Source organism: Arthrobacter ipis (assembly GCF_014694315.1).
Taxonomy (GTDB): domain Bacteria; phylum Actinomycetota; class Actinomycetes; order Actinomycetales; family Micrococcaceae; genus Arthrobacter; species Arthrobacter ipis.
In genome coordinates this window covers 1,015,483-1,098,905 of record NZ_JAAOXD010000003.1, presented here as the reverse complement: position 1 = coordinate 1,098,905, position 83,423 = coordinate 1,015,483, and the positions used below count along the sequence as shown (strand labels likewise).

At 66.2% G+C, this 83,423-nt stretch carries 68 protein-coding genes, 1 tRNA gene, 1 pseudogene and 2 riboswitches (1 of these 72 running past the window's edge); of the genes and pseudogenes, 32 read left to right on the top strand and 38 right to left on the bottom strand.

Annotation, left to right across the window (positions count from 1 at the left end):
- On the bottom strand, positions 1–2,560 hold a 2,560-nt coding region (gcvP, locus tag G9E11_RS12020), incomplete at its 3' end, for an aminomethyl-transferring glycine dehydrogenase (protein ID WP_190605848.1).
- Between the two features lie 148 nt (positions 2,561–2,708).
- Positions 2,709–2,809: riboswitch (glycine riboswitch) on the bottom strand.
- A 205-nt stretch (positions 2,810–3,014) separates the two neighbouring features.
- Positions 3,015–3,112, top strand: a riboswitch (glycine riboswitch).
- Positions 3,113–3,256: 144 nt separating this feature from the next.
- Between gcvP and cycA the strand changes: the two genes are divergently transcribed.
- The 7 genes from cycA to G9E11_RS11985 all read left to right on the top strand — a co-directional run bounded on the left by cycA (position 3,257) and on the right by G9E11_RS11985 (position 11,488).
- A complete protein-coding gene (cycA, locus tag G9E11_RS12015; RefSeq protein WP_190605846.1) occupies positions 3,257–4,756 on the top strand; it encodes a D-serine/D-alanine/glycine transporter in 1,500 nt (499 codons plus the stop codon).
- Positions 4,756–5,715, top strand: coding sequence for a formyltetrahydrofolate deformylase (purU, locus tag G9E11_RS12010; RefSeq protein ID WP_194718146.1), 960 nt, complete (start codon positions 4,756–4,758; stop codon positions 5,713–5,715). Before cycA ends, purU begins: the two co-directional genes overlap by 1 nt.
- 31 nt (positions 5,716–5,746) lie before the next feature.
- A complete protein-coding gene (locus G9E11_RS12005) occupies positions 5,747–6,556 on the top strand; it encodes a methylenetetrahydrofolate reductase (RefSeq protein WP_190605844.1) in 810 nt (269 codons plus the stop codon).
- A 214-nt stretch (positions 6,557–6,770) separates the two neighbouring features.
- A complete protein-coding gene (locus G9E11_RS12000) occupies positions 6,771–8,219 on the top strand; it encodes a GntP family permease (RefSeq protein ID WP_190605843.1) in 1,449 nt (482 codons plus the stop codon).
- A gap of 55 nt (positions 8,220–8,274) precedes the next feature.
- A complete protein-coding gene (locus G9E11_RS11995; RefSeq protein ID WP_190605841.1) occupies positions 8,275–9,537 on the top strand; it encodes a CaiB/BaiF CoA transferase family protein in 1,263 nt (420 codons plus the stop codon).
- Positions 9,534–10,496 (top strand): beta/alpha barrel domain-containing protein, encoded by a 963-nt coding sequence (locus G9E11_RS11990; protein WP_190605839.1) that lies wholly within the window; start codon positions 9,534–9,536, stop codon positions 10,494–10,496. Before G9E11_RS11995 ends, G9E11_RS11990 begins: the two co-directional genes overlap by 4 nt.
- Positions 10,497–10,498: 2 nt before the next feature.
- Positions 10,499–11,488, top strand: a complete 990-nt coding sequence (locus G9E11_RS11985) for a 2-hydroxyacid dehydrogenase (protein ID WP_190605837.1) — start codon at positions 10,499–10,501, stop codon at positions 11,486–11,488.
- Positions 11,489–11,536: 48 nt separating this feature from the next.
- Here G9E11_RS11985 and G9E11_RS11980 read toward each other — a convergent pair whose 3' ends face one another.
- The 7 genes from G9E11_RS11980 to G9E11_RS11950 all read right to left on the bottom strand — a co-directional run bounded on the left by G9E11_RS11980 (position 11,537) and on the right by G9E11_RS11950 (position 19,054).
- Complete coding sequence (locus G9E11_RS11980) at positions 11,537–12,328, bottom strand: IclR family transcriptional regulator (RefSeq protein WP_190605835.1); 792 nt, start codon at positions 12,326–12,328, stop codon at positions 11,537–11,539.
- 237 nt (positions 12,329–12,565) lie between these two features.
- The gene (locus G9E11_RS11975) at positions 12,566–13,981 is read right to left on the bottom strand and encodes an NtaA/DmoA family FMN-dependent monooxygenase (protein WP_190605832.1); all 1,416 of its coding nucleotides are present in this window, start codon (positions 13,979–13,981) and stop codon (positions 12,566–12,568) included.
- A gap of 10 nt (positions 13,982–13,991) precedes the next feature.
- Positions 13,992–15,185 carry an LLM class flavin-dependent oxidoreductase gene (locus G9E11_RS11970; RefSeq protein ID WP_311764356.1) on the bottom strand — a complete coding sequence of 398 codons (1,194 nt, stop codon included), beginning with the start codon at positions 15,183–15,185 and terminating at the stop codon, positions 13,992–13,994.
- The gene (locus tag G9E11_RS11965) at positions 15,182–16,063 is read right to left on the bottom strand and encodes a DUF1684 domain-containing protein (protein ID WP_190605830.1); all 882 of its coding nucleotides are present in this window, start codon (positions 16,061–16,063) and stop codon (positions 15,182–15,184) included. The genes G9E11_RS11970 and G9E11_RS11965 overlap by 4 nt, the downstream gene beginning before the upstream one ends.
- Positions 16,060–17,112 carry an ABC transporter substrate-binding protein gene (locus tag G9E11_RS11960; protein ID WP_190605828.1) on the bottom strand — a complete coding sequence of 351 codons (1,053 nt, stop codon included), beginning with the start codon at positions 17,110–17,112 and terminating at the stop codon, positions 16,060–16,062. Before G9E11_RS11960 ends, G9E11_RS11965 begins: the two co-directional genes overlap by 4 nt.
- An 8-nt stretch (positions 17,113–17,120) precedes the next feature.
- Entirely contained in the window at positions 17,121–17,945 is an 825-nt protein-coding gene (locus G9E11_RS11955; protein WP_284691173.1) for an amino acid ABC transporter ATP-binding protein, read from the bottom strand.
- A gap of 5 nt (positions 17,946–17,950) precedes the next feature.
- Complete coding sequence (locus tag G9E11_RS11950) at positions 17,951–19,054, bottom strand: amino acid ABC transporter permease (RefSeq protein WP_190605826.1); 1,104 nt, start codon at positions 19,052–19,054, stop codon at positions 17,951–17,953.
- A gap of 251 nt (positions 19,055–19,305) precedes the next feature.
- On the opposite strand from G9E11_RS11950, the pseudogene G9E11_RS21520 reads away from it, so the two are divergent.
- A pseudogene (locus G9E11_RS21520) lies at positions 19,306–19,851 on the top strand (FAD/NAD(P)-binding protein); the annotation flags it as partial.
- Positions 19,852–21,258: 1,407 nt separating this feature from the next.
- Positions 21,259–21,783, top strand: a complete 525-nt coding sequence (locus G9E11_RS21515; RefSeq protein WP_311764361.1) for a GNAT family N-acetyltransferase — start codon at positions 21,259–21,261, stop codon at positions 21,781–21,783.
- Here the strand turns inward: G9E11_RS21515 and G9E11_RS11940 are convergent.
- The 4 genes from G9E11_RS11940 to G9E11_RS11925 all read right to left on the bottom strand — a co-directional run bounded on the left by G9E11_RS11940 (position 21,732) and on the right by G9E11_RS11925 (position 28,611).
- On the bottom strand, positions 21,732–23,021 hold the full coding sequence (locus G9E11_RS11940; protein ID WP_190605822.1) for an ammonium transporter: 1,290 nt from the start codon (positions 23,019–23,021) through the stop codon (positions 21,732–21,734). The two genes, G9E11_RS21515 and G9E11_RS11940, sit on opposite strands and share 52 nt — an antisense overlap.
- A gap of 231 nt (positions 23,022–23,252) precedes the next feature.
- Positions 23,253–24,425, bottom strand: coding sequence for a DUF6185 family protein (locus tag G9E11_RS11935; protein WP_190605820.1), 1,173 nt, complete (start codon positions 24,423–24,425; stop codon positions 23,253–23,255).
- Positions 24,422–26,668: a multicopper oxidase family protein gene (locus G9E11_RS11930; RefSeq protein WP_246468860.1), complete on the bottom strand. Its 2,247-nt coding sequence runs from the start codon at positions 26,666–26,668 to the stop codon at positions 24,422–24,424. The genes G9E11_RS11935 and G9E11_RS11930 overlap by 4 nt, the downstream gene beginning before the upstream one ends.
- 329 nt (positions 26,669–26,997) lie before the next feature.
- Positions 26,998–28,611 (bottom strand): FG-GAP-like repeat-containing protein, encoded by a 1,614-nt coding sequence (locus tag G9E11_RS11925; protein WP_190605818.1) that lies wholly within the window; start codon positions 28,609–28,611, stop codon positions 26,998–27,000.
- 82 nt (positions 28,612–28,693) lie between these two features.
- On the opposite strand from G9E11_RS11925, the gene G9E11_RS11920 reads away from it, so the two are divergent.
- The 7 genes from G9E11_RS11920 to G9E11_RS11890 all read left to right on the top strand — a co-directional run bounded on the left by G9E11_RS11920 (position 28,694) and on the right by G9E11_RS11890 (position 36,911).
- On the top strand, positions 28,694–29,704 hold the full coding sequence (locus G9E11_RS11920) for a LacI family DNA-binding transcriptional regulator (protein ID WP_111902251.1): 1,011 nt from the start codon (positions 28,694–28,696) through the stop codon (positions 29,702–29,704).
- Positions 29,705–29,809: 105 nt separating this feature from the next.
- Positions 29,810–31,564, top strand: a complete 1,755-nt coding sequence (araB, locus tag G9E11_RS11915; protein ID WP_190605816.1) for a ribulokinase — start codon at positions 29,810–29,812, stop codon at positions 31,562–31,564.
- The gene (locus G9E11_RS11910; protein WP_190605814.1) at positions 31,561–32,271 is read left to right on the top strand and encodes an L-ribulose-5-phosphate 4-epimerase; all 711 of its coding nucleotides are present in this window, start codon (positions 31,561–31,563) and stop codon (positions 32,269–32,271) included. The genes araB and G9E11_RS11910 overlap by 4 nt, the downstream gene beginning before the upstream one ends.
- Positions 32,272–32,341: 70 nt before the next feature.
- Positions 32,342–33,862 carry an L-arabinose isomerase gene (gene araA / locus G9E11_RS11905; RefSeq protein ID WP_190605812.1) on the top strand — a complete coding sequence of 507 codons (1,521 nt, stop codon included), beginning with the start codon at positions 32,342–32,344 and terminating at the stop codon, positions 33,860–33,862.
- The gene (locus tag G9E11_RS11900; RefSeq protein ID WP_190605810.1) at positions 33,823–34,833 is read left to right on the top strand and encodes an aldose 1-epimerase family protein; all 1,011 of its coding nucleotides are present in this window, start codon (positions 33,823–33,825) and stop codon (positions 34,831–34,833) included. Before araA ends, G9E11_RS11900 begins: the two co-directional genes overlap by 40 nt.
- Positions 34,830–35,846, top strand: a complete 1,017-nt coding sequence (locus G9E11_RS11895; protein WP_414635191.1) for a LacI family DNA-binding transcriptional regulator — start codon at positions 34,830–34,832, stop codon at positions 35,844–35,846. The genes G9E11_RS11900 and G9E11_RS11895 overlap by 4 nt, the downstream gene beginning before the upstream one ends.
- 78 nt (positions 35,847–35,924) lie before the next feature.
- A complete protein-coding gene (locus G9E11_RS11890) occupies positions 35,925–36,911 on the top strand; it encodes an NAD-dependent epimerase/dehydratase family protein (RefSeq protein ID WP_190606039.1) in 987 nt (328 codons plus the stop codon).
- An 86-nt stretch (positions 36,912–36,997) separates the two neighbouring features.
- Here G9E11_RS11890 and G9E11_RS11885 read toward each other — a convergent pair whose 3' ends face one another.
- The 4 genes from G9E11_RS11885 to chvE form a co-directional block, all read right to left on the bottom strand.
- Positions 36,998–37,132, bottom strand: coding sequence for a hypothetical protein (locus tag G9E11_RS11885; protein ID WP_311764355.1), 135 nt, complete (start codon positions 37,130–37,132; stop codon positions 36,998–37,000).
- Between the two features lie 41 nt (positions 37,133–37,173).
- Positions 37,174–38,487, bottom strand: a complete 1,314-nt coding sequence (gene mmsB / locus G9E11_RS11880; RefSeq protein ID WP_190605808.1) for a multiple monosaccharide ABC transporter permease — start codon at positions 38,485–38,487, stop codon at positions 37,174–37,176.
- 5 nt (positions 38,488–38,492) lie between these two features.
- Positions 38,493–40,022 (bottom strand): multiple monosaccharide ABC transporter ATP-binding protein, encoded by a 1,530-nt coding sequence (gene mmsA / locus G9E11_RS11875; protein WP_190605807.1) that lies wholly within the window; start codon positions 40,020–40,022, stop codon positions 38,493–38,495.
- Between the two features lie 114 nt (positions 40,023–40,136).
- Positions 40,137–41,261, bottom strand: coding sequence for a multiple monosaccharide ABC transporter substrate-binding protein (gene chvE, locus G9E11_RS11870; RefSeq protein WP_190605805.1), 1,125 nt, complete (start codon positions 41,259–41,261; stop codon positions 40,137–40,139).
- Between the two features lie 340 nt (positions 41,262–41,601).
- Between chvE and G9E11_RS11865 the strand changes: the two genes are divergently transcribed.
- Positions 41,602–42,198, top strand: coding sequence for a TetR/AcrR family transcriptional regulator (locus G9E11_RS11865; protein ID WP_190605803.1), 597 nt, complete (start codon positions 41,602–41,604; stop codon positions 42,196–42,198).
- Positions 42,199–42,215: 17 nt separating this feature from the next.
- A complete protein-coding gene (locus G9E11_RS11860) occupies positions 42,216–43,118 on the top strand; it encodes a DMT family transporter (protein WP_190605801.1) in 903 nt (300 codons plus the stop codon).
- Positions 43,119–43,225: 107 nt separating this feature from the next.
- Here the strand turns inward: G9E11_RS11860 and G9E11_RS21345 are convergent, their stop codons facing one another.
- Positions 43,226–43,906, bottom strand: a complete 681-nt coding sequence (locus G9E11_RS21345) for a S1C family serine protease (RefSeq protein ID WP_311764354.1) — start codon at positions 43,904–43,906, stop codon at positions 43,226–43,228.
- On the bottom strand, positions 43,806–44,252 hold the full coding sequence (locus G9E11_RS21110; protein WP_250647371.1) for a trypsin-like peptidase domain-containing protein: 447 nt from the start codon (positions 44,250–44,252) through the stop codon (positions 43,806–43,808). Before G9E11_RS21110 ends, G9E11_RS21345 begins: the two co-directional genes overlap by 101 nt.
- A 246-nt stretch (positions 44,253–44,498) precedes the next feature.
- On the opposite strand from G9E11_RS21110, the gene G9E11_RS11850 reads away from it, so the two are divergent.
- Positions 44,499–44,639, top strand: coding sequence for a hypothetical protein (locus tag G9E11_RS11850; protein WP_190605799.1), 141 nt, complete (start codon positions 44,499–44,501; stop codon positions 44,637–44,639).
- Positions 44,640–44,736: 97 nt separating this feature from the next.
- Here G9E11_RS11850 and G9E11_RS11845 read toward each other — a convergent pair whose 3' ends face one another.
- Positions 44,737–44,952, bottom strand: coding sequence for a hypothetical protein (locus G9E11_RS11845; RefSeq protein WP_190605797.1), 216 nt, complete (start codon positions 44,950–44,952; stop codon positions 44,737–44,739).
- A 397-nt stretch (positions 44,953–45,349) separates the two neighbouring features.
- Entirely contained in the window at positions 45,350–45,772 is a 423-nt protein-coding gene (locus G9E11_RS11840) for an Hsp20/alpha crystallin family protein (protein WP_246468859.1), read from the bottom strand.
- Positions 45,773–46,058: 286 nt separating this feature from the next.
- On the opposite strand from G9E11_RS11840, the gene G9E11_RS11835 reads away from it, so the two are divergent.
- A tRNA-Lys gene (locus G9E11_RS11835) sits at positions 46,059–46,131 on the top strand.
- Between the two features lie 66 nt (positions 46,132–46,197).
- Positions 46,198–46,446: a hypothetical protein gene (locus G9E11_RS11830; protein ID WP_190605793.1), complete on the top strand. Its 249-nt coding sequence runs from the start codon at positions 46,198–46,200 to the stop codon at positions 46,444–46,446.
- Between the two features lie 675 nt (positions 46,447–47,121).
- On the opposite strand, the gene G9E11_RS21510 is transcribed toward G9E11_RS11830, so the two are convergent.
- Positions 47,122–47,292, bottom strand: coding sequence for a hypothetical protein (locus G9E11_RS21510; RefSeq protein ID WP_311764353.1), 171 nt, complete (start codon positions 47,290–47,292; stop codon positions 47,122–47,124).
- A gap of 45 nt (positions 47,293–47,337) precedes the next feature.
- Between G9E11_RS21510 and G9E11_RS21505 the strand changes: the two genes are divergently transcribed.
- On the top strand, positions 47,338–47,508 hold the full coding sequence (locus tag G9E11_RS21505) for a hypothetical protein (RefSeq protein WP_311764352.1): 171 nt from the start codon (positions 47,338–47,340) through the stop codon (positions 47,506–47,508).
- A 50-nt stretch (positions 47,509–47,558) separates the two neighbouring features.
- Here the strand turns inward: G9E11_RS21505 and G9E11_RS11820 are convergent, their stop codons facing one another.
- On the bottom strand, positions 47,559–47,858 hold the full coding sequence (locus G9E11_RS11820; RefSeq protein WP_190605791.1) for a hypothetical protein: 300 nt from the start codon (positions 47,856–47,858) through the stop codon (positions 47,559–47,561).
- A 504-nt stretch (positions 47,859–48,362) separates the two neighbouring features.
- Here G9E11_RS11820 and G9E11_RS11815 point away from each other — a divergent pair.
- Both G9E11_RS11815 and G9E11_RS11810 read left to right on the top strand, forming a co-directional pair.
- Complete coding sequence (locus G9E11_RS11815) at positions 48,363–50,423, top strand: Ig-like domain-containing protein (RefSeq protein ID WP_190605789.1); 2,061 nt, start codon at positions 48,363–48,365, stop codon at positions 50,421–50,423.
- Between the two features lie 579 nt (positions 50,424–51,002).
- Complete coding sequence (locus G9E11_RS11810) at positions 51,003–51,179, top strand: CsbD family protein (RefSeq protein WP_190605786.1); 177 nt, start codon at positions 51,003–51,005, stop codon at positions 51,177–51,179.
- A gap of 149 nt (positions 51,180–51,328) precedes the next feature.
- On the opposite strand, the gene G9E11_RS11805 is transcribed toward G9E11_RS11810, so the two are convergent.
- From G9E11_RS11805 to G9E11_RS11760, 10 genes are all read right to left on the bottom strand, one after another.
- Entirely contained in the window at positions 51,329–51,625 is a 297-nt protein-coding gene (locus G9E11_RS11805; protein WP_190605784.1) for a hypothetical protein, read from the bottom strand.
- A gap of 258 nt (positions 51,626–51,883) precedes the next feature.
- Positions 51,884–52,534 carry a TetR/AcrR family transcriptional regulator gene (locus tag G9E11_RS11800; RefSeq protein WP_190605782.1) on the bottom strand — a complete coding sequence of 217 codons (651 nt, stop codon included), beginning with the start codon at positions 52,532–52,534 and terminating at the stop codon, positions 51,884–51,886.
- Between the two features lie 179 nt (positions 52,535–52,713).
- The gene (locus tag G9E11_RS11795; protein WP_190605780.1) at positions 52,714–53,010 is read right to left on the bottom strand and encodes a hypothetical protein; all 297 of its coding nucleotides are present in this window, start codon (positions 53,008–53,010) and stop codon (positions 52,714–52,716) included.
- Positions 53,011–53,370: 360 nt separating this feature from the next.
- Complete coding sequence (locus G9E11_RS11790; protein ID WP_190605778.1) at positions 53,371–55,659, bottom strand: phytase; 2,289 nt, start codon at positions 55,657–55,659, stop codon at positions 53,371–53,373.
- A 169-nt stretch (positions 55,660–55,828) separates the two neighbouring features.
- Complete coding sequence (locus G9E11_RS11785) at positions 55,829–56,908, bottom strand: LLM class flavin-dependent oxidoreductase (RefSeq protein WP_190605776.1); 1,080 nt, start codon at positions 56,906–56,908, stop codon at positions 55,829–55,831.
- Positions 56,909–57,123: 215 nt separating this feature from the next.
- Positions 57,124–58,581, bottom strand: coding sequence for a family 43 glycosylhydrolase (locus G9E11_RS11780; RefSeq protein WP_190605774.1), 1,458 nt, complete (start codon positions 58,579–58,581; stop codon positions 57,124–57,126).
- A 74-nt stretch (positions 58,582–58,655) separates the two neighbouring features.
- Positions 58,656–59,672 carry a galactofuranose ABC transporter, permease protein YjfF gene (gene yjfF, locus G9E11_RS11775; RefSeq protein ID WP_190605772.1) on the bottom strand — a complete coding sequence of 339 codons (1,017 nt, stop codon included), beginning with the start codon at positions 59,670–59,672 and terminating at the stop codon, positions 58,656–58,658.
- Complete coding sequence (locus G9E11_RS11770; protein ID WP_190605770.1) at positions 59,672–60,715, bottom strand: ABC transporter permease; 1,044 nt, start codon at positions 60,713–60,715, stop codon at positions 59,672–59,674. Before G9E11_RS11770 ends, yjfF begins: the two co-directional genes overlap by 1 nt.
- Positions 60,712–62,238 (bottom strand): sugar ABC transporter ATP-binding protein, encoded by a 1,527-nt coding sequence (locus G9E11_RS11765; protein WP_190605768.1) that lies wholly within the window; start codon positions 62,236–62,238, stop codon positions 60,712–60,714. Before G9E11_RS11765 ends, G9E11_RS11770 begins: the two co-directional genes overlap by 4 nt.
- A gap of 129 nt (positions 62,239–62,367) precedes the next feature.
- Positions 62,368–63,348 (bottom strand): ABC transporter substrate-binding protein, encoded by a 981-nt coding sequence (locus tag G9E11_RS11760; protein WP_190605766.1) that lies wholly within the window; start codon positions 63,346–63,348, stop codon positions 62,368–62,370.
- Positions 63,349–63,662: 314 nt separating this feature from the next.
- Between G9E11_RS11760 and G9E11_RS11755 the strand changes: the two genes are divergently transcribed.
- Positions 63,663–66,200, top strand: a complete 2,538-nt coding sequence (locus tag G9E11_RS11755; protein ID WP_190605764.1) for an alpha-L-arabinofuranosidase C-terminal domain-containing protein — start codon at positions 63,663–63,665, stop codon at positions 66,198–66,200.
- A 160-nt stretch (positions 66,201–66,360) separates the two neighbouring features.
- Complete coding sequence (locus G9E11_RS11750; protein ID WP_190605762.1) at positions 66,361–68,598, top strand: immunoglobulin-like domain-containing protein; 2,238 nt, start codon at positions 66,361–66,363, stop codon at positions 68,596–68,598.
- An 85-nt stretch (positions 68,599–68,683) separates the two neighbouring features.
- Here G9E11_RS11750 and G9E11_RS11745 read toward each other — a convergent pair whose 3' ends face one another.
- Positions 68,684–68,899 carry an AsnC family protein gene (locus G9E11_RS11745; protein WP_190605760.1) on the bottom strand — a complete coding sequence of 72 codons (216 nt, stop codon included), beginning with the start codon at positions 68,897–68,899 and terminating at the stop codon, positions 68,684–68,686.
- Positions 68,900–69,019: 120 nt separating this feature from the next.
- Here G9E11_RS11745 and G9E11_RS11740 point away from each other — a divergent pair, with 120 nt between their 5' ends.
- A complete protein-coding gene (locus tag G9E11_RS11740) occupies positions 69,020–69,553 on the top strand; it encodes a GNAT family N-acetyltransferase (RefSeq protein ID WP_190605758.1) in 534 nt (177 codons plus the stop codon).
- Here G9E11_RS11740 and G9E11_RS11735 read toward each other — a convergent pair.
- From G9E11_RS11735 to G9E11_RS11725, 3 genes are all read right to left on the bottom strand, one after another.
- Positions 69,519–70,820, bottom strand: coding sequence for an MFS transporter (locus G9E11_RS11735; RefSeq protein ID WP_190605756.1), 1,302 nt, complete (start codon positions 70,818–70,820; stop codon positions 69,519–69,521). The genes G9E11_RS11740 and G9E11_RS11735 overlap by 35 nt on opposite strands.
- Entirely contained in the window at positions 70,817–71,278 is a 462-nt protein-coding gene (locus tag G9E11_RS11730; RefSeq protein ID WP_190605754.1) for a MarR family winged helix-turn-helix transcriptional regulator, read from the bottom strand. The genes G9E11_RS11735 and G9E11_RS11730 overlap by 4 nt, the downstream gene beginning before the upstream one ends.
- Positions 71,279–71,391: 113 nt before the next feature.
- Positions 71,392–72,474 carry a LacI family DNA-binding transcriptional regulator gene (locus tag G9E11_RS11725; protein ID WP_311764351.1) on the bottom strand — a complete coding sequence of 361 codons (1,083 nt, stop codon included), beginning with the start codon at positions 72,472–72,474 and terminating at the stop codon, positions 71,392–71,394.
- A 117-nt stretch (positions 72,475–72,591) separates the two neighbouring features.
- Here G9E11_RS11725 and G9E11_RS11720 point away from each other — a divergent pair, with 117 nt between their 5' ends.
- From G9E11_RS11720 to G9E11_RS11700, 5 genes are all read left to right on the top strand, one after another.
- A complete protein-coding gene (locus G9E11_RS11720) occupies positions 72,592–73,542 on the top strand; it encodes a carbohydrate ABC transporter permease (RefSeq protein ID WP_246468857.1) in 951 nt (316 codons plus the stop codon).
- Positions 73,543–73,544: 2 nt separating this feature from the next.
- Positions 73,545–74,489, top strand: a complete 945-nt coding sequence (locus G9E11_RS11715) for a carbohydrate ABC transporter permease (protein ID WP_190605752.1) — start codon at positions 73,545–73,547, stop codon at positions 74,487–74,489.
- A gap of 43 nt (positions 74,490–74,532) precedes the next feature.
- Positions 74,533–75,876 (top strand): ABC transporter substrate-binding protein, encoded by a 1,344-nt coding sequence (locus G9E11_RS11710; protein ID WP_190605750.1) that lies wholly within the window; start codon positions 74,533–74,535, stop codon positions 75,874–75,876.
- Between the two features lie 153 nt (positions 75,877–76,029).
- Complete coding sequence (locus G9E11_RS11705; protein ID WP_190605748.1) at positions 76,030–78,069, top strand: beta-galactosidase; 2,040 nt, start codon at positions 76,030–76,032, stop codon at positions 78,067–78,069.
- A gap of 50 nt (positions 78,070–78,119) precedes the next feature.
- A complete protein-coding gene (locus G9E11_RS11700) occupies positions 78,120–81,314 on the top strand; it encodes an Ig-like domain-containing protein (protein WP_190605746.1) in 3,195 nt (1,064 codons plus the stop codon).
- A 142-nt stretch (positions 81,315–81,456) separates the two neighbouring features.
- Here G9E11_RS11700 and G9E11_RS11695 read toward each other — a convergent pair whose 3' ends face one another.
- Both G9E11_RS11695 and G9E11_RS11690 read right to left on the bottom strand, forming a co-directional pair.
- Positions 81,457–82,671, bottom strand: a complete 1,215-nt coding sequence (locus G9E11_RS11695) for an ROK family protein (RefSeq protein ID WP_190605744.1) — start codon at positions 82,669–82,671, stop codon at positions 81,457–81,459.
- Between the two features lie 10 nt (positions 82,672–82,681).
- A protein-coding gene (locus tag G9E11_RS11690; RefSeq protein ID WP_190605741.1) for an FAD-binding protein crosses the window boundary here: on the bottom strand, positions 82,682–83,423 show its 3' portion. The gene runs 545 nt beyond the window's last position; the window shows 742 of its 1,287 coding nt (coding positions 546–1,287); the start codon falls outside the window, past its right edge; its stop codon occupies positions 82,682–82,684.

Below are 83,423 nucleotides of genomic sequence, written 5' to 3'. Positions count from 1 at the left end.
ACTCGGTGGGCTCCACCATCAGGGTTCCGGCGACCGGGAATGACAGGGTGGGGGCGTGGAAGCCGTAGTCGATCAGGCGCTTGGCCACGTCCTCAGCGGTCACACCGGTCCGGGCCGTGAGTTCGCGCAGGTCAAGGATGCACTCGTGCGCCACCAGCCCGCCTTCGCCGGTGTAGAGGACCGGAAAGAACTCATTCAGCCGGGAAGCGACATAGTTCGCCGCCAGCAGCGCGGACTTGGTGGCTTCGGTCAGGCCGTCCCCGCCCATGAGCTTCACGTACGCCCAGGAGATGGGCAGCACGCCCGCCGAACCGAACCGGGAGGCAGAAATGGCGACGCCGTGCCCCTCTTCGCCACCCTCGATCGAAGCGTTGTTCGCATCACCTGGCATGAACGGGGCCAGGTGCGCCTTCGCCGCCACGGGGCCGACGCCGGGGCCGCCGCCGCCGTGCGGGATGCAGAAGGTCTTGTGCAGGTTCAGGTGCGACACGTCGCCGCCGAACTTGCCCGGCTGCGCCAGGCCAACGAGGGCGTTGAGGTTGGCGCCGTCCACGTAGACCTGGCCGCCGGCCGCGTGGATGGCGTCGCAGACCTCGCGGACGTCGGCGTCGTACACCCCGTGCGTGGACGGGTAGGTGATCATGATCGCCGAGAGAACGTCCTTGTGCGCCTCAATTTTCGCGTACAGATCGGTGTGGTCGATCGTGCCGTCGGCCGCCGTGGCCACGACGACCACCTTCATGCCGGCCAGCACGGCCGAGGCCGCGTTGGTGCCGTGCGCCGAGGCCGGGATCAGGCAGACGTTGCGCTGGTCATCGCCGCGGGACAGGTGGTAGCCGCGGATGGCCAGCAGCCCGGCGAGCTCGCCCTGCGAGCCGGCGTTCGGCTGGATGGACACCTGGTCGTAGCCGGTGATCTCGGCCAGGTCGGCTTCCAGACCATCGATCAGTTCGCGCCAGCCTTCGGTCTGGGAGTCCGGGGCGAACGGGTGGATCGAGGCGAACTCCGGCCAGGAGATGGCTTCCATCTCGGCCGTGGCGTTCAGCTTCATGGTGCATGAACCCAGCGGAATCATGGTGCGGTCCAGCGCCAGGTCGCGGTCGGAGAGCTTGCGGATGTAGCGCAACAGCTGGGTTTCGGAGCGGTGCGTGTTGAACACCGGGTGCTGCAGGTAGTGGGAAGTGCGCAGCACGGCTTCGGGGAGCTCAAAGCCACTCGCGTCCCCTACGGGACCGGCGCCGAAGGCGACGGCTACAGCGGAAAGTGTTGCCGCCGTCGTCGTCTCATCAATGGAAACCCCAACGGTGTCCGCGTCGATGAGGCGCAGGTTAATCCCGCGGGCCTCTGCTGCCGTGAGGACCTTGTGGGCCTTGCCGGGCACGCGCACGGTGAGGGTGTCGAAGAAGGAATCGCTGACCAGTTCGCGGCCCGCCGTCTTGAGGGCGGTGGCGAGGACGCGGGCGTTGTTGTGGACCGTCTCGGCGATTGCCTTCAGGCCGTCCGGGCCGTGGTAGACGGCGTAGAAGGACGACACGATGGCCAGCAGCGCCTGGGCGGTGCAGATGTTGGACGTCGCCTTTTCCCGGCGGATGTGCTGCTCGCGGGTCTGCAGAGCCAGGCGGTAGGCGGGAGCGCCGGCGTTGTCCTTGGAGACGCCGACGATGCGGCCCGGGAGCGTGCGCTCCATGCCGGTGCGCACTGCCATGTAGGCCGCGTGCGGGCCGCCGAAGAACAGCGGCACCCCGAGGCGCTGGGCGGTTCCGACGGCGATGTCGGCGCCCTGCTCGCCCGGAGGCGTGATCAGGGTCAGGGCCAGCAGGTCAGCGGCCACGGTCACCAGCGCGCCGCGTTCCTTGGCGCCGGCGATCACGCCGATCTGGTCCCAGACCCGGCCCGAGACGCCGGGCTGCTGCAGCACGACGCCGTTGATGTCGCCGTCGGGCAGTCCCTGGGAAAGGTCCGCCACCTCCACCTCGAACCCGAGGGCTTCGGCGCGGCCAAGCACGACGGCGATGGTCTGGGGGAGGCAGTCGGCGTCCAGGACCGTTTTGCCGTCCTTTGCCTGCTTGTCCTTGTTGGCCCGGCGCATCAGCAGTACAGCCTCGGCCACCGCCGTCGCTTCATCCAGCAGGGAGGCGTTGGCGACCGGCAGGGCCGTCAGGTCCTGGACCATGGTCTGGAAGTTCAGCAGCGCCTCCAGCCGGCCCTGCGAGATCTCCGGCTGGTACGGGGTGTACGCGGTGTACCAGGCCGGGGCTTCGAGGACGTTGCGCCGGATGACGGGCGGGGTAACGGTGTCGTAGTAGCCCTGGCCGATCATCTGCACGGCGGTCTTGTTCTTGGCGGCCAGGCGGCGAAGCTCGGCCAGGACCTCAACTTCGCTCAGCGCAGCGGTGAGCAGCAGGGGGTTCTCCTGGCGGATCGACGCCGGAACGGCGGTATCCACGAGGCCATCGACAGTGTCATAGCCGACGTTCTTGAGCATGGTGTCGATGTCGGCCTGGCGCCGGGCGCCGATATGCCGGTCGGCAAAGGTTGATGGAAGAGATTGAATCGTCATGAGGAACTCCAGGTTTGGCCGGCCACGTGTGGCACGGCATGGTTTGGGTTCCTCCCCGCTCTGTATTGGACCTGAGAGATTCCGCGGAGTTGGTTCTCCGCTTGCACCGTCGGTGAGCCCGGTTACCCGAACTGCTTTCCAGAGTTGCCTAGCCGTGGCGGTACGGGGGCCTGAGAGATTCCTGGGGAGGATTTGCTCCTACGGCGCCTGCCCGGTGAATGACTGGGAGGACTCTCCCGCCACGGTTCGAAAGGCTATGAAGATGTGGGGTGATTCGGCTCACAAGTTACAGGAGATTTGCGTCCGCGCCAAATCGGAGGTCCCCGTTTGACATTTCTTCGTGACGGAGACCACACTGATCCGGTGGCCAGCGGGGCTGCGCTGACCGGCACATGCCGGCAAGACGGCCGCCGTCGGTACGGACGATTTTTTTCTACATAATTGAAAATGCTTACGATCTGCGGCGGGAGAGCCCTGCCGGTACGTTCAGCAGGCGCCGTAGGAGCAAACCCTCCCCAGGAAACTCTCAGGCCCACGTACCGCCGCGGCGAGGCAACTCTGGAAAGCAGGCAGGCACGTCCTGTCTCACCGACGGTGCAAGCGGAAGACCATGTCCGCGGAATCTCTCAGGTCCAAGACAGAGCGGGGAGGAACCGAATCAGTGTGGCTACTGGCCACCGAACGATGGAGTTCCTTATGACCATTCATCCCCCTGCCTCCCCACCCAGTTCCCCAGCCGGTGAGGCTCCCCGCCTGGAGCGGCAGCTGAGCAACCGGCACATCCAGCTGATCGCCATCGGCGGCGCCATTGGCACGGGCCTGTTCATGGGCTCCGGCAAGACCATTTCCGCGGCCGGGCCGTCCGTGATCTTCGTGTACATGATCATCGGCTTCATGCTCTTCTTCGTCATGCGGGCCATGGGCGAGCTGCTGCTGAGCAACCTCAATTACAAGTCCTTCAGCGATTTCGCCGCCGACCTGCTGGGGCCGTGGGCGGGGTTCTTCACCGGATGGACCTACTGGTTCTGCTGGGTGATTACCGGGATCGCGGATGTCATCGCCATCGCAGGGTACTCCCGCGAGCTCTGGCCCGGAGTGCCGCTGTGGATCCCGGGCCTGGCCACCGTGGCCATCCTGCTGGTGCTGAACCTCGCCACAGTCAAGGCGTTCGGTGAAACCGAATTCTGGTTCGCCCTCATCAAGATCATCGCCATCGCCGCCCTGATCATTGTGGGCATGTTCATGATCTTCAGTGGCTTCCAGAGCGACGCCGGGCAGGCAAGCTTCACCAACCTGTGGAGCCACGGCGGCTTCTTCCCCAATGAATTCATGGGCTTTGTGGCCGGTTTCCAGATCGCTGTGTTCGCCTTTGTGGGCATCGAACTGGTGGGCACCACGGCCGCTGAGGCCAAGAACCCGGAGAAGAACCTTCCCAAGGCCATCAACTCCATTCCGATCCGCGTGCTGCTCTTCTACGTGGGCGCCCTCATCATCCTGATGTCCGTCACGCCCTGGACCCAGTTCGCCGCCGGCCACAGCCCGTTCATTGCAATGTTCTCGCTGGCCGGACTCGGGGCCGCCGCCACGGTGGTCAACCTCGTGGTGCTGACCTCGGCGATGTCCTCGGCCAACTCGGGCATCTACTCCACCTCGCGCATGGTCTACGGACTGGCCCAGGAAGGCGACGCGCCGGCGGCCTTCGGCACGCTGTCCCGCCGCAAGGTACCCAACAACGCCCTGTTCCTGTCCTGTGTGCTGCTGCTCTCCGGCGTGGTGCTCATGTACGCCGGCCAGGACGTCGGCAAGGCGTTCGACATGGTCACCACCGTTTCGGCCGTCTGCTTCGTCTTCGTCTGGTCGATCATCCTCGCCAGCTACATCGCCTTCCGGCGCCGCCGCCCGCACCTGCACACGGCCTCCAAGTTCAAGATGCCGGGCGGCATTCCCATGGTGTGGGTGGTCTTTGCGTTCTTCGCCTTCGTGCTGTGGACGCTGACCACCCAGCCCGACACCCTGACGGCCCTGCTGGTCACCCCCGTCTGGTTCGTCCTGCTTGGTGTGGCCTGGCTGGTTCTGCGCCGCCGGCCCGCGCACCTGGCCCGCTACGCAGCCTTCCAGGATGAACTCCAGGCTGAGGAGACCGCCGCCCGCGAGCATGCGAGCCGGCGGCTCGAGGAGAAGGAAAGCGTCAAGTGATGATCGGGACAGAGGAAAGGCCGACGGCGGACGGCCGGGCGACGGCGGAGGACCAGGCCCGCGGGGTCCAGACTCCCGCTGCCGGCGGGGAGTTTGTGCTCACCTTACATTGCCCGGATTCCCTTGGAATCGTCCAGTCGGTCGCGGATTTCCTGCTCAAGCAGGAGTGCTACATCGTTGACCTCAAGCAGTTCGGCGACCGGAACGCGGGGCACTTCTTCATGAGGGTCCACTTCGCCTCGACCGGTGACACGACCGGTGACTCGGCAGGCAACACCGCCGCCGTCGAGCAGCTCCGGGACAGCTTCGCGCCGCTGGCAGGTCAATGGAGCATGGACTGGCGCCTGGAGCGCCACGACCGCAAGCAGCGGATCCTGGTGATGGTGTCCAAGTACGATCACTGCCTCAACGACCTGCTGGTCCGCGGCCGCAACGGCGAACTGCCGGTCGAGATAGCGGCAGTGGTGTCCAACCACCCGGATCTGGAGAGGCTCGCGGCCTGGCACGGGGTCCCGTTCCACCACATCCCCGTGACGCCGGAGACCAAGGCCGAAGCGGAGGCCAAGCTGCTGGGACTGGTGGATGCGTATGGGGTTGAACTGGTGGTCCTGGCGCGCTACATGCAGATTCTCAGCGACTCGGCCACCGCCCGGCTCGCCGGCAGGGCCATCAACATCCATCATTCCTTCCTGCCCAGCTTCAAGGGCGCGAAGCCCTACCACCAGGCGCATGAGCGCGGAGTAAAGACGGTCGGCGCCACGGCCCATTACGTCAACTCAGAGCTTGATGAGGGACCGATCATTGCGCAGCAGGTGATTGAGGTCGACCACACCTACACTCCCGCGGATCTGGTGTCCGTGGGCAAGGATGCGGAGTGCAAGGCCCTGACCAACGCTGTTCGCTGGCACGCCGAAGGAAGAATCATCCTGTCCGGGAACCGCACGGTCATCCTCCGCTGACAAGCCCATCCAACCAGACCTGGAGTTGCTCATGACGAACCAGTTGCCTGTGCGCCTGGAGATCATTCCCACCGACGGCATTGTTGCCAAAGTCCAGACGCACGTTTCCGCCGGATCAACGGTGACCGTGACCTGCCTGCCGCACCACGGGGTCGAGACCACCGTGCGGGCCGCGGTCCAGCTTGGCCAGCTGGGCTACAAGGTGATTCCCCACCTGGCCGCGCGAAGCATCGAGGGCCGCGCTCAGCTGGCCGGCATGCTGCGTGACTGTGAGGCTGCAGGGATCATGGAGGTTTTCGCGATCGGAGGGGACGCTCCGGAGGCGGCCGGCCCCTACGGCAACAGCAGCCGGCTCATGGAAGACATTGCCGACCTGACCGGCGGGACCATGGCCATCGGCGTCGCCGGATACCCGGAAGGCCATCCGAAGCACAACGAGCTGCAGATGCTCGATGCACTGCTGGAGAAGCAGCATCTGGCCTCCAGCGTGGTGACGCAGATGTGCTTTTCGGCCCCCAGGATCGGCTGGTACGCGGAACTGCTGCGCCGCGAAGGCATCGATCTTCCGATCTGGGCAGGGGTGGCCGGGGCCGTTCCGCGGGCCAAGCTGATCGCGCTCGCCACCAAAATCGGGGTAGGTCCTTCGTTGAAGTTCCTGAACCGCAAGGGGCCGCTCGCGCGCAGGCTCCTGAACGCCGGCAGCTATTCATCCCGGTCCCTGGTTTCCGAACTGGCCGCCATGGATCCTGCACTGGCTGGCATCCACCTCTACACGTTCAACAACGTCGAAACCCAGCCGGCGATGACCTGGAGCGACGAAGCAGACGCGAAGGCTTCCTGAGCCAGATCCCCGTAACCAGCGCGAACGTACAGTTGTGGCCCCATTTCCTCCGGGAATTGGGGCCACAGCTGTACGTTCGCGCTTTTTTTGCTTGCAATATCTTGCAATGTGAGCTGAAACCCATAATATGGGAACAGCGAATGTGTCGCTCCTCACGACCCACCCCTGCTCCCAAGCCTTCAGTGCGGAAGGCCCCACGATCGGATTCCCCCTAATGTCAGACATCGCTGTCCTGATCAACACAGCCGTCGCGGTGCTCGCCGCCGTGCTGCTCATTGTGCGTTTCAGAGTCAACCCCGTCATCGCCCTGGTGGTTAGCTCCGTGTACCTCGGCCTGGCCGTCGGCCTCGGCGTCGAGAAAACCGTCAGCACCATCACCGCCGGCTTCGGCGACATCATGGTGGACGTCGGCCTGCTCATCGCCTTCGGCGTCCTCATGGGCTCCATCCTCAACCAGAGCGGGGCCATCCGGCGCCTCGTGGAGCACCTGCTGAACACGTTCGGCCCCAAGCGCCTGCCCTACACCATGGGCCTGGCCATCGGAACGCTGCTGCAGTCCATCTTCCTTGACGTCCTGCTTGTTATCTCGGCCCCGCTGGCCCGCAAACTGGCGCCCAAAATCGGCAAACTCGGCACGGCACGCATGGCCACCGCCATGGCCATCGCGCTTGAGTGCGGCATCGTCTTCACGGTTCCCGGCGTCGCATCCCTCGCCCTGGCAGGCCTCCTCAACGTGCCGCTCGGCAAAATGCTGCTGTTCGGCCTGCTGCTGGTCATCCCCACCATCATCATCTCCATCGCCATCATGACCTTCCTCTTCCGCCGCGGCTTCTGGAACGAGGCCAAGGATGAAGACCACACCTTCGTCGCCGAAGAGGACCGGGAGGGTGAAGAGGAAGAGTACGACGGCGGTGCTGGCCGCCCCGTTGCCGCCGGCAACGCCGTCCGCGGGCCCGGCTCCAACGGAACCGCGGCGCAGACCCGCGGTAGCGTCGCCGTGGCCGAACGCGAGCCGAAGCAGCTCCCGCTGGTCGTCATGTTCGCACCCCTGCTGACCTCGCTGCTCCTCATCGGAGCGGGGGCCATCCTGCAGATCCTCAAGATCGACCTGCCGTGGCTGCAGCTCCTGGGCGAACCCGTCATCGCACTGCTGACCGGCCTGATCGGCACCTCCCTGGTCACCCGCTCCGCCATCGGCCAGAAGAAGGTTGAGGAAGCCATCACTGTCGGTTTCAAGGAGAGCGGCCAGATCCTGATCCTCACCGGAGTGGGCGGATCGTTGGCGGCGACCGTCAAGGCTGCCGGCCTCGGCGACATCCTCGGCGGCTTCTTCTCCGCAAGCACCGTCGCCCCGCTGCTCGTGGTCTGGGCCATCGCGGCCGTCCTGCACATCGCCGTCGGCTCCGTCACGCTCTCCGCCATCACCGCCGCGGGCCTGCTGGCCCCCATCGCGCCGGTCATCGGCCTTGACCCTGTGCTCCTGGCACTGTCCGCCGGCGCCGGATCACTGTTCATGGTCCACGTCACCAGCAACACCTTCTGGCTCCTGCAGTCGCTCCTGGGCCAGAGTGTCAGGGGCGCCCTGAAATCGGTGACCGTTGGGGTTTCGGTGGCGTCCGTCGTCGCCATCCTGCTGATCCTGCCCATGAGCCTGCTGTTCTAATCGACTCTGAGAACCCCTGCGTTTCCGGCGTACGCCCACGAAAGAAGAAGACACCATGACACCACCACGCATTGCGCCCCTGGAAGGCATCCGCGTCCTGGAACTCGGAAACTACATTGCCGCCCCCACGGCCGGGAGGCTCCTCGCCGACTTCGGCGCCGAGGTCATCAAAGTCGAACGGCCGGGAACGGGCGACGAGCTACGCAACTGGCGGCTGCACAAGGGCGACACCTCCATGCTCTACCGGACCATCAACCGCAACAAGAAGTCCGTGGTGCTGGACCTGCGGACCGAGGCCGGCAAGCAGGCCGTCCTGAAGCTTGCCGCCAAGTCGGACATCCTGCTGGAAAACTTCCGCCCGGGCACGCTGGAGAAATGGGGCCTCGGCCCGGAGGTGCTCAATGAAGCAAACCCGGACCTCATCATCACGCGCATCTCCGCCTTCGGGCAGACAGGCCCACTGTCCGAACGTCCGGGGTTTGCCGCCGTCGCCGAAGCGTACGGCGGGTTCCGCAACCTCGTCGGCGACCCCGACCGTCCGCCCGTACGGGTCGGCGTCTCCATCGGGGACTCCATTGCCGGGCTCTATGCTGCCTTTGGCTCCATGATGAGCCTCTACCAGCGCGAAGCACGGCGGGGAAATGCGGGCGGGAATGCGGCCAACGCCGTGCCCCTGACGGAGCGGGTGATTGACGTGGCGCTGCACGAGGCCATGTTCTCCATGATGGAATCCCTGATTCCCGACTACCAGGCGTACGGCGTGGACCGGCAGCGGGTGGGCGGCAGGATGGAAGGGATCGCGCCTTCGAATGCCTATATTTGCAGGGACGGGGCGAGCATCGTGGTCGCCGGGAACGGGGACTCCATCTACCAGCGGTACATGCAGACCATCGGACGCCCCGACCTGGCCGAAGACCCCGCACTGCAGAGCAACGCCGGACGGTGGGACCGCCGCGAGGAACTGGACCAGGCCATCGGTGCCTGGACCGCGGAACTGGATGCCGCCGACGCCCTGGCCGCCCTCGACGCAGCCGGCGTCCCGGCGGGCCCCATCTACACGGCGGCGGACATCAGCACCGACAGCCAGTACGCTGCCCGTAACATGGTCCAGAAATTCGACGTCTCCACCGGCAAGGAGATCCTGCCCGGGGTCGGCTTCCCCGGTATTGTTCCGGTGATCGGCGGCGAATCGCTTCCCATCAGGAACCTCGGCCCGGACCTGGGCGAAAACACGACAGAAATCCTCGCCGGGCTCCTCGGCATGGACCCGGCAGAGATCAATGCGGCATCGGGCCGCGAGGAGGCACTCCAGGCATGAACCAGCACCACAACTCGGCCCGTGCCGCCAGCCTAGGCAACACCATCCTGCGGGACGTCACCCTGCGGGACGGGCTGCAGCTCACGGGGAAGGTCCTGTCCACCGAACGGAAGCTGGAGACGGTCCGGGAACTGCTCCGCCTCGGCGTGCCGGCCATCGAACTTGGATCCATGGCCCGCCCGGACCTTGTCCCCACCATGGCCAACACGCTGGAGGTGGTCCAGAACCTCACGCCCGAGGAGCTGGAAAAGTGCTGGATCTGGGTCGCCACCCCCGGCCACGTGGCCAAGGCCGCGGCCGCCGGCGCGCGGAACTTCCAGTACTGCCTCTCGGCGTCGGCCTCGCACAACAAGGCGAACATCGGGCGCACCACGGAGGAGAGCCTGGCCGCCCTGCCCCAGGCTGTGGACTACGCGCAGGCGGTCAACGGCCAGATCCAGCTGTGCATCGCGACGTCCTTCACCTGCCCGTTCGAGGGGACCGTGCCCGAGGAGCGGATCCTGGCGATCGCCAACGACCCCCGTGCCGAGGGAACCACGGACATCGTCCTCTGCGACACCCTGGGCCAGGCCATCCCCGCCCAGGTTTCCGGCCTCATCCAGCGCGTCCGCGCGGAGTCCCCGGCGCGCCGGATCGTCTACCACGGCCACGACACCTGGGGCCTGGGCGTGGCCAACACCCTCGCCGCGATCCAGGCAGGTGCCGCCATGGTGGATGGTGCGCTCGGCGGACTCGGCGGCTGCCCCTTCGCACCGGGCGCCAGCGGAAACACCTCCACCGAGGACATCCTGTTCGCCACCCGGCCCGGCTGGGTGACCCCGGAAACCTTCGCGGACCTGGTTGTCCTGTCCGAGAAGCTGCTCGCCGAACTGGGCGAACCCAACCGCTCCAAGGCGGCACAGGGCGCCAGGTCCAAGGCCCCGGCGTTCGAATGGGTCATCACGACGGGAGGCCAGTAGGAATGGGCAGCAGTTTCCTGGTCACCACCGCTATTCCGGATCCGGGGCTACAGCTGCTGTCCGACGCCGGCACGGTCACCGTGCTTCCGACGCCTCCCGACTATGACACGCTGGCGGCGCTGTGCGCCTCAGGCGAGTACGACGTCGTCCTCACCCAGTTGCGCGACGTCGTCGACGAGCCGCTCCTGGCCGGCGCGCGGGTGAAGGGCGTGTCCAACTTCGCGGTCGGCTACAACAACATCGACGTGGACGCCGCCACGCGGCACGGCATCCTGGTGGGCAACACCGCCGGAGTGCTCACGGACGCGACGGCGGACATCGCCATGCTGCTCATCCTCGGCACCGCCCGCCGCGTGGTGGAAGCGGACCGCCTGGTCCGCGACGGCAACTTCCACGGCTGGGAACCGGAGCTGCCGCTCGGCCGGGACGTCTCCGGAGCGGTGCTGGGCCTTGCCGGGTTCGGCAGAATCGCCCGCGCCACCGCCCGCCGCGCCCTCGGCTTCGGGATGGAGGTCCTCTTCGCTCCGCGGCCCCCGGGCCACCGCCAGGTCAGCGACGAGGAACTGGGCGAGTTCGCGGGCAAGGTGCGGCAGGCTTCCTGGGATGAGCTGGTGGAGCGCAGCGACTTCCTGTCCCTGCACGTTCCCCTTAACGAGCAGACCCGGCACCTGGTAAACGCGAAGGTGCTGGAGCGGATGAAGCCCGATGCCATCCTGATCAACACCGCCCGCGGTCCGGTGGTGGACGAGGCCGCCCTGGTCGAGGCGCTCCGGGACCGCGTCATCGCCGGCGCCGGGCTGGACGTGTTTGAGGACGAGCCTCGGCTCGCGCCCGGCCTCGCCGAGCTGCCCAACACGGTGCTGCTGCCGCACGTGGGCAGCGCCACCGTCCCCGTGCGCAGCGAGATGGCCCGCCTCAGCGCGCTCAACGCCGTCGCGATCGCCGAGGGCCGAACCCCGCCGCACGCCGTCAACACACTCACGGGCGCATGACCAGCCGACTCTAGCCGCAGCGCTGGCCGAGGGTTTCCCGGCGGGGCGTTACGCCTCGCCGGGGAACCGGCCGCCGATCAGTCTGGTCATGTGCTCGGCGGCCGCAAGCAGCGGCTCCACCCACGCCTCACAGGTCTCCAGCGGCATCCGCAGGGTGGGCCCGCTGATGGTCACCGCACCCACCAGCCCCGCCGCAGAGTCGAAAACCGGGGCCGAAAGCCCGGAGGCCCCGTCTTCCCGCTCACCCACTGTGATGGCGAAGCCGTCCGTCCGCGTCTGCTTCACGACGCTCTGCAGATCCTCGGAGCTGGTGATCGTGGACTCGGTGATGGGCTCCAGAGTGTCCCGCAGAACGGCGTCCATCAGCTCCGGATCCCACGCCAGCAAAACCCTGCCCGCCGAGCCGGCGTAGAGCGGAAGCACCTTGCCCAGATGCATCTCCCGGCGCAGCGCGTGTCGGGTGTCCGCCATGGCGACGCATACACGGTAGTGCTGCTCCGCTTTGAAGAAGCAGGCCGTCTCGCCGGTGGTGTCGCGCAGAGTCTTGAGCAAGGGGCTGAGAACGTCGATGACTTCCATTCCCCGCGTGGCCGGGGCGGCCCAATACGCCAGTCGCATGCCGATGCGATAGGCGTCCTCCTCCCGGTCGAGGAAACCTTGGGAGGTGAGGTTGGTGACCAGACGCTGGACGGTGGACGTGGGCATCCCGGTGTACTCCCGGATATCACTCAGCGACAGCACCGGCCGTGAGAGTGAGAAGGCGTCCAGGATCGACGTGATTTTCCCCAGGACAAGCAGGGGGTTGCTGCTGGACTTCGCTGAAGCATCGGCTGCCGACATAAGACTCACGCTAGACGGTGGCTTCACCCCGGTCCAATCCCTCGGCCCAACTCCACCCGTTGCTCCGTAGGTGCCTTTTCGGAGCGTGAAAAGGGCACCTACTGAGCAATCGACGTGGTTAATCAGAGGAACAGCTCGCCGACGGTCAGCTGGAGCCGGATCGTGTCGGCAGCCGCCCAGGCGGCAGCATCGGCATCGCGCGCGCGGTCTTCCGTGCCGTCGTCGCCAGCCACGTGCTTAGACCTCAAGCCCGACGGCGGTGTTCCCGACGGCGGCTTCTTGCCGGACCGGCGTGGCCAGGCCGAGGTTCTCGCGCAGCGTGGTGCCGGCGTACTCCGTCGGGTAGACGCCGCGTTCCTGCAGCTCCGGGACGAGGTGGTTGACGATGTCGTCCAGCCCGGTGGGGATCAGCCACGGCGAGATGTTGAAGCCGTCCACTGCGCCCGTGCGGGCATACTCGGACAGCCGGTCCGCCACCTCCGTGTAGGAACCCGTGAAGCTGGAGTCCCCGCGGCTGGTCCGGGCCGAGACGAACTGCCGGATGCTGAGGCCCTTGTCCTTGGCTTCGGCCCGCCACTGGTCCGCCAACTGCTTGGCCTTGGCGCCGTGGAAACCGCTGCCGCGGGTCTCGGAGGTCTCCTCCACCACCGGGTCGATGTCCGGCAGCGGCCCGTCAGGATCGAAGCCCTGGAGCTCGCAGCCCCAGAACTGTTCAAGGTAGGCGATGGCCTGCTCGGGTCCGATCTGCAGGTTCCGCACCCAGTTCTTCTTCTCGAGGGCTTCATGCGGGGTGGCCGCGAGGATGAACTCGCTTGCGGGCATGATCTTGACGTCGTTCGTGCCGCGGCCTGCCTTGACCGTGCGTTCGACGATGTCGCGCCGGAAGTCGAGGGCGTCGTCGAGCTTCGGGTGGGCAGAGAAGATGACGTCGGCCTGCCGGGCAGCGAAGTCGCGGCCCTCCGGCGAGTCGCCGGCCTGGAACAGCACCGGCCGGTACTGGGCGCTGCGCGGCAGCCGGGGCACGTAGTCCACGGTGTAGTGCTTGCCTTCGTGGTGGACGGGCCGGGCAGAACCGGGTGTGGCCCAGGCAGTCGCACCAGGGCTCGAAGCAATGGCGCCGTCCTCCCAGGAGTCCCAGATCCGCTTGGCCGTGTTCACGAATGCTTCGGCGTGGACGTACCGGTCGGCGTGGTCCAGGTAGCCGCCGCGGCGGAAGTTCGCCCCGGTCCAGGCGTTGTCCGTGGTGACCACGTTCCAGGCCGCGCGGCCGCCGGAGAGGAGGTCCAGGCTGGACAGCCGGTGCGCCAGGTCGGCGGGGTCGTTGTACGTGGTGTTCTGGGTGGCCACCAGGCCGATGCGGCTGGTCACGGACGCCAACGCGGCCAGCATGGTCTGCGCGTCCGGCCGGCCGGCGACGTCCAGCGCGTGCGGGCGGCCGAGGTGCTCGCGGAGCCGCAGCCCTTCGCCAAGGAAGAACGCCGCGAACAGACCCCGCTCCGCGGTCTGGGCGATGCGGCGGAAGGACTCGAAGTCCGTCTGTGATCCGGATTCCGGCGACTTCCAGACGGTACCCGAGTTCACGCCCTGGAAGAAGATGCCGAGCTGCAGCTGGCCGGAGGGCACGAAGCCGTTGCCGATATGTGTGTCTGTCATGGGTTTCTCCCTAGTTCTCGGCCGCGGAACTTGCGGTCAAGGGTGCGGTTGCAGTGGCAGCGGCGTACCGGCTGGCCGGCCGCTGCAGCCCCAGCAGGTCCCGGAAGGTGGAACCCGGCTGCTGCGGGGCGAGCACACCCCGGCGCCGGAGGGCAGGAAGCACCAGCTGGGCCAGCTCCTCCAAGTCCACGTCCAGAACCGCCGGGTGGAGGCGCACGCCGTCGGCAGTCTCCAGAATGGAGGCCAGCCGCCCGGTGAGCTCGGCCGCGGTGCCGACGAAACGGGCGCGGCTGCTCTGCCAGGGCGTGTGCGCGTCGAGTTCGGCGAGGCGCCCGGCGGCGCTTTGTCCGCGGGCGTCGAGGACGACGTCGAGCTCGGCGATGATGGCCGCCGCGGGAGCGGCTGCGCGGGCTTCGGCGATCTCGCCGGCCAGCAGCTCGGGCGTGGGCGCGGAGACGAGCACGGCGTCCGCCGTCACGGCGTCCGCCGTCCCGGCGGACAGCTGGTCTGTACTCAGCAGGCCGGCCGGCGCGAGGACCGGCAGCTGTCCCTGCAGAGGCCGGGGAATGATGGACGGCCCCTTGACGGAGTAGCCGGCGCCGCCGGACTCAACGCCGCTTTCAAAATCGACGTAGTGCAGCTTGTCGACGTCGAGGTACCGCCCGGTGGCGACGTCGCGGATCACGGCGTCGTCCTCCCAGGAGTCCCAGAGCCGGCGGCTGACCTCGATCGAATCGGCGGCCTCCCGGGCCAGACCGTCAGCAGAAACAAACGAACGTCCGACGGCGGCGGCATCCGCTGCGTTGTCTGACGCCGCCACCAGCCAGCCGGCGCGGCCGCCCGACACGTAGTCCAGGCTGGCGAGCTGGGTGGAGATGTGGAACGGCTCCGTGTAGACGGTGTCAACCTCGGGGACCAGCACGATGGAACCGGTGACAGGCCCGGCAAAGGCTGCACGCTGGAGGGCGTTCAGCCGGCCCGGGATATCGCGGCCGCCGGGCTCGGAAGACGCAGGCGTCAGCGATCCGTCCGCGAACGTGGCCACATGGAACCCGGCCGATTCCGCGGCCAGCACCGTGGCACGGACGCGCGTTCCGTCGAGCAGTTCGGCGGGAGCGTGCCGCGCCTTGCGCCAGGCGGCGGGGTGCGCTCCGTCGCCGTCCAGTTCGAGGGCGAGGAAACCTTTGGCTGCTGCAGTGCTCACTGTCCGGCCTGCCTTTCGTGGGGGTTCTGTTCGCCAGCTTCGACGGCCACCGTCAGTCGGTTTTCGGCCGGCGGCAGCGGGCAGGTGGCGAGGTCGGTGTAGGCGCACGGCAGGTTCACCGCGCGGTTGAAGTCCAGGGTTACGCGGCCGTCGGCGTCGGGTGCGCCCACCGTTAGCGTCCGGTTCGCCCCATAGGTGGTCTTGCCGGACGTCGCATCCGTGAACAGCACGGACAGCGTGCCCGGCGCGTGGCCGTTGAAGGCCGTGAGCGTGAGGTCCTGGCCGTCCAGCGTGAACCGGATCTCGCCGGGCGCTTCGTACACGTGCACGATGCCCTCGACGGCGGCCCCGACAGTGGTCGGCCGGGGCGACTCGAAGGCCACGTACACGCCCTCGACGGTGAAGCGCGGGTCCGGCGCGTAGGCCGGCGTGCCGCGGTACCCGTTGAGCAGCGCGTTCTCCGGGTGCCGGGGGCGAACGATGTATTCCCCGCCGCGTTTGGCGAGTTCGACGACGGCGGGACCCGCCGTGAGGTTGATCCCCTCCCGCTCGGCGATCGGGTCGAAGACAACGGCGGTAGTTCCTCCCTTAGCCGAGCTGCCGTTCAGCTCCCGGCCGTCCCGCAGCAGGCTTTCGCCGGCCTCGAGAACCACGGTGACGGCGTCGTCCTGCACGCTCCAGATGCCCGGAACGCCCTCGAGCCGGGAGGGTTCCGCACCCAGCCAGTGCAAATGGGTGACGGCGAGGAAGCCGTGCGGATCGGTACGGCGGCGCTCATGCGCGGCATGCCACTGCTCCCATTCCGCGGCGAAGGCGGCGGTGCTCGACCAGCGGGATTCCGTTTCAGCGGTGGTCGGTGGTGACGGCTGGGACGTCACTTAGATGCCCCCGTCTGTGTTGTCCCCGTCTGGGTGGAAGCAAAGTTGGCCTCGGTCACCGTCTTGGATTCCGGCAGGGCTTCTTCGGACAGTCCCCAGCGGTCCAGCACCTTGGCGTAGGAGCCGTCCTTGATGGCTGAATTCAGTGCCTCCGTGATCACCGGCGCCAGGCCGTTGCCCTTGAGCGTGGTGGCGGACACCAGAGACTCCGACGGCCAGCCGGCGTTGACCTTGCCGACGACCTTCAGGTCATCCCGGGTGTTCTCCCGGTACACCGTGGAGGGGTACGGCGCGATGTTGAGATCGGTCCGGCCGGAGGACAGCGCAAGGATGGTGTCGGCGTCGGACGAGTAGTACTGGAGCGCAGCCGGCGCCTTGCCCTTGGCCTCGAGCTCCTTGTTCCAGGCCAGCAGGATCTTCTCCTGGTTCGTACCGGAGCCGACGGAGACCTTGAGGCCGGAGATGTCGTCGGCCCCCTGGACGTTGTAGGACGAGGACTTTTTCGCCTCGAAGCCCATGTACGCGGCGCGGTAGCTGGCGAAGTCGAACAGCTTCACCCGGTCCTTGTTGATGCCCACATTGGAGAACACGGCCTCGAAGTCGCCCGACTGGGTTTTCAGGGGCCAGTTCTCCCAGGACGTGACCTGGATGTCCAGCTCCAGGCCCAACTTGTCCGCCACGAGTTGGGCGATGTCCAGCTCGGAGCCGATGGGCGTCTTGTCGTCCGTGGCGTGGAAGGACAGCGGGATGGAACCGGCGGTGGTGGCCACGGTGAGCTTGCCGTCCTTGCCGATCAGCGCAGGCACCTCCGCAGCCAACGCGGCGTCCTTTTCGGCCCGGATCCGCTGCTGGTCGGGGGAGGTGTTGTAGACGACGCCGTTGCGGGCCGCCGTCGTCGCCGCACCTGATGCGGAACTGCCGGTTGAACCGCCGGAGGCGGCGGCGCCGGGATCGGTGCAGGCGGACAGGGCCGCGGTGCTAAGCAGCGTGCCGAGAAGCATGACGGCGGGCAACGCGCCGTTGCGGGGCTGGCTGGAGAAGAGTGGCATGGGGGTCCTTAGATGTTGAAGGCGGGTTCGATCACCTTGGAGAAGAAACTCCGGGTGCGTTCTTCCTGCGGGTTCGTGAAAATGTCCTGCGGTTTGCCCTGTTCGACGATCTGGCCCTGGTCCATGAACACCACGGTGTCCGCCACGTCGCGGGCAAAACCCATCTCATGGGTGACGATGATCAGCGTGGTGCCGGACTTGGCCAGCTCGCGGATCACGTCCAGCACCTCGTTGACCAGTTCGGGGTCGAGGGCGGAGGTGGGCTCGTCGAAGAGCAGGATCTTGGGGTCGAGGGCCAGCGCGCGGGCAATGGCGACGCGTTGCTGCTGGCCGCCGGAGAGCTGGCGGGGGTAGGCACCGGCGCGCTCCCGCAGGCCAACCCGGCCCAGGAGTTCCAGGCCGCGCTCGCGGGCCTCCGCCTGGGACAGGCGAGCTTTTTCAGGACGGGGCGCGACGACGGGTGCCTCGGTCACGTTCTCCAGCGCCGTCAGGTGCGGGAACAGGTTGAAGTTCTGGAACACCATGCCGATTTCGGTGCGCTGCTTCAGGATGTCCCGTTCCGGCAGCTCGTGCAGCTTGTTGCCCTTGACCCGGTAGCCCACCAGCTGGCCGTCGATGGCGATGAACCCGGCATCCACCTTTTCCAGGTGGTTGATGGTCCGCAGCAATGTGGACTTTCCGGATCCGGACGGGCCGACGATCACGGCCACGCCGCCGGGCTCCACCGTCAGGGAGATGCCCTTCAGGACCTCGGTGGTGCCAAATGACTTCCGGACCTTGGTGATTTCCACCAGTCCGCGGGTGGAGGCGGGGGCTTCAAGAGTTGTGCTCATCGGGATCATTTCCTTCCGGCGGTGTTGGCGGGGCCGGTGGTGCTGGCCGGGGCATGGGTGGCGAAGAACTTCCGGGCCTTCTGCAGCGGTGTGAGGGGCAGGGTGCGCACGGCTCCCTTGGAGTAGTGGCGTTCGATGTAGTACTGGAACACGCTGAGCACGGAGGTGATCACCACGTACCAGAGCGTGGCCACGAGCAGCAGCGGCAGGACCTGCTGGGTGCGGTTGTAAATCACCTGGACCGTGTAGAAGAGCTCCGAGTAGGCCAGGACGTAGACGATGGAGGTGCCCTTGACCAGGCCGATGATCTCGTTGAAGGCCGTGGGCAGGATGGCGCGCATGGCCTGGGGGAGCACGATCCGGGTGGACCTGCGCCAGGCGGGAATACCCAGGGCGGCGGCTGCCTCGAGCTGGCCCTGGTCCACGGACAGGATGCCGCCGCGGATGATCTCGGCCGAGTAGGCGGCCTGGTTCAGCGTCAGGCCGAGCACGGCGGCAGCGAACTGGCTGATCAGGGTGGTGGTCTGCGCCTCGAAGAAGCGGATGTCCGTGAACGGAATGCCCAGGCTGATCTTCTCGTAGAGGTAGCCCAGGTTGTACCAGAGGAGCATCTGGACCAGCAGCGGCGTGGAGCGGAAGATCCACGAAAACGTCCAGGACACGGAGACCAGCAGCGGTGAAGCGGAAAGCCGCATGAGGGCAAGGATGAAGCCCAGGATGAAGCCGAGCACTCCGGAGATGGCCGTGAGCTTGAGGGTTTCCACCAGGCCGTTCACCACGGACTTGGCGGTGAACCACTGGGCCACCACGCCCCACTCCCAGCGCGGGTTCGTGGCCAGGGACCACGCCACGGCCGCTACTCCGAGCGCCACCAGCACGGTGCCCACCCAGCGCCACGGGCGGCGGGCAGGAACCAGGCGGTAGTCGGCATAGTCGACGGCGGCACGAAGGTCCGCGGGGCCGGCCGGCACTGCCGCGGCTTGGGTCTCCCCGGTTTGGGCCGCCGCGGCCTGGCTCTCCGGGGCCTGCGCCTCAGTGGGAGATGGTGTCTCGGTGGGGGCCGGTTTCTCCGCGGGGGACTGGGCCGTCCTGGTTGCTGCTGAACTCATGCGCCATCTCGCTTCTTCCGGCTGGGGTAGTTGGCTGCAAATCTAGGTGCGCCCGGAAGGTCCGGCAAAGCGGTCCGTTGCAATCGTTCACGTGGCTTAGCGGGGCGTCATGAGTCGAATTCTTGCGTGGATTTACGCGGTGTTACGCGGGGTGAACGGCCGTGACAGGGCCCTCGACCGGTGGTTTGTCCAGACCCTAGATTGAGGGCCCAACCCGTTTTCAAGGGGCCCTTTCTCACCAGGAGTTTCCGATGCCAGCGCAGCACCCATCCGTGGTTTTCATTGGCGGTGGCCCGCGCACGGCCGGCATCCTCGAGCGGCTCGCGGCCAACCGGCGAGGGCTCGCGGACGGGCCGCTGCAGATCCACGTCGTGGAGCCGCATGAACCCGGTTCCGGCAGGATCTGGCGTTATGACCAGGAGCCTGGCCTCATGATGAATTCCACGGCGGCGGACGTCACCATGTTCACCGATTCCTCGGTGGTCTGCGACGGGCCCGCCATCGACGGGCCGGGCCTCGCCGCCTGGGCCGCTGGGATCCTGGACGGTTCCATCACCGACGCACCGGCTTTTTCGCCGCACCTGCAGGAACAGCTGCGCTCCCTGAAGGGCGGTTCCTTTGCCACCCGCCAGATGCAAAGCAAGTACCTCGAGTGGTTCTTCCGCCGCGCCGTCCGCGCCCTCGGCAGCGACGTCCGGGTCACCGTCCACGGCGACACCGCTGTCAGCATCGAACCGCTGGGCGAACCCCGTGACGGCGAACCCGGCGAACAGCAGCCCGACGACGGCGGGTACAGCGTGCGGCTGGCCAGCGGCGGCACGCTGCACGCCGACGTCGTGATTACCGCGCTGGGGCACACGGACGCGGAACCGGATGCCCGCTCGGCCGGCTGGTCCGCGTTCGCGGCCAGGCACGGCGGGTTCCATGCGGCACCCAGCTACACCACCGACGTCGACTATTCCCCGATCGCCCCCGGCCAGGACGTCATTGTCTCTGGCATGGGCCTCGCCTTCGTGGACCTGCTGGTGCTGCTCACCGAAGGCCGCGGCGGCCGTTTCGAGGAGACGGCCGACGGCGGGCTGCGCTACCTTCCGTCCGGAGCCGAACCCAGGCTGTGGGCCGGGTCCCGGCGGGGCGTGCCGTTCCACTCCAAGATCTCCGTTGCCCTGCGCGGCGAACCGGCGGCGGCGCCCCGGTTCTTCACCGCCGACGCCGTGGGCGCGCTCCTGTCGGAGCACGCCGAACTGGATTTCCGTACGCACCTCTGGCCCCTGATCGCGAAGGATGCCGGCTACGGCTACTACCGGGAGCTGTTCACGGGCAGTCCGGAGCGCGTTGCGATGGGCTGGGACGAATTTGCCGAGCGCTTTGCCGCGCTCGACTGGTATGGCAGCGCGCGCCACGAACTCGTCGACACAGCCGTGCCGGACGCGGACCTGCACCTGGACCTCGAACAGTTGGACAAGCCGTTCGGCCGCCGGCTCTTTGCCGCCCACGGTGACGTGCAGGCGGCGGTGGTCGGCTACATCGAACATGACCTCGAGCTGCGCACGGGACCCGACCACCCGGAAACGCTCGCGCTGTTCATGGCCCTGCTGAAGGTGTACATGGAGCTGGGCAGGATCGTCCCGCCGGAACGGCTGAACGCGCGCTCCCAGGAGGACGTCCACGGCTGGTGGCACGGGTTCTTTAGCTTTGTGGATTCCGGTCCGCCGCCCCGCCGCCTGCGCGAAATGCTGGCCGTCCACCGTGCCGGACTGCTGCAGTTCCTGGGCCCGGGCCTTGCTGTTGCCGCCGACGACGCCACGGGCGAGTTCGTGGCGACGACGGCGCAGTCACCGGTGACCGTCCGGGCGAAGGCCTTCATCGAGGCGCGGCTCCCCGGCCCCGCCGTGGCCCGTTCCGCCAACCCGCTGCTCCGCTCGCTGCACGGCACGGGCCTGGGCGCTGAGCAGCACCTGCTCACGTCCGACGGCGGCCACTCCACCGGCCGGCTCCTGGTCACTTCGGGCCACCAGATTGTGGGCCGGACCGGCGAAACCCGCAGCGGTCTGTTCGGAATCGGCCCCGGGACCTCCGGCTGGGGTGCGGGCGCGTTCGCCCGGCCCGGCACCAACGCGGCGCCGTTCCGGGAGAACGACGCCCTGGCGCGAAGGATCCTCACGGCAGTGTCACACTCTCCGCTCACCGTCCTCGAACTGCCCATGCACGATCCCCGGGTCCGGCCCCTCCTGGACGAGCTTGCAGCGGAGTACGACTCCCGCTACGGCGACCTGTTCGGCCGGGGCGCGGCCGCGGAGGAACTGAACAGGTACCCGGCCGAGGAGTTCGAGGCGCCGCACGGCGCGCTGCTGATCATTCAGGAGAACGGCGAGTCCGTGGCCGGCGGCGCCTTCCGCCGGTACGACGCCGAAACCGCTGAATTTAAGCGGATCTGGACCCACTCGGCGCACCGGCGGCGGGGACTGGCCCGGCGGGTACTCGAGGAACTGGAGCGGTTGGCGGCCGGGCGCGGGTACCGCGGCGTCTACCTCACCACGGGCCCGCGCCAGCCGGAGGCCAAGTACCTGTACCTGAACACCGGGTACGCCGCGCAATTTGACCTCGCCGCCGACCCCGAGACCATCGGGCCGCTGGCGTTCACAAAGGATCTGGCTGTCCCTGCCGAGGAGCAGGCTCAGGACCGGGGTGCGGCGCCCAGGTTCACGGGGTCTTCGTCTGTCAGGTAGGCGAATTCCGCGTGGGCCGCGAGGTCGATGCCTCGAATTTCGTCCTCTTCGTGAATGCGCAGCCCCATGGCCATGTCGACCACCTTGGCAATCACCCAGGTCATGCCGAAGGAGTAGGCCAGCACAGCAACGGTCGCGACTGACTGAATGCCCAGCTGCTGCAGACCGCCGCCGTACAGCAGGCCGCTGACGCCATTGGGCGCGCTGCTGGTGGCGAAGATGCCGATGAGGAGCGTGCCGATGATGCCGCCCACGAGGTGCACGCCCACCACGTCCAGTGAGTCGTCGAAGCCGAGGCGGAACTTCCATTCGATCGCCAGCGAGCAGACAGCACCGGCGATCGCGCCGATGGCCACGGCGCCCAGCGGACTGACCGCGCCGCAGGCAGGGGTGATGGCCACAAGCGCGGCGATCAGGCCTGAGGCGGCACCCATGCTGGTGGTGGCCCCGTGCCTGATCCGTTCAACGAGTGCCCAGGCGAGCAGCCCCGCCGCGGCGGCCACCGCGGTGTTGAGGAACACCACGGACGCAGCGTGCCCGGCGGCCAGCGCAGAGCCGGCGTTGAAGCCGAACCAGCCAATCCAGAGCAGGCCCGCGCCCACCAGCACCAGCGGCCGGCTGTGCGGCTTGGAGTGTTCCATCTTGGGCCAGCCGGAGCTGCGGCCCAGGACCAGGGCGAGGGCGAGGGCTGCGGCGCCGGCGTTCATGTGCACTGCTGTTCCGCCGGCGTAGTCGATGGCCTTGATGCCGTTGGCGATCCAACCACCCGTCACCGAACCGTCCGCGGAGTTAAACGCAAAGACCCAGTGCGCGATGGGGAAGTAGACCAGCGTGGCCCAGACGCCGGCAAACACCATCCAGGCGCCGAACTTCATCCGCCCGGCGGCGGCACCGGCCACCAGGGCGGTGGTGACGCAGGCGAAGAACAGCTGGAAGGACGTGAACAGCGCTGCCGGCAGGGCGGCATCGGGATTATCCTTCAGCATCGGCTCGAGGCCTGCGTACTGCGTGACGTCTCCGATCAGGCCCAAGCCGTTCACGGAATTGCCAAAGGCCATCGAGTAGCCGAACAGCGCCCACAGCACGGCCACCAGGCTCGCCCCGCCAAAGCACATCATCATCATGTTCAGGATCCGGCGAGATCCCACCATGCCCCCGTAGAAGAGGGCCAGGGCGGGAATCATCATGCACACCAATGCGGAACTTGCGAGGATCCAGGCAACATCTCCAGCGTTCATTTCGAACTCCACTCAGGAAATCGGTGGGTGGCATTTTGCTGAGACCGGACGAATGCCGTTTGTCCCCACAACATAGGACTCCGGAATCCGCGGTAGGTTTCGGGCATGTAAATTGCTTGTTACCACTGTTGGCGCTTACCGCTTTTGCTCGTTAAATGGACGGCGGCGGGCCCCCGTCAGGGCCCGCCGCCGTCGCATCTGTGTTGTGTCACATTGTGCAGAAAAGCGCTCCTAATGCGTGACGCTGTGGGTGGTGTCCCCCGAAGTATCCACGTCGCCCAGCCAGCCGGGCACGGCGCCTGCCACGCCCAGGGATCCAATGGCGATTGCCCCCACCACGGCCAGTGCGCGGAGGTGGGCGGACGCCCTCGTCTGCCTCTCCGGCTCGCCGGTTTCCCTGCGCCTCGCGCGGAGCAGGGCGACGGCGATCGCCAGGGTGCCCAGTTCGAGGAGGCAGGCGGCGACATCGGCGAGGCCAACAGGCTCGGGCACATTGGAGTTGGGGCCGAAGGGGAGCCCTGACGTGCGGGACCACGCCCACAAAACCAGCGGCACCGCGGAGGCAACCGCGACGGCAACGAGGACGTTCAGGCCGGGCCGGCCCAGCAGCAGTACGCCGCCGGCCACCTCCGCCAGCGCCAGGGCAAGGAAGAAGACGCTGGCGACCACCCAGTGGTCGAAGTGGTCAGGTATGACCGCAAGATGGATGGCGGCGCAGCCGAACAGAGCCACCGCCGCCACCGTCTGCCGAAGGTCCGTGGCGGACATGCGGGCTCGACCGGCCGCGGCACGGCGGGGGGTGCGCTTCGGGGTGGACTGCTGCGTCCGGCTGACGTCCAGCCGTCCGCCCCGGATTGCCACCGTCCACCCGGTCACCGCGACGTTGGTGACCACGAGCAGGCCGACGCCGTAGCCAAAGGCAGCCAGCTGCAGTCCCAGCGACGACTGGTCCAGCTGGTCCACCGACTGGACCGAGGTCGAGTGGTGCAGATGGCTCATGAGATCGTGCTGCAGGGCATAGTCCCAGGCTTCACTGGCGGCCAGTATGGCGGTCCCTGCCACCGTCCCGGCCCCGGCAACCAGGAGTGCCGTGGTCAGGAAGGCCTTCTTGCCGGACAACACGGGCCCGAACCAGCGCAGTGCCAGGGTCACCGCCGCAACCACGGCCAGGACAAATGCCGGCAGCAGCACGGTGGACTCCCGAAGCCAGCTGGCAAATGGCTCCTGGGTGCGTTCGATGGCGCCCACGGCGCCACGGAGCGAGACCATCCAGAATCCGTCGGCGTAGGCCATCATCGCGGCCAGCGGGATGACCGTTCGCCAGGGGACCGCGGGGCGGCCCGGCGCCGAGGCGCCGGTCCCGCTGCTGCTCCAGTTCGCGGTGCCCGCGGGTACCGTTGTCATGGCGTGATCTCCCAGCCGAACATCATGGCGTGGTCCTCATGGGCCAGGTTGTGGCAGTGGGCCACGTACGGTCCAACGAAGTCACGGAACCCGCGGTAGATAATTGTCGACTCGCCGGGATCCAAGGCCACCAGATCCTCACGTGAGACATCATCGGGATGGCCCTTGTCGCCGCCGCGCGTGACGTCCCGGCCGTTCCTCATGACCACCCGGTGTTCCTCCATGTGCAGGTGGAACGGATGGACCCAGCCACCGCCGCCGTTGCGGATCTCCCACAGGTTGTAGCTGCCCTTCTTCTGCTGGGCCAGTGGTGACCGGCCCGCGCGGTTCTTCAGGCTGGTGGCAACGGTGTTCGGAGTGAACGGCTTGCCGTTGATGAGCCACTCAGTTTCGCCGCCGCCAGAGCCGCGCTCCACCTCGAAGATCAGCCGGTTGTCCAGCATGGTCTGCCAGTTGCTCGGCAGCGGCGGGAGCTCACGCATCATCCCGGTCGGGATGACGCTGTCGTCCGGAGCATCGTCGCCGATCACGAACTTGAGCACCGGGACCTTGTAATTCGGGTCCGGCGAGAACCGGGATGAGTTGCTCCACATCCGGCCGTTGGGCATCTTCATCACGTCGGTGAGGTAGATGACATCGCCCTTGGTGGTGGGCGTGCCGTCTGCGTAACGGGTGAAGTCGATGACCATTTCGCGTCGCTTGGCCGGCCACAGCTCAAAGGAATCGCGCTGGATCGGGAACGGCAGCAGGCCGCCGTCGGACGCGATCTGCGTGAACTGCATGCACTGCTGGCCATCCGGGATGCGGTACTGCCCCTCGAGTTCGTCGCCCTTGTAGCCGAGCGAGACAGCGGTCTTCGGCCCCTTCGTGGAGCTCATCAGCTTGAACTCGTAGATCCGGGCGATGGAGGCGTCCAGGAACCGGAAGCGGTACTTGCGGCGCTTGACCTCCATGACGGGGTAGGCGGTGCCGTTCACGGTGAAGATGTCGCCCACGAACCCGTGGTTGGGGAAGTGCTTGTAGAAGGTTTTGCCCCACCACTCGGGGTGCTTGGCCGGGTTCTTGGCGTCCGGGAACTCCTTCTGCACGTCGTGGATGTCCTTGTGCATGGTGACGCCGTCGTCCAGCCGGCAGTCGTAGAAGGCCAGCGGGACGTCGTAGTCGACGTCGAAGGATCCGTCGGGGTTGTTCTTGCGGACGCCCGGAAGCCGCAGGCCCCGGCGCTCGTCGCCCATGTCCATGCCGTTCTTGGGGTCATAGATCGGGTAGAGGCCCACCATGCCCTTGTAGACATTGGATCCGGTGTGGTCCATGCGGTGGTCGTGGAACCAGAAGAAACTTTGCTTCTCGCGGTCATCGTTGCCCGCCGGCCAGTTCAGGTAGAGGTTGTCGCAGAACGTCTTGGGCAGGTAGCCCTCGTACTTCGGCCCCGAAACCATCGAGTAGTGCGGGTTGCCGTCGCTCTCGGGTGCCGTGTGCCCGTTGTGGAGGTGGGTCAGGAAGGACCAGTCGGGGGATCCGAAGTCCTGGCGGTCCAGGTTCAGCGGGTTCTCGTCCAGGTGGTTCTCGAACCGCACCAGCGCCGGCTTGCCGTACTCGGCGTTGATCATCGGGCCGGGGAAGGTCCCGTTGAAGCCGTAGATGGTGCTCAGCGGCAGAGTCCGCTTGGTCCCTGCCGGGTAGGTCTTGCGCTTGTCATCGAAGGAGATCGTGGGCCGGCCGTTCGCGTCGATGGGCAGCACCTGCGAGGTGGTGAACGCGTGCTGCCGCAGCAGGATGTCGATCTTGTACACCAGGGGATCCGGGGAACCGATCGTGTTCGGCCAGATCTGGTGCCGCTCATTCTTGAAGGAACTCTGCTGGCCCTGGCCGGGGCCGGGCGGATCGCTCCACTCGGTATAGCCCTTGGTGAAGCCGTCGCCCACGGCCGGAGTGGGGGCCAGGGCCTTGGGAATGGGCAGCTGGTCCTTGAACGGCGTCAGGATCAACGGGCTGGTGGGGAATGCCTCGATGTAGAACAGCAGATCGCCGAGGGCGGTGGACGATGCGGCGAACGCGCCGTCAGGGGAAAGGAGTCCTTTCTGTGCGAGCAGCGGTCCTGCCCAGCCCTGGGCGGCGACCACGGCTGCGCCGGCACCTCCGGCCGCACCCAGCCGCAGGAGATTGCGGCGGGACACTTCGTTTGTAGTGGTCGCGGTTTCTTCGGACATGTCGTTTGTAGTGATTGCGGTTTCTTCGGACATGGGAATACGCCTCCTTAACGGGGCAAAAAAGAATGGCCTGCCGGCCCCGGTATGTTTAGCTCTCAGGGCTTTCCGGCGTTTCATCACCGGAAATCCTGGCCTTGCGGAAGCCGGCTGCGCTTGTCGTTGCCCCGCGCAACTACTGTGCGGGCCGGGGCTTGGGAAAACATTGGACGTATGCGGTGCATACCCCCTCAATGAGACGGGTATAAGGGGGTGGCCGTTCCAAGGCTACGGCCGAGTAATAAAAGGAACGCGCCGGAAAAGCGGGGGTGCTGGTTAATCGATCAATCAAGAAGTCCGCTTAAACGATCAATCAGAAGTCCGCGCTAGAACAGCGGGGCGAGCCCGTTCCACCCCGCGCTGATGCGCACCCGGGAGGCAAACAGGCCTGTGCCGAGCCCGGGGTAGAGCCACAGGACGCCGGCGGCGTCGCGCGCCAGCAGGTCCGGGTTGCGGTCGCCGTTGAAGTCGCCGGGACATACGACGGCGGTCATGACGTTCCAGCCGGCACCCACCCGGATGCGGGGGAGCCAGCCGCCCGTGCCGTTGCTGCGGTAGAGCCACAGGACGCCGGTGGCGCGCTCGCGGGCAAGGACGTCGACACTGCCGTCGCCGTTCATGTCGCCCGGACCAGCCAGGGCGTTGAAGGCGTTCCAGCCGGAGCCCACGCGGATCCGCGGCAGGAACCCGCCCGTGCCGTTGCCGCGGTACAGCCACAGGAAGCCGGTGGCAGACTCTCGGGCAAGGACGTCCACGCGCTGGTCACCGTTGAAATCACCGGGACCGATGATGGCGCTCATGGCATTCCAGCCGGAGCCGATCCTGCTCCGGGGAAGGAACCCGCCGGTGCCGTTGCCGCGGTACAGCCAGAGGGTGCCGGTGGTGTCCTCCCGGGCGAGGACGTCCAGGGGGCCGTCGCCGTTGAAGTCGCCAGGCGTCTCAAGGGCGCTATAGCCCCGCCAGCCGTTACCGATTAACACGCCGGAGAGCGGACTGCCGCGGCCGTTCCCCCGGTACAGCCGCAGTTCGGCCGTCGCCGTGACCCGGGCGAGGATGTCCGTGTTCCAGTCGCCGTTGAAGTCGGCCGTCGAGCGGGACAGGGTGGAGGCCGGAATGGGCAGCGGGGTGAAGGTGTAGGGGTCGCAGGTCAGGTCGTAATCCCTTACGTCGTCGTACCACTGCGAGAGGTACACGCGGCCGCCGGAGAAGCTGGGTGTGCGGCAGAGATTCAGGGCTTCACCGGGGAAATCCAGCCGCCCGGCGGTGGCCCACACCGGAACGCCGGAGAGCCGCCAAGATCCGGTGATGCTGGCCCAGCCCGAAGCGAACGAGTACAGGCCATAGGAATAGCCGGAATCCCGCAGCCCGCGCATGAGGCCCTCGATGATGTACCGGTTTTCGCGCTGCTGCGCCGCGCTCGCGGTGGGCCAAGGCTGGGCCGGGCGGGGTTCGACGTCGATCCACACAACGCGCGGCGCGAACCGGACCCGCGCAAGGCTTGCAACCGCGAACCGCGCTTCCGCGTAGCCGACGTTGGAAAGCTGCCCCGCCCGGGTGGCCGCCGACCACGGTCCCTGCGCCCGGTAGGTGGTGAGCTGGGCGGCTGTGGGGAAGGCGGCCATGGTGTAGGCCTGGGCCGGCTTCCGGTTGCTGGACGCCCAGGCAACCTGGCTGGCCAGGCACGGATTCTCCGTGAAGGGCAGTCCCTTCGTCAGGCCGATCACCACGAACTGGGACGCCGCCGGCGGGAGGGGCAGGCCAAAGCCGCCCACCGCCGTCGGGCACTGGGGCCAGGAGATGTCATGGCCGTTGAGTGAAACGGCGCGTGCCGGAGCGGCGCCGGGCAGGTATCCAAGGAGGAGGGCGAGCAGGAGCAGGAGGCCCGTCAGCATGTGCCGTGCGGAAGATCCGGCCCCAGAATGATGAACTTTTCCGTCCATCGCCAGCGCTCCTTTGCTTCCACCAGTTTACGTCCCGCCGCGTCTATTCGTGCTTCCGGCTTAGGTCGCGCACAATTACCCCATGGCAAAAACCAGTGCCCGGATGCCCCGGCTTGAGGATGTGGCGGAGCGCGCGGGAGTCTCGCACCAGACCGTGTCCCGGGTGATCAACAATCACCCCAACGTCAGCAAGGCCACCCGTGAGCGCGTCGAGGCAGCCATTGCGGAGCTGGGGTACCGGCGCAACACCGCGGCGCGGAGCCTGGTGACCCGGAAGTCGCAGACCATCGGCGTGCTCGGCAGTGAGCTGTCGCAGTACGGTCCGGCCAACACCTTGCTGGGCGTTGAGCATGCCGCGCGCGATGCCGGCTACTTCGTCAGCATCGCGGCCCTGCGAGCGGTGAGCCGCGAGGCGATCTTCGATGCCATCCGGCATTTCCTGGACCAGTCGGTGGACGGCATTGTGGTGATCGTGCCGCATTCCGAGACGCTCCTTGCCCTCGAGGAACTGAAACCCGGGGTGCCGGTGGTGGCCGTGGGATCGCTGGGCAGCGAGTCGGTGAGCGGCGCCATGGTGGACCAGAAGCGGGGGGCCGAGCTCGCCGTCGGGCATTTGATTGAGCAGGGCCACCGCCGGATCGGCCACATCGCCGGCCCCCAGGACTGGATCGACGCCGTAGCGCGCGCCGAGGGCTGGAGCGCGGCCCTGCGCGCGGCCGGCCTGGATGACAACCTTGTGGTCGAGGGCGACTGGAGCGCCGGAAGCGGCTATGAGATCGGGCGGAAGCTGGCTGCGGAGCGGACCGCAACGGCGCTGTTCGTTGGCAATGACCAGATGTCCCTGGGCTTGCTCCGCGCCTTCAGCGAGGCGGGCGTCCGCGTGCCCGAGGACGTCTCCGTGGTGGGCTTCGACGACCAGCCGGAGTCGGGCTATTTCACGCCGCCCCTCACCACCGTGCGGCAGGACTTCGAGGAACTCGGCCGGCGCTGCATGGACCTGATGCTGAGCGCCATCGAGAAGGGGGACACAGTGAGCACCACAGTGGTGGAGCCCGAACTCGTGGTCCGCGGGAGTACCTCCGCCCCCGCCTGAGGGCGTTGATCCCCAATCGGTGATCCAAGGCACTTGACGGACCAAGTTGTTAGCGCTCACAATAGTTTCAGCCCGGAACGCAACGGGCCTTTATCTGGAGGATTCATGGACGTCACAGCAGACGGCAGCGAAAACTATGTCATCGGGGTGGACTATGGCACCCTGTCCGGCCGGGCCGTGGTTGTGCGGGTCCGGGACGGCAAGGAGCTCGGCAGCGGAGTGTTCGACTACCCGCACGCGGTAGTCACTGATGTGCTTCCGGCGGACGTGGCTGGCGCTGCCGATGGAGCAACCGCCCGGCTGCCCGGGGAATGGGCCCTGCAGGTGCCCAACGACTACCGGGACGTGCTGCGGCACGCTGTCCCCGCCGCAATCGCGGACGCCGGGATCGACCCGGCCGCCGTCGTCGGAATTGCCACGGACTTCACCGCCTGCACCATGGTTCCCGTCAAAGCCGACGGTACCCCGCTCAACGAACTGCCGGGATACGCCAACCGGCCGCATGCATACGTCAAGCTCTGGCGGCACCACGCGGCCCAGGGCCAGGCCGACCGGATCAACGCGCTGGCCGCCGATCCCGGCGAGTCCTGGCTGCCGCGGTACGGCGGGCTGATCTCGTCCGAGTGGGAGTTTGCCAAAGGGCTGCAGCAGCTGGAGGAGGATCCCGAGGCCTACGCCGAAATGGACCACTGGGTGGAGGCCGCGGACTGGATCGTCTGGCAGCTCTGCGGCAACTACGTCCGCAACGCCTGCACCGCCGGCTACAAGGGCATCTACCAGGACGGGCACTACCCGTCCGATGACTTCCTCGCCGCGCTGAATCCGCAGTTCAAGGACTTCGTCAGCAGCAAACTGGACCACACCATCGGCCGCCTGGGCGACGCTGCGGGTTACCTGACCGCGGAGGCCGCCGCCTGGACCGGGCTGCCGGAGGGCATCGCCGTCGCCGTGGGCAACGTGGACGCGCACGTCACCGCCCCGGCTGCGAAGGCCGTGGAGCCGGGCCAGCTCGTGGCCATCATGGGCACCTCCACCTGCCACGTCATGAACGGCGCCGAGCTTCACGAGGTGCCCGGCATGTGCGGCGTGGTGGACGGTGGCATCGTCGACGGGCTCTGGGGCTATGAGGCCGGACAGTCCGGCGTGGGCGACATCTTCGGCTGGTTCACCAAGTACGGCGTTCCGCCCGAATACCACCAGGCTGCGGCCGAGGCCGGGCAGGGCATCCACGAATACCTGACGGACCTGGCCTCCGGGCAGGCGATCGGCCAGCACGGCCTCATCGCCCTCGACTGGCACTCAGGTAACCGCTCCGTGCTGGTGGACCACGAGCTTTCCGGCGTGGTTGTCGGCCAGACCCTCGCCACCCGGCCCGAGGACATCTACCGGGCGCTGCTCGAGGCCACCGCCTTCGGCACCCGCACCATCGTGGACGCCTTCCGGGATTCCGGCGTTCCGGTGAAGGAATTCATAGTGGCCGGCGGCCTGCTGAAGAACAAGCTCCTCATGCAGATCTACTCCGACGTGACCGGCCTCCAGCTCTCCACCATCGGCTCCACGCAGGGCCCGGCCCTGGGCTCGGCCATCCACGCGGCCGTTGCGGCCGGGAAGTACGCCGATGTCAGGGCAGCGTCCGAGGCGATGGGCGCCGCACCGGGCGCCGTCTACACGCCCATCCCGGAGAACGTCGCGGCGTACGACGAACTGTTCCGCGAGTACCGGACCCTGCACGACTACTTCGGCAGGGGAACCAACGAGGTCATGCACCGGCTCAAGGCCATACAGCGCAACGCAGCCCAGTCTCTTAACTCCCAGTCCATGCACGCTGACTCCCTGACCGCTGAGGAGGTTTCGGCGTGAGCGCACTGCTGGAAACCATTGCCCGTATCCGCCGCGAGGTCTGCGAACTGCATGCCGAGCTCACCCGGTACGACCTGGTGGTCTGGACTGCCGGTAACGTGTCCGGCCGGATCCCCGGCTACGACCTCATGGTCATCAAGCCCTCCGGCGTCTCCTACGACGACCTGACCCCGGAACTTATGGTGGTCACCGACCTCTACGGCACCCCCGTCAGCAGCCTGAGCGCGGACGCCGACGGCGTTCCGGCCCAATGGGAGAATCCGGACCTCACGGCGTCGTCGGACACTGCCGCGCACGCGTACGTCTACCGGAATATGCCCGACGTCGGCGGCGTGGTCCACACCCACTCCACCTACGCCACAGCCTGGGCCGCGCGGGGCGAGGAGATCCCGTGCGTGCTGACCATGATGGGCGATGAGTTCGGCGGCCCCATCCCGGTGGGCCCGTTCGCGCTGATCGGCGACGATTCGATCGGCCGCGGCATCGTGGAAACGCTGCGCGGGTCCAACTCCCCGGCGGTGCTCATGCAGAACCACGGCCCCTTCACCATCGGCAAGGACGCCCGCTCCGCAGTCAAGGCCGCCGTCATGTGCGAGGAAGTGGCCCGCACGGTCCACGTATCCCGGCAGCTCGGCGAACCGCTGGCCATCGACCCGGCCCAGATCGAGTCGCTGTACGACCGGTACCAGAACGTTTACGGCCGCTAGTTCCGGTCCCCACATAGCGGCCCCGCACACCGCGGCCACGGACACCCAAAGACTTTCAAAGGAGACACCAATGCCCAGCGCCAACAACACATCCCTCGAGCACTACGAGGTCTGGTTCCTCACCGGCAGCCAGCACCTCTACGGCGAGGACGTCCTGAAGCAGGTGGCGGCCCAGTCGCAGGAGATCGCCGCCGCCCTGAACGAATCCTCGGAGGTCCCGGTCAAGCTCGTCTGGAAGCCCGTGCTGACGGACTCGGACGCGATCCGCCGGACCGCGCTGGAAGCCAACTCGGACGATTCCGTGATCGGCGTGACGGCGTGGATGCACACGTTCTCCCCGGCCAAGATGTGGATCCAGGGCCTCGACCTGCTCCGCAAGCCCCTGCTGCACCTGCACACCCAGGCCAACGTGGAACTGCCGTGGGCGGACATCGACTTCGATTTCATGAACCTGAACCAGGCCGCGCACGGCGACCGCGAGTTCGGCTACATCCAGTCCCGGCTGGGCGTACCGCGCAAGACCGTCGTGGGCCACGTGTCCAACCCGGAGGTGGCCCGCCAGGTAGGCGTCTGGCAGCGGGCCTCCGCCGGCTGGGCCGCCGTCCGGAACCTGAAGCTGACCCGCTTCGGGGACAACATGCGCAACGTTGCCGTCACCGAAGGCGACAAGACCGAGGCGGAGCTGCGCTTCGGCGTCTCGGTCAACACCTGGTCCGTCAACGAACTCGCCGACGCCGTGCATGGCGCCGCGGAGTCCGACGTTGACACCCTGGTGGCCGAGTACGAGCGCCTTTACGACGTGGCGCCGGAGCTCCGCTCCGATGGAGCCCGCCATGAATCCCTCCGCTACAGCGCCCGCATCGAGCTCGGGCTCCGCAGCTTCCTCGAAGCCAACGGCTCCGCCGCCTTCACCACGTCCTTTGAGGACCTCGGCGAACTGCGGCAGCTGCCGGGCATGGCCGTCCAGCGGCTCATGGCCGACGGCTACGGCTTCGGCGCCGAGGGCGACTGGAAGACCGCCATCCTGATCCGCGCGGCCAAGGTCATGGGCGCCGGACTGCCCGGCGGCGCCTCACTTATGGAGGACTACACCTACCACCTGGTGCCCGGCCAGGAGAAGATCCTCGGCGCACACATGCTCGAGGTGTGCCCCTCGCTGACCACCGCCAAGCCGCGCGTCGAGATCCACCCGCTGGGCATCGGCGGCAAGGAAGACCCGGTCCGCATGGTCTTCGACACCGACGCCGGCCCCGGCGTCGTCGTCGCCCTGTCCGACATGCGCGACCGGTTCCGCCTCGTGGCGAACGCCGTCGACGTCGTCGACCTCGACGAGCCGCTGCCCAACCTGCCGGTGGCACGGGCCCTGTGGGAACCGAAGCCTGACTTCGCCACCTCCGCCGCGGCGTGGCTGACGGCCGGGGCCGCGCACCACACCGTCCTGTCCACCCAGGTGGGCGTGGACGTGTTTGAGGACTTTGCTGAGATCGCGCAGACCGAACTGCTCACCATCGACGAAGGCACCACCCTCAAGCAGTTCAAGAAGGAACTCGCATGGAACGCCGCCTACTACCGGCTGGCCGGCAGGCTGTGACCCAAAATAGGGCTGTGACCGAATACAAAATCCAGGCGGGCGAGTACACCGCCACCATTACGGCACAGGCCGGTGCGCTGCGGGAGCTGCGCCACCGGGGCCGGGACCTAGTCGTTCCGTTCCCGGAGGGCGGACCCATTCCCGACTACCGCGGCATCGTTGCGGCGCCCTGGCCCAACCGTATCGCCGATGGCCGGTACACCTTCGACGGTACCGAGTACGAGGTGCCGGTCAACGAGACTGACCGCGGCTGCGCCCTGCACGGGCTGGCGTTTCCCCTGGACTGGGACCTGGAGTCACATGACGGGTCGTCGGTGACGCTGTCCTGCACGCCACAGCCGACGGCGGGATACCCGCACGAGGTGCGTGTCGTCGTCGAGTACCGGCTTGCGGAGGACGGCCTGCACAGCCGGGTCACGGCGTCGAACCTCGGCGGTACCGCGGCGCCCTACGGTGTCTGCCCGCACCCGTACCTGGTGGCTGGGCCGGCGCCGCTCGATGAGTGGACCCTCGAAATCCCCGCTAGGCAGTTCCTCGAGGTCACCCCGGACCGGCTGCTGCCGAAGGAAACGCGCTCCGTGGAGGGGCACGAGTTCGACTTCCGCACGCCGCGCGCCATCGGCGCCACGGAGATCGACCATGCGTTTACTGACATAGCGTTCGACGGCGGTACGGCCGACGGCGGTACGGCCGACGGCGGCGCGTCCGACGGCGGCGCGTTCGACGGCGGCGGGCTGGCCCGCGTGCTGGTCCGGGACCCGGGCGGGACCGGCGTCGGAATGGCCTGGGACCGCACCTGCCAGTGGTTCCAGATCCACACCGCGGACAAGCAACCCCCGGCCCCCAACCGGCTGGGCCTTGCCGTGGAACCCATGACCTGCCCTCCTGATGCCTTCAACAGCGGCGTGGACCTGATCCGGCTGGAGCCGGGCGCCACGCACGAGGCATCCTGGAGCATCTTCGCCACGTGAGCGCCCGGGCAACGCCACGTCCTCCCGTCATGGAGGACGTGGCGCGCCTCGCGGGCGTGTCCCACCAGACCGTCTCGCGGGTCCTCAACACCCATCCGAACGTCAGTGCCCAGACCCGCAGGCGCGTGGAACGCGCCATCGCCGAGCTGGGATACCGCCGCAACACCGCAGCGCGCAGCCTGGTCACCCGGCGTTCCCAGGCCATCGGCGTCCTGGGTGCCGGCACGGCCCACTACGGCCCGGCCAACACGCTGCTGGGCGTCCAGCAGGCAGCGCGGAATGAGGGCTATGCCGTCAGTATGGCCAGCCTCAGCGAGGTGACCACCGCCGGCATCCACGATGCCCTCGAACACTTCCTGCTGCAGTCCGTGGACGGGATCGTGGTGATCGTTCCGCACGAGACGATGCTGAAATCGCTGCACACCATTGCACTGTCCGTCCCGCTGGTTGCCGTGGGGTTCGGCGCGGATGAGCACCTGACGGTCGCGGCCGTGAACCAGCGCGTCGGCGCGGGCCTTGCCGTGCAGCACCTGGTGAACCTCGGCCACACCGCGATCGCCCACGTTTCGGGGCCGCAGGACTGGATTGACGCCGCGGCCCGGACCGAAGGCTGGCGGCGCACGCTGGACCAGGCCGGCTTGCCGGAGGGCGTGCTGATCCAGGGGGACTGGAGCGCCGAAAGCGGCTACCGCGCCGGCCTGGAACTGGCAGCGGCAGGCAACGTCACCGCCCTGTTCGCGGCCAATGACCAGATGGCCCTGGGGGCACTGCGCGCGTTCAGCGAGGCTGGCCTGCGCTTGCCGGAGGACATCAGCGTGGTGGGTTTCGACGACCAGCCGGAGGCCGCCTATTTCGTCCCGCCGCTGACCACAGTGAACCAGGGCTTCAAGGAACTCGGCGCGCGCTGCATCCGGATGCTGCTGTCCGACATGGCCCACGGCCCCTCGGCAGCGGCTTCCGTCCTCAACCCGAAGCTCGTGGTGCGGGGCTCCACGGCGCCGCCGGCACACTAACGCTGCAGCGGCTGCGCGGGTGGCCCCGGCAGGGCCTCCCTTTGGCCCGGTCCGGCCCCTAGTGTGGATGCCATGGGTTTGAAAATCATCGTCGTCGGCGGAAGCGGCCACATCGGCACCTTCCTCGTCCCGAGGCTGGTCCGCGGCGGCCACGAGGTCATCAACATCAGCCGCGGGACCTCCAAGACCTACGCAGACGCACCGGAATGGCAGCAGGTCCGCCAGGTCGTTGCCGATCGGCAACAGGAAGACCGGGACGGCACTTTCGGTGACCGGGTTGCGGGACTGCAGCCCGACGTCGTGGTTGACCTGGTGTGCTTCACGCTCGAGTCCGCGACCTCGCTGGTCGGCCGCCTCCGCGGCGAGATCGGGCATTTGCTGCACTGCGGCTCCATCTGGCGTTACGGCAAGAGCCTCAAGCTCCCGATCGCCGAGGGTTCCGATTCGGCCGCCGCACCGTTCGACGAGTACGGCATCCAGAAGGACCGGATCGCGCGGATGCTGAAGGAAGAGACGGCCGACGGCGGACTGGTCACCACGTCCCTGCACCCCGGCCACATCGTCGGTCCCGGCTGGCACCCCACGGGTCCGCTCGGGAACCTCGACCCGGCCGTCTGGTACACGCTTTCAGCCGGTGAGCGGCTGCAGGTTCCGGGAAGCGGTGCCGAACTGATGCACCACGTGCACGCCGCCGACGTCGCCCAGGCGTTCGAGAAGGCCATCGGGCACCGGGACGCGGCCGCCGGCGAGGATTTCAACATCGTCGCGCCCACCGCGCTCAGTGTCCGCGGTTATGCCGAGATCGCCGCCGCCTGGTTCGGGCAGCCGGCAAGGCTGGAAACAGTCACCTGGGACGAGTTCCGCCGGTCCACCACTGCAGAGTATGCCGAGTCGAGCTGGGGCCACCTGCACCGCAGCCATTGCTTCACCATCGAAAAGGCCAAGTCTGTCCTCGGCTACGCGCCGCGGTACGAGCCCGAACAGGCCGTGCTCGAATCCGTGAACTGGCTCATCGAACATGACCAGCTCCGCGTCGCCCGTCCGCTGGGCGCCCTGGCTGGCTGAACCGCCGTCGGCCGTCACTGCTTCTAAACGCCGAGTCCCTCCCGCGGTAAAAACCGGGGGAGGGACTCGGCTGGTTTGCTAACGCGTCAGTGGATGACTTCGCGCGTCATGCCGAACGGGACCTGCTCGGAAAGCGCGGCCGTGTAGTTTCCGGGCCGGTGGCGCGTGACCAGGATGCCGTGGGTGCCCGTGAGCATCGCCAGGTCCTGGAGCTCCTTCACGGCTGCTTCGAGGTGCTCGTCCAGGGCGTGCCGGCTGGTCGTCAGGCGTTCTCTGATTCGCGGCTGCCGGCTGCCACCGGCGTGGCCGGTTCGGCCGGTGCCGCGGTTGCTGCCGGTGCCTTGGTTTCGGTGGCGGGCGGGGTGGTCCTGAGCTTGAAGCGCTTGGCGATGGAGGATCCGCCGCCGGCGCGGTTCTTGTTGAAGATGTCGAAGCCGACGGCGAGCAGGAGCACCAGGCCCTTGATGAGCTGCTGGTAGTCGGTGCCGAGGCCGAGGATGGACATGCCGTTGTTGAGCACGCCCATGATGAGGCCGCCGATCATGGCCCCGGCCACGGTCCCGATGCCGCCCTGGACCGCCGCGCCGCCGATGAAGGCGGCCGCGATGGAGTCCAGTTCGAAGCCGGTGCCGCCGGCGGGCTGCGCGGAGTTCAGGCGGGCCGTGAAGATCAGGCCGGCCAGGGCGGCGAGGACGCCCATGTTCACGAAGAGCCGGAAGGTCACAGCCTTGGTCTTGATGCCGGAGAGCTCGGCGGCGTGCAGGTTGCCGCCGATGGCGTAGGTGTGCCGGCCGAAGATGCTGTTGTTCATCAGTGCCGAGTAGGCGATGACCAGGGCCGCGAGGACGAGCAGCACGATGGGGGTGCCGCGGTAGCTGGCCAGGAGGAACGTGATGATGAGCATCAGCACGGCGATGAACGCGGTCTTGGTGGCGAACCAGGCCATGGGTTCGTTTTCGAGGTTGAACTTGCGGCGGACGCGGCGTTCCTTGATGGACTGGAACAGCAGGGCCGCGGTGCCGCCGACGCCGAGGATCACAGTGAGCCATTCGAGCACCGACGTGCCGCCGGAGATGTCCGGGAGGAAGCCGCCGCCGAGGGCGCGGAGTTCGTCCGGGAAGGGGGTGATCTGCTGGTTCTTCAGGGTGATCAGGGTCAGGCCGCGGAAGATGAGCATCCCGGCGAGGGTGACGATGAACGCGGGGATGCCCACGTAGGCGATCCAGTATCCCTGCCAGGCACCGACGAGGGCGCCGACCAGGAGGCAGGCCGGGATCGCAGCCCACCAGGCCCAGCCCCAGTGGACGATCATGACGCCCGCGACGGCGCCGATGAACCCGGCGATGGAACCGACGGAGAGGTCGATGTGCCCGGCGATGATGACCATGACCATGCCGATGGCCAGGATGAGGATGTAGCTGTTCTGGACGACGAGGTTGCTGACGTTCTGCGGCTGGAGCAGGATCCCGTCGGTGAGGACCTGGAACAGCAGGACGATCAGGATCAGGGCGACGAAGATGCCGACCTGGCGGAGGCGGCTTGCCAGGAAGCCGAGGGATTCTCGTAGGGCGGACATGTCCGTTATTCCTTCTCTTTTGTCATGTAGTGCATAAGGGTTTCCTGGGAGGCCTCGGCGATGGGGACTTCACCCGTGACGTGGCCGGCGGACAGGGTGTAGATCCGGTCGCAGATGCCCAGGAGCTCGGGGAGCTCGGAGGAGATCACAATGACGGCTTTGCCCTGGGCGGCGAGCTCGGCGATGATCGTGTAGATCTCGAACTTGGCGCCGACGTCGATGCCCCGGGTGGGCTCGTCCAGGATCAGCACGTCAGGGTCGGAGAACATCCATTTGCTCAGGACCACTTTTTGCTGGTTGCCGCCGGAGAGCTTGCCGGTGATGGCCGCCACGGACGGGGCTTTGATGTTCATGCTCTTCCGGTAGCTGTTGGCCACCGTGGTTTCCTGGTTGCCGTCCACCCAGCCGCGTTTGGAGAGCTTCGGCAGGGCCGCCATGGAGATGTTGCGCTTGATGTCCTCGATGAGGTTCAGGCCGTAGTGCTTGCGGTCCTCGGTGGCGTAGGCGATGCCGTGGCGGATGGCCTCCGGGACTGTGGAGGTGTTGATTTCCTCGCCGTGCTTGAACACCTTTCCGGAGACGGCGCGGCCGTACGTCCGGCCAAAGACGCTCATGGCCAGTTCGGTGCGGCCGGCGCCCATGAGGCCGGCGAGTCCCACCACTTCGCCCTTGCGGACGTTGAGGCTGGCGTTGTGGACCACGGTGCGCGTGTGGTCCTGGGGGTGCTGGACCGTCCAGTCTTCGATGCGCAGGACTTCCTCGCCGATCTGCGGTTCACGTTCGGGGTAGAGGCTGTCCAGGTCGCGGCCCACCATGCCGCGGATGATGCGTTCCTGGGTGATCTGGCCCTGGTCCACGCGGAGGGTCTCGATGGACTTGCCGTCCCGGATGATGGTGACGGCGTCCGCGACCTTGCGGATTTCGTTGAGTTTGTGGCTGATGATGATGCTGGTGACGCCCTGGCCCTTCAGGTGCAGGATCAGGTCCAGCAGATGGTCGGAGTCCTCGTCGTTCAGGGCTGCGGTGGGCTCGTCCAGGATCAGCAGCTTCACTTCCTTGGACAGTGCCTTGGCGATTTCGACGAGCTGCTGCTTGCCCACGCTGATGTGCTGGATGGGGGTGACCGGGTTTTCGCTAAGCCCAACCCGGGCCAACAGCTTTGCCGCTTCCAGGTTGGTCCTGCGCCAGTCCACCCAGCCGCGGGAGGCCAGCTCGTTGCCCAGGAAGATGTTCTCCGCGATGGACAGGTACGGGCTCAGTGCCAGCTCCTGGTGGATGATCACGATGCCGCGCTTCTCGCTGTCGCTGATGGACGCGAAGTCGCACGGTTCGTTCTCGAAGAGGATGTCCCCTTCGAAGGTGTTGTGGGCGTAGACGCCGGAGAGCACCTTCATCAGGGTGGACTTGCCTGCCCCGTTTTCGCCGCAGATCGCGTGGACCTCGCCGCGGTTCACATCCAGGGTGACATCCTGGAGGGCCTTGACGCCGGGGAAGGTCTTGGTGATCCCGCGCATCTGAAGAATGGGTACGTTCATTGGTTATTTCCCGCTGATCTGTTCGATGAGCTGATCTGTTTCGGTGGGTCGATCTTTTGGGGTGCGGGGGCGCCTGCGGCTGCAGGCGCCCCCGCCGTGTTTGGTGCCGTGCTGCTACTTGATGTCGGCGTCCGTGTAGTAACCGGAGTCGATCAGTTCCTGCTTGTAGTTGTCCTTCGTAACGATCACGGACTTCAGCAGGAAGGCCGGGACAACCTTGACCTTGTTGTTGTAGGTCTTGGTGTCGTTCGTCTCCGGCTGCTGGCCCTTGAGGACAGCGTCCACCATCTTCACGGCCTGCTCGCCGAGCTTGCGGGTGTCCTTGAAGATCGTGGAGTACTGCTCGCCGGCGACGATGGACTTCACCGAGCCCTTTTCCGCGTCCTGGCCGGTCACTACCGGGAGTGCGCCCTTGGAGTAGCCACCGGTGCTGGTCAGCGCCGAGATGATGCCGATGGAAAGGCCATCGTAAGGCGACAGCACGCCGTCGAGCTTCTTGCCCGAGCCGTAAGCGGCGGTGAGGATGTCTTCCATCCTCTTCTGGGCGGTTGCCGCCTGCCAGCGCAGGATGGCTGCCTGCTCAAACTTGGTCTGGCCGCTGGGGACCTTCAGGGTGCCGGCATCCAGGTACGGCTTCAGCGTGTCCATGGCGCCGGACCAGAAGAAGTTGGCGTTGTTGTCGTCCGGGCTGCCGGCGAAGAGCTCCACGTTGAACGGGCCCTTGCCCTCGACCTTCTTGCCGGAGGCATCCACCAGGCCCAGTCCGGTCAGCAGGGACGTTGCCTGCTGGACGCCCACCTCGTAGTTGTCGAAGGTGGTGTAGAAGTCAACGTTCGGGGTGCCGTTGATGAGCCGGTCGTAGGCGATGACCTTGACGTTCTGTTCCTTGGCCTTCGCCAGGACGTCCGTCAGCGTGGTGCCGTCGATGGCCGCGACGATCAGGGACTTCGCGCCCTTGGTCAGCATGTTCTCGATCTGGGAAACCTGGGTGGGGATGTCGTCATTGGCGTACTGAAGGTCCGTCTTGTACCCGAGCTTGGTCAGGGAGTCCGAGACATTCTTGCCGTCAGCGATCCAGCGTTCCGACGTCTGGGTCGGCATGGAAATTCCCACCAGGGCTCCGGCAGCGTCGGCGCTGCTGGTACCGGTGGTGGCGCCGGGGCGGCTGCCGCAGCCGGTGGCCCCCGCCGTAACGGCCAGAACGACGGCGACGGCGCCCAGCAGTTTCTTGATTCTCACGTTATTCTCCTTCCGCGGCTGGTTGGGCCGCGAATCGGTGCTTGAGCGGAAAGCGTATGTACTTTCCGCCGGCGCCGGCCACTTGTGTCCGGCGTACCGAGGCCGTTCCGCAGGACCGGCGCCGGAGGGCTGTCATGCCGGAGCGGGAACCCCGGCTGCCCCAACATTTCTGTTAGCGCTAACAATCTTGGACCATATTATCCGCGGTAGGGCTGTGAAGCAAGACACAAATTGGTGACGACGGCGGCCTCCGGCCCGGCGCGCTCTTCCTCGCCCCTTGTGGGTGAAAAGAGAATAGGTAGACTGGTCTACCTACAAAACTGATTGTTGGTGGTATACCGTGGCTTCGTTTGAAGGCCAACCCGCAACGAAGCGGCCAGCCCGCGCATCCCTCCTTGAGGCCGCGGCGCGCCTCTTCTATGCGGACGGCGTTGCGGCCACCGGCATCGACTCCATCACTGCGGCGGCCGGTGTGGCCAAGAAAAGCCTCTACAACAACTTCGCTTCCAAGGCGGACCTGGTGGCGGCCTACCTCGCCGACCGCCATGAGGAATGGCTCGGCCTGTACCGGGCCCGCGTTGCCGTGGCGGCCACTTCGCGGGAACGTGTCCTGGCAGTGTTCGATGCCTACATGGACCACGCGAACTTATCCTACGAACACGGCTTCAGGGGCTGCGGCCTGCTGAATGCCGCCGCGGAACTGCCTGCGGGCGCTCCCGGAAGACTGGCCGTGCGGCAGCACAAGGAAGAGGTCGAGGGCCTCCTGCTTGAGCATGTCGGGGAGCTGCTGCCAGGACGCAATGAGGCAGCGGCCAGGGTGGCCCGGCATCTGGCCTTCCTGCTCGAGGGTTCCATGGCCAGGGCAGGTCTTGAAGGCGAAGACGGTTGCCTGCAGGAGGCCCGGACGATCGCTGCTCAGATGTTGGAGGAGCTGTGAAGGCGGTGCTTGGCCGTATGAACGGGCCCCTCCTGGGCGCCATCTTTGTTGTGGGCGCGTCGGCGCTTTGGGGGACGACGGGAACGGCTGCCACGTTCGCGCCGTCCGTGAGTCCACTTGCCATCGGTGCCGTGGCAATGGGTGTGGGCGGGCTGCTCCAGGCGCTGTGCGCGGTGCAGCCGATAGCGAGCCACTGGATCAGCCTCCGCGGCCGGTGGCTGCTCGTCGCAATGGGGGCGGCCGCCGTCGCGGTTTACCCTCTTGCCTTTTACAGTTCCATGCGCCTTGCGGGCGTGGCGCTCGGAACGGTGGTCTCGATCGGCTCGGCTCCTCTGGCGTCGGCGGTCATCGAGCGGTTGGCGGAAAAGAAGGTGCTGACCCGCCGCTGGATGCTCGGGGCGCTGATCGGGGTGGCGGGCGCCGGACTCCTGAGTTTTGCCGGTAATTGTGCGGAACGCCCTGGCGCCTTTGCGGAATCCTGGGCCGTGCCGGCGGGGGTCGTTTTGGGGCTGGTTGCGGGCGTGACCTATGCGCTGTACTCGTGGGCAGCTCACCGCCTGATCTGCGGGGGAGTGTCGTCCCGTGCAGCCATGGGTGCAGTGTTCGGGCTGGGCGGACTGCTGCTGATGCCCGTGCTCGCCATGACCGGCCGGCCGCTCCTTGAGTCGTGGACCAATTTTACTGTCGGTGCGTATATGGCGCTTGTCCCGATGTTCGCAGGCTATGTCTTGTTCGGTTGGGGGTTGGCCCGAGTCCGTGCCAGCACGGCAACGGCTCTTTCCCTCATGGAGACCGTCGTCGCCGCCGTGCTGGCAGTTGTGGTCGTGGGGGAGCGGTTGCCGGCGCTGGGATGGCTCGGCGTAGTTCTGGTGCTGGGGAGTTTGTTCGTCCTGACGCCCCGCGAGCCCGCCCGAGCATAGTTGGGGCAGAGGACTACTGCCTTCGCGGGGCACAAAAGGGCGCCGCGGCAAAGCGCCAATAAGAAAACCCATAAAGGTGGATCATTTGCTCGGCCCGGGGCCTGCGCTTAGCCTTCGGCGGTCGGCCGCTCTGACAGTGTCACTTTGGTGTCTCCGACGTCGGCGCCCCTGCGGTACTGGACGCTCACGGCCTGCCCAGGGGCCTTGCTTCGGAGCGCTGCCAACAGGTCCTCGGGTGCGTTGAGTTTTTGACCTTCGAGGGACAGCAGCACGTCCCCAGGTCTGAGCCCTGAACGGTCAGCGGGACCGTTCCTTACCACTGAAAGGACCAGGACGCCCTCGGTGTCGGGCAGATGAAGCTGCTCGGCAATTTGCGAAGTGATATCGGTGGGGGACAGGCCGATGAAGGAATGGTCGGCCTTTCCGTCTTTCAGTAACTGTTCTGCCACTTGAACAGCTGTCGCTGCCGGAATGGCGAAGCCCAGGGCCACAGCGCCGGACTGGGGTGGAATGTAGGCTTCGCTGATGCCGACGATCTCACCGCGGGAGTTCACAACCGCGCCCCCGGAATTGCCTGGGCTGATGGCAGCGTCGGTCTGAATCAGGTCCACGAGTGATTGGCTACTCGCCGCTGAACCCGGAATCTGGCGGTGCAGCCCGGAAATGATCCCGGACGTGGCAGTGTTTTCAAAGCCCAGCGGGGACCCAATGACGATCGCCAGTTCCCCGATGCGGGGCAGGTCTTTCTGGAACTTGGCGGCCGGGAGGTCTTTGCGTTGCGCTTCCACGAGCGCCAGGTCTGAAATTGCGTCTGTGGCCCGCACTTTTGCCCGGCACCCGTCGCCCGTCAGCGAAAGCTACCTCCACATTGGTGTTGCCCCGCACGACGTGCTCATTGGTCAGGATCAGCCCGTCCGCGGCGTACACCACGCCGCTTCCGAGTCCGTCCTGCGTGAAGACGGTGACCACTGATGGTTGGACGTTCTGGATGACTGCGGGTATATCGGCTGCGGACCCGGGCGGCCGGGTGCCCTGGGTGGTCTGCGTTGGGGTGTTCTGGCTGCCCTGTACGGTGGGGGAGTCGGCGCCGGGAGATGTGGCCGGGGTTTGCTGGTTCCCCGTGCACCCGGTCATTGCAAAGATGAGGACGGCCGTCAACGCCGTGGCCCGGAGGTGGCCGCGGCATGGTCGTGAAGCTGGCCTGAATCCCATGTGCTTTCCTAACGCAGCAGGTCCTCATAAGTATCTCCGGTAGGGGGAGCGCAGACCAGAAGCCCCGGCCGCGGTGCCCCGCTTATGTTCGCAGGGGCTTGGAATGCGCAATCCATCCTCCGGGTTATATCTACGGAGGCTAAAACAAAAGGAGGATGCGTCACCCAGGTGATCAGGAATGAAAAAGCGGCTCTGAAGTTCTGTGACTACTACTCGTTCATGTCGTACTCAGACTTCACCACCTGGCTGGAAGCCGCGGATGAGACTGCCCCAGAGATGTCCTTCGCCGAGACGGTCGGTGCGCCCTAATCCTCCGCTCCCAGCGCAGGGCCGACTCGTCGGGATGGTGGGTCCCCCACGAAAGGTACCGACTATCTCGGTATCGCTCGCACCCGAGCGAGAAGGATTATCGTGCCTTGCCCCGCGGACGTGTGAACCACGGCCTGGTCCGCAGCTGCAGCGCGGGCGGGGGCGGGGGCAGTTCCTTGATTTGCTCGTCGGTGAGGGAGCAGCGGATCTGAGTGGTTGTCATCCGCTCGATGTTGTCCCGTGCCACAAAGCGCAGGCCGGCAGCCGTGGAGACCGTGATTCCGTGAAGGATATGCCCATGGTCGTCCAACACCCGCTCGAGCGTTCCAAACCTTGACCCGGCCCCGGACACGACCGGCGTCCCCTTTACCAATGCTGTGTACGCAACGGGCCGGCCCTCGTCGTTCACTGCACCACCCCCTACAAGACACCAACGCACAGGACCTATGCATGGACACGTCGTCCGGCCCCGCGTTCTCAGGCAAAATCCACCGCTCCGGAGGCACGGTACGCCAAGGCACCAGCCGCCGCGGATGAACGGCCCTCGGCTGGATGTGGGACGGTCCCCGGCCGTCTATGGCCGGGGACCGCCGGGAGGGACGGCCGTGCGCAGCTGCTGCATGTGCGCTACAAGGCGCGGTGGCGTTCTGTGAATGCCTGACGCCCGAAGAGGCAGCGTTTGCGTGTAACGGGCATCCCGTCCCGGTCTATTAGGCTGCGCTGATTTGTTGCTGGCCTCCCTTGGTTTCGATTTCAATCTTGCGCGGGGCGGCCTGGGCCGCGACCGGGATCCGCAACGTCAGCACGCCAGCGTCGTAGCTCGCCTTGACCTTATCTGCCTCCATGGCGTCACCGAGGATGATCTGGCGGCTGAAGACGCCGCGGGGCCGCTCGGCGGCCGCGAGTTCGGTGTCCTCACCGTAGGGGGCCTTCCGTTCGGCGCGCACGGTCAGCACGTTCTTCTCCACGCCCAGATCGATCGCGTCGCTGTCCATGCCAGGCAGGTCAAGCGCAATAACGTAGTCATCGCCTTCCCGCCACGCATCCATTGGCATCGCCGCCGGGTGGGCCACCGTGCCCAAAACCTGCTCGGCGAGGCGGTCCAGGTGACGGAACGGATCGAGCATCAACATCACATACCTCCTTGATCGCCGTTTGACCGGATCTATATCCGCTGACATAGATTTAATAGCACCGCGAGTTGCTCCGTGCAAGAGTTTTTAGCAATCCGATGGGTGGATTTTTTCGAGCCATCCCCCGGCCGCGAGGGGTTCCCTCTGGTCGCGTTTGGCGCGCGGAATAACGGGAAAGGGCTATTGCGTCCGGCCGCGTCGGGTGCTAATAAATCTGTCGTGGCTGATATAGATCCGAGTATGGGAGCAAAAACTGAACAACGGCAAGGTGCTGGTCAGGCAACATGCACCCGTAGCTCAGCTGGAAGAGCAGAGGACTTTTAATCCTCGGGTCGTGGGTTCGAGCCCCACCGGGTGCACGCCCGGCCGGAACGCTCAGCGGGAGTGATCCCGGCGTAGATCGGACGCAAGGAGGTGCTTAGGACATGAACCCCGAACTCCAGAGAATCAGGGCGCTGGCGGCAGTCATTGCAACGGCCGAAACCGCCTTGGACACCGCATACGTGACGCTGCGGGAGTGCGCCGCGGCACTGCTGCGCAACGGGGAAGCAACCCTGGCCGAGGTCAGCGAGGCGGCCGGCTTGAATCAGGGCGAACTGTTGGAACTGCTCAGCCGCAACATCCCCGGACGGGAGCCAACCTGGAAACAGTATGGAACTACCGGACTGTCGTAGAGTCCTGCAGCTGGCGGGCCGAAGGATTGACGCACAAAGCAATCCGCCCGCACTTCCATTTTTGAGATACTTCCGATTATCTGACTCGCACGGGCCCATGGAACCCGGCCGAACTCATTTGTAAAGGCGACGGGAGCAAGGACCGACGACGGAGCTGGGGACCGCTGGCGTGGGGGACACCAGACGGCTGTCCGCCGCCGGCCGGTTACAACTTTACGCCGATACATGGTAGGAGGCGGTCTTACCGACGATTGGCGCTGGGGGGGCGCCACGGCGGACGGGAGGTTATGGTTCAACCGGCGGCGTCGCTGGCTTCCGCCGGGCGAACCATTCATTTGCCCTACTTTCAGCCTGCCCCGACACCATGGTCCCTTCCCGGCAAACCTTGGACCGTTGTGGGGGCCCATCCTCATACCGCCGGCCGACCGAAAGCACCCGCCTCACCCGGCCGTCATTTCTGAGTGAGTGGTATGGGTTCGTTGGGTTTCCTCAGGGTTCCGGTGACCCGATCCTGGTAGCTGGCCAACGAAGCGCCCTGCGGGCCAGGCCGCCGGGTCCGGCAAATGCTCCCCCGCTACAGCCGGCGCGGCGGAAACCTTTGCTCCGAAACCGGCAGAGGCTCACGCTGTCCGCGTAAAGCGTCGATACACCGGGCTTGGCGCGACCTTGAACATGTCAGCAATCCCGACGGGAGTGTTGCTCTCCACCGTAGGGGGCTACGACGAGGGCTTCCTGGCTCTTGCTGAGTTTGGGCTGTTTGCCACGGCACCGGCTTTTGGCTTTCGCGAGCTGCATGCCTTCACGGGTCCGGACCCGGATGAGGTCGGCTTCGAATTCTGCGACCATCGCAAGGACGTTGAACTGCAACCGGCTGACCGGACCCGAGGGATCATGAATGGATCCACTGATATTGAGCTGGCCGCAGAGGTCTTCGGCCTGGACAGCGCCACGCTCACTGTCCCGGCAGGGGAACAACATCGGTACGCCGTTTACGGCCGTCAGTGGCCGCACGAGGGACCCATGATGGGCAGGGGCATGGCATGGGTAATGGATAGCAGCTGAGGGAGCAGGTGGCAAGGATCCCGTGCGTCAGTCCGTCAGCGTTTTCCCGGCTATCGGTACACCTTGTACGGTGGCAGGTCATCCGGGTCCTGGACGTCGTGGAGGTGGGCGAGCAGAGCCATTTCCGGATGCCCCGGATTCGCGGCCAAGTGCCCGGTCAGGGACATGTACACGTCAGGATCGAGGTCCGGGTCGGCGAGGATTTTGCCTATCAGGCGTTGCAGTTGAAACTGCAGAAGCCCGTCCGATGAGACACCGACCGGCGTTGCTGGCCGATCCAGCCGTGGTGCGGTGGTCGGCGGAGTCTTCCGCTGCTGTCCAGCGGAAGTGGAAAGCTGGAGAATCGTCATAAGTACTGCCCTTTCGCCTGAGCCGCGAAGACCGTGCGGCCAGCCCCGCGATCGAGGTGGCCGGTCCTGTCCGGTGGAGGAAAATGTCTTTCCTCCACCGGTCTAGAGTCTGCCCATGGTTGGTGGGGTTTGCCCGGGGAACCTTGGAGCGCTCTGGTTTGTCGCCGCGAGGCGGGACTTATCTGGGGGAGTGGTATCGGATTAGCAGGCCTAGGGGTCCCCCTACTAACGACAGCTCGGCAGCCGGTCGGCACGGCGAGCTGATCCGAGCCAACGGCGACCCCGCCCGATCCGGCGTCGAATCGTCGTCGGCCCTCATCGGGGGTCTCTTCACCACCTTCGTCCCGGTGAGGGCCCCTCTCAGTGGGGGCTGGGGGCCCTTTTGTGGGTAGGGTCGCCCGGCCTGCATCCAAGGTCTTTATTTGAAGATTGCCGTGGTTGGGACCGACTTCCTGACCTGGCCTGGAAGGTTCTGGGGGCCATCTTAAGACCGAAGGAGTCAGAATGTTCACCAAACTCAGCAACCGCGCATCAGCAAAAGGAGGCCTTGCCTCTGCTGCCGCCGTTGCACTGCTAGCAGCGGCCTTGTCGCCGCTTGCTGCGGTCCCGGCCAGTGCCTCGACTGCCGGGGTGGGACCCGTGGATCAGTCCAACGGTTTTCCCACCTGGTTTTCCGACGGCACGGTCAAGCTGCAGCTCTGCTACATGGCAGGCGCCGGGTGCCTCTCCGAACCGCCCGACCCCGCCGCTCCGGCGTCGTATCCGGACAACTTCCCGGAGGAGGCGTTCTGGTTCAACGCGTCCGCCACCGGCGGCAACCTCCGACTCTATGAAGCCGGACTGGAAGGCGCCCACACCAATGGGGTGGTGGAGCCCGGGCAGCAGATGGGATTCGCCAGGCTGCGGTTCCTCGTGGACAACCTCGTCCCCAACGCTTCGTACACCATCACGCACCCGTACGGGGTAAACGTCATCACGGCCGCGGCGGATCCCAAGAACGCCTCCCTGGGCAGGATCAAAACCACCATCGACTCCGGCGTCTGCGCGCCCAGCCCGACCGTGCCTTGCGACTGGGCAGGCGTCGGTGCAGCGTTCCTGGGTGACTACAAGGCTGGCAGCACCGCGACCTTCCTCCGCCAGGTGGGCGCCGCCCCTGGCACATTGGGCGACATCAACACGGCAGGGACGGTCACCGGCGCACCCTCCGGCACGAACGCCGTCGTCATCACCGGCCCCAATGCCGGCGGTCCCGGGATCAACACCCTCACCGTCAACACCTTTACCGTCCAGGGACTGATAGCGGAAGGGGCCGACGGCGCCCCCTCCACACCGGATCTGGCGGCAGCCAGTGACAGCGGACGGTCCGCCACGGACAACATCACCAACGTCACGGCACCCGCCGTCACGGGCGCTCTGCCGGCAGGAAGCACCGCACCGGTTCAGCTGATCGTGGACGGGGCGGCAACCCCCGTCGCCACCACCCTCGCCGGCGGGAACTACTCCGCACGGCTCGCCCCCCTGGGCCAGGGCGTCCACAAAATACAGTCCCGCACCGCGAACCCCGCCTACGTCCCGGACCCGCTGACCGGTGTTGTCCCGGCAGGCGTTCCGCAGTTCCTGACCTCACCGACGCTCACGTTCACCGTGGACAGTGTTGCGCCGGTGGCCTCGGTCATCGCCCCGTTCCCGTCAACCCCGACCCTGGACACCACCCCGACACTGAACTTCAGCAGCGAAGCCGGCGCCAGGTTCGAATGCCAGCTGCTGCCCACCAACACTGACTGGGACCCGACCTGCGCTTCACCCAAAACGTGGGACGCCCAGGGCAACGGGACCTACGTGTTCAACGTGAGGGCAACGGACGCCGCTGGCAACATCAGCGCCGTAGCCAGCCGGACAGTACAGATCGGCCCTGCTGACACGGTGGCTCCCACCGTCACGGGCCGGGCACCCGCCACCGGCACCACCGGAGCCGGTACCGGCACGGACATCACCGCCACCTTCAGTGAGTTCGTCCAGGGAGTCTCCGGCAGCACGTTCACCTTGAAGAACGCTGCCGGGACCACCATCCCGGCGACGGTGACCTACGACCAGGCGACCCGTCGTGCAACGCTCAATCCCACGTCCCTGCTTACCCCGAGCACCTCCTACACGGCCACCCTGACCGGCGGGACGTCCGCCATCCGGGACCTGACCAACCGGCCGCTCGCAACGACCAGCTGGCTGTTCAGCACAAGCTCGGCTCCCACGGTCACCTCCCGGGCTCCCGGCATCAACTCCACCGGCGTGCTGCGGACGGCCAACGTCACGGCAACGTTCAGCAAGCCCGTCAACGGCGTCAGCACGTCCACCTTCACGCTGAAGAATGCCGCCACCGGCGCTGCCGTTGCAGCCACGGCCACCCGCAACGGGACCACCAACCAGTGGATCCTCAACCCTGCAGCCACCCTTGCAGCCAGCACCAGATACACCGCCACCATCACGGGCGGCCCCACCGCAGTACGGGATGTAGCCGGCACTCCCATGGCCAGCACGGCCTGGAGCTTCACCACCGGCACCCGCTGAGCTTGAAAGGTGCGATGAAATAGCAGCCGAATAGAAGTTGCAGCATCAGGAGGCGCCGCCCGCACCCGCTGCGGGCGGTGCCTCCGACTTTTTCCGATGTGAAGGATTCCGCCCCTTGTCCATCAGTCAGAAACTGTGGGTCGTGCTTCATCGGCTCCCGTAGGCGGAGCGCATGACCTCGCCAAGAAAATAGATCCCGTGGAAGATGAGGGAGATCCAGAAGCACCTCTGCTGTCAGGGCGTTCTACATGCACTGGCCGCTGTTACGGTAGCGACGTCAGCAGATCTTGGGAGTCGACGGCGGTCTGGGTAACCAATCCGATCCCGGAGGGGGAGCCAGGTCCACGGCCGCCGACCCGGCACCAGTATCCGCGTCATTCATTGGAGGAGTGCTGTGCTTCCTTGGGAACGGACCGCAGAGGCAGTGCGGCTCCCGGGTTCAGCCTGCCACGAGCGCAGGCAGCGGTGGGCCCATCTTCCTGCCACGAATACGCCCCAAAGTTTGAAACATAATGCTAAGCATGCTTAGGTTGTTCGTATGGCCGCATCGAACGGCCGCCAACCAGAGGAGGAAACACCATGGGACTAGGCGACAAGATCGAGAACGCCGCTGAGAAGGCCGGCGGCAAGGGTAAGGAAGCAGCGGGCGCCGCATCCGGCGATGAAAGCCTGCGCGCCGAAGGCCAGGCCGATCAGGCCAAGGGCGATTTGAAGCAGGCCGGCGAGAAGGTCAAAGACGCCTTCAAGAAGGACTGACCCGAACACCAGCGAAAGGGTGCACCGTGTCGGTGCACCCTTTCGTGTGTCGGCATGACGGCGTGCCCTACCGGATGCCTGACTTTAACCGCGTCGCAGCTTCCGCCCCAGGAGCCGCAATATTCCCGACACAGCGCCGGTAGTGTGGATCACGAACAAGAGCGGACAGATTCGGAAACCCGAGCGATCTTCACCTCGAAGTCCAAGCCGGTGCCGTCCCCGGCGAGCCGGCGCAGCAGGTACGCCCGAAGCGCGGCGTTGCTGGTCGTGTGCGGGGCAGGGAGGGCTTCGCCGCTGAACAGGGCGTACGAGTCGCTGATATGGAACACGGACAGGATGCAATCCTGCAGGTCATCTGTCCGCAGGCTCAAAACGGAGTTGCGGAAGCTGCCCTGCGCATCGTTTCTGGGTATAGCCGTCACGGAAAACGTCACTGCCGTTGCCATAAATCCGACCTCCGCAAGTTCCCTGCCCGAGATCGTTGCCCCGGGACACCATCGAAAGATTAGCCCCCGCATCTGCCGAACATAAGCCCTACCCGCTAGTAACGTTGGCGGGATGCCGCCCGGACCGGCACCACCCATGACAGAAGGCACGTCCCATTGTCAGCGTATTTTTAAGCATCCTGGAAGCGGTTGTGAAACACGCTTCACGGCTCAGTGCCAACAGCAGTGCTCTCCGGCGGAGGCCGTTCGCAGCGGGCCTTAAGATTGAGGCGGCGAGGTTGGAAGCGAAACTGCGGTCGGGTGGCGGTGGCGCTCGATGAGGGACCTGGCCATCGACCGGGCCAGTTCGGCCGCCTGCGGGTCGCCTTCCATGGCGGTGACGACGGTGCCCTTCAGCAAGAGGTGCCACGCCCGGGCGAAATCAACAGAGCGCTCCAGCCCGGCTTCCTCGGCCAAGGTCTGCGCGTGTCCCCGGATCCTTGCCATGTAGCCCACGCAGGCCCTGCCCAAGGGATGGTCCGGCCCCATTTCCATCAGGATCTTGATAAACACGTTGGACTCGTATCCGCCGTCCCCGAGCCAGTCCGCGAACACGTCAAAGATGATAAGCAGCTCTTCCTCCGGGTTCGCACTGCGGCTCTGAGCTTCAGCCACGACCTCCGCGAACCAGATCTGGTCCCGGCGAGCCAGGACTGCCAGGACGAGATCGTCCTTTGATGGGAAGTGACGGTAGAACGTCGACTTGGCAACCCCTGATGACTCGATCAATTCGTTGACGCCGACATCACGGAGACCCCGCCGGGAGAACAAATCGTAGGCGGTACTGAGGATACGATCCTCGGTACCGGCCGTGGCCACCGAGGGCGGGCCCGGAAGCGAAGTACCGTGCGGATCTTCGCCTGCTCCCATGAGCGGCAGTCTACACTTCGGCGAGACCGGAGGTCAGCCGGAAGCGTGACCTCCGGTCCTGCCAGCCGCGGCACTGTGGCAGGTGCCCAAATGGCGGTTGATCGACGATTCAGTGATCGGCCAAGGGGCAACAGTCAGTGTTAGTGCCTTCCGATTCAACCGGCAGCAGGGGCCTGTCCCTAGGGCATGATTTTGTATACGTCGATGACAGTTTCCTCAGGCATGGATGCAAAACCACCCTCGATACCCTGCTGGAACCGAGGAAGAAGCGTATTGTCCCGGAACTGTTCCCAGCTCGCCTTCGAATCGTGGACAGCCAGAATTGTCCACCCGCCCGTCGAAGGACCCGCGGCATGAAAGATCTGCCCCGCCGGCAAGCGCCCTTCCCCTGGATGGACAGCGGCAATAGAGGCCTCGTACTGCTCCTTAGTGCCCTGTGCAAAGAAATGCACAATTCCGTATGCGGTGGCGTCCATAGCTGCTCCTCTGGATGATGTTAAGCGCGGGTGCAACCATGCTGGACCCTTCCTGACTCCGCGGCAATGGGTAGCACGAACGCGAGAAGTACATCCGGGAACCGGGCGTACTGCCCGCCACAGGATGACGCCTCCGGCAATGACCATGACGGGGCTGAACACCTCGATCCAACTGATCAGCGCTGCGCCCAAGAGCCTCCTGGAGCGGGTTGGCGAGCCAAAAGCCCAGAGCCTGTACACGCTTCCGAACAGCCTTGAAATCCCACCCGATCCACGAACGAATGTTTCCCATACGGCGGGAGCCCAGGGCGGAGGTGCCGCACGTTCCTTCCTTGGCCCTGAGAGCCGGGGCGAAGGGGGTTACGGCGTCTTCGGTCGAAGCGCAACCAGCCAACCTACCCACTCGCGGGCGCTGCTGAACCGCCACGTCTTTGCCCCGCTTGGTCCCGGGCTCGCCTGAATGCCGTCGGCAACCTCGAAGCGGCGTGCACCAGTCTCGACTGCCTGGGCCATCCCGGCCGGCGGAGTGAGGGTGACCGAGCTGGAATTGACGCTCATGCATCCAACGAGCATCGCGTTCGCGGTGGTGCTCGTTACCGCTGGGACGGTTCCCGAGGATGCTGCCGCGCCCGACGCGGACGTGGCGGCGGTGTCCAGCCCTGAAGCGCCGGAGTACCTCGCGATACCACCCCCGCTCGCCGTCGAAGTTGTCGCCCAGGCGTAGCTCGCCGGCTCGGACCCAGTGGCCACCTTGTAGTAGCCGTAGACTTTCGGGTTTGCGATGGCGGTCACCGCTGCTAGCCGCGTCCACCCGGCCGGGACACCTGTTGTGGCGACGCTGCCGCCGTTCAGGGAGAGGCAGCTGACGAGCAGATCGCCTTGGGCGACGTTGGCCGGCTTGGGGACCGTGAGCGTGGTGCTCGCTGCGGTGTTCGTAGCTTGACTCACTGACTCGCGGACGATTTTGCCGCCGCCCGGGTCGCTGGGGCCCACGCTCCAGGTCTGCGTCGATGCTGTCGCATCGGTGTTGCCGGCCGCGTCCGTGGCCCAGACACCAAATGTGTGCGATCCGATCGACAACCCGGTGTAGGTCTGGGGCGAGCTGCACGCGGTGCGCGGCGCACCATCCAGGCTGCACTCGAACGTCGAATTGGCTTCATTTGAGGTGAAGGCGAACGAGGCGCTGGTCGACGTCGATGTCGTAGGGGGCCCCGACGTGATTGTCGTGTCCGGAGGCGTGGTGTCGGCCCCCGGAGGCGTCGTGTCCACGGTCCATGTATAGCTGGCGGGGGTCGGGTCAACCCCGTTCTGGTCAGAGGCACGGACCCTGAACGTGTGTGAGCCGGCGGACAGTCCGGTGTACGACGTCGGACTGGCGCAGCTGACGAATGCTGCCGAGTCGAGCGAGCAGGCGAACGTCGCGCTGGCGGATGTCGAGGTAAAGCTGAACTGCGCCGATGTGGAGCCCGTCGGGTTGGCCGGCTGGCTCGTAATCGTGGTGTCAGGCGGAGCGGGCGTTACGGGCCCAGCCCCGATTTTCCGCGGGTCATAGGCCGCGTCGACCAGTAAAGCCGGCACATAGGCGGCAGCGATGGACTGCCAGGGCACCAGCTTGAAGTTCTGGTGCTGCGCGTTGTCATTTGCGGTGTCCTGAGTGACGAAGAAGCCCTGGGGGAAGGGCCCGCCGACGCCGAAGTTGGTGACGTCGATCCCCTCCATGCCGGTGACCGCATCGATCCCGTTCGCGGCCGGGATGGAGAAGGCTCCCAGCGGCCGGTTGTCATCGCGGGCGTAGGCGTGGAATCGATTGCCGCCCTGGCTTGCGGCCAGGAGGTAACCGGCACCACCGCTGCCGTAGTAGATGCTGATGCCCTTAATGTCCTGGACAATGTCGCCGCCGACCTCGGTCGTACTGACGACTTTCGTCCCGACTGTCGAGTCCCCGGGCTCGGCGACGTAGCGCCAGATTCCGCCGATGTCCTCCTGCGCAATGTAGATCCGCTTCATCTCATCATCGGCCACCAGGCCCTCAGTGTGGGCCGGACCGCTCACCGTCCAGCTGCGTACAAGCCGGCCGGTCACTGATCCGGTGGAACCGTCAAGTTCCCACTGCTCGACCTTGCCGATATCCGTGACATAAGCGAAGTACTTGCCGGTATCCGGGGAGTGGTAGAAGGAGAACCCCCGTGGCGTGGCGATGTTGGCCGTGGGTGCGAAGCTGCCGACCTTCGTCAGCGAGCGGTCCGACTCGTTGACCTTGTAAAAGTCAAGGCTCCGTACGCGGTTCGAGACACCGACCAGACCGACGCGGCTGCTGCCGAGGGGGAAGTTGTAGCGGACATCGACATTGTTCATCCGCCCGTCGGGGTAGTAGAACAGCTCCCGTCCAGACAGGTCGTAAACGACAAGACCGTGCCCGTCCGTGCCCTTGTCCGTACCGATGATGGTGCTTCTCGACGGGTCGGTGGGATGGATCCATATGGCAGGATCGTCCGCGGCATCCCCTGATCCGTGGATGGGGGCAGTTTCGACCGTTGCGCTCACCGGCACTACAGCTGCACTCGCCACCGGAGCGGTGAGCCCCACCAGCAGACCAGCGAGCAGCCCAGCAGCCGTTAGCACGGCAGCAAACTTCGATCTGAGTGTCACCTCTGGCCTCCCAAAGCTTGATGCCGCAACTCGGCGGCGACGACGGCGGGGTGGTAACCGTGCAGCTGGGTCAGCAGCCCAGCGTGCCGGCGAGGATGGTGCGTGAGAGTCGCATGGAACTGTTCGTCCGGAAGGGTTAACGCTTATTCCCCGGACCTTGAGAAAATCTTTAAACCGCCGGTGCCGGCCCGCCCATGGTGGGGGTGGGCCGGGTCTGCGGACTCCATCCAAGGGCGGGTCCCAGTTTGCCGGCGATGTCGGTAAGGATCTGGACGTAGTCCTCGTGGTCGAAGCTGAAGGGCAGTGCGAAGGCCACCTCGTCGACTTCCTGGAATCCTGCATGTGCGTGCAGCTGCTCGGCGATTTCACCGCTGGTGCCGATCAGATCCGGGGCGAACAGCATGCCCTTTGGCCCCTGCGGCGCCCGTGTGCGGGGAGTGCGTTCATCAACGTACCGCTGGTACTTTTCCCGCTGACCAGGCGACGCTGAATCGGTCGGGATCACCACCAGGCCCTGCGAGACCCGGGCCGGTGCATTCGCTTGGGCTGACGTTGCGGCGGCGTCACGGTAGGCACGAATCTGCGATTGCTGAATGCGGGCAAAGTCCGGTTCCTGATTCGCTTCAGGAAAGACCACACTGCTGGAGAGCAGATTGAAACGGTTTGCCCCGGCCCAGACTGCCGACTTCCTGCTGGCCGCCCCATACCAAAGGCGATCCCGCAGCCCGGGGGAGTGCGGCTCGACGCGGTTGGAGAACTCCTCGACCACACCCTGCTTGCCGGAAAAGTCCCGCACCGGTTCCCCTGAGACCAGACGTACAAGCCGATCCACGCGGGCGTAGCCGAAGTCCTCCAGCTCGGCGGAATCCGGGTACAGCTCGTGCTTCACTGTGTCGTAGTGCATCGGTTCCCCCACGCTCAGCCCTGGATTGATTCGTCCCCCGGCGAGCAGATCCACGGTGGCCAGGTCCTCGGCCAGGCGCAACGGGTTTTCCCAGCCGAGCGGGGTCACTGCGGTTCCAAGCTCGATCCGGGAGGTGCGCTGGCTGGCGGCGGCCATGATTGCGATGGGGGAGGAGATTCCGAACTGAAGATGGCGGTGGCGCAGCCAGGCGCTGTCGAATCCCAGCCGCTCCCCAAGCTGGATGATCTGCAAAGTGGATTCATGGCCAGGGGAGGGATCCGCCGGATCGAACAGGCCAATGGTAAGGAATCCAAGCTTGTGTAAGGGACGTGAGGTGTCGGGCATGGGCTTCCTTCAGGATCGGGGTACGGCTGATGCTCAGAATATGCGCCCGAACCTGGCGGTTCTGACTGCGGACACAAAAATGCAGGGCCGGCGGATAGACCGCCGGCCCTGCATTCATTGCAACCTGCATTAGGCAATCACCACATCACCAGCGAGTCACACTAACCAACGCGCCCCGAAGCCGGAGCGTGCCGGAGTCTTGGGAAGCGCGGTCCTTAGGAGCGCAGGAAGAAAGTGGCCGCGGCCCGCTCGTTCTTGCCTACCTTCGCCAAAACGAGGGCACCGTCCCGGAGCACAAGATAGGAGCCCGGGACGTCGACCGACTCGAATGAGGCCCCACTAGCGTCCGAGAGACCGCCCCGCTGAAGGAAGGCCGACGACGAGCCCTCCGTCGTCGCGACGGCCACCGACGATCCCTGCACCCGGAGATAACGGCCCTTGGTCAGCACCGGTTCGATGACCACCGAGTTCTTCTTGGCGTATCCCGGGGCGAGCCGGAACTGGGACGCTCCCAGCGCAGGGGAGGAAGCGGCGGTGACGGTGAGGCCGTCGTGCGCCAGGAAAGTACCCGAAGCAGAGGCGGGTTCCAGGTGGATCGGCAGTTCGCCGTCGCCCACGGGTACACCGAAGTTCGGCGTGCCGTCCGCGTTCCAGTAGAGCCGCTGAACCCGGGCGTGCCGGTTGGGGTCGTACAGCGGGTCGCCCACGATGTTGCGGTAGGAACGTGCGTGGTACACCAGCACGTCGTTGCCGGCCTCATCGACGGTGAAGGAGTTGTGGCCGGGTCCGTACTGCTTCGAGCCCTCGTTGGTGGTGAACACCGGAGCGGGGGTTTTCGTCCAGGATGCCGCGCTGAGCAGGTCGGCACCGGCGTCGGCTGTCAGGAGACCCATGCAGTAGTTGGCGTCCGTGGCGCTCGCGGAGAAGGTGACGAAGATGCGGCCGTTCCGCTTGATCACCGCGGCGCCCTCGTTGACCTTGTAGCCCCGGGTCTCCCAGTCCAGCGTCGGCACGGAAATGCGGACCGGCGTGCTGGAGAGCGTCGACGGCGAAGACATGGAAGCGATATACAGGCTGGAGTTCACGCCCGTGTCGCTCTGCGCCCACAGCAGGTACCGCGTGCCGGCGTGCTCGAACGTGGTGGCATCCAGCGAGAACGTGTCGGCGTGGGTGTACACGCGGACCGGCGCTCCCCAGACGGCATTGGTCGGGTCCGCCGCGTCCGTGGAAATAACGTAGATCCGCACCCGGAACACGTCGTTGCTGTCACCGGCGGCGAAGTAAATGTGCCACTTACCGTCGAAGTGGTGCAGTTCCGGTGCCCAGATGTGGCCGCCCATCGTTCCGGACGCGGGCCGGGTCCACACCACGTCCTCCGCGGCGCTGCCCAGCCCGGCGATGGTGGGGGAGGAGCGCACGACGATGCGGTTGTACTCGGGCACGGAACCGGTGAAGTAGTACTTGCCGTCCGTGTGCCTCATGAGCCACGGGTCCGCCCGCTGCGGCACCACCGGGTTGATCAGCGGAGCCGAGCCGGCAGGAGCAGCGGCAGCGGAAGGCGCAGCCACCAGGGCCCCGCCTCCCGCGCCCGCCACAGCGAAGGCGGCGGCTGCGGCGGTTCCGGAGCCGAGGAAGAGCCGGCGGGAGAACTGGCGGTTGGCGGAATCATTCATGCTGAAAAAGTCCTTTCGACGTGCGGGAGGGACGTGCGGGATCGAAGTACGGGAGGGGCGGAAGGGTAAGGCAGTCAGCCGGCTTTCCGGGCGAAGAGCCGCTGCAGCAGGATGAAGACGAGGAGCAGGCCGCCGATGACGATCTTGGTCCACCAGGAGCTGAGGGTGCCGTCATAGGCGATGAAGGTCTGGACAATCCCCAGCACCAGCACGCCGACGACCGATCCGAGGACATAGCCGGTGCCGCCGGTCAGCAGCGTGCCGCCGATGACCACGGCCGCGATGGCGTCGAGCTCCATGCCCTGGGCCGCGAGGCTGTAGCCGGAGAGGCTGTAGAAGGAGAACAGGATGCCGGCGATCGCGGAGCAGAGGCCGCTCAGGGCGTAGACCAGGATCTTGGTGGCCTTCACCGGCAGGCCCATCAGCATGGCGGAGTGCTCGTTGCCGCCGATCGCGTAGACCGTCCGGCCGAATCGCGTGTGGTGCAGGACGAAGAAGGCCACGGCCACGATGCCCAGCGCCAGCAGCACGCCCGGCGAGACGAACAGGTCCCCGGGCAGCGGGATCTGCGCCTGCGCCATGCCGGTGAAGAACGCCTCGGTGACCGGGATGGAGTCCAGGCTGATGACGTAGCAGAGGCCGCGGGCCAGGAACATGCCGGCCAGGGTGACGATGAAGGGCTGGATGTCGAAGTACTGGATGATCAGCCCCATCAGGAGCCCCAGCCCGCCGCCGATCAGCAGCACCAGGACGATGACCGCACCCGGGTTCCAGCCCTGCTGCAGGAGCGTGGCGCTCACCATCATGGACAGGGCGACGACGGCACCCACCGAAAGGTCGATCCCGCCCGTGAGGATCACAAAGGTCATGCCGACGGCGAGCACGATGAGGAACGTGTTGTCGATGAAGAGGTTCAGGAACACCTGGCCGGAGAGGAAGCTCGGGTACATCCCCGCTCCCACGGCGAACATGGCGATGAACAGGCCCACCGTCGCCAGCGTCGGCGCATAGCGGGCACCCCCTCGCAGGCGGTTGCGCGCCGGCGACGGCTTCTTGACGGTCAGGGGCGTAAGCGTGGACAGCGGGGACATTAGATGGCGACCTTTTCCTTTGCGGCTTCCTTGGCGGCGGGCTTGGGTGCCGCCTTGAAACGGCTGAGCAGGTTCCGCGCCTTCGGTGCCTGCAGGAGGCACACGGTAATGACCACGAGCGCCTTGAACACCAGGGTTACCTCCGGCGGGATGCCCAGCGTGTAGACGGTGGTGGTCAGGGTCTGGATGATGAAGGCCCCGACGACGGTTCCCACCAGGGTGTACCGCCCGCCTGCCAGCGAGGTTCCGCCGATGACCACGGCCAGGATGGCGTCCATCTCGATGTACAGGCCGGCGTTGTTGGCGTCGGCTGCCGTGACGTTGGAGCTGATCATCAGGCCCGCGATCGCGGCGCAGATGGCGCTGAAGACGTAGACGATCCAGATGATGTTCCGGGCACGGAGCCCGGCCAGGCGGCTGGCCACGGGGTTGATGCCGACGGCCTCGATCAGGGTTCCCAGCGCGGTGCGCCGCGTGAGGACGGCCGCCAGGGCAAAAACGGCCGCGGTGATTAGAATCGAGATCGGAAGGGTAAACAGGTACCCGGCGCCGATCGACTTGTAGGAGTCGTTCGACACGGAAACGATCTGGCCGCCGGTGATGAGCTGGGCCACGCCGCGGCCCGCCGTCATGAGCACCAGGGTGGCGATGATCGGCTGGACGCCGATGGTGGACACCAGGAAGCCGTTCCAGACACCCAAGGCCAGGCCGGCGACGACGGCGATGAGGACCGCCGTCGCGGCCGTCACCGGGGATCCGGGGTCGGGTGAGCCGGCGATGTAGGCGCACGAGGCCGCGCCGGCGATCGCCACCACTGCACCCACCGATAGGTCGATGCCGCGGGTGGCGATGACCAGTGTCATGCCGAGGGCGATGAGAATGGTGGGTGCACCGTTGCGCATGATGTCGATCAGGCTGCCGTAGAGGTGCCCGTCCTGCATCCGAAGGCTCATGAAGTCAGGCCTGAAGACCTGGTTCAGCAGCAGCAGCGCTGCGAGGGCAATCACCGGCCACGCAAGGCGGTGTTTCAGAAGGGATTTCACTGGGCACCTCCGGCGATGACCGTCATGACGTCTTCGACGGAGACGCCGTCGTTGTTGATTTCGGCGACCATTGCCCTGTCCTTGATGACAGCAACGCGGTCGCTCACGCGCAGCACTTCCTCGAGTTCGGAGGAGATGAAGAGGATGGACATGCCGTCGGCCGCGAGTTTGTTGACGAGCTTCTGGATCTGGGTTTTGGCTCCGATGTCGATGCCGCGGGTGGGCTCGTCGAGGATGAGGAGCTCGGGGTGGGTCACCAGCCACCGGGCCAGTAGGACCTTCTGCTGGTTTCCGCCGCTGAGGTTGCGGATGAGGGCGTCGGGGTTGGCCGGCCGGATGTCGAGGGCTTCGATGTATTCGGCCACCAGCTCGTCCTGGACGCGGCGGGGGATGCGGCGCGCCCAGCCCTTGCTGGCCTGCATGGCCAGCACCAAGTTGTCCCGCACGGTGAGGTCTCCGATGAGGCCTTCCTCCTTGCGGTCCTCCGAGCAGAACCCGATGCGCTTGTCGATCGCCGCCCGCGGGGAACGGATTTTCTGGCCCGCTCCCTTGACCTTGATGGTGCCTTCGTCGGCCCTGTCGGCGCCGAAGAAGAGCCGGGCGATTTCGGTCCGGCCGGCACCGAGCAGGCCGGCCAGGCCCACCACCTCGCCCGGGTAGATGGACAGGTCCACGTTGGAGACGGATCCCTTCCGGCCGAGGCCCTTGGCCTCGACGAACGGCGTGACGCCGGCGCCGTTGCTGGCACGGGTCCGGGCGGAAGCCTGGTCCAGTTCGGTGAGGGCTTCCATGTCCTTGCCGATCATCTTGGAGATGAGGCTCATCCGGGTCAGGTCGCGGGTCATGTACTCGCCCACGAGCTTGCCGTTGCGGAGGACGGTCATGCGGTCCGAGATCTCGTAGACCTGCTCCAGGAAATGGGAGACAAACAGGATGGCGACGCCGCGGTCACGCAGGTCCCGGATGACGCGGAACAGCTGGTTGACCTCGTCGGCATCAAGGCTCGACGTCGGCTCGTCCAGGATGAGGACCTTGGCGTTGATCTCCACCGAGCGGGCGATGGCGATCAGCTGCTGGATGGCGATGGAATGGGTGGACAGCAGCGATCCGGGATCGATGTGGTCCAGCTGCAGCTCGGCCAGGACCTCCCGGGTCCGGGACCGCACGCCTTTCCAGTCGATGGAACCCCGACGGCGGGGCTCACGGCCCAGCAGGACGTTTTCCTCAACCGTGAGGTTGGGGCAGAGGTTGACCTCCTGGTAAACGGTGCTGATGCCGGCCGCCTGGGATTCCCCGGGCGTCGAGAACCGCTTCGGTTCGCCGAGTACCGTGATGGTGCCGGAGTCAATGGTGTAGACGCCGGTCAGGGCCTTGATCAGCGTGGACTTGCCGGCGCCGTTCTCACCCATCAGGGCGTGGACCTCACCTTGGAAGAGGCGGAAGTCGACGCCGTCGAGCGCCTTAACTCCTGGGAATCCAATAGCTATGTCGGTCATCTCGACGACCGGAACGATTTCGTTCATCCTGATGTCTTTTCTGTGCTGGGTCTGCCATGCAACTGGCTGCCGGGCTGTGTCTTGCCCTGCTGCGGGCTGGTGTGCCGTGCGGCGGCGGTGATCCGCCGCCGCACGGACGAACAGGTGCGCCGCGGCTTAGTAGGGGCGGCTGGCAAGAACCTGCTTGGCCTGCTCCTGCGTGAAGGTGGTCTCCTCGGTGACCACGCGCTCGGGCACGCTCTCGCCGGCGATGACCTTCTTGGCCAGATCCATGAGCTGGTCGCCGAGCATGGGGCTGCACTCGACGATGTAGTTGATCTTGCCGGTGCTCAGGGCGGTCATGCCGTCCTTCACAGCGTCGATCGTGATGATCTTGATGTCCTTGCCCGGAACCTTGCCGGCGGCCTCGATCGCCTCGATGGCGCCCAGGCCCTCGTCGTCGTTGTGGGCGAACACGACGTCGATGTCGGCGTTGTTCTTCAGGAAGGCCTCCATGACCTGCTTGCCGCCGCTGCGGGTGAAGTCGCCGCTCTGCGAGGCGACGATCTTCAGGTCCGGGTCAGCCTTGATGGCCTCCGCGAACCCTTCCTTGCGGTCGTTCGCCGGTGCCGATCCGGTGGTGCCCTGGATCTCGACGATGTTGACAGGTTCGCTCGCCTTGGACTGCTCAACAAGCCACTCGCCGGCCTTCTTGCCTTCCTCGACAAAGTCAGAGCCGAGGAAGGTCTTGTACAGCGTCTTGTCTGACGAGTCGACGGCGCGGTCGGTCAGGATGACCGGAATCTTCGCATTCTTGGCTTCTTTCAGCACCGTGTCCCAGCCCGATTCCACCACGGGGGAGAAGGCGATGACGTCCACCTTCTGCTGGATGTAGGAGCGGATTGCCTTGATCTGGTTCTCCTGCTTCTGCTGCGCGTCGGAGAACTTCAGGTCCACTCCGGCCTTCTTCGCCGAATCCTGGACAGACTTGGTGTTGGCGGTGCGCCAGCCGCTTTCGGCGCCGACCTGGGCGAAGCCCATGGTGATCTTGTCATCGCCGGAGTTGCCGGCAGCACTGCCGGCGCCGGCGGTTCCGCCGCACGCAGTGAGGGTAAGCATTGATGCGGCGGCCACCGCAAGCAGGGATTTCTTAAACACAACATCCTCCCGGAAGCGTTAGTTACATGCAGGCGGGGGACTTCAAACACCGCCATTGCTGCAAGTGAGCTGATGCGCTCTGTGGATCATTGTGAACGCTAACAATTACGGCCGTCAAGTAGCCGGTGTCACAATTTTGGGATACCCATGGAAAGCCTGCTGATTTTTGACCACGCCCTTTACAAGAGCTGAAAGATATCGAATACTCGACTCCGGCCGGCGATTTGTTAGCGTTCACAAGAAGGCTGCTTCACCCCGCAGCCTGGTCAAACCAGTGCCGGCGAACCGTTCAATGGAGAAAGGCCTTCCCTTCAATGCCATCAAAACCACCAAGTTCCGCCAGGCGCGCCTGCACCATGGTGCTGGCCGGATCACTCTCGGCTGCGCTGCTGTCCCTCGCGCCGGCCTTGGGCGCCAACGCTGAGCCGGGCGAGAACCGGTCCATCAGCATCAACGCCGCCGGGTCCGGGCCTTCGATTGATTCGACCATGTATGGGGCCTTCTACGAGGACATCAACCAGGGCGCCGACGGCGGCATCTACGCGGAACTTGTCCAGAACCGGTCCTTCGAATTCAACTCCGGGGATAACCACACCTACACCCCGATGACCGCCTGGGAAACCCTGAAGCGGGGCAGCGACGGAACAGTCGCCGTCGTCAATGACAGCAACCGGCTGAACGAAAACAACCGGAACTACCTGCAGATCGACGCCACCGCCGCCGGCGCGGGAAGCGGCGCCGGGGTGGGCGTGCGCAACAGCGGCTGGAACGCCGGGCAGAAGCTCGAGGCGCACAAGAAGTACAACTATTCGGTGTGGGCGCGCACGTCCAACCCCGCCGGATCCACGCTCGCGGTGACGCTGGAGACCCCGGAGGGCGCCCGTCTGGACATCGCCACCGTCAAGGTCAAGGGCGACAGCTGGGCCAAGTACGAGGTGACCCTCTCGCCCAAGTCCTCCACGGGCGCCGGCCGGCTCACCACACTCGTCCAGGGAACCGGCACCGTCCGCCTCGACATGGTGTCCCTGTTCCCCAAGGACACCTGGAACGGCAGGGAAAACGGGCTCCGCAAGGACCTCGCCGAGAAGATCAACGACCTGAACCCCGGATTCCTGCGCTTCCCCGGCGGCTGCATCGTCAACACCGGCAGCTATGACACCTACTCGGCCCCCACCTACACACGGGCCCGCACCTACCAGTGGAAAGACACCATCGGGCCGGTGGAGCAGCGCCCGGCCAACCGGAACTTCTGGGGCTACAACCAGACCTACGGCCTCGGGTACATGGAGTACTTCCAGTGGGCCGAGGACATGGGCGCCGTTCCCGTGCCCGTCGTTCCGGTTGGCGTGACCGGCTGCGGCGACACCAACCAGGCCCCGGACCAGGCAACCCTTGACCGCTACATCCAGGACACCCTGGACCTGATCGAGTTCGCCAACGGCGACGCCAGCACCGAGTGGGGCGCCAAGCGCATCGCCTACGGCCACCCGGCGCCGTACAACCTGGACCGCATCAGCCTGGGCAACGAGGAGTACAAGCCGGCGTTCAAGCAGTACTTCACCCAGTTCTACAAAGCCGTCCGGAAGGCCCACCCCGAGATCAAGATCATCGGCAACACGGGCCCGTTCAGCCAGGGTCCCGAGTTCGAGGACCTCGCCAACTTCAACGCCACCACGGGCGTGGACCTCGTTGACGAGCACTACTACAACACGCCGTCGTGGTTCCTGAACAACAACCACCGCTACGACTCCTACGACCGCAACAGCTACAAGGTCTTCCTCGGCGAGTACGCGTCGCAGGGCAACAAACCGGAGAACGCCCTGGCCGAAGCCTCCTACATGACCGGCTTGGAGCGGAACGCTGACGTGGTCAAGATGGCGTCCTATGCGCCACTGATCGCGAACGAGGCCAACACGCAGTGGAGCCCGGACATGATGTTCTTCAACGGAACGTCCGTGCGGACCACGCCCAACTACGAGGTCCAGAAGCTGTTCATGAACAACGTGGGCACGCAGGTGGTTCCGAGCACGCAGGAGAACCCGGCCTCCACCGTGGTGCCCATTTCCGGCAAGGTCGGCCTGTCCACGTGGGCCACCTCGGCCCGGTACGACGACGTCAAGGTCACCGGGGCGGACGGCGCCACCCTGTTTAGCGATGACTTCTCCGGAACGGCGGCTGCCTGGACCGGCAACGGCACCGGATCCTGGTCCATCCAGGACGGCGGCTACGTCCAGTCCAGCACCACTGCCCAGAACACGATGGTCACCGCCGGAAGCGCCGACTGGAGCAACTACACACTCAGCACCAAGGCAACCAAGCTCGCCGGCTCGGAAGGCTTCCTCGTCTCCTTCGGCGTCAAGGACACCGGAAACTACTTCTGGTGGAATCTGGGCGGCTGGAACAACACGAAGTCCGTCGTCGAAAAGGCCGTCAACGGCGGCAAGACGAACGTCATCGAAAAGAACACCACCATCGAGACCGGGCATGAATACGACATCCGCATCGAGGTCTCCGGGCGCACCGCCAAGCTGTACTTGGACAACGTCCTGTGGGGCACGGTGGACGATACCCAGGCCGACCCCGTCTACTCCGTGGTCACCAAGGACGCCAAGTCCGGCGACACCATCGTGAAGGTGGTCAACACGAAGGCCGAAAAGACGCCGGTGGACATCAAGGTGGCAGGCGCAGCCAACATCAGCTCCGCGGCCGCGGTGACCACCCTGACCCAGACGGCCGACGGGCAGAACCTGGCTCCGGCGTCGAGCACCTTCAGCGGGGCCGGCGCGGCATTCACCTACGAGTTCGAGCCAAACTCGGTGACCTTCATCCGGCTCGCCGCAGCCCGCAAGTAGGCAGCACACCAAAGCCACGGCTTTGACCGGGAAGGCCCGGCTGGATTGCACAGCCGGGCCTTCTCCTTAAGCCCGGCAGTCCGACGTCGTCCGTTCCGACAGCTTCCACACTCACCATTCCAAACAGCGGCCGCCGGGCCGCCCGAACGAAAGTGTCTCAATGCTCCCTACACACTCAAGGGCCCGCACGGGCCCGGCATTGATTGCCGCCGTGGCGCTGGCGCTCGGCGGGCTGGCCGCCGCAGCACCGGCCCATGCCGCCGTCGACGACGGGCTGGTCCTCAAGTACAACCTCACCGAAGCCGCCGGGACCGTGGCGGAAGACAGCTCCGGCAACGGCCGGAACGGCGTGATCAGCGGCGACGCAACCTCGCTGGGCAGCGAAGGGCTGCAGCTCGGCGGCACCAACGGCCACGTCCGCCTCCCGAACGACGTCATGCGCGGGCTCGGCTCCATCACCATCTCCACGGACGTCAAGATCGCCGCCGACCAGGGCGCCCCCTACTTCATCTGGGGGATGGGAAACACCACCAACGGCACCGGCAACGGCTACCTCTTCACCACCGGCAACGCGTACCGGACCTCCATCGCCAGCGGCAACTGGTCGACGGAACAGACCCTCAGCGCCAACCGCGACCTGGCGCGCGGGGCCTGGAAGACCATCACCTACACGCTCAGCGGCGGCACCGCCGTACTCTACGAGGACGGCACGGAGGTCGCCCGGAAGACCGGTGTCACCATCACCCCCGGGAGCATCGGGGGAGGGGCGACGACGGCGAACTACCTCGGGCGGTCGGTCTACAGCGGCGACAAGTACCTCAAAGGGCAGGTCCGCGACTTCCGGATCTACAACCGTGCACTCTCGGCCGACGAGGTACGGGAGCTCGGCTACGTTTCCCCGGAGCAGCGTGTTGCCCTCGACCTGAAGGATCTGTCGCTGGGGGACACCTCCGCGGTGACCGCCAACTTGAAGCTGCCTCTGACCGGGCCGAACGGCTCGGCCTACGCCTGGTCCTCCTCGGATCCGGCCACCGTGTCCGCCCAGGGAGCCGTGACCCGGCCGGCCCACGGAACAGGAGATGCGACGGTGACGCTGACCGCCACTGCCAGCTCAGGCAGGGCATCGGCGTCGAAATCCTTCACCGTCGCGGTGGCGGAGGACATCAGCGACGACCAGAAGGTCTCTGAGGCTGCCGCAGCCCTGAACGTGTGGGACGCGGATGCGATCCGCGGGAACGTCACCCTGCCGACGGCGGGGCTGTACGGCACCAAGGTGGCATGGGAGTCGAGCGACACCGCAGCGATCGCGGCCACAGGCGAGGTCACCCGGCCGGCCTACGGCGGTGCTCCAGCGAAGCTCAACCTGCACGCCACTGTGTCCCTCGGCAAGACCAAGGACAGGAAGAAGTTCCGCGTCACGGTGCTGCCGCTGCCCAAGGCCGAGGCCAAGGAGGGCTACGCCTTCGCGTACTTCACCGGCAACGACCTCGCCGGCGAGAACATCTACATGGCCGCCAGCCGCGGCAACGACGCACTCAAGTGGGACGAACTGAACGGCGGCAAGCCCGTCCTCAAGTCCGGCCTCGGCACCAAGGGCCTGCGGGATCCGTTCATCATCCGCTCCCCGGAGGGCGACAAGTTCTACATGATCGCCACGGACCTCTCCATTGGCAGCGGCACCAGCTGGGACTCCTCGCAGCGCCAGGGCAGCCAGTACATCGAGGTCTGGGAGTCGACCGACTTGGTGAACTGGTCCGCACAGCGGCACGTGAAGGTCTCGCCGGACACCGCGGGGAACACCTGGGCGCCCGAAGCGCACTACGACGAGAAGATAGGCGCCTACGTCGTGTACTGGGCCTCCAAAATCTACGCCGACAACGACCCCAACCACACCGGCGGCACGCACAACAAAATGATGTACTCCACCACCCGCGACTTCAGGACCTTCACCGAGGCCAAGGTGTGGAACGATCCCGGCAACTCGGTGATCGACTCCACCGTCATCAAGGAGGGCGACGCCTACTACCGGTTCACCAAGGACGAGGGGCAGGTCTCGGGCTGCCTGGACATCATGCAGGAAAAGTCGGGCGACCTGCTTGCCGTCGACGTGCCGACCACGACCCCGCGCAACTGGTCACTGATGGCCAACTGCATCGGCAAAAAGGCCGGAACGGGCGGGGTGGAAGGGCCCACCATCTTCAAGTCGAACACCGAGGAGAAGTACTACCTGTTCGTCGACGAATTCGGCGGCCGCGGTTACATCCCGCTGGAAAGCACCAGCCTGGAGAACCCGAACTGGAAGCTCTCCACCAACTATGAGCTGCCGCGGGCTCCGCGCCACGGCACGGTCCTGCCCGTCACCAAGACGGAGCTGGAGCGGCTGCACTCGCAGCTGTGATTCTGCTCTGAATTACTGAAACCAGGGGGCTCCGCCAGTACCGGCGGAGCCCCCTGTTCTTTACGTTTTATCGCTTCTTTACGTTTTATCGCTTGCCATACTTTTTGTGGACCGCCTGCTTGCTGACGCCGAGCGCGTGCGCGATCGCCTCCCAGGACAAGCCCGCCAGGCGGGCCCTCCGGACCAGGGCCGCTTCCGCCCGGCCTATCTCCCGATGCAGTTCAGCCACGGCCTGCAGGCCATTAACCGGATTGTCGCCGTCCATGGATCCCACCAAAGTTTTCAACCGGTCCACCTCCATGCCGTCAACTTTAGTTGACGGCATGGAGGGCGTCAATGAAAGTTGACGCGGACGAGAATGGGCCGGAGGCCTAGAATCCTTCTAATGATTCCTGCCCGCTCCGACACCCTGGAGTTCTAAATGATTCGGAAGGCCGTTGCCGGCGACGCCGCAGCCCTGGCTGACTTGGCAGCGGCCACTTTCCCGCTCGCTTGCCCGCCGGGATCCTCTCCGGAGGACATCCGGCTCCACCTCAAGCGGACGCTCAGTGAGGACAAATTCGCGGAGTACCTCGCCGACAGCAAGATCGCCATCCTGGTGATTGAGGAAGGCGGCCGGCTTGACGGGTACACCCTGCTGGTCGACCGGCAATCAACGGACCCCGACGTGCTCCGCGCCCTGGGTGCGCAGCCGTCCGTTGAACTGAGCAAGTGCTACGTGCACCCAGACCACCATGGAAGGGGCGCAGCCTCCACGCTTATGCGGGCCTCTTTGGAGTGGGCCGCGGAGCAGGGAGCGGCAAGCGTCTGGCTGGGGGTCAACAGCCAGAACGCCAAAGCCATCCGTTTCTATGAGAAGTCAGGCTTCACCAAGGTGGGGACGAAGTCATTCAACCTCGGCGACTCAGTGGAGAGCGACTTCATCTTGGAGTACGCCCTCCCGGGGAAGGGCTGACGACGGCGCTCCCCTGAGGCGCCCGCCTCCTTGGGAAGGAGGCGAGCAGCTGCTGCCGCAGAGTCAGCCGGCTGCTCCGGACCACCACGATCACTGCGAGCAACCCGGTCAGCAGGACGACAGCGCCGCCGGCGGCCACCGACCAACGCGCGCCGAAGGTGCTGCCAAGCCAGCCCATGAACGGGGCCCCCAATGCGGTCCCGCCTTGCAGGGTTGCCAGATAAAGGGCAAGCACCCGTCCCCGGAACTGTGGCTCCACTGATAGCTGGATGCTGGTATTGCAGCTGTTAAGGAAGGTGATCGACGCGAGTCCGACCGGCACCAGGATGGCGGCATACAGCCAGAACGACGGCGAGACGCTGCCGATCAGGGTAAAGAAGCCCAGCCCCAGCGCTCCGCCGAGCAGGAAACGCAGCCGGGGCCGGGACCTGCGTGCTGCGAGCAGCGCTCCGGCCAGTGTCCCGACAGCCATGATGGAGCCCAGGAGCCCGAATTCACCCGGCCCCATTCCGAATTCCGCCGTGGCCATCAGGGCGTTGGTGATGGGGAAGTTCATGCCGAAGGCCCCGAGGATGCCCACCAGAACGAGGATCAGCACCAGATCTGGACGGCGGCGGACATAGCCCAGTCCCTCGGCAACCTGGTGTTTGCTGCGGACCGCCGGCGCGGCCGGGACCAGCTCCGATGCGCGGATCCGGGCCAGCGAGACCAGGACCGCGGCGAAGCTGGCCGCGTTGAGCAGGAAAACGGGGCCGGTGCCGACCCAGGCAATGAGCACTCCTGCGATCGCCGGACCTGTGAGCCGGGCAGTGTTGAAAGAGGCGGAGTTGAGGGACACCGCATTGGCAATATGGTCCTGTCCCACGAGTTCGGAGACGAAAGACTGGCGTGCCGGCCCGTCAATGGCGCTGGCCAGCCCAAGGCAGAGGGCGGCTGCGTACACCTGCCACAGCTGCGCGGCGCCGGTCACCACCAGGAGGCCGACGACCAGCCCGCACAGCCCCATTGCCGACTGCGTCCACAGCAGAATCACGCGCTTCCTGTGCCGGTCTGCGAGCACTCCTGCGTAGGGGCCAAGCAGCAGCATGGGAAGGAACTGCAGGGCCGTGGTGATGCCGACCGCGGTTCCGGAATGGTCCGTGAGGACGGTCAGGACCAGCCAGTCCTGTGCCACCCTCTGCATCCAGGTGCCGATGTTGGACACGAGGGCGCCGCCCGCCCACAACCGGTAGTTGGGGTTCTGCAGTGCCCGGAAGGTGGCGCTCATCGGCCGCTCATTTCCTGCATGATGTGCGCGGCGCGGCTCAGGGTGAGCCGGTCCTCCGCGCTCAGGCCGGCGACCCGCTGGGCCAGCCAAGCCGTCCGCTGTTCCCGCGCCTCTTCCAGGACGTCCACGCCGGCAGGCGTGATGCCTACCTGAATTTGGCGGCCATCCTCCGGATGCGATGACCGGGACACAAACCCCTGCTCGGCAAGGGCGTTCACGATCCTTGTCATCGAAGGCGCCTGCACATGCTCCCGAGCCGCCAGTTCGCGGGGTGTGCGCGGGCCGTCGCTGTGGAGTTGGGCCAGCACCGTGTACTGGCCAGGCGTGATGATGTCGCCGGTCGCTTCGACCCGGAGCCGGCGGGAGGTCCGCATCACGGCGGTCCGCAGGTCGATCGCCAGGATGTCCGGCCTGATGGATTGTGGGGTTTCTTGGTGTGCCGCTTCGGTCGCAGGCATTGAGGAAGTGCGCTCCTGTTGGTCAGGGTGATAGTTAGCAACGCTAATTAGCTTCTCTAACCATCATCCTCCGACTGTGCCCGCGAGGCAACCGTTGCCTGCGCGAATGTGAGCTATGTCGCCTTCGGCGCCGCGGTGCTTGCGCGGATCACGAGCTCGGTGGGCACCAGGATGACGCCGGGTTCGGTGGTGTTGGTGCGGATCTGCTGCAGGACGTTGTCCACGCACCGGTTGCCGACGTCGGCGAAGTTCTGGTGGACCGTGGTCAGCGGGGGAGCATAGGAGGAGGCTTCGGGGACGTCGTCGAACCCGACCAGGCTGATGTCCTCGGGAACTGATTTTCCCTTTTCCCGGAAGGCCCGCAGGAGGCCCAGAGCCATGTGGTCGTTCGCCGCGAACACCGCTGTGCAGTCCCGTTCGTCGGCGAGCCGGAGGCCCGCTGCGTAGCCGGAGTCGGCTGACCAGTCGCCCCGGAGTACCGGCGGCACTGTTTTGCCTGCGGCGGTAAGGGTGCTGCGCCAGGCGGCGGCGCGCCGTTCGGCGGCGAAGGATTCTTCGGGGCCTGCGACGTGCCAGACCGTCTCGTGGCCCAGATCCAAAAGGTGGCGGACGGCCTTCCGGGCGCCGTCGGCCTGGTCGGTGTCCACCACGCTGTACTGCTCGCCGGCATCGGAATCGACGACGACGACCTTCACTCCCGGTGGCAGGGTAACCGTCGCTGCATCCAGAAGGTGGACCTCCATGATGGCGATCACGGCGTCGACGGCGAGTTCGCCCATGCGGGTGAACGCGCCCTGGATCCCGGCCTGGGTTGGAGCTGTAACCGGGATCAGGGTGATGGCGAAGTCCTGCCGGGCAGCGTTCAGCGCGATGGCCTCCAAGGTGCGCATGTTGCCGAGCGAAGAGAGCGAGAAGGTGATCACGCCGATGGTCCGGAAGCTGCCCCGCTTGAGCGCCCGGGCTGCGCTGTTCGGCCGGTACCCGAGCTCGTTCATCGCCGCAATGACCTGGCGCCGCGTGCTTTCTATGACGTCGGGGCTCCCGTTGGACACGCGGGAAACGGTTTGGGAGGAGACGCCGGCAAGCTTGGCGACGTCAGCCATGGACACCTGCGGCTTGCGCCGAAGTGCGGCGCCTGCCGCGCCCTGTGCAGCGGACAGATTGTGGACCGGGGGTTGACCGGGTTCGTGCTCCATGTCACCATCGTACCAATCATGTTTGCGCAAACACTAACAAAAGCTCACATTCATGTTTACGCAAACAGAACACCTTTCGTCACCCGCCGGGTGACGCAGCCCTACAGAGGACCTTTCATGACAATGACGTCCCCGCACGTCGCGGCGCGAGCCGGAGAGGCTACGCCGGCTGGCCGGACAGCCCGCAGTGCAAGCCGCCGCGCCAGCCGCCGTTCCTGGGCCGGCTGGTGGTTCATCGGCCCGTTCATGGCCGTGTTCGCCCTGGTTTTCCTGGCCCCGATTGCCTACTCCATCTACCTGAGCGTCTTCCGTAACCAGCTCATCGGCGGCACCGCGTTCGTGGGCCTGGACAACTACGCCCGGGCCCTGGGCGACGCGCAGTTCTGGTCCGCGCTGGGACGGGTTTCCCTGTTCCTGGCAGTCCAGGTGCCGGTCATGCTGTTCATCGCCCTCGTTGTAGCACTCGCCCTGGACAGCGGCCGGCTCTACGGAAGGTCGTTCTTCCGGATCTCGATCTTCCTTCCCTATGCCGTGCCGGCCGTCGTCGCCACGCTCATGTGGGGCTTCATGTACGGCACCCGCTTCGGCCTGGTGGGCAACATCAACCAGGCCTTCGGCCTCAACCTGCCCAGCCCGCTCTCCTCGGAACTGGTGCTGGCCTCCATCGGAAACATCGTTACCTGGGAATTCATCGGCTACAACATGCTGATCTTCTACTCCGCGCTGACCGTCATCCCCAAGTCCCTCTACGAGGCGGCCGAGATCGACGGCGCCGGCCAGCTGAGGGTCATCACCGCCATCAAGCTGCCGGCCATCCGCGGCGCCGTTGTGGTGGCCAGCATCTTCTCCGTGATCGGCAGTTTCCAGCTCTTCAACGAGCCCAGCATCCTCAAGAGCCTCTCACCCAACACCATCTCGACCTACTTCACGCCCAACCTGTACGCCTTCTCCCTGTCGTTCTCCGGGCAGCAGTACAACTACTCCGCCACGGTGGCGATCATCATGGGGCTGATCACCATGGCCATTGCCTATGCCGTCCAGGTCCGCGGCATGCGAAAGGAGCGCTGACCATGAGCGTTCAGACAGCCTCCCATCCCCGCAGCGCCGGCACAGGCACTTCATCCCCGGCAAAACTCCGCACCACACGTCTGCGGTCCCCACGGACAGGACGGCGTTCGCGCCGGAGCGTGGCTCTCACTCTCCTGATGGGCCTCGTTCTGCTCTACAGCCTGGCCCCGCTGTTTTGGCTGCTGGTCAACGCCACAAAAACCCAGGACGGCCTCCTCAACTCCTTCGGCCTGTGGTTCGACGCCGATTTTGCCCTCTGGGACAACATCGCCCGGACAGCAACGTACGACGGCGGGATCTTCCTTCGCTGGTTCGCCAACACGGTCCTCTACGTCGTGCTCGGCGCCGGTGGCGCCACGTTCCTGGCCGTCCTCGGCGGCTACGCGCTGGCGAAGTTCGACTTCCCCGGCCGGAAAGCCGTTTTCGCCGTCGTCATCGGCGCGGTGGCCATCCCCGGCACTGCCCTCGCCGTTCCCACTTTTCTCATGTTCAGCCAGATGGGCCTCACCAACACGCCCTGGGCCGTGATCATCCCCTCGCTCATCTCGCCCTTCGGCCTGTACCTCATGTGGACCTTCGCTTCGGAGGCCATACCCACCGAAATCATGGAGTCCGCCCGGATCGACGGCGCCAGCGAGGCCCGCACGTTCTTCCAGGTCTGCTTGCCGCTGCTAACCCCGGGCATCGTCACCGTGCTGCTCTTCACCATGGTGGCCACCTGGAACAACTACTTCCTGCCGCTGATCATGCTGAAGAACCCGGACTGGTACCCCCTCACCCTGGGCCTGAACGCCTGGAACGCGCAGGCCGCCACCGCCGGCGGGGAAGCCATCTTCAACCTCGTCATCACGGGTTCCCTGCTCACCATCCTGCCGCTGATCGCAGCGTTCCTGCTGCTCCAGCGCTACTGGCAGTCCGGTCTTTCCGCCGGAAGCGTCAAAGAATAACGCCCCGTCCATCCTCATCAACAACGCAGTTAGAAGGAAGACCATGATCAAGACCCTGACCCGCCGCGGCCTGCTGCAGAGCTCCGCCGTCGCCGCCGCGCTCGCCCTGGGGCTCACCGCCTGCGGAGGCGGCGGCAACGCGGCGCCGCAGCAAACGGTCAACAGCGACGCCGTCGAGCAAGCCCTCCAGAAGGGCGGCAAGCTGACGGTGTGGGCCTGGGACCAGTCGCTGAAGAAGGTCGCCGAAGGCTTCGAAGCCAAGTACCCCAACGTGGACGTCAACCTGGTCAACGCGGGCACCGGCAACGACCAGTACACCGCCCTGCAGAACGCGATCTCCGCCGGATCCGGAGTGCCGGACGTCGCGCAGATCGAATACTACGCACTTCCGCAGTTTGCCCTCAGCAAATCACTGGCAGACCTTGGCCAGTTCGGTGCCGCAGACCTTGACGGCACCTTCACGGCCGGTCCGTGGTCCTCGGTGCAGGCGCAGGGCGGCGTCTACGGCCTTCCCATGGACTCGGGCCCCATGGCCCTGTTCTACAACAAGGAGCTGTTCGACAAGCACGGCATCGCAGTCCCCACCACGTGGGATGAATTCCTTGAGGCCGGACGCGCGCTGAAGAAGGCGGACCCCAAGGCCTACATCGCCAACGACACCGGCGACGCCGGGTTCACCACCAGCATGATCTGGCAAGCCGGCGGCAAGCCCTACCAGGTGGACGGCACCAACGTCGGGGTGAACTTCTCCGACGAAGGGTCCACCAAGTTCGCCGAGACCTGGCAAAAGCTCATCGACGAGGACCTCCTGGCCCCCATCAGCTCCTGGAGCGACGAGTGGTACAAGGGCCTCGGCAACGGAACCATCGCCACCCTGTCCACCGGCGCCTGGATGCCGGGAAACCTCGTCTCCGGCGTCGCCGACGGGGCCGGCAAATGGCGGGTCGCCCCTCTGCCGCAGTGGGAAAAGGGTGCCACCAGCAGCTCCGAAAACGGCGGCAGCTCCCTGGCCATCCCCGCCGCCGGAAGCCAGGCCGCGCTGGCCTACGGCTTCCTGAAGTACTCCAATGTGGAGGAAGGCGTGCAAACCCGGATCGACGGTGGGGCGTTCCCCGCCACCTCAAAGGACCTCGCGTCCGAGAAGTTCCAGAACACCGGGTTCAAGTACTTCGGCGGCCAGAAGGCCAACAAGATCTTCGCCGAATCAGCGAAGAATGTTCCCGCGGGCTGGTCCTACCTGCCCTTCCAGGTCTACGCCAACAGCATCTTCAACGATACCGCCGGCCAGGCCTACGTCTCCGGCACCAAGCTGAAGGACGGCCTGACCGCCTGGCAGAAAGCCTCGGTCAAGTACGGAACTGAGCAGGGCTTCACGGTCAAGGAGTAACAGTCCTCACCTAAACCGCCCCACCTCGGCGGACGCGCCAGCCCGGCGCGTCCGCCGTCATCCCGGCACACAGCCATCAAGCACGCGGCCACCCCAGCTTCGCCCTGCCGCCCAAATGTGCCCAACCCCAGCCGCGCCCAAAATAGGAGATCCATGTCCCTCGCCACCAACCACCGCTGGCTGCGCTGGCCGTCCGCGGACACCAAGCGGCTGGCCTTCGGCGCCGACTACAACCCCGAGCAGTGGCCCCGCGGGGTCTGGGCCGAGGACGTCCGCCTCATGCAGGAGGCCGGAGTCAACATCGTCTCCCTCGCCATCTTCTCCTGGGCCCGGCTCCAGCCCGCGCGGGACACTTGGGACTTTGCCTGGCTCGACGACATCATCGACCTGCTCCACGCCAATGGCATCGCCGTGGACCTCGCCACCGCCACCGCCTCCCCGCCGCCGTGGCTGGCCGCCGAACACCCGGAAATCCTGCCGGTCACCCACAACGGCGAAACCCTCTGGCCGGGCGGCCGGCAGCACTGGCGCCCCACATCCCCGGTCTTCCGCGAGCACGCGCTGGCGCTCGTGCGCACCATGGCGGAGCGGTACAAGGACCACCCCGCCGTCTGCGCCTGGCACGTTTCCAACGAACTCGGCTGCCACAACATCTATGACTATTCCGACGACGCCGCGGCCGCCTTCCGCCTCTGGCTGCAGAACCGCTACGGCACCCTTGAGGAGCTGAACACCGCCTGGGGGACCGACTTCTGGTCCCAACGCTACGGGGACTGGAACCACATCCTCCCGCCCCGGAAGGCGGCGTCGTACCCGAACCCCACGCAGCAGCTGGACTTCAAGCGCTTCTCCTCAGACTCGCTGCGGGACTACCTTCGCGCCGAACGCGACATCCTCAACAGCATCACCCCGGACATCCCCGTCACCACCAATTTCATGGTGATGGGGGAGACGAAGGGAATGGACTACGCCGCCTGGGCCGCCGACGTCGACTTCGTCTCGAATGACCACTACGTGGTCCCGGGCCCGCAGGACCACGACGAGCTGTCCTTCTCCGCGAACCTGACCGGCAACATCGCCGGCGGCAGCCCCTGGTTCCTCATGGAGCACTCCACCAGCGCCGTCAACTGGCAGCCCGTGAACACGCCCAAGAAGCCCGGGGCGCTCGCCCGGGACTCGCTCACTCACGTGGCCCACGGGGCAGATGCGGTCTGCTTCTTCCAGTGGCGGCAGTCGCGTGCCGGGGCGGAAAAGTACCACTCCGCGATGGTGTCGCACGCCGGCAGTGACAGCAGGCTCTTCCGCGACGTCACCACACTGGGGCGGACTCTTGGCGAACTCTCGGCGATCACGGGCAGCCGGCGTGAACCTGCACGGGCTGCGATCCTCTTCGACTGGGATTCATGGTGGGCCAGCGAGCTGGACTCCCATCCGACCGACCGGCTCCGCTACCGGCAGGAGGCCCTCGACTGGTACTCCGCGTTCCTGGCCAGCGGCATCCGCGCCGATGTCCTCCCGGCGGCGGCCGCCCTTGAGGGGTACCAGCTGGTCATCGCGCCGGTCCTGCACGTGGTGCCGGCGGAGCTGCGCTCGCGCCTGACGGCTTTCGTCGAAGCAGGCGGGCACCTCGTGACCACCTACTTCTCGGGCATCGTGGACCAGAACGACCATGTGTGGCTGGGCGGATACCCCGGCGCCCTCAGCGATTTGCTGGGGATCCGGGTGGAAGAGTTCGGGCCGCTGGCCCCCGGGGAAGAGGCCACGCTCGACGACGGGTCGACCGGCACGCTGTGGGTGGACCCGGTGGCCACCACCTCGGACGACACGAAGGTCCTGCGCCGGTTCACCTCCGGTGACCACGCCGGGGAACCCGCCGTGACCCGGCGCAGCGTGGGCAACGGATCCGCCGGCTACGTGGCGACGCGACTCGGACCCGACGGCCTGGTCCCGGTCCTGCGGGAATTCGCGCACCTGGCCGGCGTCGAGTCTGAACTGCCCGCGGAACTCCGTGGCGCCGTCGAACTCGCCGTCCGCACGGGGGAGGGCGGGCGCTTCCTTTTCCTGATCAACCGCACGGACCAGGCCGTTGACATCTCGGCGGTGCCCGGAACTGCGCTTGCCGCCGAACGCACCGCCGAACGCACCGCCAAGCTTGCCGCCCGCGGCGTGGCAGTTCTCAAGACCCCCAGATAAAAGCAGCAGTCCCCAGAGATCAGCAGCATCACCGCACCGAAGGGAATTCAATGACGAACAGATCCAGACGGCCCTGGGCCGTGACCGCCGCCGGCGTCACCGCGGCGGTCTTCTCCGCAGGGCTCGTGGCCGGACCCGCGTTGGCCGCGCCGGCACCGGTCAAAGCAGGCGATGAAACCGTGCCGGCAGGCGCCGTGACCGTACGGCCGGACCCGTCCTACCAGGGCGAGGCCTTCGAAGGGTGGGGCACCAGCCTGGTCTGGTTCGCCAACGCCACCGGTGACTATCCGGACGAAGTCCGCAACAAGCTCGCGGACATGGTCTTCGGCGACGACGGGCTGAACCTCAACATCGCGCGGTACAACGTCGGCGGCGGCAACGCGCCCGACGTGAAGGACTACCTCCGTGCCGGCGGCGCCGTCGAGGGCTGGTGGAAGGCGCCCGCCGGCACCACGCGCGAGGACAAGGACTGGTGGGATCCGGCGAACCCGGAGCACTGGAACCTCGACGCCGACCAGACGCAGCGCTGGTGGGTGGACCGGATCAAGAACGACATCACGCACTGGGAAGCCTTCAGCAACTCCCCGCCGTGGTTCCAGACGGTCAGCGGCTACGTTTCGGGCGGCTTCAATTCCTCGCAGGACCAGCTGCGGACTGAGAGCATTGACGATTTCTCCTCCTATCTGGTCGGCGTCGTCAAGCAGCTGGAGAAGGCGCACGGCATCAAGATCGACACGATCGATCCCATGAATGAACCGAACACGCCCTACTGGGGAACCAGCCTCAATGCGTCCGGACAGCCCGTCGGCGGCCGGCAGGAAGGCGCCCACATGGGCCCCGAACTGCAGCAGAAGGTGGTCCAGTCGCTGGCCAAGGCCCTGGCCAGCGCGGACACCGGCGCCGTCATCAGCGCCATGGACGAGACCAACCCGTCCACCTTCGCCAACAACTGGAACAGCTACTCCGCCGAAGCCAAGGAGAACGTCGCGCAGCTCAACGTCCACACGTACGGGACCGGGCAGCGGACGTCCGTCCGGGACATCGCCAAGGGCGAGGACAAGCCGCTCTGGATGAGCGAGACCGGCGGCTCGTGGATGGACGGGCAGAACTTCACGAGCATGCAGCCCGGCCTTGGCCTAGCCCAGCACATGGTCAACGACCTCCGCGAGCTGGAGCCCGAGGCCTGGGTTTTCTGGCAGCCCGTTGAGGACTACAACAACATGAAGCCCGGCGGCGAAAGCGCCATCGGCTCCAACTGGGGCGAGATCCAGCTGCCCTTCGACTGCGCCGCCGGGGACACCCTCGAAAGCTGCCCGATCTACACCAACACCAAATACAACACTGCGCGGAACTTCACGCACTTCATCAAGCCCGGGGACCGCCTGGTCAAGGTGGACGACCTGAACAGCGCGGCCGCGGTCTCGGACTCCGGCGCCACCGTGGTGCACGTGAACGACAGCAAGCGGCAGCGCCCCGTGGCCCTCGACCTTTCCGGCTTCGGGGCCGTCCAGGGAAACGCCACCGTGACGCCGGTGACCAGCGACGCGTCCGGCGCGCTCGTGGAGGGTGAGCCGGTCGCCGTCGGAAAGGACCGCACGGCGGTCCTCACGGTGCCGGCCGAGTCCGTCACGACGTTCCTCGTCAGCGGTGTGCACGGCGTGGCCAAGGACGCCGCCCTTGTGCAGGCGGACCACGCCTACAGCCTCAAGGGCGTCGAAAGCGGCAAGTCACTTGCCCAGGGAACCGGCAGCACCGCCGTCATCCGTTCCGGCGCCGGTGCCGACCAGCAATGGAACATCCGCCGCCTCAGCGGCGAAAACAGCAGCCGCGCCCGCTACGCGATTGAAACGCCCGACGGCGGGCGGCAGCTCGGCGTCGTCGACGGAACGCCCCAGCTGGTGCCGGCGGAGGCAACGCCGGCTGAGGCCTCGCGGTGGACCATGTCCACCACCGGTGATGGCACGTACACGTTCGTCAACGCGGCAACCGGCAGGCTCCTCGAGGTGGGCGGCCACGCCACCGCGGACGCGTCGCCGGTGACCCTGTGGACCGCCAACTCCGGCGAGAACCAGCGCTGGCGGGTCATCGATGAAACTGTCCAGGGATTCCGGAACGTCACAGCCTTCACCGTGCCCGGGATCGCTCCGCAGCTGCCCGCCACTGTCGTTCCCGTCTACCGTGACGGCCCCCGGGGTGAACTGCCGGTGACCTGGACGATGCCGCCGGAGAGCCGGTGGAGCAAACCCGGAACCGTCGACGTGCGCGGAACGGCGACGGACGTCCTGGGCGCTGCCCATGCGGTGACCGCCAAGGTCACCGTCGACACCCTGGTGGCGACGCTCCCGGCGAGGGCCAAGACTTACGTTGGCGGAACGCCCGCGCTGCCCGCCACCGTGACCGCGGTGACTGCCGGCGGCAGCAACGTGGAGCGGCCGGTGGTCTGGGACGCGGCTCCCGCGTTCACCGAAACCGGCGTGGCCACGGTTACAGGCACGGCCGACGCCGCCGACGGCCGGACGCTGCCTGCCACCGTGCGCGTGCAGGTCACCCCGGGAACTGCCGAAAATGTGGCCGACGACGGCGGTGCCACGTTCAGCGCCTCGTTCACGGAGCCGGGCTACGGCACCGCCGGACTCGGAAATGGCAACCTGACGGACAAAGCCTGGTCCAACTGGAAATCGGGCACCAAGAACGCCACGGACACCCTTACTGTCTCCCTGGCCCAGCTGAAGACGGTCAGCGGCGTCAAGGTTCACTTCTACCGCGACGGATCAACGGACAGCTACGCCCAAAGCCTGCAGGCTCAGACCAAGGCAGCCGACGGCACCTGGAAGAACGCGGGTGCTTCGGTGCAGGTTCCCGGTGGCAGCCCCGCCCCGGTGGTCACGGTCCCGGTGGCCAACGTGGACACCAAGGACGTGCGCGTGGTGCTCACCGCCCGCACAAACACCCACATAACGGTCAGCGAGGTCCAGGTTTTGGCCTCGGCTCCGGGCCAGTCCTCCGACGCCGCTGCGGCCGGGATTTCCGTCAACGGCCAGCCGTTGGCAGGCTTCTCGCCGGAGGTGACCTCCTATAGGGCTGACGCTCAGGGAGGGCGGCAGGAAGTCACGGCTACCGCAGCTGATCCGTACGCGACGGTGACTGTGCAACCGGCTGACAAGCAGACGGGAACCGCCGTGGTCACCGTCAAGAGCGAAGACGGAAGCCAGACCCGGACCTACGAGGTGGTGTTCGGCCGGTAGGGGCCTGGCGTTCCTCTACGTCAGCGTGTCTACAGGGCACCGGGTTCGCCCCAACGGGTGCACCCGGTGCCTTGTGCCGGTTAAACAGGCTTAGCCGTTAGCCGGCCTGTGTCGTGAACCCGGCTTATGCCGTGAACGCGGCTTATGCCGTGAGGGCCGCCCCGAAGCCGGCGGGGTCCGCCAGGAACCGGGCGAAGCCGAGTTCCGCCGCGCCGATCATCATCAGGTTGGAGCCGAGGGCCGCGGGGTGCACTTTGACCTGGGCGGCCGGGCCGTCCATCGCCTGGGACAGCAGCAGATCATCCAGCGTGGAGGGCTTGAGGGCGTACAGCACCCCCAGAAAACCGTCGAGGATTATCACCTCCGGGTTGAAGGTGTTGACGGCATTCCGGAGTGCGATGGCCAAGTAGCCCAGCTGCCGGGAGATCTCCTCGGCGACAGCAGGGCTGCTTGACGCGCGGAGGGCCTGTTCCAGCTGGGGTGTGTCGCCGCCGCTGAGGCCCAGTAGTTCGAAGAGCCGGCCCTGGGACACTTCGGTTTCCAGGCAGCCGGTGGCGCCGCAGTGGCACTGTTCGCCGGAGGTTCGGACGAACGTGTGGCCCAGTTCCCCGGCGTAGCCGGACGCTCCGCGGAGCAGCATGCCGTTGGAAATGATCCCGCCGCCGACGCCGCTGGCCCCTCCGTTGAGGTAAATGAGGTTGTCCCGCCCGGCGCCGGCCCCGAAGATCAGCTCCGCCTCTGCCGCGAGCGAGGCGTCATTGGCAGCCTGGCAGGCGTAGCCGGTGGCCTCGCTCAGCATCCGGGCCACAGGCTCGTCCCGCCAACCCAGATGCGGCGCGTGGCGCACCGTCCCGTCATCGGGGTTAACCAGGCCCGGCACCGCCACACCGATGCCGGTGATCCGGTAGGAGTGCTCTAGCTCCGTGCGCATCCCTTCGATCACGGCAGCGGCGATGTTGACCGCCTCCCGCGCGCTGGGAATCCGTTCGGTGGCGAACCGGATCTTCTTCTGGACGATGCCGCCGAGGTTGACCAGCCCGATGGTCACTGCGTCGATCTCCGGGTAGACCGCGAGCGCGGCAATGGAAGGGCTCGGGCGCACCTCGGGGCTGGGCCGTCCCACCTGAGCCTCACCCGACGGTGCCGTTTCGTAGACCAGTCCGAGCGCAACCAATTGGCCGATCAGGGTTCCGACCGTTGACCTGTTGAGCCCGGTCCTTTTCGTCAGGTGCGCGCGGCTGAGGACACGGTTATGGTGGACCAGGGACGTGATCAGGGCCAGGTTGTTCCGCCGGGAGGGGTCCAGCTCGCTGGGCGGGGCGGTCGGGGCAGCCCGTTGGCGAGGGGAAGACATCATCGGAACAATATCAGCTGCCGAAAACCTTGGTGCCGAGGAAGTCGTTGCGGAACTTCCTCTCCGGATCGAGGCGGTCCGCGAGGACCTTAAAGTCTGCGAAGCGGGGGTAGAGCGGCGCGAGCCGGAAGGCATCGCCGTCGAACAGTTTGCCCCAGTGCGGACGGGCGGCGAAGGGCGCCAGTTCGGCCTCGATCACCGGAAGCACGGCCTCGACCGCGGGCTGGTCCTGCCGCCAGGTGAGGTGCAGGCCAACGCTGTCGGTGCCGTAGTTCGGGCTCAGCCAGAGGCTGTCCGCGGCCATGGTACGGATTTCCGAGACCAGCAGCAGCGGAGTCACCACGCTGGACAGCCGGCGCATGGCCTGGATGGCGTCCACGGCATGCTCGCGGGGGACCAGGTACTCGCTTTGCAGCTCGTCGCCCTTGCTGGGAGTGAATTCCATCCGGAAGTGGGCCAGCCTGTCCGACCAGGGACCGGGAACGCCCAACTGCTGCGTGCAGGTGGTTCCGGGCACGCCGGCGATGGGATGCCTCGGTTCTTTGGCCGGGGTGCCGCCGAAAAAGCCCGCGCGTTCCGCTATGGCTTCGGTCGGTGCAGTCCGGGACTTCAGCCAGGCCTGGCCGATCCGGTCCCCGCTCCAGTCGGTGAACAGACTGACGCTGTAAGCGGAGGAGGTGACGTCGTCGAAATTCTCCAGCACCTGGTCCCACTTAAGGTCCTCGAACACCGACTGCGAAACCGGGAACGTCGGT

Excerpts from the sequence above, each read along its gene's own strand:
- G9E11_RS11975 (WP_190605832.1), bottom strand. The coding sequence starts at position 13,981 with ATGACAGACACACATATCGGCAACGGCTTCGTGCCCTCCGGCCAGCTG.
- G9E11_RS21110 (WP_250647371.1), bottom strand. The coding sequence starts at position 44,252 with ATGACCGGGTGCACGGGGAACCAGCAAACCCCGGCCACATCTCCCGGC.
- G9E11_RS12005 (WP_190605844.1), top strand. The coding sequence starts at position 5,747 with ATGACGAACCAGTTGCCTGTGCGCCTGGAGATCATTCCCACCGACGGC.
- G9E11_RS11740 (WP_190605758.1), top strand. The coding sequence starts at position 69,020 with ATGATTCGGAAGGCCGTTGCCGGCGACGCCGCAGCCCTGGCTGACTTG.
- G9E11_RS11995 (WP_190605841.1), top strand. The coding sequence starts at position 8,275 with ATGACACCACCACGCATTGCGCCCCTGGAAGGCATCCGCGTCCTGGAA.
- araB (WP_190605816.1), top strand. The coding sequence starts at position 29,810 with ATGGACGTCACAGCAGACGGCAGCGAAAACTATGTCATCGGGGTGGAC.
- G9E11_RS11715 (WP_190605752.1), top strand. The coding sequence starts at position 73,545 with ATGAGCGTTCAGACAGCCTCCCATCCCCGCAGCGCCGGCACAGGCACT.
- G9E11_RS11720 (WP_246468857.1), top strand. The coding sequence starts at position 72,592 with ATGACAATGACGTCCCCGCACGTCGCGGCGCGAGCCGGAGAGGCTACG.
- yjfF (WP_190605772.1), bottom strand. The coding sequence starts at position 59,672 with ATGTCCCCGCTGTCCACGCTTACGCCCCTGACCGTCAAGAAGCCGTCG.
- G9E11_RS21515 (WP_311764361.1), top strand. The coding sequence starts at position 21,259 with ATGCACGATCCCCGGGTCCGGCCCCTCCTGGACGAGCTTGCAGCGGAG.
- G9E11_RS11930 (WP_246468860.1), bottom strand. The coding sequence starts at position 26,668 with ATGTCCGAAGAAACCGCAATCACTACAAACGACATGTCCGAAGAAACC.
- G9E11_RS11705 (WP_190605748.1), top strand. The coding sequence starts at position 76,030 with ATGTCCCTCGCCACCAACCACCGCTGGCTGCGCTGGCCGTCCGCGGAC.
- G9E11_RS11710 (WP_190605750.1), top strand. The coding sequence starts at position 74,533 with ATGATCAAGACCCTGACCCGCCGCGGCCTGCTGCAGAGCTCCGCCGTC.
- G9E11_RS11700 (WP_190605746.1), top strand. The coding sequence starts at position 78,120 with ATGACGAACAGATCCAGACGGCCCTGGGCCGTGACCGCCGCCGGCGTC.
- G9E11_RS11785 (WP_190605776.1), bottom strand. The coding sequence starts at position 56,908 with ATGCCCGACACCTCACGTCCCTTACACAAGCTTGGATTCCTTACCATT.
- G9E11_RS11815 (WP_190605789.1), top strand. The coding sequence starts at position 48,363 with ATGTTCACCAAACTCAGCAACCGCGCATCAGCAAAAGGAGGCCTTGCC.
- G9E11_RS11990 (WP_190605839.1), top strand. The coding sequence starts at position 9,534 with ATGAACCAGCACCACAACTCGGCCCGTGCCGCCAGCCTAGGCAACACC.
- mmsB (WP_190605808.1), bottom strand. The coding sequence starts at position 38,487 with ATGTCCGCCCTACGAGAATCCCTCGGCTTCCTGGCAAGCCGCCTCCGC.
- purU (WP_194718146.1), top strand. The coding sequence starts at position 4,756 with ATGATCGGGACAGAGGAAAGGCCGACGGCGGACGGCCGGGCGACGGCG.
- G9E11_RS11950 (WP_190605826.1), bottom strand. The coding sequence starts at position 19,054 with ATGAGTTCAGCAGCAACCAGGACGGCCCAGTCCCCCGCGGAGAAACCG.
- G9E11_RS11735 (WP_190605756.1), bottom strand. The coding sequence starts at position 70,820 with ATGAGCGCCACCTTCCGGGCACTGCAGAACCCCAACTACCGGTTGTGG.
- G9E11_RS11920 (WP_111902251.1), top strand. The coding sequence starts at position 28,694 with ATGGCAAAAACCAGTGCCCGGATGCCCCGGCTTGAGGATGTGGCGGAG.
- G9E11_RS11725 (WP_311764351.1), bottom strand. The coding sequence starts at position 72,474 with ATGGAGCACGAACCCGGTCAACCCCCGGTCCACAATCTGTCCGCTGCA.
- G9E11_RS11935 (WP_190605820.1), bottom strand. The coding sequence starts at position 24,425 with ATGACAACGGTACCCGCGGGCACCGCGAACTGGAGCAGCAGCGGGACC.
- G9E11_RS11820 (WP_190605791.1), bottom strand. The coding sequence starts at position 47,858 with ATGACGATTCTCCAGCTTTCCACTTCCGCTGGACAGCAGCGGAAGACT.
- G9E11_RS11925 (WP_190605818.1), bottom strand. The coding sequence starts at position 28,611 with ATGGACGGAAAAGTTCATCATTCTGGGGCCGGATCTTCCGCACGGCAC.
- G9E11_RS11840 (WP_246468859.1), bottom strand. The coding sequence starts at position 45,772 with ATGTTGATGCTCGATCCGTTCCGTCACCTGGACCGCCTCGCCGAGCAG.
- G9E11_RS11745 (WP_190605760.1), bottom strand. The coding sequence starts at position 68,899 with ATGGAGGTGGACCGGTTGAAAACTTTGGTGGGATCCATGGACGGCGAC.
- mmsA (WP_190605807.1), bottom strand. The coding sequence starts at position 40,022 with ATGAACGTACCCATTCTTCAGATGCGCGGGATCACCAAGACCTTCCCC.
- G9E11_RS11795 (WP_190605780.1), bottom strand. The coding sequence starts at position 53,010 with ATGGACGCCACCGCATACGGAATTGTGCATTTCTTTGCACAGGGCACT.
- G9E11_RS11985 (WP_190605837.1), top strand. The coding sequence starts at position 10,499 with ATGGGCAGCAGTTTCCTGGTCACCACCGCTATTCCGGATCCGGGGCTA.
- G9E11_RS11955 (WP_284691173.1), bottom strand. The coding sequence starts at position 17,945 with ATGAGCACAACTCTTGAAGCCCCCGCCTCCACCCGCGGACTGGTGGAA.
- G9E11_RS11860 (WP_190605801.1), top strand. The coding sequence starts at position 42,216 with ATGAACGGGCCCCTCCTGGGCGCCATCTTTGTTGTGGGCGCGTCGGCG.
- G9E11_RS11755 (WP_190605764.1), top strand. The coding sequence starts at position 63,663 with ATGCCATCAAAACCACCAAGTTCCGCCAGGCGCGCCTGCACCATGGTG.
- G9E11_RS11810 (WP_190605786.1), top strand. The coding sequence starts at position 51,003 with ATGGGACTAGGCGACAAGATCGAGAACGCCGCTGAGAAGGCCGGCGGC.
- G9E11_RS11940 (WP_190605822.1), bottom strand. The coding sequence starts at position 23,021 with ATGAACGCTGGAGATGTTGCCTGGATCCTCGCAAGTTCCGCATTGGTG.
- cycA (WP_190605846.1), top strand. The coding sequence starts at position 3,257 with ATGACCATTCATCCCCCTGCCTCCCCACCCAGTTCCCCAGCCGGTGAG.
- G9E11_RS11800 (WP_190605782.1), bottom strand. The coding sequence starts at position 52,534 with ATGGGAGCAGGCGAAGATCCGCACGGTACTTCGCTTCCGGGCCCGCCC.
- araA (WP_190605812.1), top strand. The coding sequence starts at position 32,342 with ATGCCCAGCGCCAACAACACATCCCTCGAGCACTACGAGGTCTGGTTC.
- G9E11_RS11695 (WP_190605744.1), bottom strand. The coding sequence starts at position 82,671 with ATGATGTCTTCCCCTCGCCAACGGGCTGCCCCGACCGCCCCGCCCAGC.
- G9E11_RS11780 (WP_190605774.1), bottom strand. The coding sequence starts at position 58,581 with ATGAATGATTCCGCCAACCGCCAGTTCTCCCGCCGGCTCTTCCTCGGC.
- G9E11_RS12000 (WP_190605843.1), top strand. The coding sequence starts at position 6,771 with ATGTCAGACATCGCTGTCCTGATCAACACAGCCGTCGCGGTGCTCGCC.
- G9E11_RS11765 (WP_190605768.1), bottom strand. The coding sequence starts at position 62,238 with ATGAACGAAATCGTTCCGGTCGTCGAGATGACCGACATAGCTATTGGA.
- G9E11_RS11750 (WP_190605762.1), top strand. The coding sequence starts at position 66,361 with ATGCTCCCTACACACTCAAGGGCCCGCACGGGCCCGGCATTGATTGCC.
- G9E11_RS21505 (WP_311764352.1), top strand. The coding sequence starts at position 47,338 with ATGAATGGATCCACTGATATTGAGCTGGCCGCAGAGGTCTTCGGCCTG.
- G9E11_RS11830 (WP_190605793.1), top strand. The coding sequence starts at position 46,198 with ATGAACCCCGAACTCCAGAGAATCAGGGCGCTGGCGGCAGTCATTGCA.
- G9E11_RS11730 (WP_190605754.1), bottom strand. The coding sequence starts at position 71,278 with ATGCCTGCGACCGAAGCGGCACACCAAGAAACCCCACAATCCATCAGG.
- G9E11_RS11805 (WP_190605784.1), bottom strand. The coding sequence starts at position 51,625 with ATGGCAACGGCAGTGACGTTTTCCGTGACGGCTATACCCAGAAACGAT.
- G9E11_RS11960 (WP_190605828.1), bottom strand. The coding sequence starts at position 17,112 with ATGCCACTCTTCTCCAGCCAGCCCCGCAACGGCGCGTTGCCCGCCGTC.
- G9E11_RS21510 (WP_311764353.1), bottom strand. The coding sequence starts at position 47,292 with ATGGTCGCAGAATTCGAAGCCGACCTCATCCGGGTCCGGACCCGTGAA.
- G9E11_RS11900 (WP_190605810.1), top strand. The coding sequence starts at position 33,823 with ATGGAACGCCGCCTACTACCGGCTGGCCGGCAGGCTGTGACCCAAAAT.
- G9E11_RS11980 (WP_190605835.1), bottom strand. The coding sequence starts at position 12,328 with ATGTCGGCAGCCGATGCTTCAGCGAAGTCCAGCAGCAACCCCCTGCTT.